The organism is Actinoplanes sp. NPDC051388 (genome assembly GCF_055586225.1).
Genome location: NZ_JBVJIP010000006.1, coordinates 155,200 through 268,675, shown reverse-complemented (window position 1 = coordinate 268,675; position 113,476 = coordinate 155,200). Strand labels below are relative to the sequence as shown.

The 113,476-nt window shown below is 70.4% G+C and carries 108 protein-coding genes, 1 tRNA gene, 2 pseudogenes and 2 riboswitches (1 of these 113 cut by a window edge); of the genes and pseudogenes, 77 read left to right on the top strand and 34 right to left on the bottom strand.

What is annotated here, in order from left to right; all coding sequences use genetic code 11:
* From ACZ6TI_RS17815 to ACZ6TI_RS17765, 11 genes are all read left to right on the top strand, one after another.
* Positions 1-1,215: the 3' end of an NADH-quinone oxidoreductase subunit G gene (locus tag ACZ6TI_RS17815; protein WP_465346146.1), read on the top strand. Its footprint begins 1,263 nt before the window's first position; 1,215 of the gene's 2,478 nt are visible here — the last part of the coding sequence; the start codon falls outside the window, past its left edge; its stop codon occupies positions 1,213-1,215.
* Positions 1,212-2,579, top strand: a complete 1,368-nt coding sequence (gene nuoH, locus ACZ6TI_RS17810; RefSeq protein ID WP_465346145.1) for an NADH-quinone oxidoreductase subunit NuoH — start codon at positions 1,212-1,214, stop codon at positions 2,577-2,579. Before ACZ6TI_RS17815 ends, nuoH begins: the two co-directional genes overlap by 4 nt.
* A 1-nt stretch (position 2,580) precedes the next feature.
* Positions 2,581-3,177, top strand: coding sequence for an NADH-quinone oxidoreductase subunit NuoI (gene nuoI, locus ACZ6TI_RS17805; protein WP_465346144.1), 597 nt, complete (start codon positions 2,581-2,583; stop codon positions 3,175-3,177).
* Positions 3,174-3,947 carry an NADH-quinone oxidoreductase subunit J gene (locus ACZ6TI_RS17800; RefSeq protein ID WP_465346143.1) on the top strand — a complete coding sequence of 258 codons (774 nt, stop codon included), beginning with the start codon at positions 3,174-3,176 and terminating at the stop codon, positions 3,945-3,947. The genes nuoI and ACZ6TI_RS17800 overlap by 4 nt, the downstream gene beginning before the upstream one ends.
* A complete protein-coding gene (gene nuoK, locus ACZ6TI_RS17795; protein ID WP_465346142.1) occupies positions 3,944-4,243 on the top strand; it encodes an NADH-quinone oxidoreductase subunit NuoK in 300 nt (99 codons plus the stop codon). The genes ACZ6TI_RS17800 and nuoK overlap by 4 nt, the downstream gene beginning before the upstream one ends.
* Positions 4,244-4,256: 13 nt before the next feature.
* Positions 4,257-6,185 (top strand): NADH-quinone oxidoreductase subunit L, encoded by a 1,929-nt coding sequence (gene nuoL, locus ACZ6TI_RS17790; RefSeq protein WP_465346141.1) that lies wholly within the window; start codon positions 4,257-4,259, stop codon positions 6,183-6,185.
* Complete coding sequence (locus tag ACZ6TI_RS17785) at positions 6,182-7,714, top strand: NADH-quinone oxidoreductase subunit M (protein ID WP_465346140.1); 1,533 nt, start codon at positions 6,182-6,184, stop codon at positions 7,712-7,714. The genes nuoL and ACZ6TI_RS17785 overlap by 4 nt, the downstream gene beginning before the upstream one ends.
* 2 nt (positions 7,715-7,716) lie before the next feature.
* On the top strand, positions 7,717-9,249 hold the full coding sequence (nuoN, locus tag ACZ6TI_RS17780) for an NADH-quinone oxidoreductase subunit NuoN (protein ID WP_465346139.1): 1,533 nt from the start codon (positions 7,717-7,719) through the stop codon (positions 9,247-9,249).
* 69 nt (positions 9,250-9,318) lie between these two features.
* Positions 9,319-9,516, top strand: a complete 198-nt coding sequence (locus ACZ6TI_RS17775) for a hypothetical protein (RefSeq protein ID WP_465346138.1) — start codon at positions 9,319-9,321, stop codon at positions 9,514-9,516.
* The gene (locus ACZ6TI_RS17770; RefSeq protein WP_465346137.1) at positions 9,513-10,001 is read left to right on the top strand and encodes an SRPBCC family protein; all 489 of its coding nucleotides are present in this window, start codon (positions 9,513-9,515) and stop codon (positions 9,999-10,001) included. Before ACZ6TI_RS17775 ends, ACZ6TI_RS17770 begins: the two co-directional genes overlap by 4 nt.
* Positions 9,967-10,245: a hypothetical protein gene (locus tag ACZ6TI_RS17765; protein ID WP_465346136.1), complete on the top strand. Its 279-nt coding sequence runs from the start codon at positions 9,967-9,969 to the stop codon at positions 10,243-10,245. Before ACZ6TI_RS17770 ends, ACZ6TI_RS17765 begins: the two co-directional genes overlap by 35 nt.
* 63 nt (positions 10,246-10,308) lie before the next feature.
* On the opposite strand, the gene ACZ6TI_RS17760 is transcribed toward ACZ6TI_RS17765, so the two are convergent.
* Positions 10,309-10,575, bottom strand: a complete 267-nt coding sequence (locus ACZ6TI_RS17760) for a hypothetical protein (RefSeq protein ID WP_465346135.1) — start codon at positions 10,573-10,575, stop codon at positions 10,309-10,311.
* Positions 10,576-10,850: 275 nt separating this feature from the next.
* Between ACZ6TI_RS17760 and ACZ6TI_RS17755 the strand changes: the two genes are divergently transcribed.
* A complete protein-coding gene (locus tag ACZ6TI_RS17755) occupies positions 10,851-11,864 on the top strand; it encodes a polyprenyl synthetase family protein (RefSeq protein ID WP_465346329.1) in 1,014 nt (337 codons plus the stop codon).
* Between the two features lie 5 nt (positions 11,865-11,869).
* Here the strand turns inward: ACZ6TI_RS17755 and ACZ6TI_RS17750 are convergent, their stop codons facing one another.
* On the bottom strand, positions 11,870-13,075 hold the full coding sequence (locus ACZ6TI_RS17750) for an MFS transporter (protein WP_465346134.1): 1,206 nt from the start codon (positions 13,073-13,075) through the stop codon (positions 11,870-11,872).
* A gap of 153 nt (positions 13,076-13,228) precedes the next feature.
* On the opposite strand from ACZ6TI_RS17750, the gene ACZ6TI_RS17745 reads away from it, so the two are divergent.
* The 3 genes from ACZ6TI_RS17745 (at position 13,229) to ACZ6TI_RS17735 (ending at position 15,313) form a co-directional block, all read left to right on the top strand.
* Positions 13,229-14,026, top strand: coding sequence for an IclR family transcriptional regulator (locus ACZ6TI_RS17745; protein WP_465346133.1), 798 nt, complete (start codon positions 13,229-13,231; stop codon positions 14,024-14,026).
* 67 nt (positions 14,027-14,093) lie between these two features.
* Positions 14,094-14,609, top strand: a complete 516-nt coding sequence (locus ACZ6TI_RS17740; RefSeq protein ID WP_465346132.1) for a sigma-70 family RNA polymerase sigma factor — start codon at positions 14,094-14,096, stop codon at positions 14,607-14,609.
* Positions 14,606-15,313, top strand: coding sequence for an anti-sigma factor family protein (locus tag ACZ6TI_RS17735; protein ID WP_465346131.1), 708 nt, complete (start codon positions 14,606-14,608; stop codon positions 15,311-15,313). Before ACZ6TI_RS17740 ends, ACZ6TI_RS17735 begins: the two co-directional genes overlap by 4 nt.
* A 34-nt stretch (positions 15,314-15,347) precedes the next feature.
* Here the strand turns inward: ACZ6TI_RS17735 and rarD are convergent, their stop codons facing one another.
* From rarD to eccE, 3 genes are all read right to left on the bottom strand, one after another.
* Complete coding sequence (gene rarD, locus ACZ6TI_RS17730) at positions 15,348-16,319, bottom strand: EamA family transporter RarD (RefSeq protein WP_465346130.1); 972 nt, start codon at positions 16,317-16,319, stop codon at positions 15,348-15,350.
* Between the two features lie 62 nt (positions 16,320-16,381).
* A complete protein-coding gene (locus ACZ6TI_RS17725) occupies positions 16,382-16,768 on the bottom strand; it encodes a phage holin family protein (protein ID WP_465346129.1) in 387 nt (128 codons plus the stop codon).
* A 600-nt stretch (positions 16,769-17,368) separates the two neighbouring features.
* Positions 17,369-19,234 carry a type VII secretion protein EccE gene (gene eccE, locus ACZ6TI_RS17720; protein WP_465346128.1) on the bottom strand — a complete coding sequence of 622 codons (1,866 nt, stop codon included), beginning with the start codon at positions 19,232-19,234 and terminating at the stop codon, positions 17,369-17,371.
* Between the two features lie 341 nt (positions 19,235-19,575).
* Between eccE and ACZ6TI_RS17715 the strand changes: the two genes are divergently transcribed.
* From ACZ6TI_RS17715 to ACZ6TI_RS17700, 4 genes are all read left to right on the top strand, one after another.
* On the top strand, positions 19,576-19,893 hold the full coding sequence (locus ACZ6TI_RS17715) for a WXG100 family type VII secretion target (protein ID WP_465346127.1): 318 nt from the start codon (positions 19,576-19,578) through the stop codon (positions 19,891-19,893).
* Positions 19,894-19,913: 20 nt separating this feature from the next.
* Positions 19,914-20,207: a WXG100 family type VII secretion target gene (locus ACZ6TI_RS17710; protein WP_465346126.1), complete on the top strand. Its 294-nt coding sequence runs from the start codon at positions 19,914-19,916 to the stop codon at positions 20,205-20,207.
* A gap of 260 nt (positions 20,208-20,467) precedes the next feature.
* Positions 20,468-23,173: an SseB family protein gene (locus ACZ6TI_RS17705; RefSeq protein WP_465346125.1), complete on the top strand. Its 2,706-nt coding sequence runs from the start codon at positions 20,468-20,470 to the stop codon at positions 23,171-23,173.
* Positions 23,170-23,535 carry a hypothetical protein gene (locus ACZ6TI_RS17700; protein ID WP_465346124.1) on the top strand — a complete coding sequence of 122 codons (366 nt, stop codon included), beginning with the start codon at positions 23,170-23,172 and terminating at the stop codon, positions 23,533-23,535. Before ACZ6TI_RS17705 ends, ACZ6TI_RS17700 begins: the two co-directional genes overlap by 4 nt.
* Here ACZ6TI_RS17700 and ACZ6TI_RS17695 read toward each other — a convergent pair.
* Both ACZ6TI_RS17695 and acs read right to left on the bottom strand, forming a co-directional pair.
* Positions 23,532-24,458 carry an alpha/beta fold hydrolase gene (locus tag ACZ6TI_RS17695; protein ID WP_465346123.1) on the bottom strand — a complete coding sequence of 309 codons (927 nt, stop codon included), beginning with the start codon at positions 24,456-24,458 and terminating at the stop codon, positions 23,532-23,534. The genes ACZ6TI_RS17700 and ACZ6TI_RS17695 overlap by 4 nt on opposite strands.
* Positions 24,459-24,526: 68 nt before the next feature.
* Complete coding sequence (acs, locus tag ACZ6TI_RS17690; RefSeq protein ID WP_465346122.1) at positions 24,527-26,512, bottom strand: acetate--CoA ligase; 1,986 nt, start codon at positions 26,510-26,512, stop codon at positions 24,527-24,529.
* Positions 26,513-26,721: 209 nt separating this feature from the next.
* Between acs and ACZ6TI_RS17685 the strand changes: the two genes are divergently transcribed.
* Positions 26,722-27,459, top strand: a complete 738-nt coding sequence (locus ACZ6TI_RS17685) for a Fic family protein (RefSeq protein WP_465346121.1) — start codon at positions 26,722-26,724, stop codon at positions 27,457-27,459.
* A 91-nt stretch (positions 27,460-27,550) separates the two neighbouring features.
* Positions 27,551-28,027 (top strand): PH domain-containing protein, encoded by a 477-nt coding sequence (locus tag ACZ6TI_RS17680; RefSeq protein ID WP_465346120.1) that lies wholly within the window; start codon positions 27,551-27,553, stop codon positions 28,025-28,027.
* Positions 28,028-28,338: 311 nt separating this feature from the next.
* Here the strand turns inward: ACZ6TI_RS17680 and ACZ6TI_RS17675 are convergent, their stop codons facing one another.
* Together ACZ6TI_RS17675 and ACZ6TI_RS17670 are read right to left on the bottom strand one after the other, a co-directional pair.
* Complete coding sequence (locus ACZ6TI_RS17675) at positions 28,339-29,139, bottom strand: HAD family hydrolase (protein WP_465346119.1); 801 nt, start codon at positions 29,137-29,139, stop codon at positions 28,339-28,341.
* A 327-nt stretch (positions 29,140-29,466) separates the two neighbouring features.
* Positions 29,467-29,835: an STAS domain-containing protein gene (locus ACZ6TI_RS17670; RefSeq protein ID WP_465346118.1), complete on the bottom strand. Its 369-nt coding sequence runs from the start codon at positions 29,833-29,835 to the stop codon at positions 29,467-29,469.
* A gap of 210 nt (positions 29,836-30,045) precedes the next feature.
* On the opposite strand from ACZ6TI_RS17670, the gene ssd reads away from it, so the two are divergent.
* From ssd to ACZ6TI_RS17635, 7 genes and pseudogenes are all read left to right on the top strand, one after another.
* Positions 30,046-31,152, top strand: coding sequence for a septum site-determining protein Ssd (gene ssd, locus ACZ6TI_RS17665; RefSeq protein WP_465346117.1), 1,107 nt, complete (start codon positions 30,046-30,048; stop codon positions 31,150-31,152).
* A gap of 332 nt (positions 31,153-31,484) precedes the next feature.
* Positions 31,485-32,642: pseudogene (locus ACZ6TI_RS17660) on the top strand (TadA family conjugal transfer-associated ATPase); the annotation flags it as partial.
* Positions 32,643-33,307: 665 nt separating this feature from the next.
* A complete protein-coding gene (locus tag ACZ6TI_RS17655) occupies positions 33,308-34,468 on the top strand; it encodes a type II secretion system F family protein (RefSeq protein ID WP_465346116.1) in 1,161 nt (386 codons plus the stop codon).
* A gap of 199 nt (positions 34,469-34,667) precedes the next feature.
* Positions 34,668-35,279: a type II secretion system F family protein gene (locus ACZ6TI_RS17650; RefSeq protein WP_465346115.1), complete on the top strand. Its 612-nt coding sequence runs from the start codon at positions 34,668-34,670 to the stop codon at positions 35,277-35,279.
* An 83-nt stretch (positions 35,280-35,362) separates the two neighbouring features.
* Positions 35,363-35,491, top strand: coding sequence for a DUF4244 domain-containing protein (locus tag ACZ6TI_RS17645; protein ID WP_465346328.1), 129 nt, complete (start codon positions 35,363-35,365; stop codon positions 35,489-35,491).
* Positions 35,488-35,856: a TadE family type IV pilus minor pilin gene (locus ACZ6TI_RS17640; protein ID WP_465346114.1), complete on the top strand. Its 369-nt coding sequence runs from the start codon at positions 35,488-35,490 to the stop codon at positions 35,854-35,856. Before ACZ6TI_RS17645 ends, ACZ6TI_RS17640 begins: the two co-directional genes overlap by 4 nt.
* Before the next feature lie 17 nt (positions 35,857-35,873).
* On the top strand, positions 35,874-36,266 hold the full coding sequence (locus ACZ6TI_RS17635) for an Rv3654c family TadE-like protein (protein ID WP_465346113.1): 393 nt from the start codon (positions 35,874-35,876) through the stop codon (positions 36,264-36,266).
* A gap of 21 nt (positions 36,267-36,287) precedes the next feature.
* On the opposite strand, the gene ACZ6TI_RS17630 is transcribed toward ACZ6TI_RS17635, so the two are convergent.
* Positions 36,288-38,555 carry a DEAD/DEAH box helicase gene (locus ACZ6TI_RS17630; RefSeq protein WP_465346112.1) on the bottom strand — a complete coding sequence of 756 codons (2,268 nt, stop codon included), beginning with the start codon at positions 38,553-38,555 and terminating at the stop codon, positions 36,288-36,290.
* 118 nt (positions 38,556-38,673) lie between these two features.
* Here ACZ6TI_RS17630 and ACZ6TI_RS17625 point away from each other — a divergent pair, with 118 nt between their 5' ends.
* From ACZ6TI_RS17625 to topA, 6 genes are all read left to right on the top strand, one after another.
* The gene (locus ACZ6TI_RS17625) at positions 38,674-39,048 is read left to right on the top strand and encodes an STAS domain-containing protein (protein WP_465346111.1); all 375 of its coding nucleotides are present in this window, start codon (positions 38,674-38,676) and stop codon (positions 39,046-39,048) included.
* A complete protein-coding gene (locus ACZ6TI_RS17620; RefSeq protein WP_465346110.1) occupies positions 39,045-39,485 on the top strand; it encodes an ATP-binding protein in 441 nt (146 codons plus the stop codon). Before ACZ6TI_RS17625 ends, ACZ6TI_RS17620 begins: the two co-directional genes overlap by 4 nt.
* A gap of 233 nt (positions 39,486-39,718) precedes the next feature.
* The gene (locus tag ACZ6TI_RS17615; RefSeq protein WP_465346109.1) at positions 39,719-42,082 is read left to right on the top strand and encodes a sodium-translocating pyrophosphatase; all 2,364 of its coding nucleotides are present in this window, start codon (positions 39,719-39,721) and stop codon (positions 42,080-42,082) included.
* 119 nt (positions 42,083-42,201) lie between these two features.
* Positions 42,202-42,732 (top strand): hypothetical protein, encoded by a 531-nt coding sequence (locus ACZ6TI_RS17610; protein WP_465346327.1) that lies wholly within the window; start codon positions 42,202-42,204, stop codon positions 42,730-42,732.
* Positions 42,723-43,475, top strand: coding sequence for a hypothetical protein (locus ACZ6TI_RS17605; protein ID WP_465346108.1), 753 nt, complete (start codon positions 42,723-42,725; stop codon positions 43,473-43,475). The genes ACZ6TI_RS17610 and ACZ6TI_RS17605 overlap by 10 nt, the downstream gene beginning before the upstream one ends.
* Positions 43,476-43,646: 171 nt before the next feature.
* Positions 43,647-46,430 (top strand): type I DNA topoisomerase, encoded by a 2,784-nt coding sequence (gene topA, locus ACZ6TI_RS17600; RefSeq protein ID WP_465346107.1) that lies wholly within the window; start codon positions 43,647-43,649, stop codon positions 46,428-46,430.
* A gap of 37 nt (positions 46,431-46,467) precedes the next feature.
* Here topA and ACZ6TI_RS17595 read toward each other — a convergent pair whose 3' ends face one another.
* Positions 46,468-47,790, bottom strand: coding sequence for a D-arabinono-1,4-lactone oxidase (locus ACZ6TI_RS17595; protein ID WP_465346106.1), 1,323 nt, complete (start codon positions 47,788-47,790; stop codon positions 46,468-46,470).
* Between the two features lie 136 nt (positions 47,791-47,926).
* On the opposite strand from ACZ6TI_RS17595, the gene ACZ6TI_RS17590 reads away from it, so the two are divergent.
* Positions 47,927-48,556, top strand: coding sequence for a TetR/AcrR family transcriptional regulator (locus ACZ6TI_RS17590; RefSeq protein ID WP_465346105.1), 630 nt, complete (start codon positions 47,927-47,929; stop codon positions 48,554-48,556).
* Between the two features lies 1 nt (position 48,557).
* Here ACZ6TI_RS17590 and ACZ6TI_RS17585 read toward each other — a convergent pair whose 3' ends face one another.
* Complete coding sequence (locus ACZ6TI_RS17585; protein WP_465346104.1) at positions 48,558-49,763, bottom strand: amino acid deaminase/aldolase; 1,206 nt, start codon at positions 49,761-49,763, stop codon at positions 48,558-48,560.
* Positions 49,764-49,971: 208 nt separating this feature from the next.
* Between ACZ6TI_RS17585 and tmk the strand changes: the two genes are divergently transcribed.
* From tmk to ACZ6TI_RS17560, 5 genes are all read left to right on the top strand, one after another.
* Positions 49,972-52,116, top strand: a complete 2,145-nt coding sequence (tmk, locus tag ACZ6TI_RS17580; RefSeq protein ID WP_465346326.1) for a dTMP kinase — start codon at positions 49,972-49,974, stop codon at positions 52,114-52,116.
* Complete coding sequence (locus tag ACZ6TI_RS17575) at positions 52,109-53,302, top strand: DNA polymerase III subunit delta' (RefSeq protein WP_465346103.1); 1,194 nt, start codon at positions 52,109-52,111, stop codon at positions 53,300-53,302. Before tmk ends, ACZ6TI_RS17575 begins: the two co-directional genes overlap by 8 nt.
* A gap of 103 nt (positions 53,303-53,405) precedes the next feature.
* Positions 53,406-53,741: a YbaB/EbfC family nucleoid-associated protein gene (locus ACZ6TI_RS17570; protein WP_465346102.1), complete on the top strand. Its 336-nt coding sequence runs from the start codon at positions 53,406-53,408 to the stop codon at positions 53,739-53,741.
* Positions 53,738-54,064, top strand: a complete 327-nt coding sequence (locus ACZ6TI_RS17565) for a type VII secretion target (RefSeq protein WP_465346101.1) — start codon at positions 53,738-53,740, stop codon at positions 54,062-54,064. The genes ACZ6TI_RS17570 and ACZ6TI_RS17565 overlap by 4 nt, the downstream gene beginning before the upstream one ends.
* Positions 54,057-54,683, top strand: a complete 627-nt coding sequence (locus tag ACZ6TI_RS17560; RefSeq protein ID WP_465346100.1) for a hypothetical protein — start codon at positions 54,057-54,059, stop codon at positions 54,681-54,683. Before ACZ6TI_RS17565 ends, ACZ6TI_RS17560 begins: the two co-directional genes overlap by 8 nt.
* 382 nt (positions 54,684-55,065) lie before the next feature.
* On the opposite strand, the gene ACZ6TI_RS17555 is transcribed toward ACZ6TI_RS17560, so the two are convergent.
* Positions 55,066-56,148, bottom strand: coding sequence for a hypothetical protein (locus ACZ6TI_RS17555; RefSeq protein WP_465346099.1), 1,083 nt, complete (start codon positions 56,146-56,148; stop codon positions 55,066-55,068).
* Positions 56,149-57,243: 1,095 nt separating this feature from the next.
* On the opposite strand from ACZ6TI_RS17555, the gene ACZ6TI_RS17550 reads away from it, so the two are divergent.
* On the top strand, positions 57,244-58,083 hold the full coding sequence (locus tag ACZ6TI_RS17550) for a PSP1 domain-containing protein (RefSeq protein ID WP_465346098.1): 840 nt from the start codon (positions 57,244-57,246) through the stop codon (positions 58,081-58,083).
* 41 nt (positions 58,084-58,124) lie between these two features.
* Here ACZ6TI_RS17550 and ACZ6TI_RS17545 read toward each other — a convergent pair whose 3' ends face one another.
* A complete protein-coding gene (locus ACZ6TI_RS17545; protein WP_465346325.1) occupies positions 58,125-59,900 on the bottom strand; it encodes a metallophosphoesterase family protein in 1,776 nt (591 codons plus the stop codon).
* 107 nt (positions 59,901-60,007) lie between these two features.
* Between ACZ6TI_RS17545 and ACZ6TI_RS17540 the strand changes: the two genes are divergently transcribed.
* The 7 genes and pseudogenes from ACZ6TI_RS17540 to ACZ6TI_RS17510 all read left to right on the top strand — a co-directional run bounded on the left by ACZ6TI_RS17540 (position 60,008) and on the right by ACZ6TI_RS17510 (position 63,808).
* Positions 60,008-60,081: transfer RNA gene (locus tag ACZ6TI_RS17540), tRNA-Thr, on the top strand.
* 332 nt (positions 60,082-60,413) lie between these two features.
* Positions 60,414-60,863, top strand: coding sequence for a DUF6232 family protein (locus ACZ6TI_RS17535; protein ID WP_465346097.1), 450 nt, complete (start codon positions 60,414-60,416; stop codon positions 60,861-60,863).
* Between the two features lie 171 nt (positions 60,864-61,034).
* On the top strand, positions 61,035-61,964 hold the full coding sequence (locus tag ACZ6TI_RS17530; RefSeq protein ID WP_465346096.1) for a helix-turn-helix domain-containing protein: 930 nt from the start codon (positions 61,035-61,037) through the stop codon (positions 61,962-61,964).
* 55 nt (positions 61,965-62,019) lie between these two features.
* Positions 62,020-62,211, top strand: coding sequence for a DUF397 domain-containing protein (locus ACZ6TI_RS17525; protein WP_465346095.1), 192 nt, complete (start codon positions 62,020-62,022; stop codon positions 62,209-62,211).
* Between the two features lie 190 nt (positions 62,212-62,401).
* Positions 62,402-62,593: a DUF397 domain-containing protein gene (locus ACZ6TI_RS17520; RefSeq protein ID WP_465346094.1), complete on the top strand. Its 192-nt coding sequence runs from the start codon at positions 62,402-62,404 to the stop codon at positions 62,591-62,593.
* 54 nt (positions 62,594-62,647) lie between these two features.
* Positions 62,648-63,193, top strand: a pseudogene (locus ACZ6TI_RS17515) (DUF6226 family protein); the annotation flags it as partial.
* A gap of 21 nt (positions 63,194-63,214) precedes the next feature.
* Complete coding sequence (locus ACZ6TI_RS17510; protein ID WP_465346093.1) at positions 63,215-63,808, top strand: DinB family protein; 594 nt, start codon at positions 63,215-63,217, stop codon at positions 63,806-63,808.
* On the opposite strand, the gene ACZ6TI_RS17505 is transcribed toward ACZ6TI_RS17510, so the two are convergent.
* The 3 genes from ACZ6TI_RS17505 to ACZ6TI_RS17495 all read right to left on the bottom strand — a co-directional run bounded on the left by ACZ6TI_RS17505 (position 63,798) and on the right by ACZ6TI_RS17495 (position 66,116).
* On the bottom strand, positions 63,798-64,964 hold the full coding sequence (locus tag ACZ6TI_RS17505; RefSeq protein WP_465346092.1) for a geranylgeranyl reductase family protein: 1,167 nt from the start codon (positions 64,962-64,964) through the stop codon (positions 63,798-63,800). The two genes, ACZ6TI_RS17510 and ACZ6TI_RS17505, sit on opposite strands and share 11 nt — an antisense overlap.
* Before the next feature lie 58 nt (positions 64,965-65,022).
* Complete coding sequence (locus tag ACZ6TI_RS17500; protein ID WP_465346091.1) at positions 65,023-65,574, bottom strand: type 1 glutamine amidotransferase domain-containing protein; 552 nt, start codon at positions 65,572-65,574, stop codon at positions 65,023-65,025.
* Positions 65,575-65,663: 89 nt separating this feature from the next.
* Positions 65,664-66,116, bottom strand: a complete 453-nt coding sequence (locus ACZ6TI_RS17495) for a DUF2231 domain-containing protein (protein ID WP_465346090.1) — start codon at positions 66,114-66,116, stop codon at positions 65,664-65,666.
* 442 nt (positions 66,117-66,558) lie between these two features.
* On the opposite strand from ACZ6TI_RS17495, the gene ACZ6TI_RS17490 reads away from it, so the two are divergent.
* Both ACZ6TI_RS17490 and ACZ6TI_RS17485 read left to right on the top strand, forming a co-directional pair.
* Entirely contained in the window at positions 66,559-67,002 is a 444-nt protein-coding gene (locus ACZ6TI_RS17490; RefSeq protein WP_465346089.1) for a DUF6232 family protein, read from the top strand.
* 774 nt (positions 67,003-67,776) lie between these two features.
* A complete protein-coding gene (locus tag ACZ6TI_RS17485) occupies positions 67,777-68,268 on the top strand; it encodes a hypothetical protein (RefSeq protein ID WP_465346088.1) in 492 nt (163 codons plus the stop codon).
* Positions 68,269-68,317: 49 nt separating this feature from the next.
* On the opposite strand, the gene ACZ6TI_RS17480 is transcribed toward ACZ6TI_RS17485, so the two are convergent.
* From ACZ6TI_RS17480 to ku, 6 genes are read right to left on the bottom strand one after another with little or no spacing between them, the layout of a single operon-like run.
* Positions 68,318-69,529 (bottom strand): MFS transporter, encoded by a 1,212-nt coding sequence (locus tag ACZ6TI_RS17480; RefSeq protein WP_465346087.1) that lies wholly within the window; start codon positions 69,527-69,529, stop codon positions 68,318-68,320.
* On the bottom strand, positions 69,526-70,092 hold the full coding sequence (locus ACZ6TI_RS17475; RefSeq protein WP_465346086.1) for a TetR/AcrR family transcriptional regulator: 567 nt from the start codon (positions 70,090-70,092) through the stop codon (positions 69,526-69,528). Before ACZ6TI_RS17475 ends, ACZ6TI_RS17480 begins: the two co-directional genes overlap by 4 nt.
* A complete protein-coding gene (locus tag ACZ6TI_RS17470) occupies positions 70,089-70,649 on the bottom strand; it encodes a sugar O-acetyltransferase (RefSeq protein WP_465346085.1) in 561 nt (186 codons plus the stop codon). The genes ACZ6TI_RS17475 and ACZ6TI_RS17470 overlap by 4 nt, the downstream gene beginning before the upstream one ends.
* Before the next feature lie 36 nt (positions 70,650-70,685).
* Complete coding sequence (locus tag ACZ6TI_RS17465; RefSeq protein ID WP_465346084.1) at positions 70,686-71,975, bottom strand: MFS transporter; 1,290 nt, start codon at positions 71,973-71,975, stop codon at positions 70,686-70,688.
* 9 nt (positions 71,976-71,984) lie between these two features.
* On the bottom strand, positions 71,985-72,473 hold the full coding sequence (locus ACZ6TI_RS17460) for an NUDIX domain-containing protein (protein WP_465346083.1): 489 nt from the start codon (positions 72,471-72,473) through the stop codon (positions 71,985-71,987).
* A 13-nt stretch (positions 72,474-72,486) separates the two neighbouring features.
* A complete protein-coding gene (gene ku / locus ACZ6TI_RS17455; RefSeq protein ID WP_465346082.1) occupies positions 72,487-73,383 on the bottom strand; it encodes a non-homologous end joining protein Ku in 897 nt (298 codons plus the stop codon).
* 92 nt (positions 73,384-73,475) lie between these two features.
* Here ku and ligD (ACZ6TI_RS17450) point away from each other — a divergent pair, with 92 nt between their 5' ends.
* From ligD (ACZ6TI_RS17450) to ACZ6TI_RS17435, 4 genes are read left to right on the top strand one after another with little or no spacing between them, the layout of a single operon-like run.
* Positions 73,476-74,429, top strand: coding sequence for a non-homologous end-joining DNA ligase (gene ligD / locus ACZ6TI_RS17450; protein WP_465346081.1), 954 nt, complete (start codon positions 73,476-73,478; stop codon positions 74,427-74,429).
* The gene (ligD, locus tag ACZ6TI_RS17445; protein WP_465346080.1) at positions 74,419-75,363 is read left to right on the top strand and encodes a non-homologous end-joining DNA ligase; all 945 of its coding nucleotides are present in this window, start codon (positions 74,419-74,421) and stop codon (positions 75,361-75,363) included. Before ligD (ACZ6TI_RS17450) ends, ligD (ACZ6TI_RS17445) begins: the two co-directional genes overlap by 11 nt.
* 33 nt (positions 75,364-75,396) lie before the next feature.
* Positions 75,397-75,738 carry a PadR family transcriptional regulator gene (locus ACZ6TI_RS17440; protein ID WP_465346079.1) on the top strand — a complete coding sequence of 114 codons (342 nt, stop codon included), beginning with the start codon at positions 75,397-75,399 and terminating at the stop codon, positions 75,736-75,738.
* A 2-nt stretch (positions 75,739-75,740) separates the two neighbouring features.
* Complete coding sequence (locus ACZ6TI_RS17435; RefSeq protein ID WP_465346078.1) at positions 75,741-76,208, top strand: HAAS signaling domain-containing protein; 468 nt, start codon at positions 75,741-75,743, stop codon at positions 76,206-76,208.
* Between the two features lie 5 nt (positions 76,209-76,213).
* On the opposite strand, the gene ACZ6TI_RS17430 is transcribed toward ACZ6TI_RS17435, so the two are convergent.
* Complete coding sequence (locus ACZ6TI_RS17430) at positions 76,214-77,875, bottom strand: DNA repair helicase XPB (protein ID WP_465346077.1); 1,662 nt, start codon at positions 77,873-77,875, stop codon at positions 76,214-76,216.
* Between the two features lie 91 nt (positions 77,876-77,966).
* Positions 77,967-80,378, bottom strand: a complete 2,412-nt coding sequence (locus ACZ6TI_RS17425; RefSeq protein ID WP_465346076.1) for a helicase-associated domain-containing protein — start codon at positions 80,376-80,378, stop codon at positions 77,967-77,969.
* 100 nt (positions 80,379-80,478) lie between these two features.
* Here ACZ6TI_RS17425 and ACZ6TI_RS17420 point away from each other — a divergent pair, with 100 nt between their 5' ends.
* Genes ACZ6TI_RS17420 through ACZ6TI_RS17410 form a run of 3 tightly spaced genes read left to right on the top strand, consistent with a single transcriptional unit; the run spans position 80,479 to position 81,712 of the window.
* Positions 80,479-80,658 (top strand): hypothetical protein, encoded by a 180-nt coding sequence (locus tag ACZ6TI_RS17420; protein ID WP_465346075.1) that lies wholly within the window; start codon positions 80,479-80,481, stop codon positions 80,656-80,658.
* On the top strand, positions 80,655-81,299 hold the full coding sequence (locus ACZ6TI_RS17415) for an HAD family hydrolase (RefSeq protein ID WP_465346074.1): 645 nt from the start codon (positions 80,655-80,657) through the stop codon (positions 81,297-81,299). The genes ACZ6TI_RS17420 and ACZ6TI_RS17415 overlap by 4 nt, the downstream gene beginning before the upstream one ends.
* A 26-nt stretch (positions 81,300-81,325) precedes the next feature.
* Positions 81,326-81,712: a cold-shock protein gene (locus ACZ6TI_RS17410; RefSeq protein ID WP_465346073.1), complete on the top strand. Its 387-nt coding sequence runs from the start codon at positions 81,326-81,328 to the stop codon at positions 81,710-81,712.
* 11 nt (positions 81,713-81,723) lie between these two features.
* Here the strand turns inward: ACZ6TI_RS17410 and ACZ6TI_RS17405 are convergent, their stop codons facing one another.
* The 3 genes from ACZ6TI_RS17405 to ACZ6TI_RS17395 all read right to left on the bottom strand — a co-directional run bounded on the left by ACZ6TI_RS17405 (position 81,724) and on the right by ACZ6TI_RS17395 (position 85,464).
* Positions 81,724-82,536, bottom strand: coding sequence for a 1,4-dihydroxy-6-naphthoate synthase (locus ACZ6TI_RS17405; RefSeq protein WP_465346072.1), 813 nt, complete (start codon positions 82,534-82,536; stop codon positions 81,724-81,726).
* A gap of 223 nt (positions 82,537-82,759) precedes the next feature.
* On the bottom strand, positions 82,760-83,467 hold the full coding sequence (locus tag ACZ6TI_RS17400) for a futalosine hydrolase (RefSeq protein WP_465346071.1): 708 nt from the start codon (positions 83,465-83,467) through the stop codon (positions 82,760-82,762).
* Positions 83,464-85,464: an MFS transporter gene (locus ACZ6TI_RS17395; protein ID WP_465346070.1), complete on the bottom strand. Its 2,001-nt coding sequence runs from the start codon at positions 85,462-85,464 to the stop codon at positions 83,464-83,466. Before ACZ6TI_RS17395 ends, ACZ6TI_RS17400 begins: the two co-directional genes overlap by 4 nt.
* Positions 85,465-85,540: 76 nt before the next feature.
* Between ACZ6TI_RS17395 and ACZ6TI_RS17390 the strand changes: the two genes are divergently transcribed.
* Positions 85,541-86,380: a DUF3027 domain-containing protein gene (locus tag ACZ6TI_RS17390; protein WP_465346324.1), complete on the top strand. Its 840-nt coding sequence runs from the start codon at positions 85,541-85,543 to the stop codon at positions 86,378-86,380.
* Between the two features lies 1 nt (position 86,381).
* On the opposite strand, the gene ACZ6TI_RS17385 is transcribed toward ACZ6TI_RS17390, so the two are convergent.
* Complete coding sequence (locus tag ACZ6TI_RS17385) at positions 86,382-86,588, bottom strand: DUF2530 domain-containing protein (RefSeq protein WP_465346323.1); 207 nt, start codon at positions 86,586-86,588, stop codon at positions 86,382-86,384.
* Positions 86,589-86,771: 183 nt separating this feature from the next.
* Here ACZ6TI_RS17385 and ACZ6TI_RS17380 point away from each other — a divergent pair, with 183 nt between their 5' ends.
* The 5 genes from ACZ6TI_RS17380 to thpR all read left to right on the top strand — a co-directional run bounded on the left by ACZ6TI_RS17380 (position 86,772) and on the right by thpR (position 91,490).
* A complete protein-coding gene (locus tag ACZ6TI_RS17380) occupies positions 86,772-88,247 on the top strand; it encodes an NCS2 family permease (protein ID WP_465346069.1) in 1,476 nt (491 codons plus the stop codon).
* 56 nt (positions 88,248-88,303) lie between these two features.
* A complete protein-coding gene (locus tag ACZ6TI_RS17375) occupies positions 88,304-88,750 on the top strand; it encodes a MarR family winged helix-turn-helix transcriptional regulator (protein ID WP_465346322.1) in 447 nt (148 codons plus the stop codon).
* Positions 88,751-88,821: 71 nt separating this feature from the next.
* On the top strand, positions 88,822-90,168 hold the full coding sequence (locus ACZ6TI_RS17370; RefSeq protein ID WP_465346068.1) for an MFS transporter: 1,347 nt from the start codon (positions 88,822-88,824) through the stop codon (positions 90,166-90,168).
* 184 nt (positions 90,169-90,352) lie between these two features.
* The gene (locus ACZ6TI_RS17365; protein WP_465346321.1) at positions 90,353-90,895 is read left to right on the top strand and encodes a hypothetical protein; all 543 of its coding nucleotides are present in this window, start codon (positions 90,353-90,355) and stop codon (positions 90,893-90,895) included.
* A 19-nt stretch (positions 90,896-90,914) separates the two neighbouring features.
* Complete coding sequence (gene thpR / locus ACZ6TI_RS17360; RefSeq protein WP_465346067.1) at positions 90,915-91,490, top strand: RNA 2',3'-cyclic phosphodiesterase; 576 nt, start codon at positions 90,915-90,917, stop codon at positions 91,488-91,490.
* Positions 91,491-91,556: 66 nt separating this feature from the next.
* Here thpR and sepH read toward each other — a convergent pair whose 3' ends face one another.
* The 3 genes from sepH to ACZ6TI_RS17345 form a co-directional block, all read right to left on the bottom strand.
* Positions 91,557-92,654 (bottom strand): septation protein SepH, encoded by a 1,098-nt coding sequence (gene sepH / locus ACZ6TI_RS17355; protein ID WP_465346066.1) that lies wholly within the window; start codon positions 92,652-92,654, stop codon positions 91,557-91,559.
* Positions 92,655-92,819: 165 nt separating this feature from the next.
* Positions 92,820-93,941, bottom strand: a complete 1,122-nt coding sequence (gene serC / locus ACZ6TI_RS17350; protein WP_465346065.1) for a phosphoserine transaminase — start codon at positions 93,939-93,941, stop codon at positions 92,820-92,822.
* Positions 93,942-93,971: 30 nt separating this feature from the next.
* Positions 93,972-95,078, bottom strand: a complete 1,107-nt coding sequence (locus tag ACZ6TI_RS17345) for a citrate synthase 2 (RefSeq protein ID WP_465346064.1) — start codon at positions 95,076-95,078, stop codon at positions 93,972-93,974.
* A gap of 197 nt (positions 95,079-95,275) precedes the next feature.
* Here ACZ6TI_RS17345 and pdxH point away from each other — a divergent pair, with 197 nt between their 5' ends.
* From pdxH to ACZ6TI_RS17310, 7 genes are read left to right on the top strand one after another with little or no spacing between them, the layout of a single operon-like run.
* A complete protein-coding gene (pdxH, locus tag ACZ6TI_RS17340; RefSeq protein ID WP_465346320.1) occupies positions 95,276-95,899 on the top strand; it encodes a pyridoxamine 5'-phosphate oxidase in 624 nt (207 codons plus the stop codon).
* A gap of 29 nt (positions 95,900-95,928) precedes the next feature.
* Positions 95,929-97,179: an MFS transporter gene (locus ACZ6TI_RS17335; protein WP_465346319.1), complete on the top strand. Its 1,251-nt coding sequence runs from the start codon at positions 95,929-95,931 to the stop codon at positions 97,177-97,179.
* 10 nt (positions 97,180-97,189) lie between these two features.
* Positions 97,190-98,110 carry an aldose 1-epimerase family protein gene (locus tag ACZ6TI_RS17330; RefSeq protein WP_465346063.1) on the top strand — a complete coding sequence of 307 codons (921 nt, stop codon included), beginning with the start codon at positions 97,190-97,192 and terminating at the stop codon, positions 98,108-98,110.
* Positions 98,110-98,709 (top strand): nitroreductase family protein, encoded by a 600-nt coding sequence (locus ACZ6TI_RS17325; RefSeq protein WP_465346062.1) that lies wholly within the window; start codon positions 98,110-98,112, stop codon positions 98,707-98,709. Before ACZ6TI_RS17330 ends, ACZ6TI_RS17325 begins: the two co-directional genes overlap by 1 nt.
* Positions 98,710-98,745: 36 nt before the next feature.
* On the top strand, positions 98,746-99,042 hold the full coding sequence (locus tag ACZ6TI_RS17320) for a type II toxin-antitoxin system VapB family antitoxin (protein WP_465346061.1): 297 nt from the start codon (positions 98,746-98,748) through the stop codon (positions 99,040-99,042).
* Complete coding sequence (locus ACZ6TI_RS17315; protein ID WP_465346060.1) at positions 99,039-100,211, top strand: acyl-CoA dehydrogenase family protein; 1,173 nt, start codon at positions 99,039-99,041, stop codon at positions 100,209-100,211. The genes ACZ6TI_RS17320 and ACZ6TI_RS17315 overlap by 4 nt, the downstream gene beginning before the upstream one ends.
* 29 nt (positions 100,212-100,240) lie before the next feature.
* Positions 100,241-100,948, top strand: coding sequence for a DUF4230 domain-containing protein (locus ACZ6TI_RS17310; RefSeq protein ID WP_465346059.1), 708 nt, complete (start codon positions 100,241-100,243; stop codon positions 100,946-100,948).
* Between the two features lie 7 nt (positions 100,949-100,955).
* Here ACZ6TI_RS17310 and ACZ6TI_RS17305 read toward each other — a convergent pair whose 3' ends face one another.
* Positions 100,956-101,138: a PspC domain-containing protein gene (locus tag ACZ6TI_RS17305; RefSeq protein ID WP_465346058.1), complete on the bottom strand. Its 183-nt coding sequence runs from the start codon at positions 101,136-101,138 to the stop codon at positions 100,956-100,958.
* Positions 101,139-101,325: 187 nt separating this feature from the next.
* Here ACZ6TI_RS17305 and ACZ6TI_RS17300 point away from each other — a divergent pair, with 187 nt between their 5' ends.
* From ACZ6TI_RS17300 to ACZ6TI_RS17270, 7 genes are all read left to right on the top strand, one after another.
* Complete coding sequence (locus tag ACZ6TI_RS17300; RefSeq protein ID WP_465346057.1) at positions 101,326-103,179, top strand: DUF5941 domain-containing protein; 1,854 nt, start codon at positions 101,326-101,328, stop codon at positions 103,177-103,179.
* Complete coding sequence (locus ACZ6TI_RS17295; RefSeq protein WP_465346056.1) at positions 103,176-105,341, top strand: bifunctional glycosyltransferase/CDP-glycerol:glycerophosphate glycerophosphotransferase; 2,166 nt, start codon at positions 103,176-103,178, stop codon at positions 105,339-105,341. The genes ACZ6TI_RS17300 and ACZ6TI_RS17295 overlap by 4 nt, the downstream gene beginning before the upstream one ends.
* Positions 105,342-105,471: 130 nt before the next feature.
* Positions 105,472-106,776 (top strand): ABC transporter ATP-binding protein, encoded by a 1,305-nt coding sequence (locus ACZ6TI_RS17290; RefSeq protein WP_465346055.1) that lies wholly within the window; start codon positions 105,472-105,474, stop codon positions 106,774-106,776.
* Positions 106,777-106,938: 162 nt separating this feature from the next.
* Positions 106,939-107,823, top strand: coding sequence for a hypothetical protein (locus tag ACZ6TI_RS17285; protein ID WP_465346054.1), 885 nt, complete (start codon positions 106,939-106,941; stop codon positions 107,821-107,823).
* Between the two features lie 73 nt (positions 107,824-107,896).
* Positions 107,897-108,409, top strand: a complete 513-nt coding sequence (locus ACZ6TI_RS17280; RefSeq protein WP_465346053.1) for an ATP-binding protein — start codon at positions 107,897-107,899, stop codon at positions 108,407-108,409.
* A gap of 78 nt (positions 108,410-108,487) precedes the next feature.
* Positions 108,488-109,228, top strand: coding sequence for an HAD family hydrolase (locus ACZ6TI_RS17275; RefSeq protein ID WP_465346052.1), 741 nt, complete (start codon positions 108,488-108,490; stop codon positions 109,226-109,228).
* Between the two features lie 52 nt (positions 109,229-109,280).
* Entirely contained in the window at positions 109,281-111,647 is a 2,367-nt protein-coding gene (locus tag ACZ6TI_RS17270) for a glycoside hydrolase family 65 protein (protein ID WP_465346051.1), read from the top strand.
* A 53-nt stretch (positions 111,648-111,700) separates the two neighbouring features.
* Here the strand turns inward: ACZ6TI_RS17270 and ACZ6TI_RS17265 are convergent, their stop codons facing one another.
* Positions 111,701-112,720: a coiled-coil domain-containing protein gene (locus ACZ6TI_RS17265; protein ID WP_465346050.1), complete on the bottom strand. Its 1,020-nt coding sequence runs from the start codon at positions 112,718-112,720 to the stop codon at positions 111,701-111,703.
* Positions 112,721-112,727: 7 nt separating this feature from the next.
* Positions 112,728-112,872, bottom strand: a riboswitch (cyclic di-AMP (ydaO/yuaA leader).
* A 262-nt stretch (positions 112,873-113,134) separates the two neighbouring features.
* Positions 113,135-113,280, top strand: a riboswitch (cyclic di-AMP (ydaO/yuaA leader).
* The last annotated feature ends 196 nt before the right edge of the window (positions 113,281-113,476 follow it).

The window sequence follows — 113,476 nt, the reverse complement described above, 5'->3', positions numbered from 1 at the left end:
CTGCGCCTGCGCAAGGGCGCGCTGAAGAAGAAGCTCAAGGTCACCGCGATCGCGCCATATCTGTCCCGCGGCCTGGAGAAGATGAACGCCGCCGTGGTCAGCACGGTGCCCGGCGACGAGGCCCGGGTCCTGGAGTCGGACCAGGCGGTCGCCGCCGCCCTGGCCGCGCCGGGCGCGATCCTGATCGTCGGTGAGCGGCTCGGCACCGTCCCGGGTGGCCTCTCCGCGGCCGCCGCGCTGGCCGCTCGCACCGGCGCTCGCCTGGTGTGGGTGCCGCGCCGGGCCGGTGACCGCGGCGCGGTCGACGCGGGCTGCCTGCCCAACCTGCTGCCCGGCGGTCGCCCGGTGACCGACGCGGCCGCCCGAGCCGAGCTCTCCGCAGCGTGGCAGCTGGGCAGCGGCCTGCTGCCCACCTCGGCCGGCCGGGACGGCGACGCGATCCTGCGCGCCGCGAAGGACGGCTCGCTGGGCGGTCTGCTGGTGGCCGGGGTGGACCCGTCCGACCTGGCCGACCCGCGCCTGGCCGACGCCGCCCTCGACGCCGTGCCGTTCCTGGTCAGCCTGGAGCTGCGGCAGAGCGCGGTGACCCGGCGCGCCGACGTGGTGCTGCCGATCGCCCCGGCGGTCGAGAAGTCCGGCACCTATCTGAACTGGGAAGGCCGGCTGCGCACTTTCGACACCGTGCTGCCGACCACCGCGATGACCGACGGCCGGGTGCTCGAGGCGATCGCCGCGCTGATGGACGTCACGCTGAACACCGGCGACGTCGGCGCGATCCGCCGCGAGCTGGGTGGCATCCCGGCCGCCAAGGCGGACCGTCCGGACCTGCCCTCGGTCCAGGTGCCGGCGCTGCCCAAGCCCGGCCAGAACGAGGCCATCCTGGCCACCTGGCACCAGGGGCTGGACCTCGGTTCGCTGCAGGACGGCGACGAGGCGCTGGCCGGCACTGCCCGGCCGCCGGTCGCCCGGATCGGCAAGGACCTGGCCGATTCGCTCGGCATCGTCGACAACGACCTGATCACGGTCAGCACCGACCTGGGCAGCGTCTCGCTGCCCGCTGCGATCACGGACCTGCCCCCGCAGGTGGTATGGCTGCCCACCAACTCGCCGGGCTCGACGGTTCGCCGCAGCCTGGGCGTCAACTCGGGAGCGGTGGTCCGGCTGTCCGCCGGAGTGCCCGGCCCGATCCTCGCTGAGGGGGCTCGCGCTCAATGAAAGACGGATTCCTCGCCGCGGCACAGGACCCGACCCTCCAGACGTTCGAACAGGACGTCTGGTGGATCGTCCTGATCAAGCTGCTGGGCGTCTTCGTGATCCTGCTGCTGCTGACGCTCTTCACGATCAACTATGAGCGCAAGGTCGTGGCCCGGATGGCGGTCCGCCCGGGCCCCAACCAGGTCGGGCCCAAGGGCTGGCTGCAGAGCCTCACGGACGGCGTGAAGCTGCCGTTCAAGGAGGAGATCATCCCGAAGACCGCCGACAAGGTGGTCTACTTCATCGCGCCGGTGATCTCCGCGACGGTGGCGTTCACCGCGTTCGCGGTCATCCCGTTCGGGCCGGTCGTGTCGATGTTCGGGCACAAGACCGCGCTGCAGCTCACCGACGTGCCCGTCTCGGTGCTGGTGCTGCTGGCCTGCTCGTCGATGGCGGTCTACGGCGTGGTGCTGGCCGGTTGGGCGTCCGGCTCGACCTATCCGCTGCTCGGCGGGCTGCGGTCCAGCGCGCAGATGATCTCGTACGAGGTCGCGATGGGTCTGTCGATCGTGGCGGTGTTCATGACCGCCGGCACGATGAGCACCTCGCAGATCGTCGCGGCCCAGGCGGGCAACTCGACGGCGAGCTTCGACATCTTCGGCTGGCACCCGACCGCACCGAGCTGGTACGCGGTCCTGCTGCTGCCGAGCTTCATCATCTACTGCATCGCCGCCGTGGGTGAGACCAACCGCGCCCCGTTCGACCTGCCCGAGGCGGAGTCCGAGCTGGTCGGCGGCTTCCACACGGAGTACTCGTCGTTCAAGTTCGCGCTGTTCTTCCTGGCCGAGTACATCAACATGATCACCGTGTCGGCCTTCGCCACCACGCTCTTCCTGGGTGGCTGGCGGGCACCGGCTCCGATCACCAGCTTCTGGGAGGGCGCCAACTCCGGCTGGTGGCCGCTGGTCTGGTGGCTGGGCAAGGTGCTGCTGCTGCTCTTCGGCTTCATCTGGCTGCGGGCCACGCTGCCCCGGATGCGCTACGACCAGTTCATGCGCTTCGGCTGGAAGATCCTGATCCCGGTCAACCTGGTCTGGATCCTCTTCCTGGCCGGCGTGCGCGTCGCCAACAACGAGCTCTCCACCCGCGACCGCTGGCTGGTTATCGGCGGCGTGGTCGTCGTGGTGCTGGCCGTCGCGATGTGGTGGCCGTCCAGCCGCAAACCCCGTCAGCTGTCCATCGAGGAACAGCTGGCCGCCCGCCCACCGGGCAGCTTCCCGGTGCCCCCCATGGACCTGCAAGTGCCGCCGAGCCCGCGGGCACGGCGCGCGGTCGCCGAGCGCGCCCCCGCGACGGTCGGCGACTCATCCGAGAAGGAGGTGTGACGTGGGCACGTTCACCGGCTCCTTCAAAGGCTTCGGAGTGACCTTCGCGCACATGTTCCGCAAGGTCATCACGACCGACTACCCGTTCTCGCCGCCGACGCCCGCGCCGCGCTACCACGGCCGGCACATCCTCAACCGGCACCCGGACGGCCTGGAGAAGTGCATCGGCTGCGAGCTGTGTGCCTGGGCCTGCCCGGCGGACGCGATCTATGTCGAGGGTGGCGACAACACCGACGAGATGCGCTTCTCGCCCGGCGAGCGGTACGCGAGCATCTACCAGATCAACTACGCCCGCTGCATCTTCTGCGGGCTGTGCATCGAGGCCTGCCCGACCCGTTCGCTGACCATGAGCAACGAGTACGAGCTGGCCCGCGACAACCGCCAGGACCTGATCTTCACGAAGAAGGAACTGCTGGCCCCGCTGCTGCCCGGCATGGAGCAGCCGCCGCACCCGATGCGTCTGGGCGAGACCGACAAGGACTACTACCTCGGCGCCCTGACGAACCCGGGCACCTCGGCCGGCGCCGAACGCGCGCCGTGGGCCACGAACGAAGCGTCCGACGCGACCGGCGAGGCCGCCAAGGAGGGCGTGGGATGAGCACGACAGTCCTGGCCGCCGCCGCGGGTCAGATGTCCACCGGCGAGGCCGTCGGGTTCTGGATCCTCGGCACGCTCGCGGTGATCGGCGCGCTCGGCATGGTGATCGCCCGCAACGCGGTGCACTCCGCGCTCTGGCTGGTCGTCACCATGCTCTGCCTGGGCTTCATCTACGTGATGAACTCGGCGCCGTTCCTCGGCGCGGTGCAGATCATCGTCTACACCGGCGCGATCATGATGCTGTTCCTGTTCGTGCTGATGCTGGTCGGCCGGGACGCGTCCGACTCGCTGATCGAGACGCTGCGTGGCCAGCGGGTCGCCGCGGTCGTGCTGGGTGTCGGGTTCGCCGCCCTGATCGGCACCGGCCTGGCCCGCTCGCTGGGCGACCAGGCGGCGGTCGGCCTGACCGAGGCGAACGCCGCGGGGAACGTGCAGGGCCTCGCGGCGCTGCTGTTCACCCGCTACGTCTTCGCCTTCGAGGTCACCTCGGCGCTGCTGATCACCGCCGCGGTCGGCGCGATGGTGATGGCGCACGTCGAGCGCGTCAAGGAAGACGTGGCCGACCAGGTCACCCGGATGACCGCGCGGTTCAAGCCGGGCAACTACCCGGGCGCCAAGCCCGGCCCGGGCATCTACGCGAACACCATGTCGGTCGCGGCGCCGGCCCGGCTGCCGGACGGCAACGGGTCCGAGCGCAGCATCTCGCCGATCCTGCCGGTCCGTGAGCTGACCGCTCGCGAGGTCGCGCCCAAGGGAACGGAAAAGAAGTGACTCCTGACTATTACCTGGTGCTCGCGGCGATCCTGTTCACGATCGGCGCCGCCGGCGTCCTGATCCGCCGCAACGCCATCGTGCTGTTCATGTGCATCGAGTTGATGCTGAACGCCGCGAACCTCGCGCTGGTCACCTTCAGCCGGATCAACGGCAGCCTGGACGGCCAGATCATCTCGTTCTTCGTGATGGTGGTCGCGGCTGCCGAGGTCGTGGTGGGCCTCGCGATCATCATGTCGATCTTCCGGACGCGTCGTTCCGCGAGCGTCGACGACGCGAACCTGCTCAAGTACTAAAAGGGGCCTTGGAGTGGAAGCGACAGTGGAGTACGCCCCGGCGACGGGGGTGCTGAGCGGTATCTGGCTGTTGGTGGCCATTCCGCTGGCCAGCGCGGCGGTCCTGCTGCTGCTCGGCAAGCGGGCCGACAAGTGGGGTCATTGGCTGGGCGTGGCCGCCGTCGCCGTCCCGTTCATCCTCGGCCTGATCATGTTCTTCAACCTGCGCGGGCTGGAGGACGGGGCGCGATCGGCCGAGCAGAGCCTGTGGGACTTCATCGCGGTCGGCAACCTGCACGTCGACTTCGGGCTGCTCTTCGACCCGCTGTCCGGCGTCTTCGTGCTGCTGATCACCGGCGTCGGGTCGCTGATCCACCTGTACGCCGTCGGCTACATGGAGCACGACGAGGGCCGGCGGAAGTTCTTCGGCTACTTCAACCTGTTCATCGCGGCCATGCTGCTGCTGGTCCTCGGCAACAACTACGTGATGCTCTACTTCGGCTGGGAGGGCGTCGGTCTGGCGTCGTACCTGCTGATCTCGTTCTGGTACACCCGGCCGTCGGCGGCCACCGCGGGCAAGAAGGCGTTCCTGATGAACCGGGTCGGCGACGCCGGCCTGGCGATCGGCATCTTCCTGATGTTCGCCACCCTGGGCAGCACCAACTACGACGACGTGTTCAACGGCGTCGGCTCGCTCGCCTCCGGCACGATCCTGATCATGGGCATCCTGCTGCTGCTCGGCGCGGCGGGTAAGTCCGGCCAGTTCCCGCTGCAGGCCTGGCTGCCGGACGCGATGGAGGGCCCGACCCCGGTCTCGGCCCTGATCCACGCCGCGACGATGGTGACCGCGGGCGTCTATTTGATCGCACGGTCCAACCCGATCTTCACCGCCAACCTGACGCTGCAGACCATCGTGGTCAGCGTCGGCGCGCTCACCCTGCTGATGGGCTGCATCATCGGCATGGCCAAGGACGACATCAAGCGGGTGCTCGCCTGGTCGACCGTCTCACAGATCGGCTACATGTTCCTGGGCGTCGGGCTCGGCGGCGGCGCCTACGCGCTGGCGATCATCCACCTGCTGGCGCACGGCTTCTTCAAGGCCAACATGTTCCTCGGCGCCGGCTCGGTCATGCACGCCATGCACGACCAGGTCGACATCCGGCGGTTCGGCAACCTGCGCAAGTACATGCCGATCACCTGGGTCACCTTCGGCCTCGGCTGGCTCGCGATCATCGGCATCTGGCCGCTGTCCGGCTTCTTCTCCAAGGAGCCGATCATCGCGGCCGCCTTCGAGCGGGAGGGCTGGACGGCCTGGCTCTACGGCGGGGCCGCGCTGCTCGGCGCCGGGCTCACCGCGTTCTACATGACCCGGCTGTTCTGGCTCACCTTCCACGGCCCGGAGCGCTGGACCGACGACATCAAGAAGCCGCACGAGTCGCCGCTGATCATGACGATCCCGCTGATGCTGCTGGCCCTGGGCTCGGTCGTCGCCGGTGGCCTGATGGCCTCGGTGGTGCCGGAGTGGCTGGCGCCGGTGCTCGGCGAGGAGGCGGCCGAAGAGGCGCACGGCGTGCTCGGCCACACCACGATCACCGTGCTGTCGCTGGTGATCACGGTGCTCGGCGCGGGCCTCGCCATCATGCTGTTCCGCCGGGGCACGGCCGAGCAGGAGCAGCCGGCCGGTGCGCTGGTCACCGCGGCACGGAAAAACCTCTACACCGACGCGTTCAACGTGGCGGTGTTCGAGAAGCCCGGCATCTACCTGACCCGGGCGCTGGTCTACCTGGACAACAAGGGCATCGACGGCGCGGTCAACGGGCTCGCGGCCGGTGTCGGCGGCGGCTCTGGCCGGTTGCGCCGTCTGCAGACCGGGTTCGTCCGCTCGTACGCCCTCTCGATGCTCACCGGCGCGCTGCTCGTCGTCGGTGCCTTCCTCGCGATCCAACTGGGATGGCTGGCGTGAAAAACTTCCCCTTCCTGTCGATCCTGACGCTGTTGCCCCTGGTGGGTGCGGCGGTGGTCGCGTTCATCCCGAAGACCAAGGGTCAGCTGGCCAAGGTCGTCGCGCTCACCTGGTCGCTGGTCGTGCTGCTGCTCAGCGTGTTCATGTGGATCGCGTTCGAGGTGGGCGGCGACCGCTTCCAGTTCCGCGAGTCGTACCCGTGGATCCCCAACTGGGGCGTGCGCTTCACGTTCGAGGCGGACGGCATCGCGCTGGTCATGCTGATGCTGATCGCGGTGCTCGTACCCCTGGTGATCCTGGCGTCGTGGCACGACGCCGAGGCGAGCAAGCGGAGCGTGCCCACCTACTTCGCCCTGCTCCTGGCTCTCGAGTGCACGATGATCGGCGTCTTCGCGGCCTCCGACATCTTCCTGTTCTACGTGTTCTTCGAGGTCATGCTGGTGCCGATGTACTTCATCATCGGTTCCTACGGTGGCGCCCGCCGCCAGTACGCGGCGGTGAAGTTCTTCCTCTACTCGCTGGTCGGCGGCCTGTTCATGCTGGCCGCGGTGATCGGCGTCTGGGTGGTCGGCGGCAAGACGTTCGACTGGCAGACGCTGGTGAACGCGGACATCGACACCACCACCGGCCGCTGGCTGTTCCTCGGCTTCTTCATCGCGTTCGCGGTCAAGGCGCCGTTCTTCCCGTTCCACACCTGGCTGCCGGACGCCGGTGGCGCGGCTCCCGCGGGCGCCGCGGCCCTGCTGGTCGGCGTGCTCGACAAGGTGGGCACGTTCGGCATCCTGCGCTACTGCCTCCCGATGTTCCCGGAGGCGTCGCGCTGGTTCGCGCCGGTCGCGATCGCCCTCGCGGTGATCGGCATCCTCTATGCCGCGCTGCTGGCGGTCGGGCAGAACGACCTCAAGCGGCTGGTGTCCTACACGTCGATCGCCCACTTCGGGTTCATCGGCATCGGCATCTTCGCGTTCACCACGCAGGGCGGCACCGGCTCGGTGCTCTACATGGTCAACCACGGTCTCGCGACCGGCCTGCTGTTCCTGGTCGTCGGCATGTTCGTGGCCCGCCGCGGCTCGGCCCTGGTGAGCGACTTCGGCGGCGCCGGCAAACTGGTCCCGGTGCTGGCCGGCGTGCTGTTCTTCGCCGGTCTGGCGTCGCTGGCGCTGCCCGGCACCGCGCCGTTCGTCAGTGAGTTCCTGGTCCTGGTCGGCACGTTCACCGTGCACAAGGCGTGGGCGGTGGTGGCCACCGCGGGCATCATCCTGGCCGCGGCGTACGTGCTGTGGATGGTGCAGCGCACCACGCAGGGCACCCTCAACCCGGCGCTGAACGACGTGCCGGCCATGCACCGCGACATCTCCCTGCGCGAGAAGGTGGTCGTCGCGCCGCTGGTGGCGCTGCTGATCATCTTCGGCTTCTACCCGAAGCCCATCACCGATGTGATCAACCCGGCGGTCGAGGCGACCATGCAGGACGTCGGCACGCAAGATCCGGCGGCGACGGCGGTAGCAAACGGAAGGACGGCTCCGTAGTCATGGGAGACCTCAAACTGCCCGCGATCGACTACGGCGCGATGTCGCCGATGTTGATCCTCTTCGGCGCGGCCTGCCTCGGCGTCCTGGTCGAGGCCCTGGTGCCGAAGCGCATGCGGCATCCGGTCCAGCTCGCCCTCGCGCTGCTGTCGGTGGTGGTCGCCTTCGTCATGGTGATCGTCGAGCGCGGCTCCCGTGTGGTCACCATCGGCGGCGCGATCGCGGTGGACGGCCCGACACTGTTCCTGCAGGGCGCGATCCTGCTGCTCGGACTGGTGTCGCTGCTGCTGATCGGCGAGCGCACGGTCGAGCCGGGCGGCGCGTTCGTGTCGCAGGCGGCGATCACCGTCGGCTCGCAGAAGGACCTGCGCCAGGCCGGCAGCGAGCCGGGCGCGACCGAGGTCTACCCGCTGGCGCTCTTCGCGCTCGGCGGCATGCTCCTGTTCGTCGGCGCGAACGACCTGCTGACCATGTTCGTCGCGCTCGAGGTCTTCTCGCTGCCGCTCTACCTGCTGTGCGCGCTGGCCCGCCGGCGCCGCCTGCTCAGCCAGGAGGCCGCGCTCAAGTACTTCCTGCTCGGCTCCTACGCCTCGGCCTTCTTCCTGTTCGGTGTGGCCCTGATCTACGGCTTCGCGGGCGGCGTGCAGTTCAGCCAGATCCACGACGCCGTGGCCACCCCGCAGCACAGCGAGGTGCTGCTCTTTGCCGGCCTCGCACTGGTCGCGATCGGCCTGCTCTTCAAGGGCGCGCTGGCCCCCTTCCACGTGTGGACGCCGGATGTCTACCAGGGCGCGCCGACTCCGGTCACCGCCCTGATGGCGGCCTGCACCAAGGTCGCCGCGTTCGGCGCCCTGCTGCGAATCCTCTACGTGGCGTTCGACGGCGTCCGCTGGGACTTCCAGCCGGTCCTCGGCGTGATCGCGGTGCTGACCATGCTGGTCGGCGCCATCCTGGCGGTCACCCAGACCGACATGAAGCGACTGCTGGCGTACTCGTCCATCGCCAACGCCGGCTACCTGCTGGTCGGCGTCCTGGCCCTGAACAAGGCCGGCCTCTCCAGCACGATGTTCTACCTGGTCGCCTACGGCTTCTCGGTGCTGGCCGCGTTCGGCATCCTCACCCTGGTGCGCGACGCCGAGGGCGAGGCCACCCACCTGTCCCGCTGGGCCGGCCTGGGCCGCAAGAGCCCGCTCTTCGCCGGCGTCTTCACCTTCATCCTGCTGGCCTTCGCCGGCATCCCACTGACCAGCGGCTTCACCAGCAAGTTCGCGGTCTTCGGCGCGGCCATCGAGGGCGGCCAGACCTGGCTGGTGATCTTCGGGGTGGTGACCAGCATGCTGCTGGCCTTCCCCTACCTGCGGGTGGTCGTGATGATGTGGCTTTCCGAGCCGGGCGAGGCAACCCCCACGGTCTCCATCCCCGGCGCGATGACCTCGGCGGCCCTGGCCATCGGCGTCATCGCCACCCTGGCGCTGGGCGTGGTCCCCGCGCCGCTGCTGGACCTGACCACGGATGCGGCCCAGTTCGTCAGATAGCCGCCCGCTTCAAGAGAGCCCCGGCCGACGGTCGGGGCTTTTCTCTGCCCAGGCGCGAGGTTTCAGGGGGTGTATGGGCGCGGGCTATCCCGCGTCCTCGAGGACGCCGGCCTCGTCTCGCGCCACGTCGCCGGACGGCAGCGACTCGTCCGGCTCGAGGCGCAGCACCTGCAACCCGTCGCCGAGTGGGTCACGCCCTATCGCCGCTTCTGGACGGCCAGCTTCGCGCGCCTGGACGACTACCTGGCGACGGGAGAGGAAGCGTGATTCCCGCCGACCTCGAGATCGAGACGCCGGCCGATGAGCCGGTCGTGCGCTACCGGCGGTTCGTGCGGGCCGAGCCGGCGCGGATCTTGAGAGCCTGGACCACGCCGGCCGCGCTCATGCAGTGGTGGGGGCCGGCCGAGTGGACGCTCGTCGTCTGTGAGATCGATCTGCGGGTCGGCGGCGGCTACCGGATGGTGTTCGAGACGCCGGCGGGGGAGCGGCACGGCACGTCGGGGACCTATCTCGAGATCGAGACCGGGCGTCGGCTCGTCAACACCTTCGTGCTCGACGTGACTCCGGACCGGCACTCGGTCGACACCGTGGAGTTCCGGCCGGCCGACGGCGGCACCGTCGTCACGGGACTCACCCGGTTCGCGTCGGTCGAGCGTGGCCGGCGAGATGACCGTCGAACCGATCCTCGGCGGCAGGATGCTTTCGCTGGTCGGCGGCATGCGAGTCGGCGGCGAGACGATCCAGAGCCTTGAGCTGATCTGGCACGAGGAGGGCAAACCGGGCTTTCGCGCGCACGTCTACTCCGGCGAGGAGGCCCCGCTCGACTACCGCTGGGACATCGACGGCGACACCCTGATCCACGCCGGCCTGGGGATGACCTACACCGGCACGATCAGCGCCGACCGAGACACGATCACCGGCGATTGGGTGGCCGACCCGGATCGCCCCGACATGGCCGACATGGCCTACCAAGCGACTCTGCACCGGGTCCGATAGGCGGCGCAGAGAGCCGCGTGCAGGCGAGCGGCAGCCGAAGTGCGGCGCGCAGGCAAGCGATGGTTAGAGCGAGGCACGCAGGCGGGTGAAGAAGCCGAGCAGGTCGGCCTCGCTGTGCGGAGTGAGGCCTGCGGTCTGTGGGTGGATCCGCTGGTGGGCCAGCGCGGAGTCGATCGCGGCGATGAGATCCGCCGTCGCCGCGGCGAACCCGCGCCCGTCGTTGATCGCGTCGGCCAGTTGCGTCGCCGCCCGCGGATCGGTCAGATCGCGCACGAAGATCAGCCCATAGACAACCTGATTGAGCAGTCCGCGCTCCTGATCGGCATCCACGCCCAGGACGATCCCACATCACCCGACCTCCGAAGTGGAAAGATCTAGGACGCGACGCCGTGGGCGATGCGGAGGTCTGTGCTCGCTCACCCTGTGTGCCGGAGCTCGGATTGGGGTGAGCGGACCGTGGCGGGACAGCCCGGCGGCGGCGCGCGGAGGGTGACCGACACGGCGGCCGGCTGTTGTCACGAGCAGGGCGGTGGCCGTACCCTAAGAATGATCTTGATAACCCTGGCACGGGAACTGTCGTAGCCGTATGGCATCGTGAAAGCGTGATGAGCACCGGTGACAGCGGGCTTTCGGCGCTCGGCCTCGAGATCGATCCCTCGGTCGACGAGTCCGTGTCGACGACGCTCGCCGCTGTTGAGGAGGCGCTGCGCAGCAATGTGGCCAGCGCGGATCCGCTGGTGGCCGAGGCGGCTCGGCATCTCATGGATGCGGGCGGCAAGCGGTTTCGACCTCTGATCCTGGCGTTGGGGGCGGAGTTCGGGGATCCGCGGCGGGTCGAGGTCGTGCCGGCCGCTTTGGTGGTGGAGCTCACACATCTGGCCACGCTTTATCACGACGATGTCATGGACGAGGCCGCCGTGCGGCGCGGGGCGCCGAGCGCCAACGCGCGCTGGGGCAATTCGGTGGCGATCCTGGTCGGTGACTATCTGTTCGCGCGGGCAGCCGACATCGCCGCATCGCTCGGCACCGAGGCGGTGCGGTTGCAGGCGCGCACGTTCGCCCGGCTGGTGCACGGGCAGATCGCCGAGACGGTCGGGCCGCGCGGCAGTGATCCGATCGAGCACTACCTGAGCGTCATCGCCGAGAAGACGGCTTCGCTGATGGCGACGTCGGCTCGGTTCGGTGGGCTGTTCTCGGGGGCCGCGCCGGAGCACGTCGAGGCACTGGCGGGCTATGGCGAGACGATCGGCATCGCTTTCCAGCTCTCCGACGACCTGCTCGACATCGCGTCCGAGACGGTGCAGTCCGGCAAGACGCCTGGCACCGACCTGCGCGAGGGCGTGCCCACGCTGCCGGTGCTCTATGCGCTGGCCGGTGACGACACGGACGCTTCGGCGGTGCGGTTGCGCGAGATCCTGGCGATCGGGCCGGTGACCGACGACGCGCTGCACGCCGAGGCGCTCGGGCTGCTGCGCGAGTCGGCCGCGATGAAGCGGGCCCGCGAGACGGTCCGCACCTATGCCGAGGAGGCGCGCGCCCAGCTGACGCCGCTGCCCGACGGATCACCGCGGCGGGCCATGGAGGCTCTCTGCGACTTCATCGCCGACCGCACCAACTAAAGCTCCTAGGCCGGGGTTGGGTTGTGGCGGCTCAGCATTCGGCTGCCGACCAGCATCAGCGCTGAGGCGCTGACCATCGAGATCGCCGCGACCGTCCACATTGTCGGATAGCCGGCCGCCGCCGCGAGCCCGCCGAGCCCCAGCGGGCCGAGGCAGCCGCCGGCATAGACGCCGGTCTGCGTGATCGAGGTCGCCGCGGCCGGCGCCTGCGGGTGCAGCCGGACCACCGCGAAGTTCATCAGCCCGGGCCACGCCCAGCCGAGCCCGAAACCCATCACCACGCCGACCACGAGCGGCACCGTGCCGGACACCGCGAGCAGCGCCAGCCCGATCGCCCCGGTGGCCAGCAGCCCGGCGATCACCCCGACCTGCCGGCTCGGGAACCGGTCCGCCTGCCAGCCGCCGCCGATCCGCACCGTCGCGCACACCGCGCCGCCCAGGGTCAGCGCCAGCCCGGCCGGCCCGGGTGCGACACCTCGCGCCACCGCCGAGTCCACCAGGAACGTCCCGAGCGCGTTCGCCGCCCCGGCCGCCAGCGTCGCCGCCACGCCGAGCACGACCAGCGCGGCCGTCGCCCGTTCCCCGGCCTGGCCGCGCGCCTTGCGCTTGCCGTTCTTTTCCTTGGGTACGAGTGGCAGCACGGCCACCGCCAGCCCAGCCGCCAGCACGAACGCCCACCGCCAGCCCAGTGTCAGCGCCACCGCCGGCACCGCCGCGCCGGACAGCAGCGTGCACACCGGGATCGCCGCCTGCTTCACCCCGAACGACAACCCCTGGCGCCGCGGCGGCACGTGTTCGGCCAGGCTGCTGTTGCTGGCGAGCTGGCCCAGGGCGTTCGCCGCCGCGCCCAGCGCGAGGATCGCGATCAGGCTCCACAGCGACCGGGCGCCGGCCGCGATCCCGAGCAGCGACGCCGCGGCCACCCCGATGGCGATGCGTGACACGTTCGTGGATCCGAAGCGCTCGACCACCGCCCCGGCCGGCACCGACGCGAGCGCGCTGGCGCCGAAGTAGGCCGAGACGGCCAGACCGAGCCCGGCCGGCGAGAAACCGAGTTCGTCGCCGATCTGCACGGCCAGCCCACCGACCAGGAAGACCGGAATGGACACCGCGATCGTGGTGGTCAGCGCGCCGGTGGCGGCGCGGACGGGCCGACGGACGTTAGCCCTGGTGGGGGGCGCGTCGGCGGTGGGGATCACGGGTTCGGCCATCGGTTCGCAGACTAAGCCTGCGTGATGCATCTACGCACAGGGAGTGGGAAGGACCACACGGCACGTGCAAATCGACCAGGATCCACACGCTTTTGGCATTCCGTCGGAGGAAGATTATTCATATGGTGTAAGTCCCCGGCGTCGGAGGTGGCTGTGCGCGACCCTCTGGCGGAGCCGTCAGACCTCATCCGGAGCGTGTCACGCGCCCTGCGTGTGCTCGAGTCGGTCGGTCGGGCTCCGCGCGGACTCACCGTGAAACAGATCGCTCGGCGGTGCGAACTCACCGTCGCGACGACGTATCACCTTGTCCGCACTTTGGCGTACGAAGGCTATGTGATCCGTCGTGAGGACGGCACATACATCGTGGGTCTCGAGATCGCCGATCGCTATCGCGAGCTGGTCTCCGCCTTCCGCGGCCCGCCGGCCGTGGGGGAGGCGCTGCGCCGGGCCGCGGTCGACACCGGCTACAGCCACTACCTCGGCCGGTTCGTCGGCGGCCGGATCGCGGTCACCGCGTCGGCCGACGGCGCCCGCTCGCCATATCTGGACGACATGGCCCCCGGCTTCGACGAGGGCGGCCACGCGACCGCGCTGGGCAAGGCGTTGCTCGCCACGCTCACCGCCGATCAGCGGGCCCGCTACCTGCGGGACTACGGGATGCGGCCGTTCACCCCGGCCACCCTGATCACCAGCGAGGCGCTCGAGGCGGACCTGGCGGCCGGCGAGCGGCGCGGCATGCAGCTCGAGATGGGCCAGTTCAAGGCGGGCGTGGCCTGCGCGGCGGTGACCGTGATCTCCGACCGCGACATGGAGCGTCGCCTGGTGCTGGCGTGCGCGTTGCCGGCCGCCGAGATGCTCACCTCCGCGCGGGTGGTCCGCGCCAAACTGACCGCCGCCGCCCGCAATGTGGCCGAGGCCCTGTCAAGCGGTGGTGACGCCGCTACCGCCTGATGATTCTTTGAACCGAGCCGTGCCCTCGCACGTAAAGGAGTGTGGAACGCGAGGGAGGGGCTGGGTCTTGGAAGATCAGGACGCCGAACTGCTTCGCGTGCTGCAGGTCGAACATGGTGAGGCGCTCTACGGGCACGCGGTCCGGCTGTCCGGCGGCGATCGCCAGCAGGCCGAAGATCTTGTGCAGGAGACGCTGCTCCGAGCTTGGCGCTATCCGGAGGCGCTGGACCCGGAGCGGGGTGCCGTGCGGTCGTGGCTGTTCACCACCGCGCGCAACCTGGCCATCGACGCCTGGCGGCGCCGGTCGGTGCGGGTGGGCGAGGTGATGACCGACATGATTCCGGAACCGCCGCCGAGCGCGGACGAGGCCGATCGGGCCGTGGAGGCGTGGACGGTGGCGGAGGCGCTCGCGCGTCTCACCAAACAGCATCGTGAAGTGCTGGTCGAGTGCTTCTACCAGGGACGTTCGGTCGCTGAGGCGGCCGCTCGGCTGGGTGTTCCGCCGGGCACGGTCAAGTCGCGGACGCACTATGCGCTGCGGTCGTTGCGGATGGTTCTGAGCGAGATGGGGGTGACGGGATGAAGTGCGAGCACGAGCATGACGATGGCGCGTACGTTCTCGGCGCCCTGTCGCCCAACGAACGTGCCGCTTATGAGCAGCACCTGGCGACGTGCTCGTTCTGCCGCGAGGCGGTGGCCGACATCGCCGTGCTTCCGGGGCTGCTGGGGCGGCTCGACCCGGCTGACTTCGCCAAACTGCTCGACCCGACGCTGAGCCGGCCGCCGTCGCCCGCACCGTCGCCCGCTCGCACGTCGAGCCTGGTGCACGCGGTCCAGACGACCCGGCGGCGGGAGCGTAAGCGGACCCGCGTACGCGTGCTCAGCACCGCCCTGGCCGCCGCTGTGCTGGCCCTGATCGTCGGCGTGGGCGCGGTGTTCGTGACGGGCAACAGTGGCGCGGACGATCCGCGGCCCTCGATCGCGATGGTGCCGACCGACGGCTCGGTGCCGATCAGCGCGCAGGTCCGGTTGACTTCCACGACCGGTGGCACCCGGGTCGACCTGCTGTGTTCGTACCACCGCAGTTCCTCGGAGCAGAAGCCGTACACGGTGCGGCTGGTGGCCTATGGCCCGGATGACGAGGACGACCAGCTCGGTTCCTGGCTCGCGGTCCCCGGCAAGGAGTTCAGCATGCCCGGGACCACGCACTTCCCGGACGGCAGCCTCTCCCGCCTGGAGTTGGTTCGCATCGATGGCAAGGTGCTGCTCGCCTATGACGTCCCCTGACGAGGCCTTTCCGGCTCCGGGCCTTCGGGCCTCGTCAGCGTGGCGGTAGGGCGGCGGCCGGTTCGACGGTGGCGGCCGTCGGATCGGCCGCCGTCCTCTTCGCTTTCCGACCGTCCCGCTCTTTCCTGGCCGTCTTCCGTGCGGTGGCGATGCCGTCGACGGTGAAGACGATCAAGGCGGCCCAGACGAGCGCGAATCCGGCGAGCCGGGCGGGCGGCATCGGCTCGTGGAAGAGCAGCACGCCGAGCGCCAGCTGCAGGATCGGCGCGACGTACTGCATGAGGCCCAGCCCGACCAGCGGCACCCGGTTGGCGGCGCCGGCGAAGAGCAGCAGCGGCACCGCGGTGAAGACGCCGGAGAGCAGCATCAGGATGGTGTGCCACACCGAGACGTGCCCGAACTGCGCCCCACCGGTCGCGTTGAGCCAGGTCAGATAGGCCAGCGCGGGCACCGCCAGGACAGCCGACTCGACGAACAGTCCCTCGGCAGGCGGCAGAGCCAACCGCTTTTTGATCAAACTGTACGAGCCGAAGCTGGCGGCCAGGGTCAGTGCGATATAGGGCAGATGCCCGTAGTCGACGGCCAGCACGGCGACGGCGATCGCACCGATGCCCACGGCGACCCACTGCCAGCCGCGCAGGCGCTCGCGCTGCACCGTGACACCGAGCAGCACCACGACCAGCGGGGTGATGAAGTAGCCGAGCGCGGTCTCGACGACCCGCGACGAGTTGACGCCGAAGATGTAGGTGGCCCAGTTGACGCCGATGAGCACGCCGGCCAGGGTCACGCCGCCGAGCAGCCGCCGATCTCGGGCGAGGCGGCGCAGGAACCGCCAGTTGCGCGCGGCGGCGAGCAGAAGGCTGACGAACACCACCGACCAGAGCACCCGATGGGCGAGGATCTCGAACGGCGGCGAGGGCTTGAGCAGCTTGAAATAGATCGGGAAGAAGCCCCACAGCGCGTACGCGATCAGCCCGAAGGTGTAACCACGCCGCTCGTCGCTCATGCCCCCACCGTAAGGGCGGCGGCTCCGATCAGTCCTTGCAGGTGGCGTTCGTCACCCGGGGCTCAGTCGTCGTCGCGACCGTCCGGGATCACCGCGTTGAGGATCCAGCTGACCACGCCGACGACGAGGGCGCCCAGCACGGCCGAGGGCCAGAACCCGTCGACGCTGAACGGCAGGTCGAACTGTCCCGCGATCCAGTCGGTCAGCAGGAACAGAAGACCGTTGACCACGATCGCGATCAGGCCCAGCGTCAGCACATAAAGCCCGCACCCGATGGTCTTGATGATCGGCCGCAGCACGGCGTTCACCACACCGAAGATCACCGCCACCGCGAGCAGCGTGCCGATCTTGCCAGGCAGGGTGTCAGCGGTCAGCTCGATGCCATCGATCACCAGAGTCGCGATCCAGAGCGACACCGCGGTGACCAACAGCCGGATCAGAATGCCCATGGCTCCGGATGGTGCCATGCCCCTGCCAACCCACCCCACCATTCCGCCCCGCGACACTCCGCGATCTTGCCGACATCAATTCTTGACCCAGCTGCCGCAGGCGCCGGCTCTGCCGCTTGCGGCGTTGCGGGTCGCGTGAGTGCGTGGCCGGTGGGTCGATCGGCTGGGCTTCGACGAGGGTCGGGGCCGCTCAGTGGACCGCGTGGCGATTGATCGGGCTGGCCGTGTCGGTGCGGATGCGGGTCGTTATCGGGGTCTTGCCGACATCAATTCTTGACCCAGCCGCAACTCCGGCCAGTCGCCTGCGGCTCGGCGGTCTGTGGCGGCAGCCCGCCGCTCTGTAGCCCGCGGCCCGCATGCCAGGCGATCTTGCATGGGTCGCTGCCCAGCCTGGGAGAGTGCCCCACGCCTGGGAGAGTGCCCCACGCCTGGGAGAGTGCCCCACGCCTGGGAGAGTGCCCCACGCGCGGGAGGGTGCCCGCGCCTGGGAGAGTGCCCACGCGCGGGAGGGTGCCCGCGCCTGGGAGGGTGCCTGCGCGCGGGAGGCTGGGCTGGTGGTCTTGCGGGTTGCGGGTTGCGGGTTGCGGGTTGCGGGTTGCGTCAGCCTCTGGCTGGTGGGCCGATCAGTTGGGCTTCGATGTGGGTTTGGGCCAGGGCCGCCCAGCGGACCGCTCGGCGGTTGATCAGACCGACCATGTCGGGGCGGATCCGGGTCAGCCACTGCGCGGTGTCGCCCAGTCCGATCGCCGTGCCCACCAGGCTGGCCTCGTCGGGGCGCAACGGCTGCAGGATCAGCAGGTCGGCTCGGGAGGCGACGTCTACGTCGGCCGGGCCGAACTCGTCGCGCACCACGAGGGTCGCTTGCCAGCCGGCGCCGGGGCGGGTGTCGGCGCCGACCGGGCCCACGTCGACCACGACCAGCAGCGGCTGCAACGCGGAGCCGGGCGGGATCTCGACCGCGCGCCCGGGCGGCACCACCGCGATCGCCTCGCCGGGGACGGCCGCTCCACGCACGAAGGGCTCCCAGGCCTGCGGGCGCGCCGTCTGCACCACAACGCGTGCGCCGAGCGCCATTGCTCGCAGAGCGACCAACTGGGCGCATCGGACGCCGCCGACCAGCAGCGCCCGGGTCTGCTCCGGCCGGAAGAACCGCGCCACCACCGGCTCGCCGGCCCGGTTGTGGCCGAGCATCATGCCGGCCGTGGCGACGGTCAGGTCGAGGCCGTCGGCGATGTCCGGCGGCAGCTCGGTGTCGGCTGGGTGGCCGGGCACCTCGGTGAGCGGACCGCCGCCGAGCGGCAGCGTCGCCGCGAATCCGTCCAGGTGCTCGCCGTCGAGCCGGCGTGCACTGGCCCGCTCGCCGGCCAGCAGCTTGCGCAGGGCCTGCGATGCAGCGCCCAGCGCGGACTGGTCGGTCGCGGCCAGCCGCACGGTCAGATCCATCGCGACCGTGGTGCGGTTGCCCTCGCTGCGCGGCCCGGCGGTCAGCGCGACGGTGGTGGCCGCCGCCGGCAGCGACAGCAATCGCCCGATCAGCCGGCGCGACGTCTCGACCGACAGATCCGGCCAGCGCACCAATCGGTAGGTCGCCTGGGCCAGGCCGCCGATGCGCAAGCCGGGCCACGTCTCCTGGGCCGGTCCGACCGCGTCGTCGTGGGCGAGCTCGGCGAGCACCCGCAACGCGGCGGCCTCGCCCAGCGGCCGGGCCGGCACGTTGCCGAGGCGGCGCGGAATCTTTCTGACCAAGCTGGACAAACTGATGCGCAGTTCCTCGGCTGTCCAGCCCTCGGCGTGCAGCACCCGGACGGCGATCAGCGCGCGGCTGTAACCCAGCAGGCGGCCCTCGGTGAGTTGCCGGTAAGAGTTGGCGGGTGTGCCACTTCCGGCGCGCAGGGCGGGTGCGGGCACACCGGTGAAGAGGATCTGGATGCGGCACGGCGGGTGCACGGCGCCGGCCGGCGGCAGCAACGACACCGGCGAAGGGAGTGCGAACGCGTCCTCGGCGAGCAATCCGGCCGGGTCGCCGAGCTCGAGCACGGCGGTGATCCCGTGGCCGTCGACGATCACGGTGGCGGTGTCGCCGGCCAGCTCGGTCTGCTCGACCCGGGCACCGGGCACCGCGAACTGCAGCAGCGCGGCGGGTGAACTGTCGAGCGTCGCCGAGCGTCGGCGTGCTGAATAGCGCAACCCGATGCTGATCCACTCGAACGCCCAGCGGCCCCGCAATCGCAGCCAGGTCACCGCCAGCAGGACCACCGAGACCAGCGCCGCGACGGCCAGCGTTATCGTGCCGTAGACCGCTCCGACCAGCAGCAGCACGACGGCGAACTGGGTGCTGACCAGCTGGCCCACGCGCATGCCGAGGATCCGGCCGTGGCGGCGCACGCGCACGCGCGCGCGGGTCTGTTTCGGCGCGCTCGCGCCGAGGCCCGGATAACCACGGCCGCCGGCCATTTCCGCTGTCACCCGCGCCCGCCCTCCCTAGATCGACATATCTGCCGGTGTGTGTGCCTCATCGTATGGCGCGCATCAGTTTCGCAGGGGGCGGTGGCCGGGTGGCGAGTTATCCACAGGCTGACGGTTATCCACAGTTTGTGTCGCGGGGCTACCGCCGTTTGTCCGCCGCCGCTACCGTCGGCGACGGAAAGCATCGATGACCAGCTCAGCGCTGCCCCCCATGGCTCGCCCTGAGGGTTTAGCCTGAGGTCTCCTGCATCGATGTGCTGGATCGCATTTGTCGTCCAGGGTGGACGCCAAGATCCGGCCGCCAGATGTAACCGAGACGAGAAAGCGGGGTGACGTCCGGGGTGGCCCAGACGCAGGCACAATCTGATGTGATGGCGAGCACCGCCAACAAGTTCGACACGGTGAACAATTCGCTCACGTCCATGTTGAACAACCTCATGTCCGAGCTGTCAGTGCTCAGCTCGGCCTGGAAGGGCCTCGCCGCAGGCGAGTTCGAGAAGGTCAAGACGCAATATGCGGCGGACCTGAAGAAGCTCAACCTGGCGCTCTCCGAGACCTCCGAGGCGATCGCTTCGTCGGGCAAGAGCTACGACACCACTGACACGTCCGCGGCGACCCGAGTCGGCAAGTCCGGCGGCTCGTTCAACCTGCCGCTCTGAGCCCAGGGAAAGGAGATCTTATGAACGACGGCATGCTTCTGGTCAACTTCGGCGCTCTGCAGAACGCCAGCGCGGACATTCAGAAGGCGTTGAGCGAGCTCCAGTCGCAGCTCGGCCAGTTGGAGCGTGACGCCGGTCCGCTGGTCGCCACCTGGGAGGGCGAGGCGCAGGCGGCGTACGCGGAACGTCAGCGCAAGTGGTCGACCGCGGCGGCGGACCTCTCCGAGATCCTTCGCAACATCAAGGTGGCGGTCGACGAGTCCGCCATGGATTACCAGCAGACCGAGAAGTCGGCGACGCAGCGCTTCCAGTGATCGTTGCGCGGCCGGGATGTGCCCTTCGTGGGGCAGGTCCCGGCCGTACTTCTTTTTCCTCACGTGCGCGCGCGAGCGTTGCTACTTTCGGTGATTGCCGCGGGCCTCAGGGTGACGAAAGTTGCCGTAGTGGCCCGATCACAGCATCGGTATACACCCAACTTGGTTGTCTGCCCTCTGCCGCCCATTGTGATCGTCGCCTGACCTTGTAGGTTGTACGCGTTGAGATGGTCTCGTTCGCGCGCGTTGGGAGAGTGAACGTGTCCGAGTGGGAGCCTGCGACGGACGCCGAGAAGGCGATGCGCGACGCCTTGCGCACCGATGATCAGGAGTCCTACTTCCGGATCCTCGCCGGCGTCGACCTACTCCTGCCCGTCTCCGCGGATGCGCTGGCCGGCCTTGCGCCGCTGGGCTGGGGCACGTGGAGCACCGGCGGGCGCACACATGTGCTTGCGTTCACCTCTCCATCGGCATTGCAGGCCTGCCTGGCCGACTACACGGGCTCGGCCCGGCGGGTGGCCTACGGCGAGCTCGCCGACACCTGGCCCAACCTCGAGTGGTGGCTGGCGGTCAACCCCGGCCTGCCGATCGAGGGCTATCTGCCGGCCTGGTTCGTCGCCCAGTTGTCCCGCGGCGACGTGCGGCTGCCCAAACGCGGGCCGGGTCGCGAGGGTCAGGAGCAGAAGGCCGGCGCGATGGCGGCCGGCCGCAGTGACCAGGGTGGGCCGATGCCGCCGACCGGGGCCGGTGTCCAGGGCGCGGCCGCCGCCGATGCCGGATTCCGGCCGGGTGGGGGATCGTTCCCGCCGGCGCCGGATCAGACTCGGGTGCCAGGCGCCGCGGCCGCGATGGGAAGTCGCGGTGCAGCCGCCGCGGCGGCAGCTGCCGGTTCCGGCCCGGCCGCGGGATTCGCGGGCGGCGCGGGCGCTCCGAGCCAGGACGGCTTCGGCGGTCCCGGTCGTGACGCCCCGGGCAGCAACCGCGAGGGCGCAAGCATCGGCGGCCCCGGCCAGGAAGCCGCAAGCTTCGGCGGTCGCGAAGGCCCAGGGAGCCCGCCGAGCTTCGGCGGCACTCGCGAAGGTGCAGGCGGTCCGCCAAGCTTCGGTCGTGAAGCCGCAGGCGGCGGTCGTGAAGCCGCGGGCGGCCCGCCAAGCTTCGGTCGCGAAGCCGCAGGTGGCCCGCCAAGCTTCGGTCGCGAAGCCGCAGGCGGCGGCCGTGAAGCCGCAGGCGGTCGGGAAGGCGCAGGCAGCGGTCGAGAAGCCGCAGCCGGCCAGCCGAACTTCGGCAACCCCACAGTCGACCGCAGCCAGATGGGCCCGGGCGGCCTCCCGATCCGCACCCCGGGCGCGGTGCTGCCGAGCGGCCTGCCGTCCCGGGTGCCGGCCGGCCCAGGCGGATCCGACAGCACCCCAGGCGGCGGCGCCACCGCCGTGCCGGCGGCGTACCACGCCCCAAGCATCCCCACCAGCGCAAACCCGGCGTCCGCACCACCCGCCAGGCCCGCGAGCGCCCCGCCGAACATGCCCACCAGCGGCTTGCCCACTCGCCCGGCGAGCGCACCGCCGAGCGGCGCCCCCGCCCCGGTGAGCAGCCCTCCGGCCAGACCGGTCAGTGGCCTGCCCACCCGCCAGCCGGGCACCCCGCCCGGCCCTCCGCAGGGCAGCGGCCTGGCCGCCGCCACCGGTGGTTTCGCCGCCGCCCGCGGCGGCACCCAGAGCCCGCCCGAGCCACTGCCCACCCGCACGCCGCAGTCCCCGCCGGAGCCGGCGGCCGGCGGCGGCCTGCCCACCCGCACCCCGCTGGCGCAAACCCCGCCGCTGCCGAGCCACCTCGCCGGCGGCTCGGACACGAGCACCATGCCGCGCCGCCAGACCGGCGACGGCATGCCTCCGCAGCGCCCCACGTTCGCGCCGCCGGTGGTCCCGGGCGCTCCCGGCACCGACCGCCCGGCCCGCGAGATGGCCCCGCCGCAGGCACCGCCGCCGCAGGCCCAGGAGCCGGCCCCCGAGCCGGAGGACGCCTTCGTCCCGGCCAACTCCACCGAGCGCGACCTGCTCGGCGCGGCCGACGAGGGCAGCACCGATTCGTTCCTCTCGACGCTGCTGCTGGCCACCATCCTGGTCCCGGTCGCGGACAGCTCCCGCCCCGGCAGTTCGCCGGGCGAGTCCGGGTTCGTCTTCCGCACCGAGGAGATGGACGGCGGCACGTTCCTGGTGGTGTTCACCAGCCGCGACCGGTTGTCCGAGCATTTCCACGAGCCGGCTCGCACGGTCGCCGTGAAGTTCCTCGAGCTGATTCAGAACTGGCCCGACCCGGCCTGGTCCTTCGCGGTCAACCCGGAGTCCCCGATCGGTGCGAAATACCCGGGCGCCCAGGTCATCGCGCTCGCCAACTGGGCCGCCGAGGCCGGGCTGGGCACCGAGGCCGAGGAGCGTCCGGAGAAGCCGGCGCCGTTGCCGCAGCGGGTCAGCGACGCCGCTCAGCACGCCACCGTGATGCAGAAGACGGTGCCCACCGACCAGGTCGACTACTACCTCGAGCGGGGCTACGACCGGGTGGCGGGCTTCGTGCATCGCGCCAACGAGGTCGAGCACCTGCGCACTCCGGCCGAGTTGTTCGCCGCTCTCGGGCTGGTGCACGAAGGCACGTCCTACACGGCCGATGCCAAAGAGGCCTATGTGCTGCGCTGGCCCGCGTACCGTCCAAGCCTTTATCGCATTCCCTATGGGGGGCAGAGCGAGCAGGCGCTGCGGGCGATGGACGGCTGGGTGATCGAGCGGCCGCCGTTCCGGGGCAACGGATTCGCGCCCGGCGAGGGCCGTGACGTGGTCGCCGAGTTCAAGGTGGACAGTGTGCGGCTGCCGCACGGCGCGCAGCTGTGGCGGATGGACGGGGACGGCACCGAGAAGATGGTGGCGATCTTCGACGCGGACGCCCCGCAGTGGCGCAAGGTCGGTGAGCAGTGATGCGCGACGGATACGTGGTGACCTGGCAGGGACGCGAGTTCGACGCGGCCCCCGACGGCGACAGCGTGCGCATCTATGCACCGGAGGCCGGCGACGGCTTCGAGGAGGTGCGTCCGGGCCGGTTCGTCCGGGTCCTGCAGCCGCACGAGTACGAGGACATGGTCTACGTGCGCACCACCTGCACATGGCGCGGCCAGCCGTTCGTGGTGCTGGCCGAGTCGGACACCTGGCTGCGGGTGGAGTACACCGGCGGCCGCGCCCCGATCGCCCGCCAGCTCGGCCTGGAGGAGTTCGACTACGGCGTCTATCAGGGCTGGGCGCCGCAGCACGAGGTCAGCGACCTCTACGAGCATCGGGTCTAGGAGGGCGTCTTCGCCCAGCGCAGGATCTCGCCGGTGACCAGGTCGGCGGCCTCCTGGTGGAGGAAGTGCCCGACGTCCGGGATGAGTCGCCACTCGTAGGGGGCGATCACGTAGCGGCCCGAGCCCTGTGCCGTGCGCGGCAGCACCGCGGTGTCCAGCGCCCCGTGCAGGTGCAGCGTGGGCGTGACCAGCGGTTTCTGCATCAGCTTGACGAACCGGTAGCCCTGCAGCCGCAACGCGGACCGGAACACCCAGCGGTATGCCTCCAGCGCGCAGAACGCCGCCTGCGGGATCTGGATCGCCTGCCGGCACCGGGCCGCATAGTCCTCGAACTCGGGCGTCTGCCGCCACTCCGGCCCGCTCCACCGCTCGATCAGCTCGCCGACGACCGCCGCGTCGTCCTTGGTGAGCACGTGCTCGTACCGCGGGACCTGGAATTTGAGAATCGGCGCGGTCGCGGCCATCTGGCCGCGCGGGTCCGCGAAGAGCGCCGCCCGCAGCCGCAACGGATGCGCGGCGCCGAGGATGACCAGGCGGTTGACCATCTTGGGGTGGAAGGCGGCGGCCGCCCAGGCGATCATGCCGCCCGCGCCGGCCCCGACGACCGTGGCGGAACGCTCGCCCAGGGCGCGGATCAGGCCGGTGACGTCCGCGGCCATCGTGTATCCGTCGTACCCCCGTGGTGGTTTGTCGCTCGCGCCGTAACCGCGCAGATCGACCGCGACGGCGCGGAAGCCCGCGTCGGCCACCTGGGTCATCACGTCGTGCCACGCCCACCAGAATTCGGGGAAACCGTGCAGGAACAGCACGAGCGGCCCGGTGCCCGCCTCGACCACGTGGAACCGGCTGCCGTTGGCGCCCACGAAGCGGTGTGCCCAGGGGCCCTCCACCAGCACGCACGACTCGTCCACCTGCGAACTCATGCCGGACAGGCTACGCGGCACGGATAACGCCCGGGGACCGAAGTCCCCGGGCGTCTATCAGCAAGCTCTCAGTCTTCGGACTTCTTGTCCTTCATTCCGGACGAGATCATGTCCATCACCGCCGAGTCCTGCAGGGTGGTGACGTCGCCCAGCGACCGGTGTTCGGCCACGTCCTTGAGCAGTCGCCGCATGATCTTTCCGGACCGCGTCTTCGGCAGCTCCGGCACCAGCATGATCTGCCGCGGCTTGGCGATCGGGCCGAGCTTCTTGGCCACGTGGTTGCGCAGGTCCTGGATCAGGTTCTCGCCCGCGTCACCCGAAGTGTCCACATTGCCCCGAGGGATGGTGAACGCCACGATCGCCTGCCCGGTGGTCGGGTCGGTCGCGCCGACCACGGCCGCCTCGGCCACCGACGGGTGCGAGACCAGCGCCGACTCCACCTCGGTGGTGGAGATGTTGTGCCCCGAGATCAGCATCACGTCGTCGACCCGGCCGAGCAGCCACAACGAGCCGTCCTCGTCCTTCTTGGCGCCGTCGCCGGCGAAGTAGATCCAGTCGTCGCCGTTGCCCGCGCCGGCCCCGAAGCGCGCCCAGTAGGTGTCCTTGAACCGCTGGTCGTCACCCCAGATCGTGCGCAGCATCGACGGCCAGGGCTCGGTCAGCACCAGGAATCCGCCGCCGCCGTTGGGCACCGGGTTGGCCTCGTCGTCCACCACGTCGGCCACGACGCCGGGCAGCGCGGTCATCGCCGAGCCCGGCTTGGTGGCGGTCACCCCGGGCAGCGGCGAGATCATCACCGCGCCGGTCTCCGTCTGCCACCAGGTGTCCACGATCGGCGTGCGCTCGCGGCCGATGTTCTCCCGGTACCACATCCAGGCCTCGGGGTTGATCGGCTCACCCACGCTGCCCAGCACCCGCAGGGAGGACAGGTCGGCCTTCGCCGGGATGTCGTCGCCCCACTTCATCATCGTGCGGATCAGGGTGGGCGCGGTGTAGAGCAGCGACACCTTGTACTTGTCGACGATGTCCCAGAACCGTCCCTTGTGGGGGGTGTCCGGCGTGCCCTCGTACATGACCTGGGTGGCGCCGTTGGAGAGTGGGCCGTAGACGATGTACGAGTGCCCGGTCACCCAGCCGATGTCCGCGGTGCACCAGTACACATCGGTGTCCGGCTTGAGGTCGAACACCGCGTTGTGCGTGTAGGAAACCTGCGTCAGGTAACCGCCGGTGGTGTGCAGGATGCCCTTGGGCTTCCCGGTCGTACCCGAGGTGTAGAGAATGAAGAGCGGGTGCTCGGCACCGAACGGCTGGGCCTTGTGCTCCGGGCTGGCCTGCTCCACGGTCTCGTGCCACCACAGGTCCTTCTCGCCCCAGGCCACGTCCTCGCCGGTGCGCCGCACGACCAGCACGTGCTCGATGCTCGGGCATTGCGCCACGGCCTCGTCCACTGTCGGCTTGAGCGCCGAGGGCTTGCCGCGCCGGTAACCGCCGTCGGACGTGATCACCAGCTTGGCGTCCGCGTCCTGGATGCGGGTGGACAGCGCGTCCACCGAGAAGCCGCCGAAGACCACGCTGTGTGTCGCGCCGACCCGGGCGCAGGCCAGCATCGCGACCGCCGCCTCGGGGATCATCGGCAGATAGATCGCCACCCGGTCGCCGGGTGTGATGCCCAGCTCGGTCAGCGTGTTCGCCGCCTGGCTGACGCTCTTCAGCAGGTCGGCATAGGTGATCGTGCGGGTGTCGCCGGGCTCGCCCTCCCAGTGGATCGCGACCTTGTCGCCCCGGCCGGCCTCGACGTGCCGGTCCACACAGTTGTAGGCGATGTTCAGCTCGCCGCCGATGAACCACTTCGCGAACGGCGGGTTCGACCAGTCCAGCGCCTGGTCCCACTCCTTGGCCCAGGTGAGCCGGCGCGCCTGCTCCTCCCAGAAGCCGATCCGGTCCGCCGCGGCCTGCTCATACGCGTCGGCCTTCACGTTGGCGCCGGCGGCCAGCGCCTCAGGCGGCGGGAACTGCCGCGTCTCCGAGTACAGGTTCTCCAAGCTCTTGCTCATGAGGGCGGCTCCTATGCCGTTCACCGGGGCTTTTCCTTGAACATAGTTGGGCCGGCCGGGCCCTGCGAGGGTTGCGCCGGGTAGCGCGCCCGATGGCGGGCAGCGCGCGCCGGTCGGCCCGCTAGTGCTTCGTGCTGATCGAATCTTGCCGTATTCGAGCGCCTTCGCGCATCAGATGTTTCGGGTTCTTTGCCCGCTACCGTAGACGCGTGCCTACCGATCCGCTCGCGCCACTTCTTCAGCTCGCCGACGTCGCACCCGCCCTCGCGGAGGCGCGCGACCGCGTCGATGCCGCGCTCCGGCATCGCGCGTTGCGGCGGCAGGGTGGGCGGGTCGCGGCCGAGGTCAGCTTGCGCTCGGCGGTGGCCAGCGCGGCATTGGAGGGCCATGGGTACGAAGCCGAGGAGATCCGCGCCGGCACGGTGACCGATGCGGTGGTGCAGGGCGCCCTGCGGGTGGCCGAGGGTCTGGGCGGGCTGGTCGACCTCTGGCCGAAGGCGCCGCGGCAGGTGCTGGCCCGGCTGCACGTGCTGGCCGCGCGCGGCATCGTGGCGCCCGACGACCTGGGCCGGCCGATCTCCGGCGCCGACCGGATCGACGGCCTCACCGCGCTGGTCGCGGGCAACGAGACCACACCGCCGCTGCTGCTGGCCGCGATCGTGCACGCCGAGCTGCTCACCGTCCGTCCGTTCGCCGGGCCGGCCGGGGTGGTGGCCCGGTCCGCGGCCCGGCTCACCCTGATCAGCCGGGGGCTCGATCCGCGCGGTCTGGTCGCGGCCGAGGTGGGTCACCGTTCCCGTGAGCCGGAGTACGTGGGCGCGTCCGGGGCCTATGCGACCGGTACGCCGGACGGCATGCGCTCGTGGCTCCGGCACTACGCGGCTGCCGTCTCGGCCGGCGCGGACGAGATCATCGTGATCGGCGATGGGGTGCTTGCCACGGCCTAACGGCGGATCCGTGCTCACCCGCTTGGTGCCTATCTGCGTCGATGCCGGAAAGGCACCATTCGTCCCTTGAAGCCTTGGCATACTTCTCCGCGTGGACGAGACGTGGGTGCGCCCGTACTCGACCGGCACCGGCCGGTGGCTGGTGATCGGCTGGGAGGCGGTGGCCCTCGGGCTGCTCGGCTGGACCAGCGTCGACACGTTCGGCCTGGGCTGGCACGGCATCCGGGTGATGGCCTCGATCCTGGCCGTCGTCTGGGTGCTCGGCGCCTGGCGCATCCTGCAGATGGGCGTCTATGTGGGCCCCGAGGGCCTGCACCTGCGCGGGCTGCTGCGGTCGCGCACCATGCAGTGGGACGAGATCGCGCACGTCCGCCTGCACAAAGCGACGCACAAGATCGGGCCGTGGGAGATCGAGAGCGGCCTGACCGTGCTGATCGAGCGCCGGGACGGCACGACGGTGAACACGGAACTGTGGGCGCAGGGCGTCGACTTCCACTCGCGGCCCAAGGTCTTCCGCGCGGTCTATCACGAACTGCGGAACCGGCACCTCGCCGCGGTCAACGCCTGATTGCTCCGCACATGAAGAACGGCGCCTCGGGAGGCGCCGTTCTTTCGCTCGTCCGCCGGGTTATCAAGCGTGCACCTGGGTCGTTGTCGACAGTCCCGTCGCCGCTTCCGAGTGAACTCGTGTGCGGGTCGGGGTGCCGCCGCAACGTGCCTGCCGTGGCTGATCGCGCGTGGGTTCCCGGTGGCCGTGCACGGAATCCGATCTCTCGGTTCCCGCTTGTTCTTTCTACGCCGCTGCTCTCTTGATCGCCATGGGTTCCGCCGTCAAACTTGGACTTAAGCGAATCAGTCAGACACTTGACCTGCGTGGTTTCAGGCCAGAGCGGCTTTCATGCGACGGTGGCGGCCGTAGATCGCGATGCCGATCGCCACGCCCACGCCGACGCCCAGAGCCGCGGCGGCCACCGGGACGGCCGGGCGGTCGCGCAGCCGGCGGCCCAGGGGCACCGGGTGCCGGAACTCCAGGATCGGCCAGGCGTGTTCCACGGCCACCTTGCGCAGGTTGCGGCTCGGGTTGACCGCACTGGGGTGGCCGACCGCGCCGAGCAGGGGGAGATCACTGCTCGAATCCGAATATGCGTAACACTCCGACAGGTTGTAGCCGCGTTCGGCGGCCATGCTGCGTACGCCGTCCGCCTTGTTCTCGCCCGCCGCGTAAAACTCGATCTCGCCGCTGTAGCACCCGTCGGCGATGCTCATCCGGGTCGCGATGATGTCCGTGATGCCCAGCAGTTCGCCGATCGGGCGGACCATCTCCTCGCCCGAGGCGGAGACCAGCACGACGTCGCGGCCGGCCGCCTGATGCTCGCCGATCAGCGTCGCCGCCTCGGCATACACATACGGATTGATCAGCTCTTGCAGGGTTTCCGCGACGATCTGCTGCACCTGCTCGACCCGCCAGCCCTTGCAGAGGTCGGCCAGGTAGTCGCGGGTGCGCGCCATGGTCTGCTCGTCGGTGCCGCCGAGCCGGAACATCAACTGCGCGTAGGCGCTTTTCACCACGTCACGGCGGCTGATCAGGCCATCACGATAGAAAGGCCGTCCGAAGGCCAGAGCGCTGGACTTGGCGATGACGGTCTTGTCGAGGTCGAAAAACGCGGCGCTGCGCCCCACGGGCCGAAAGTGTAGCGGTTCGCCACGCCCGGCCGTCGTTGTCCACAGTCACCATCACCACTGGTTACGGAAAGAAAGTGCCAAGAACGTCGCACTCAGTGACGCCTGGTACTCGACGGTGGCGCTCGACTGAGGCATGCTTGTGTTGCGACTGAGATTCACGTTGCCTGCGTGACTGTCGCGTTTCCTACCTAAAGCCCTCGGTGGTTGCGCCCCCCGCGATCACCGAGTTGATTCGGCTCGACCCCCCCGGAGCCGAATCCAAGGACGGCCCCCGTCTCCCCCGACGGGGGTCGTCTTCTATCTCCGGCACGTCTGCCTTCGGCCTCAAGCTCCGGCCGCTTCGGTGGCCGAGAAGTCGATGTCGCCCTCCTGGGCCTGCTCGGTCAGGCCGAAAAGCTGGGTCAGGCCGGTCACCGACAGCACGCGGCGAAAGGCCGGCGTCGGGTTGACCACGACGAACGTGCTCTGCTCCACGGCCGCCGCCTGGTAACCCTCGATCAGTGCGCCGAGGCCGGTCGAGTCGATGAACGCGGCTTCCTTCAGATCGACTCGCACCACCGGCGGACGCCACTCCGCGATCGCGTCGCGAATGCCCTGGGCGACCTCGTCGGCGTTGGAGAAGTCGATCTCACCAAGCAACGTGACTCGCGCGGCGCCGTCGTCGCCGAGCGTGCTCAGGATCGGGGTCTCCATGCCATCTCCATCGTCTCCGTGTCGGCACAACATACCCAACCGGCACCCGCGCCAGCCTCGCTTTCACCTCACGGATTAGCACATCCACACGAGGGCGCCGGGTTATCCACAGCCTGCCGGTTTATCCACAGGCAGGCGATTTTCGCCGCCGTCCGGCATGCCTTCCGCGGCACGGTGTGAGCCCACCCGCTCCCCAGGAGGCCCACCGCGATGACCGTTCGGACCGGACCCCGCCTGCCACTCGTGCTCACCGCCGACGCCGACCTGCTCGACGATCTGGTGCGCCTCGCCGCGGCCGGCGGCACCGACGTCGACGTGGCCCCGGACCCGGCGGCCGCCCGGGCGCGTTATCCGGGAGCGCCGCTGGTGCTGATCGGCGCCGACCAGGTGGATGCGTGCGTGCTGGCCCGTCTGCCGCGCCGCGACCGGGTGATCATCGTCGGCCCCGGATCGGTGCCCGACGAGGTCTGGCAGGCGGCCGGAGATCTGGGCGCCGAACACGTCGCGATGCTGCCGGTCGCCGAGCCGTGGGTGGTCGACCGGTTCGCCGAGTGTCCCGCGCCACCGGCCGCCGCGCGGGTGCTCGCGGTCGTCGGTGGTCGCGGTGGTGCCGGGGCCAGCATTCTGGCCGCCGGGCTGGCCGTGACGGCGGTCAACGCCGGCTGCCGCACCCTGCTGGTCGACGCCGACCCGCTGGGTGGTGGCCTGGACCTGGCGCTCGGCTGGGAGCAGGTCGACGGGCTGCGCTGGCCGGCCCTGGCCCGCACCGGCGGCCACGTCGACCCGCCGGCTCTGCTGAACGCCTTGCCCAACCGCGGTGACCTGGTGCTGCTCTCGTTCGCCCGGGCGCCCCAGGCGTCCCCGGAGCCCACCGCCGAGCTGATCCCGATCGCCGCGGAAGCCATGGCGGCCACTCTCGACGCGGCCCGGCGCGGCCGCGACGTCGTGGTGATCGACGTGCCGCGTCACCTGGACGACGCGGCGGTGCTCGCGCTGCAGGCGTCGGACCGTGCCTTCTTGGTGGTGCCGGCCGAGCTGCGGGCGGTCGCGTCGGCGGCCTGCGTCAACGCGATGGTCGCCGTGCACTGCGATGACCGGGCGGTGGTGGTGCGGGGCCCGTCACCGGGCCGGTTGCGGCCGCGCGAGGTGGCCGCGGCCCTGGGTCTGCCGCTGGCCGGCACGTTGCGGCCCGATCCGGGGATGAGCCAGGCCGTCGAGCGAGGCGAGGCTCCCACGGCGACGGGCAGAGGCCCGCTGGCCGACCTCTGCAAGCACCTGATCACCAGCCTGACCACGCCGAGGGCGGACGCGGCATGACCCCCGACCTCTCCGCCCTGGCACCCCTGCCCCGCTCCCACCCATCCCCTCCCACCGCCACGACCCAGGCCGCAAAACACCCTGTGGACGCCACGCCTGCTCCTTCGCCTCGGTCGGCCCCCTCCTCACCGGGCCAATCCGCTGCGTTCCCTGCCGCCGGCGTGACCGTTGCGCCTGCCAACCAGGCATCGGTGCCGGTCCGCGCCGCGGAACACCCTCTGGACGGCGCGCTTGCTCCTTCGCCTCGGTCGGCCCATTCCTCACCGGGCCAATCCGGTGCGTTCTCGGCCGCCGGCGTGCCCGCCACCAAGGTCAAGGAATTGCCCGCGGGAATGGCCGAGCGGGTGCGCCAGCAGTTCGCCGCCGACGGCGTCGAAGCCACCCCCGCTGCCGTCGTCGCGGCGGTGCGGCGAGAACCGGAGAGTGCGGTGCTGGGCGACGCCACCGTGCTGCGCCTCGCCGGCCAGGTGCACGACCATCTGGTGGGCGCGGGACCGCTCGCGCCGTTGCTGGCTGACCCGGCGGTCACCGATGTGCTGGTCAACGGCGTGCAGGTCTGGGTGGACCGCGGCGCGGGACTGCACCGCGCGGAGGTGCGCTTCGACGGCCCCGATGAGGTACGCCGCCTGGCCCAACGCCTCGCCGCGGCCTGTGGACGGCGCCTGGACGACGGTCAGCCTTACGCCGACGCCCGCCTCCCCGACGGCTCCCGCCTGCACGCGGTCCTGCCACCGGTGGCGACCTCGGGCCCCTACCTGTCGCTGCGCACCTTCCGCCAGCGCCCGTTCACCCTCGCCGACCTGGTGGCCCACGGCACCGTGACCCCCGAGGCCGCGGCGGTGCTCGCGGCGATCGTCGCCGCCCGCCTCGCATACCTGGTCGCCGGCGGCACCGGCAGCGGCAAGACCACCCTGCTCGGCACCCTCCTGGGCCTGGTGCCACCCGGTGAGCGCATCGTCCTGGTCGAGGACGCCGCCGAGCTCAGCCCCGACCACCCGCACCTGGTCGCTCTGCAGACCCGCACGGCCAATGTGGAGGGTGCCGGCGCGGTCGGCCTCACCGACCTGGTCCGGCAGGCCCTGCGCATGCGCCCCGACCGGCTGGTCATCGGCGAGTGCCGCGGCGCCGAGATCGTCGACCTCCTGGCCGCCCTGAACACCGGCCACGACGGCGGCGCCGGCACCCTGCATGCCAACGCGGCCACCGACGTGCCCGCGCGCCTGGAGGCCCTGGGCCTGCTGGGCGGTCTGCCGAGAGCGGCGCTGCACGCTCAGGTCGTGGCCGCCCTGCAGGTCATCCTCCAGGTACGCCGCACCGCAACCGGCCGCATCCTCGAGTCGATCAGCGTGCTGATGCCCACCGGACCCGACCGTGTCCCCACCGTCGTCCCGGCGTGGCACTGCCGCCAGGGCACAGGCCCGGCCGCCGAAGCCCTGGCCCGCTTGATCGCCGCCCGCAACGTCCCCATCCCACCCCTGCTCACCGCCGCAGCCCAGGCAGGTACGCCACCTGGGCGGTCAGCCACCCGTGCCGATGGGGCGCACGCCTCGGGACCTCAGTCCGGTCAACGCCCATCCGCATCTCGCGCGGAGGCACCCGCGGTACTCGATCCGATCGGCGCCAGCGGGTTCCGCCCCGCCCGGCCCAGCGGCCACCGCTCCGATTCGGTGCGGGTGCCCGCGACGCGCCCTTCGAGCTCAACCTCTGCGTCGCGTAGGTCGGCGTTCGCCCCGACTCCGCCAAACCTGGCTCGCTCGGTCCCCACGACGTCTGGCGGAAATCCGGCCGATGAGACCGCAGGGGTGGGCGTAGATCGATCGCGGACGCCCGCTCTGCGTGCGCCCAGCAAGGTGCCCGGCCTGCCGCGCGTGCCTGCGATCGGAGCCGCCGCCAACCCTGGGCCGACCACGGGCGCTGCTTCGCCGACCCGATCCGGTCGGCCGTGGGCTGATCTGATCGAGCCTGCCGACCGGGACGACCGACGGGATCCCGTGACCCCCGCACGGCGTCCCGGATCCGGGGCCGGAGGCCTTGCCGCAGCCTGGGTGGACCGCCCGCAACGCATGGGTCCGCCCGGCCGGCACGTCCGCAAGCTCAGCACCGGCTTGTCGCGGACCGGGACCCTGCCCACCTCGGGACAAGGCCGGACCCGGTCTTGAGCAGCTTTGAGATTGTCCACAGTGCCGGCTGGTGGCTGCCGCTCGGCATGCTGATGGCGGCCGCGGTGATCGTCGTACGGCACCGCAGGTCACCGTTGCGGCGGTTGACCGGGTCGCAGGCGCAACGCGCGGGCTGGACACCCGACCTCGTCGCATTCCGGCGGCGGATCGCGAAGCTGGCTGCGACCAATCCGCGCCGGCTCACCCTCCTGACAGCCGGCCTGGCCGCGGGAGTCGGGCTCCTGGCCGGTGGGCTGGTAGCAGCGATCATGCTGGCGGTCTATTCGATCCTCGCGGTCCGGGCCGCGCTGAGATGGACCGCTCGCCGCGCCGCGGCCGAACTGCGGTCGCGCAGTCTCGATGACCTCTGTGCCCTGGCCGGCCAGCTGCGAGCCGGGCTGCCACCACCGCTGACCGGTCATCTGGCAACAGCCACCGCCCGCGACTCCGCGGCCCAGGCAGATCTCGCCGGCGCATCCAGGGGCCCGGCACGGGCCGGTGTGCGCCTCGAAGGCGCACGGCCGATGACAGGGCCGAAGCCGTCCGGCCGATGGAGTGGCAGCGGGCCGGTGCCGAGTCCGAGGACCGGAAACGTGCTTGAAGCGTGGCGTGAGGACAGTGCCGCCTGCGAAGCTGCAGTCGGTGACGCGCTCACTTCGGTACCTCGAATGAGTGACGTGCGTTCAAGGCGAGCCCAGGCCGCCGAAGCCGCGATGCGGCGAGCCGAATCTCGCGGATCCGTCGGTGACGCGCTCACTTCGGCACCTGGAATGGGTGGCGCGCGTTCACGGCGAGCCGAATTTCGCGGAGCCGTCGGCGACGCGCGGATCGCGGACCTGACCGCCGCCGTCTGGCGGCTCGCCGAGCGAACCGGCGCGCCCGCGGCCGAGCTCGTCGAACGCATCGAGGCCGACGCCCGCGCCGCCGACCGGGCCGGCGCGTCAGCGGCGGCACAGGCCGCAGGCGCTCAGGCGACCGCGATGTTGCTGGCCGCGTTGCCGCTCGGCGGGATCGGCCTGGGCTACAGCATCGGGACGGACCCACTGGAGATTCTGCTGCACACCCGCGCGGGAGCGGCCTGCGCGATCGGCGCCGTGCTGTTGCAATGCGCCGGGCTGTGGTGGGCCGACCGTCTGGTGTCCGGGGTCGGGCGATGACCCGTCACGACTGTGGTGCGGCCCGTTTCCTCACCGGCCGTGGCCCGGCCGCGGTGCCGTTGCGGGCCTGTTGTGCGGCTGTGCTGATTCATGCCGCGGCCGGCCGGTTCGGATCGGCGCCGTTCGTGTGTGCGGTCGCCGTCAATGACCCACAGCCGGCGGTCGAGCAGGCCGGGACGGCCGGCGCGAGCCGCGGCTCATGACGGCCGGCCGGAAGCAGGGACGCCTGCATGTGCTGCTGGCGGCGGGATCCGCGCTCGGCGTGGTGGCGTTCGTGGGGCGGTGGTGGGCGATCGTGCCCGGCGTCGCGGTCGGTGTCGGCATGCACCGCTTCCTGCGAAGTCGCGAGCCGGCGGACGTCCGGGAGGCCCGTCGGCGTGCGGCGGCGGACCTTCCACTGTGTGCGGACCTGCTGGCCGCGGCGGTGCGGGCCGGTGCGCCGGTGGATCGGGCGGTGTTCGCGGTGGCCGACGCGCTCCGCGGCCCGTTGGGGGAGCGGCTGGAACGGACCGCGCGGTCGCTTCGCCTCGGCGCTCAACCCGCCGAGGCCTGGGCTCACCTCGGCGACGTCACCGGCGCGCATCGGCTGGTCGCCGCGGCCGTCCGCTCCAGCGACAGCGGCGGTGCCCTGGCCGGCGCGTTGACGCGACTGACCGACGACCTGCGCGCCGACCGGGTCGTCGCCGCCGAGGCCGCCGCGCAGCGCGCGAGCGTGCTGATCGTGCTTCCGCTCGGGCTGTGTTTCCTGCCCGCCTTTGTGCTCGCCGGCCTCGTGCCGGTGCTGGTCGCCGTGCTCGGCGACGTGTTGTGAACCACCCCACCAGTAAGGAGAACCACGTGCACAGACTCAAAGCCCGCTTCGCCAGACTCAGCAGCGAAGCGGCGGAGGCCGGGATGAGCACCGCCGAGTACGCCGTCGGCACGCTCGCCGCGGTCGGTTTCGCCGGCCTGCTGTTCAAGGTCGTCACGAGCCCGAAGGTGCAGGCGGCGCTGACCGAGATCATCGAGAAGGCCCTGAAGTGACCGGGCGCCGGCGGCCCGGTGGCGACCGGGGTGCGTTCACTGCCGAGCTCGCCGCCGGGCTGCCGGCGCTGATGGTGTTGCTGTTCGCGGGCCTGATGGCGGTGGGCGCGGTCACCGCGAAGGTCCAGTGCGTGGACGCCGCGCGCGAGGGAGCGCTGGCCGCCGCGCGAGGCGAGCCCGGCCTCCCGGCCGCGGCCCGGATCGCGCCACCGGGCTCCACAATCGACGTCATCCCCGGCGCCGACACGGTCACGGTGGTCGTCGAGTCCCGGATCCAAGCGCTGGGCGAGGCCCTCCCGCTGATCACGATCACCGCCGAGGCCACCGCCGCCCGCGAACCCGCCTCAACCGGCCCAATCCCATGATGACCAGGACCGAGCCGGTGAGGACGCACGAGCGGGCCACGAATGGCCGGGCCGGCGAAGACCTGGCCCGAGACGGTGGCGCCGCGACGATCTTCGTCCTGGCGATCGGATTGGTGCTGGTCGCCGCGGGCCTGGCCGGCGCGGCGGTCGGCGCCGCCCGGGTGGCCCGCCACCAGGCACACACCGCCGCCGACTTCGGCGCACTGGCCGGCGCGGCCCGAGTGTTCGAGGGCGAGCCCGCGGCGTGCGCGGCGGCCGCCCGCCTGGTCGCCGCCAACGGCGCGACCCTGATCTCCTGCGAGGTCGACCAACTGGACGTCGTGGTCCATGTCCAGGTCACCACCCGCCACCTGCCCAAACCCGCCGGAGCCGCAGCCCGCGCCGGCCCGGTCAGCACCCCGGTCCAATAGGTAGGCCGTTCCGGATCCGAGTCAGGGCAGGGCGGCCAGGACCGCTGTCAGGACCGCGATGGCACCCGGTTTGTGGAGGGGATGGTTGCCGTTTCCGCACTTCGGGGACTGGACGCAGGACGGGCATCCGGTCTCACAGCCACATGCGGCGATCGCGTCTCTGGTGGCTCGGAGCCAGGCCGCCGCCGTCCCGAAGGCGCGCTCGGCGAAGCCCGCGCCGCCGGGGTGTCCGTCGTAGACGAAGACCGTCGGGGCCTCGGTGTCCTGGTGGTTCGCGGTGGACAGGCCGCCGATGTCCCAGCGGTCGCAGGTGGCGGTCAGCGGCAACAGGCCGATCGCCGCGTGTTCCGCGGCGTGCAACGCGCCGGGCACGTCGGGCCAGGGCACGCCGGCGCGGTCCAGCTCGCGGGCGGAGATCGTGAACCAGACCGCCACGGTACGCAGCTCACGCACCGGCAACTCGAGGGGCCGCGTGTCGATCACCTCGCCCGAGCCGATGCGGCGGCGCTGGTAGGACACCACCTGGCTGGTCACGTCCACGTCGCCGAGGAACAGGCCGATCGGGCCGGCGTCCACATATGAGCGCACCGACACCACCGACAGGTCGATCACGTCGCGGGCGTGCGTCGAGTAGTCCGGGTCTTCCGCGTGCACCAGGGCGACCGCGTCGTCGAGATCGAGGTGGTCCACCACGAAGGTCGCGCCCTGGTGCAGGTGCACCGCGCCGTCGTGCAGCATCGCGTGGGACGAACCCTGGTCGACCGTGCCGAGCAGCCGGCCGGTCGCCGCCTCGACCACCTGCACCGCCGCGCCGCCGGTGCCGCGCAGGTCGACCTCCGGCGTGCCGCGATGCGTCCAGTACCAGCCGGTCGGCCGCCGCCGCAGCGCGCCCGACGCGGTCAGCGCCTCCACCGCGGCCTCCGCGCCGGGCCCGAACAAATCAAGATCCTTGCGGGTCAGCGCTGCCTCAGAGGCAGCAGAGCAAAGCTGCGGGCCGAGCACATACGGGTTGGCCGGGTCCAGCACCGTCGCCTCCACCGGGCGCCCGAACAACGCCTCGGGGTGATGCACCAGGTACATGTCCAGCGGGTCGTCCCGGGCGACCAGGACCACCAGCGCGTCACCGCCCGCGCGTCCGGCCCGCCCGGCCTGCTGCCACAGCGACGCCCGCGTGCCGGGGTAGCCGCAGATCAGTACCGCGTCCAGCCCGGCCAGGTCCACGCCCAGCTCGAGCGCGTTGGTCGACGCCAGGCCGAGCAGCTCACCGGAGAGCAGGGCCCGCTCGATCCGCCGCCGGTCCTCGCGCAGGTAGCCGCCCCGATAGGCGGCCACCCGCACGCCCAGCCCGGGCACCGCCTCGTCCAGCGCCCGCGCGGTCATCGTCGCCACGACCTCGGCGCCCTTCCGCGACCGCACGAACGCCAGCGTCCTGGTCCCGTGCACGATCGCGTCGGCCAGCAGGTCGGCGGTCTCGGAGAGGGCGGACCGCCGAGTCGGTGGTTGATCATCGAGTTCGACCAGCGGCGGTTCCCACAAGGCGAACGTCACCGCGCCGCGCGGGGAGGCGTCGTCGGTCACCGCGGTCACCGGCAGGCCGGTCAGCCGGGTCGCCGCGCCGGCCGGGTCGCCGGAGGTCGCCGACGCCAGCACGAAGGTCGGCTCGGCTCCGTACCGGGCCGCGAGCCGGCGCAGGCGTCGCAGGACGTGCGCCACGTGCGAACCGAAGACCCCGCGGTACGCGTGACACTCGTCGATCACCACGTATGACAGCCGGCGCAGGAACGTCGTCCAGCGGTCGTGGCCGGGCAGCATCGCGTGGTGCAGCATGTCCGGGTTGGTCAACAGGAAGCGGCCGTGTTGCCGCACCCACTCGCGCTCCTCCCGGGTCGTGTCCCCGTCGTAGGTGGCCGCGCGTACCCCGGGGAGGTTGAGTCTGTTGACGGCCCGCAGCTGATCGGCCGCGAGTGCCTTGGTCGGCGACAGATAGAGCGCCGTCGCCCGCTCGTCGGTCAGCAGGCGGGAAAGCGAGGGCGCCTGGTAGCCCAGCGACTTGCCCGAGGCGGTGCCGGTGGCCAGCACCACGTGCGTGCCCTGATGCGCCAGCGTCGCGGCCGCCGCCTGATGAGCCCACGGCGCCGTGACGCCGATCTCCGCGTATGCCTCGATCAAGGCCGGCGGCACCCAGCCGGGCCACGCCGCCGGACGACCGGGCCGGGCCGCGACCTCCTCGACGTGGGTGACCGCCGGTTTGCGCAGCAGTCGCCCGGAAGCGGGCACGGTGGACGTCACGACAGCACTCTGACATCGGTTCGTGGCGAACCTCAAACGGGTAGGACGGTGGGTGCCATGCGCCGGGGGATGACCGACGGTGGTTAGATTCGCGGGGGAGATCGGCGGAGGAGGAACGATGGAGCTGTCGCTGGCGACCCGCACCGTCGCCGGGCACACGGTGCTGGAGGTCGGCGGCGAGGTCGACGTTTACACCGCTCCGAGGCTGCGGGAAAGCCTCGTCGCCCTGGTGGACGGTGGCGCCCGCAAGGTTGTGGTGGATCTGGGGCGGGTCGACTTCCTCGATTCCACCGGCCTCGGTGTGCTGGTCGGCGCCCTGAAACGACTGCGGGCCGCGGACGGCACGTTCGGGCTGGTCTGTGCCAAGGAACCACTGCTCAAGATTTTCCGGATCACCGCCCTCGACCAGGTCTTCCCGATCTATTCCTCGGTCGACGCGGCGACCTCCGGGGATGCGGGAGACGCCGGTGACGGCCCCGCACAGACGGCGTGATGGCCACGGTCCGGCTGTCCTTCTCGCCCGCTCCGGTGCACGTTCGCACCGCGCGGCTGGTCGGCGTTGCAGTGGCTCGGCGGGCGGGGGTCGCCGAGGAACTGCTCGACGAAGTGCGGCTGGCGATCGGTGAAGCCTGCACCCGCGCGGTCGCGCTGCACCGGCAATACGGTCTGGCCGACCTCGTCACGGTCGAAATGTCGGACTCGGATTCGTACGCGGTGCGGGTCATCGACCACGCCCCGATCGACGCGAGCATCGGCCTGTCCAAGCTCCAGCCCGACGAGCTCGCCAAGGACACGCTGGACGACGAGGCGTTGACCACCGGCGTCGGGTTCGCCCTGCTTGCCGGATTCGTCGACGACCTTCAGGTGCGCCCGGTGGATGACGGCGCGGGCACCGAGGTCCGGATGGTCTGGCCGGTCAGCCGACGCTGACCTGGGGCGCTCAAATCCGGCCGCCGGGCTAACACAGCGGCGAACATCACCACGACACGGCCGGAGCCGGGTGTGACCACCGACACGACCGGCCTATACAGTACGCGGGTTATCAGCTACTGCTCCTGGCCCCGCGTCCGCGGGGCCCAGTCGTCGTCACTCCCACCGATGAGTGGGGATGCACCCGCCGGTCACGTCCGCTCCCGGGTGCGTTCGGTTACAGGAGGACATTGATGTCCGGGACTTTGCAGTACCTCGCCGCGGAAGGCGGTGGGGTGTCCCTCAGCAGTTCGAACGTTACGTTCGTCATCGTCGCGGTGGTCTTTGCGCTGGTAGCGCTGGCCTTCGCCGCCTGGTTCGTCAAGGTGGTGCTGGCCGCGGGCCGGGGCACCACCAACATGCAGGAGATCGCGGGCGCCGTGCAGGAGGGCGCCACCGCATTCCTGGTGCGCCAATTCAAGACCCTGGCGATCTTCGTCGTCATCGCGGTGGTCCTGCTCTTCCTCTTGCCGGTGCACGCCACCGACAACGAGACCTGGGTCAAGGTCGGCCGCTCGCTGTTCTTCGTGGTCGGCGCTGTCTTCAGCTCGCTGATCGGCGGCTGGGGCATGGCCCTGGCGACCCGCGCCAACCTGCGCGTGGCCGCGGCCGCGGGCGAGTCCGGCGGCCGGGAGAAGGCGATGGCGATCGCCTTCAAGACCGGTGGCGTGGTCGGCTTCCTCACGGTCGGCCTGGGCCTGTTCGGCGCCGCGCTGGTCGTGCTGATCTTCCGCGGCGACGCCCCGACGGTGCTCGAGGGCTTCGGCTTCGGCGCCGCGCTGCTCGCCATGTTCATGCGGGTCGGCGGTGGCATCTTCACCAAGGCCGCGGACGTCGGCGCCGACCTGGTCGGCAAGGTGGAGCAGGGCATCCCGGAGGACGACGCCCGTAACCCCGCGACCATCGCGGACAACGTGGGCGACAACGTCGGTGACTGTGCCGGCATGGCCGCGGACCTCTTCGAGTCCTATGCGGTGACGCTGGTCGCGGCCCTGATCCTGGGCCAGGTGGCGTTCGGTCAGGACGGCCTGATCTTCCCGCTGATCGTCTCCACGATCGGCGTGGTGATCGCCATCGTCGGTGTCTACATCACCCGGCTGCGGGCCTCGGACAAGAACGGCCTGACCGCGATCAACCGCGCGTTCTACATCTCCGCGGTGCTGTCCGCGGTGATCGTGGCGATCGTCAGCTTCATCTACCTGCCGTCGTCCTTCGCGGGCTTCGGCGCCGACGCCGCGATCGACCAGGACGTGCTCGACAGCGGCGCCAACCCGCGCATCGTGGCCATCGGCGCGGTCGTGATCGGCATCGTGCTGGCCGCCGCCATCCAGGCGCTGACCGGCTACTTCACCGAGACCGAGCGGCGTCCCGTGCAGGACATCGGCAAGTCGTCGCAGACCGGCGCGGCCACCGTCGTGCTGGCCGGCATCAGCGTCGGCCTCGAGTCGGCGGTCTACTCCGCGCTGCTGATCGGCGCCGGCGTCTTCGGCGCGTTCCTGCTCGGCGGTTCGTCGCTGACCCTGTCGCTGTTCGCGGTGGCGCTGGCCGGCACCGGCCTGCTGACCACGGTCGGCGTCATCGTCGCGATGGACACCTTCGGCCCGATCTCGGACAACGCGCAGGGCATCGCCGAGATGTCCGGTGACGTCGACGAGAGCGGCGCGCAGATCCTGACCGAGCTCGACGCGGTGGGCAACACCACCAAGGCGATCACCAAGGGCATCGCGATCGCGACGGCCGTGCTGGCCGCGACGGCGCTGTTCGGCTCGTACGTGAACACGCTGCGCACCTCGCTCGCCGAGGCCGGCATCACCGCCGCCGACATCGGCAACCAGGTTCTCAACCTGCTGAACATCGCGAACCCGCGGAACCTGGTCGGCCTGCTGATCGGCTCCGCCGTGGTGTTCCTCTTCTCCGGCCTGGCGATCAACGCCGTGTCCCGCTCGGCGGGCGCGGTCGTGATGGAGGTCCGCCGCCAGTTCCGCGAGTTCCCCGGCATCATGGACCGCACCCAGCGGCCCGAGTACGGCCGCGTGGTCGACATCTGCACCCGGGACGCGCAGCGCGAGCTGATCACCCCGGGTCTGCTGGCGATCATGGCGCCGATCGCGGTGGGCTTCGGCCTGGGCGCCGGCGCGCTGGCGGCCTACCTGGCCGGCGCGATCGGCACCGGCACCCTGATGGCCGTGTTCCTGGCCAACTCGGGTGGCGCCTGGGACAACGCCAAGAAGCTGGTCGAGGACGGCAACTACGGCGGCAAGGGCTCCGAGGCGCACGCGGCCACGGTCATCGGCGACACCGTCGGCGACCCGTTCAAGGACACCGCCGGCCCGGCCATCAACCCGCTGCTCAAGGTGATGAACCTGGTCTCGCTGCTGATCGCCCCGGCGGTCGTGGCGTGGAGCATCGGTGACGACCAGAACACCCCGCTGCGGATCATCATCGCGATCGTGGCGGCGCTGATCATCGTGGCCGCGGTGATCAACAGCAAGCGCAAGCCGATCTCGATGGGCGAGGACGCACCGACGTCCACGCCCACCGAGAAGGTCAGCGCCTGACGTTCAACGGCAGCATGACGACGCAGGGGCACCCGGCCGTGAGCCAGGTGCCCCTGCGCCGTAACAAGAGCAGTGATGACCGTGAAAACCTGTCGGACCCAACCCGTACGCTTTTCGCCATGCGCCCGGCTCGTCCGTTGCTTGTCCTCGCTCTCGTCTGCCTCTGCACGTCCCTGGTCGCCTGTGCTCAAACCACCGGTCCGCGCAGCTGGGCGGCATCGGTCTGCACGGCCCTGGCGCCGTGGCGCACCGAGATCGACACCCTGGCCGACCGCACCCAGGAGCAGATGACCGCGGGCACCTCGCCGGCGCAGGCCAAGGAAAACCTGATGCGGCTCTTCGGCGGCGCCGAGACGGCCAGCGAAAAGGCGCGGGCCGGCGTGGAGCGCGCCGGGGTGCCCGACGTCGACCACGGCGAGCAGGTCGCGGAGAGCTTCACCGCCTCGCTGAGCGGCGTGCGAGACGCCTATGGCCGGGCCCGCACCGGCATCGAGGCGCTCGCCACCAGCCCGCAGAAGGCGTTTTACGAGCAGGTGGGCACCGTCGTGACGAAACTCAACCAGGATTACCAGCAGAGCGAGCTCGACACCGGCAAACTGAGCTCGGTGGAGTTGAAACAAGCCTTCGACGAAGTGCCGGAGTGCCGCTGATCATGGCCGAGACCGGGTGGCCGCTGATTCCGCGCGAGCTGCTGCCCGCGCCGGTGCCGCTCGCCGCCAAGGGCCGCCGTGCCGCCGTGCCGCATCAGCAGGATGGCGCGCGGCAGTTGTCGATCTTCGGGGCGGAGACCACCGACGCCTCCCCTTTTGATCTCGCCGGCCTGCTCGCCGGGCCGGGCCGCCTCGAGCGGATGGGCGGCACGGCCCGTGTGTCGGTGCCGGTGGACTCCGCCTGGCGGGTGCACGTCCTGGCCGCGGAGCTGGTCAGCAGGGGTCTGGTGGTCAACTGGAGACCCCTGGAAGACGAGCCGCCGAAAGAAGCCGAGCCGCCGGCAGAAGACGAGCCGCCGGCAGAAGAAACGCCCGAGGAGAACGAGGCGAAACCTCCGTGGTTCGAGGTGCGCACGGCGTACTCCAGTCGGTTGAATGCCCTGGCCAACGCCTGGCCCGCGGCCGCCGACCAGCTCTTCCTGAGCGGACCGAGGATCCGCCTCTGGGTGGCGGCCTCGGGCGCACCCGATCCGGCGGGCTACGCACTCGGCCTGACCGACGACGGCCCGCTCGACGTGATCGACGCCGCACTGCGCCGGGCCGGGCTCGACGGCACGATGTCGGATCACGGACGGAGCTATGTGATCACCGGCCGCCGACGCCTCGGCAGGCTCGCTGAGCTGGTCGGCGAGCGACCGGCCTCGGCGCCTGTGGCACTCTGGCCCAGCGGCGCCGGCGCGTGATCTTCCTCGATTGTGTGCGACACGAGGCCACGTTCCCGGTGTACGGTGTCGCCGTCGGACGCATGCGGTGGCCGGACCGTTACCATCCGACTCCGGGATGCCCCGGGAATGTCACCATGTCCGGCGCGTTAGTTTGAAGGTCTGTGTAAAGCAAAGAAGTGTGGGAGTGCCGTGCCGAGTGACGCCAGGACGACCCGTTTGGTCATCGTCGAGTCTCCGTCGAAGGCCAAGACGATCGCCGGTTACCTGGGGCCCGACTATTTCGTCGAGGCCTCCTTCGGCCATGTCCGTGACCTGCCGCGCAACGCCGCCGACGTGCCCGCGAAGTACAAGGGCGAGTCGTGGGCCCGGCTCGGGGTCGACGTGGACAACGGCTTCCACGCGCTCTATGTGGTCTCTCCGGACCGCAAGCAGCAGATCGCCAAGCTGACCAAGCTGGCCAAAGAGGTCGACGAGATCTTCCTCGCGACGGATGAGGACCGCGAGGGCGAGGCCATCGCCTGGCACCTGGTCGAGACGATCAAGCCCAAGGTCCCGGTCAAGCGGATGGTCTTCCACGAGATCACCCGGCCGGCCATCCAGGCCGCGGTGGCCAACCCGCGCGAGATCGACCGAGACCTGGTCGACGCGCAGGAGGCCCGGCGGATCCTGGACCGGCTGTACGGGTACGAAGTCAGCCCGGTGCTGTGGAAGAAGGTGATGCCCCGCCTCTCCGCCGGGCGCGTCCAGTCCGTGGCCACCCGCATCGTGGTCGAGCGTGAGCGTCAGCGGATGGCGTTCCGATCGGCGGAGTACTGGGACATCAACGCCCTCCTGGCGGTGCAGAACGCCGAGAAGGACGGGCCCCGCACGTTCAACGCGACGCTGATCGCCCTCGACGGCGACCGGATCGCGACCGGCAAGGACTTCGAGCCCACCACCGGCAAGGTGAAGCCGGGCTCCGGAGTGGTGCATCTGGACGGTGACGGCGCCCGCGGGCTGGCCGCCCGGCTGGAGGACCGCCCGTTCACGGTCACCCGGGTCGAGGAGAAGCCCTACCGCCGCCGGCCATATGCGCCGTTCATCACCTCGACGCTGCAGCAGGAGGCCGCTCGCAAGATGCGGTTCTCCGCCTCGCAGACGATGCGCACGGCCCAGCGGCTTTATGAGAACGGTTACATCACCTACATGCGTACGGACTCGGTGAACCTCTCCGAGACCGCGCTGACCGCCGCCCGGCGGCAGATCGCCGAGCTCTACGGCGAGGCCAACGTCCCGACGCAGCCGCGCCGCTACACCGGCAAGGTGAAGAACGCGCAGGAGGCGCACGAGGCGATCCGCCCGGCCGGCGACAACTTCCGCACCCCGGGCGAGGTGGCCAACGAGCTGTCCACCGACGAGTTCAAGCTCTATGAGCTGATCTGGCGGCGGACCGTCGCCTCGCAGATGACCGACGCGGTCGGCAACTCGATCTCGGTGCGGATCCGGGCGATCTCCACCACCGGCGAAGAGGCCGACTTCGGCGCGACCGGCAAGACGATCACCGACCCGGGCTTCCTGCGGGCCTATGTGGAGTCGTCCGACGACGAGAACGCCGAGGCGGAGGACGCCGAGCGCCGGCTGCCCACGCTGGCCAAGGACCAGCCGCTGAGCGCCGAGGAGCTCAACGCGATCGGCCACCACACCTCGCCGCCCGCGCGTTACACCGAGGCGTCGCTGGTCAAGGCGCTGGAGGAGCTCGGCATCGGCCGGCCGTCCACGTACGAGTCGATCATGCGGACCATTCAGGACCGGGGTTATGTGATCAAGCGCGGTCAGGCGCTGATCCCGGAGTTCCTGGCCTTCGCCGTGGTCGGTCTGCTCGAGGGGCACTACCCGCGGCTGGTGGACTACAACTTCACCGCGGCCATGGAGACCCAGCTCGACGACATCGCCGGTGGCGACCACGCGGCGCTGGACTTCCTCACCGCGTTCTACTTCGGCAGCGACCTGGGCGGCGACGACTCGATCGCCAAGGCCGGCGGGCTGAAGAAGATGGTGACCGAAAACCTCAGTGAGATCGACGCCCGGGCGGTCAACTCGATCCCGCTCTTCGTCCAGGAGGACGGCCGCACGGTCGTGGTCCGGGTCGGGCGCTTCGGGCCCTATCTGCAGAAGCAGGCGCCGGGCGGCACCGAGGAGTCGGCCGAGGACCGCGCGTCCATTCCCGAGGGAGTGGCGCCCGACGAGCTGACCCCGGAAAAGGTCAACGAGCTCTTCCTCGGCGGCGGCGGCGAGCGCAGCCTGGGCGACCACCCGGCGACCGGCGAGTCGGTGCAGCTCAAGTCCGGCCGCTTCGGACCCTATGTGCAGAGTGGCGAGCGCAAGTCATCGCTGTTCAAGTCGCAGACGCCGGACGAGCTGACCCTCGAGCAGGCGCTGCGTCTGCTCGAACTGCCGCGTGCCATCGGCAAGGACCCGGACGGCAAGGAGATCGTCGCCGCGAACGGCCGCTACGGGCCGTACGTGAAGCGGGACGACGACTTCCGCTCGCTGGAGAGCGAGGACAAGCTCTTCACGGTCACCCTGGAGGAGGCGCTGGCCCTGCTGGCGGCGCCGAAGACGCGGCAGCGCCGGGCGGCCGCCCCGCCGCTGCGGGAGATGGGCAACGACCCGGTCACCGAGAAGCCGATGGTGATCAAGGAGGGCCGGTTCGGTCCCTATGTGACCGACGGCGAGTTCAACGCGTCGCTGCGCCGCGGGCAGACGCCCGAGGAGCTGACCGTCGAGCAGGCCTCCGAGATGCTGGCCGAGAAGCGGGCCAAGGGTCCGGCGCCGCGCAAGGCGCCGGCGGCGAAGAAGGCCCCGGCCAAGAAGACCGCAGCCAAGAAGACTGCGGCCAAGAAGGCCACCCCGGCGAAGAAGGCCACTCCCGCCAAGAAGGCGGCGGCTGCGAAGAAGACGGCTCCGAAGAAGGCGACTGCTTCCCAGGAGTGAGGCTTCCAAGGATCAAGGCTTCCAGGGATCAAGGCTTCTAAGGAGTAAGGCCGAGCACCCGGTCCAGGTAGGCGTTGGTGAAGACCCGGGCCGGGTCGAAGCGGTCGCGCACGGCCAGGAAGTCGTCGAACTTCGGATAGACCGCGCGCAGTGACTCGGCCGAGCGATAGTGCAGCTTGCCCCAGTGCGGGCGCCCGCCGAGCGGCTCGCAGACGGCTTCGAAGGCCCGGAAGTACGGCTCGTAGGGGCTGCCGACGAACTGGTGCACGGCGATGTAGGCGGAGTCGCGTCCGTAGCCGTGGGACATCCAGACGTCGTCGGCCGGGCCGGTGAAGCGCACTTCGACCGGGAACTGCACGCGGAACGGCAGCGCTTCGATGATCCGGGGGAGCGCGGCCAGCACCTCGGGCATGGCGGCGCGCGGGACCTCGTACTCCATCTCGGTGAAGCGCACCCGGCGCGCCGTGCAGAACACCCGGTCGGATCGGTCCGTGTAGGTGCGGGCCGTCAGGGCCCGCGCCGCGACCGCGCTGATCGTGGGAACGGCGGCCGGGATCGCCCGGCCCAGCCGGCACGCGCCCTGGAAGACGGTGTTGGGCAGGAAGTCGTCGTCCAGCCAGCCCCGGAAGCGGGACAGCGGCCGGTGCGACGTGTCGACCACGTTGTTCCGCTTGAGCTGCGTCCGATCGGTGTACGGGTACCAGTAGAACTCGGCGTGATGGTTGGCCCCGAGGTGCTCGTCGAGCCCGGCCAGCACCTCGCTCAGCGGCATCGGCCGCTCGTCCGCCAGCAGCGTGAACGCGTCCACGCAGCGCAACGTAACCTCGGTCAGGATCCCCAGGGCGCCCAGCGAGAGCGCCGCGGCCGGCAGCGCCTCGTCCGTTTTATCCAGGCGAACAACCTCGCCGGACCCGGTGACGAGGGTGACCGCCTCCACGTAGGAGGCAAGAGTCGCATATGCGACACCCGTCCCATGGGTGCCCGTCGAGATCGCGCCGGCCACCGTCTGCACGTCGATGTCACCGAGGTTGGGCAGCGCCAATCCGTGCGCGGCCAGCCAGGCGTTCAGGTCGGACAGCAGCATGCCGGCCTGCACGGTGACCAGGTGCCCGTCCACGGACACCGGCGACGCCAGGCGCGGCAGAAGGATGCGCAGGTCATCGGCGACGGCGATGTCGGTGAAGGAGTGCCCGCTGCCGACCGCCTTGACCCGCCCACCTCGTGCCGCCGCCTTCTTGACCAGCGCCGCAACCTCGTCGACGCTTCCAGGGGTGTGCACCTCAGCCGCCACCGCGTGCTGGTTGCCACCCCAGTTGCGCCAGCGTGTCGACCGCACGGGTGCACTGATCTCATTGCTCATGACGGCTTTGTCCCTCCACCGAGCGGACAGTCGCACAAAACCGGTGATGCCACGCATCCCCGGCGTCCCGTCGATGCTGCTCGCTCGTTGATCCGAGTAACGTTCGATTATCACTGCTGAGAGGGAGTGGCGACGCGTGTCGACACCAACCGTCACCACCGGGCCGCTGCGGCGGGTCCCGGTGCAGGGCAGAAGCGTTGCCCGGGTCCAGCGCATGCTGGACGCCTGCGCCGAGCTGGTCGATGAGGTCGGTTATGAGGGCCTGACCACGACGCTGCTCGCCGAGCGGGCCGAGGTGGCCATCGGCTCGGTCTACCAATTCTTCCCCGACAAGCGGGCCATCGTGCAGGCGCTCGCGATGCGCAACATGGATGCCTACCTGCAGAATCTCTCGGCGCGATTCGCCAACGAGACGTTCGCCCACTGGTGGGACGGCGTGGACGCGGCGATGGACACGTTCATCGCGATGCACCGCACCGTGCCCGGCTTCCGCACGCTGCATTTCGGCGACGTCGTCGACCTGCACCTGCTCGATGCCGAGCGGGACAACAACGCGGTCATCGCCGAGCGCCTCGCCGAGCTGCTGGTCGATCAGTTCCAGCTGATGGACAAGATGCGGCTGCGGTTCGCGCTGGCGATCGCGGTCGAGGCGGCCGACGCGCTGATCAAGCTGGCTTTCCGGCGCGACTCCGGCGGCGACGAAGCGGTCATCCGCGAGGCCAAGGCGCTGATCCGGGAATACCTGCACCGCCACGTGACCGCCTGAGTCACCCGAGAAAAGCAAAACCTTCTCCCCGGTACGTCGGGGTCGGCGCAACCGTGTCGCCGTCGACCAGGTGCACCTCGTTGACGTGCTCACACAGCTCGCCGGCCTTGGCGTGGCGGAACCAGACGCGATCGCCCGGCCGCAGCTGCGAGGCGGCCGGTCCGATCAGTGGCGTCTGCACCTCGCCCGCGCCCTCGTCACCACGAAAGCGCAGGCCGGCGGGCAGGTAGGGGCTCGGCAGCCGGGACGGGTGCGCGGGTCCCGACGCGACCCAGCCGCCGCCGAGCACGGTCGCCACGCGCGGGGCCGGGCGGCGCACCACCGACAGCGCGAACAGGGCGGCCGGGGTGGGCTGCCAGTTCGTGTACTGGTCGAACAGCGTCGGGCCGAAGAGTCCGGAGCCGGCCGCCAGCTCGGTCACGGCCGGGTCGGCGCTGGTCTCGGCCAGGCTGCCGGTGCCGCCGCCGTTGACGAACTCGAGGTCGGCGTGTTCGCGTACGGCGGCGACCGCGGCTGCCCGGCGGGCCATCAGCTCGGGGAGGGCTCGGCGCTGCATCAGCCGGATCATGTTGCCGCGCATCGGCTGCCCGTTGGGCGCGTCGCCGACGCCGGCGATGTGCGCCTCGTAGGACATCATCCCGACCAGCCGGAATCCCGGGCGTTCGGTGAGGCGGCGGGCCAGGGCGGAGGCCTGTGCGGCGGAGTGCACCGGCGAGCGGCGAACCCCGACGTGCAGCGCGCCGGCCGGTCGCCAGGACGCGTCCAGCTCCAGGCACAGGCGAATCTCCTCGCGCCGGCTCGGCGGCACGACCTGGTCGATCAGGTCCAGGTGGGAGGGGTGGTCGGCGATCACGGTGATCGCGGCCGCCAACTCGGCGTCCTTGGCGAGCTCGGCGATCGCCGAGCGGTCCACTGTCGGGTACGCGACCAGCACGTCCGCGGTCACGCCGGCCCGAACCAGCCAGATCGCCTCGGCCAGCGTGTATGCCATCACGCCGTGCCATCCCGGCCGGGCGAGCACCCGGTCCAGCAGCGCCCGGACGCGCACCGACTTGCTGGCCACCCGGATCGGCTTCCCGGCGGCGCGGGCGGTCAGGGCCTCGGCATTGGCGTCGAAAGCGGACAGGTCGACCACCGCAACCGGGGTCTCCAGGTGCGCGGTGGCACGATCCAGGCGTTCGCGCAGGCCGGGGCGTTCGGCGGTCACGCGAGGAAGATAACCCCTTCCGGAGCAATGCGAAACACCTTCATCTATGCGCCACCCGTTCGTGCATGTCCCCGGCGGCAAGCGGTCGCCGGTTAGAGTGCTCCGGGTACTGACCACGGGAGGTAGGACCATCGACACCGACGCGCGCAACGAGGCCGCACCCCCGGTCGAACTGACCGGGGTGGCCGCACTGCGCTCGGTTCTGCGGATCCGCCCGTTCCGCCGCCTCTGGCTGGTCCTCAGCGTCGCGTCGTTCGGCGACTGGCTCGGCCTGCTGGCCACCGCGCTCTTCGCGTCCCAGCAGGTCAGCGGCAGTGTCGCGCAGGGTGGTGCGTTCAGTGGCACGATCGCCATCCGGCTGGTCCCGGCACTGATCCTGGGCCCGATCGCGGGCGTCATGGCCGACCGCTTCGACCGCCGCTACACGATGGTCATCTGCGACATCATCAGATTCTTCGTGTACGGGTCCATTCCGGTGATCGCCCTGTTCAGCGACTCGGGCGCCTTCGTGGTGGCGTGGGCCGTCGTGGCCACGTTCATCGGCGAGGCCGTCACCCTGATGTGGATCCCCGCCAAAGAGGCGGCGGTGCCCAACCTGATCCCGCGCAGCCGGCTCGAAGTCTCGAACCAGTTGACGCTCATCACGACGTACGGAATCACTCCGATCTTCGCGGCCCTGAGCCTCGCCGCGCTGGACCGCATCGTCCGCAGCCCGTTCGACACCCTCCCGGATTGGGCCGAACCGGCCCAGATGGGCCTCTACGTCAACGCCTTCTCCCGCCTGGCCACCGCGCTGGTCGTGTTCTTCGGCATCCGGGAGATCAGCCAGGGTCGCCGGCAACGCCGGCAGAAGAACGCCGAGCAGAGCATGTTGCGGCAGTTCGTCGACGGCTGGAAATACATCGGGGGCACGCCGCTGGTCCGCGGCCTGGTCCTGGGCATCTTCGGGGCGTTCGCGGGCGGCGGCATCGTGATCGGCACCGCACGCTTCTTCACCGCCTCGCTCGGCGCCGGTGACGCCGCGTTCTCGCTGCTCTTCGCGACCCTGTTCATCGGTCTGGCGATCGGCATCGGGCTCGGTCCGATGGTGGTCCGCGATCTGTCCCGGCGCCGCTGGTTCGGCCTGAGCATCGTGCTGGCCAGCGGCTCGGTGATGTTCCTGGCGGTGGCCATCCACCTGTCCATGGCGCTGCTCGGCGCGGTGCTGGTCGGCGCCGGCGCGGGCATGGCCTTCCTGGCCGGCACCACGCTGCTCGGCGGTCAGGTCGGCGACGAGGTGCGCGGCCGGGTCTTCGCGGTGGTGCAGATCGGCACCCGCCTGGTGCTGCTGCTCGCCATCTCGCTGTCCGGCCTGCTGGTCGGCCTGGGCGGCTCGCGCCGCTTCGCGATCGGCGCCCTGGACATCTCGGTCTCCGCGACGCGTCTGCTGCTGCTGGTGGCCGGCGTGGTCGGCGTCTGGACCGGCATCAGCGCGTTCCGCCAGATGGACGACAAGCGCGGCGTGCCGGTGCTGGCCGACCTGTGGGGCTCGATCCGCGGCCGCCCGCTCTCCCCGCCGGACCAGTTCGTCCGCAACGGCATCTTCGTGGTCTTCGAGGGCGGTGAAGGCGCGGGCAAGTCCACCCAGGTCACCCGGCTGGCGTCCGCGCTGCACGGGCAGGGCCGCGAGGTTGTGGTCACCCGCGAACCGGGGGCCACCGACATGGGCGCCCGGATCCGTGGGCTGGTGCTGGACAAAGGCGACGCGCCGTCGCCGCGCGCCGAGGCGCTGCTCTATGCGGCCGACCGCGCGCACCACGTCGCCACGGTGGTCCGCCCGGCCTTGGCGCGGGGCGCGGTGGTCGTCTCCGATCGGTACGTGGACTCGTCGCTGGCCTACCAGGGCGCCGGCCGGACCCTGCCGGTGCAGGAGATCTCCTGGCTGTCCTCCTGGGCGACCGGCGGCCTCAAGCCCGACCTGGTGGTCCTGCTCGACGTGGACCCGGGCGTCGGCCTGTCCCGCGTCGACTCCCGTGGCAACGGCGCCGACCGGCTGGAAAGCGAGTCCCGGTCCTTCCACGAGCGCGTGCGCTACGCGTTCCTCGACCTGGCCGCCGCCGACCCGAAGCGCTACCTGGTTCTCGACGCGGCCCGCCCGCCGGAAGAGCTGGCCGCGGCCGTCGAAGAACGGCTGCAGGTCATGCTCGACGCCGACCAGGCCCACCCGCCGAACGCCTCGACCACGCCGCCTTCGGGCAGTCCCGATCTGGCGGCTCCCGACCTGTCCGGTGATCCCCGCCCGAAACCCCCTATCCAAGTGATGGAGGATCTGGTCGAGCAGCCGCCGGCGAGCAACAATGGCCGCCGTGACTGACGTTTTCGCCGACCTCGTCGGGCAGGACGAGGCGGTCGAGGTGCTGCGCCGCGCATCCGCGTCGGCGGCCCGGATCGTCGCCGGCACGGCCACCGGCAACGGCGCGATGACCCACGCGTGGATCTTCACCGGGCCGCCCGGGTCGGGGCGGTCGGTGGCCGCGCGGGCCTTCGCGGCGGCGCTGCAGTGCGAGCGTGACGGCGCCGGGTGCGGCGAGTGCCACGGCTGCCACACCGCGCTCGGTGGCACGCACGCCGACGTGCGGTTCGTCATTCCGGAAGGGCTGTCGATCGGCGTCGGCGAGATGCGCGCTCTGGTGCTGCGGGCGAGCAGCGCGCCCTCCGGCGGCCGCTGGCAGGCGGTCGTGGTGGAAGACGCCGACCGCCTCACCGAGCAGGCCGGAAACGCGCTGCTGAAAGCGATCGAGGAGCCGCCGCCGCGCACGGTCTTCCTGCTCTGCACGCCGTCCACGCACCCCGACGACATCTCGGTGACGATCCGCTCCCGGTGCCGCGTCGTCCCGCTGCGCCAGCCGCCCGCCGAAGCGGTGGCCGAGGTGCTGGCCCGCCGCGACGGCATCGCACCGGATGTCGCGGCGTGGGCCGCGGCCGCCGCGCAGGGCCACGTCGGCCGGGCGAAGCGGCTGGCCAACGACGCCGACGCCCGCGCACGCCGAGAGGCCGTGCTGGCGGTTCCGCGCCGGCTGACCGGCATCGGCGCCTGCTTCGACGCGGCGTCCGCCCTGATCGAGGCGTCCGAGGCCGAGTCCGCCGCGGCGGTGGCCGAGACCGACACGACCGAGAAGGCCGCCCTCGAGCAGGCCCTCGGCGCGGGCGGCACCGGCCGGGGCGCGGCGGGCGCGATGCGCGGCGCGGCCGGCCAGATCAAGGACCTGGAGAAACGCCAGCGCTCCCGGGCGACCCGCTCGCAGCGCGACGCCCTCGACCGCGCGCTGGTCGACCTCGCCGGCTTCTATCGAGACGTCCTGATCACCACCCTGCGCGCCCCGGTCCCGGTCGTGCACACGGACACCGCGGCGATGTCGTCGGCCGCCGCCGAGAAGTGGACCCCGGAAAGCACCCTGCGCCGCCTCGAAGCCGTGCTGGCCTGCCGCGAAGCCATCGACCTCAACGTCAAGCCGAAGATCGCGGTCGAGGCGATGATGGTCAGCCTCTGGCAGGGCTGAGCCCGCCCCGAGTTATCCACAGGGGACTCCCATCGGTCGCGGCGATTCGGTACGGTTCGGTGCCGGAACGCAAGCGCGGCGGCACACCCGGTGAGGAGCCTGCATGGCCCGCGAGATCGACGAGGCGTGGATCGACGAGGCGATCGAGCGCCACCGGCGGATCGACGTGCTCCGCGCCGAGTTCGACCGGGCCGTGGCGGCGCATGTCGTCTCGGTCCATTCGCCGGACAACACGGTGGAGGTCCTGGTGACGGCGGCGGGTGACATCACCGACGTGCGGATCCGGGGGAGTCTGGCGCAGCGAAACGCGGCAGACCTGGCCAGGGAGGTGCAGGCGGTGGTGACGAGTGCGGCGGAGGCGGCGCGCTGGGCGCGCGAAAAACTCCACGACGAGGTCTTCAGCGCCTTCCGCACCCTGAACACCAAGGGCGACCGATGACCGCTCCTCTTGAGAGTGGCGGCTCCGACCGGGTCGCCGACAGCTTGGCCGCGGCTGCCGAGCTGCTGGCCACTGTGGACCGTGGGTTGCCGGGATTGGCCGCGTCGGCCGGGGCGTTCGGCGCCGATGGTCCCGGCGTGCCCGGCCGGGTGAGTCGCGAACTGCACGCCCACTGGCAGGCGGTGCTGGCGGCGCGGGCACGCGAAGCCGCCGACGCGGCCGCCCGCCTGAGCGACCTGGCCGACTCGGTGCGCACCACCGCGCGGGCATATGAGGCGACGGACGAACAAGCCGCCCACCGCATCGAGGTTTCCGGTGGCTGATCGACTCGATGGCGTGCTGGCCACGGCGGCGCCCCTGCTCAAGCGGGTGGACGAGGTGCTGACGGCCGCCGGCGCGCCACCGGATCACCAGGTGTGGCCGACGCTGCGCAGGGTTCGGCTGCTGCCGTGGGACGCGGTCCAAGCCGTAGCCGCTCTGCGCCCGGCCGACCTCACCGGCGCCGCGCCCGAGCTCCGAGCCGACGCCCGGTCCTGCGCCGATGTGGCAGAGTCGCTGCCGCCGCCCGGCACCTGGTCCGGCACCGCGGCCGATGCCTATGACGAGACCCGCAAACGCGCCGCCACCCACCTGAGCGGTTCGGGCGAAAGCCTGGACGGGCGCCTGGCCGCGTCCGCCGACCTGGCCGAAGCGCTGGTCGCCTGGATGTCCGAAACGAGAGCCGGCCTGGCCGCCACACTGGCCGAGGTCCTCACCTCGGCCGAGGCCCTGACGTTGTCGCCGCAATCGACTCCCGGCTCGATCGACCCAGCCGCCGCACGGGAGGCCGAAGCCGCGGCCGACGTGGCCGCCCGAGTCCTCGAAGCCATAGCGGAGTCATACGAAGCCGCCACCGACCTGATCCACACGACGACCGACCTGACCGAGGTCCACTGGTCCTGACCGCCCGGTCGAGGATGTAGCGGCGGCGCCGCATTCGGCTACCGGTTCCGAATGCGACGCCGCCCCCTCCTGCACCCCCCGCAGGTCTACGACCCACTCAACGCGCCGCCGCCGGGTTTGTCGCCGCCCGCGGTAGTGATTGGGCCGCACGGTCGACCTAGACGGCACAAACGGGAAGCTGATCGATCTTTCCGGCCGATCCGGCCAGCACCATCCGGCCGATGGCATCGACAGCCATGACGCTCATCGTGAAGATACTTCGGCCTTTCCCACATTCCGCCGGACGAACCCCGGTCGGGCGCCCATCCCGCCGAAGACTGGCCCGAGACGAGCCACGAGCGCCACTAGGCCTAATCGTGCGACGCATTCAGCGTTCCGCCGCTCAGGCGTGGAAGCGGCGACGCCGCACACCGAAGATCAACGCGCCCGCGCCGACGACCAGGAACGTCGTGCCGACCAGCGCCATCAGGTCGATCCTCGGGCCGGTGATCGGCAGGCTGCCACCGGCGCCGCCGACCGCGTTCGCGACCCCGGCCCGCGCGGGCTCCGGTGCGACCGCAGCCGACTCCAGCACGCCGACCCCGAGGTCCAGGGTCACGTCGGCGCCCGCGCCGTAGCCGTCGGCCTCGCCGGCCTGGGTGATGCCGATCTTGATCGCGGTCGCACGGGCGGCGACCGCGTGGTCCACTGTGGCCTGCCGGACGTCACCCAGCGAGACCTTCACGCTTGTGCCCTTGCCGGGCGCGGGCATCGACTCCGGCTCGCCCTCGCCGGGCAGCGACGGCAGGCCCGGAATGGCCGGCAACGGAAGGTCGCTGACCGTGCCGCCGGTCTTCTTCGGCAGCCGCAACGACTCGGTTTGCCGCTCGCTGAACGTCAACTCCATGCTGTCGCCGACCGTATCCAACTTCGTGGTCTTCACGCCGTCGCCGGACACCTCGATCGCCGCCGGCAGATAACGCACCTCGCCACCCTCCACCGTGGACATCGAGGTTCGCAACGTAGGCGCCCGCCGCACCTTGATGGTCACCGCGCCGCCGAGCAGGTCCAACGTCCCCGCCGTCAGGGTCGCGACCGCGACCGATCGAGCACCCCCGGAGGCCTTCTCCAGCGCCGTCGTGCTCACGCTCTCGACCTTCATCGGTACGCCCACCAGCGCCGCCCCGCCGTCCCCGCCGACCTGCGCGGCACCGAGCGTGGCCACCGCCCGGGTCACCTCGCCGAACGCCATTCCGCACGCCATCCCGCTCTGCCACCGGGCGTCGGACGCGAGATTGCCGGCGTCCACCAGCAACGGACCGGACTCGGCGGCGGGCGTCTTGCGGCTGCCGGCCTTCGCGTTCTTCGGCGCCTGCTGGATCAGCGGTTTGCTCAACCGCGGCTCGTCCGAGCTGCTGAGCATCCGGCTGACCGCGGCCGCGTTCGGTGCGACCTCGGCGACCAGCGCCGACTTGGCCTCACCCACGCGCAGCCCATCAACAGAAACCGCCCCGCGCCCGGAACTGGGCTCGCGCCCAGAACTCGGCTCGCCCCCGGAATTCGGCTCGCCTACGGAACTGGGCTCACCGCCGGAACTGGGCTCACCGCCGGAATTGGGCTGACCGCCGGAATTGGGCTCACCCCCGGAATTGGGCTCGTCTCCGGAAGTGGGCTCCCGCCCGGGAATCGGCTCGCGTCCCGGAATCGGCTTGAGCGCCTCGCCGCCAGCGCCGGCCGTAGGCATGGCCCCTGCTTTCGCCGCGACCGTGCCACTCGAATTTCGGTGCGGCGCGTCGCCCTTCCCGCGCGACGCGCCGCCGTATGTGTCGACCACGCCGAGCGCGGCCACATCGTCCGTGGACGCGCCGGGCGGCGCATTGGGCGCCATCCGCCCATCGGGCCCCGCGTTGGGCGCAGGCCCGAGGCCGATCCCACCGCCACGGCCCGCGCTGGGCGTGGTCCCACCGCCACGGCCCGCGCTGGGCGTGGTCCCGCCGTCACGGCTCGCGCTGGGCGGGGTCCCGCGATTGGTCCTGCCGTTACCGCCTGCGCCGGGTGCAGCCCCGCGATTGGTTCCGCCGTCACCGGCCGCGCCGAACGTGGACCCGCGATCGGTGCCGCCGTCACCGCCCGTGCCGGGCGCAAGCCCGCGATCCGCCCCGCCGTGACTGCCCGGCTTGTCGCCACGCGCGCCACCTCGGCCGCTACCGTGGTCGCTCGCGTTCTGTGGGCGTACCGAAAGCTTGCTGAGCCGGAGCATCTCCGCGCCGGACTGAGCCGCATAGCGCTCGGCCCCCGCGCACGATGCCGGCGCCGCCGCAATCGGCCCGGGCAAAGCGAAAGCCGGCGCCGGGACGGCGAAGACGCCGGCTACTGCGAGCGCGGCGACACTGGCGGCGAACGGCCTTGCGGCGGGCGTCATGAAGGGTCCTCCCCGAAGATCGGCCGCAGCGAGCGGCGTCTACGGGACTTCACAACGAGGTTCGATGACGTGGGATGCGTGGTATCAATGCGACAACCCACGCGGGTAACCCAAACATGGACATTTCGTCCGCACCTGATCACGTCGTAGGGTGTGCTCATGGGCATGCTGTGCGCAGTGAGCTTCAACCGGTATGGACGGCTCTATTATCTCGATCCCGGTGAGTTCAGCCCCAAGGTCGGCGACCGTGTGCTGGTGCCGACGGACGACGGTCCCGAGGTGGCGGAGTGCGTCTGGCCGGCGCAGTGGGTGAGCGAGGAGACCGACGGTTTCCCCAAGGTCGCGGGCCTGGCCGACGACCGTGACCTGCGCCGCGACGAGACGCTGCGCAAGCGCAAGGCGGAGGCCAAGGTCGCCGCGAAAAAGCTGATCAAGGCCCACGAGCTGCCGATGAAGGTGGTCGCCGTGGACCACGTGCTCGAGCAGAACGGCAGCGGCGGCGCGCGCACCACGATCTATTTCACCGCGCCGCACCGGGTCGACTTCCGGTCTCTGGTGCGCGACCTCGGCGCCACCCTGCGCTGCCGGGTGGAGCTGCGCCAGCTGTCGGCGCGTGACTCGGCGCGAGTGCAGGGCGGCATCGGCTCGTGCGGTCGGGACCTGTGCTGCGCCACCTTCCTGACCGACTTCGAGCCGGTCACCATCCGGATGGCGAAGGACCAGGACCTGCCGCTCAACCCGCTGCGCATCTCCGGCGCCTGCGGCCGGCTGATGTGCTGCCTCAAATATGAGCACCCGCTCTATGCCGGCAGCAGCGAGAACTACCCTCGCAGCGGCGAGCGGGTCACCACCCCGGATGGCGAGGGTCGCGTGGTGGCCAAACACCCGCCGAGCGAGACGGTCACCGTGCGCAACTTCGCCGACGGGGCTTTGAAGCGGTGCGCCCTGACCGACGTCTGCGGGTCACGCCGCGCCTTCGACGGCCGCGACCCGGCCTGACCGGCCTGACCGGCCCGGCCTGACTGACCCGCCCGGCCTGATCAGTGCCGCTGGGCCAGTGGCCCGGCGACCCGGATCGGCTCCTCGATCAGATGCACCGGCAGCGGTTCCTCGGGCCGCAGCCAGGACGCGTCGTGCGCGCCGCCGGGGTCGGCCACCCAGCGGCGGCAGATCCGGTCGATGCCCAGGGCATAGACGGTCAGCGTGCCGTCCTGCCCGATGTGCATGCGCAGGAAGCTCTTCGCGTCCTCGATGCCCTGCCCTGCGAACAGCTCGTTGACGTTGACCTTGAAGAAGCTGGCCACCACCAGATAGAGCGCGCAGAGCTGGGTCGAGACGAAGCCGATCAGCGGCAGATAGACCACCGCGGCGACCACCAGCGGCCCGGGCCACGTCCAGTCGCGGAACGGCAGTTGCAGCCACACCCAGGTGCCGCCGGCCGCCAGCGCGATCTGCGCCAGGGCGTGCGAGATGCCGAGGATCCAATGTCGAGAGTGCCCGTCGGATCCGGCGCTCGGCGGCTGCGCGAAGAGCACCGCGCCGGCCAGGATCAGCACCAGCATCATCACCAGCGGAATGCTGAACAGCCGCTGGATCGGGCCGCCGGAGCTGCTCGCCGAGCCGGCCATGGCCAGCATCGTCATGGTCTGGATGATGCCGAGCATGGTGGCGAAGCCGGGGTTGCGCAGCGCGATCCGCTTGAACACGCCCCAGCCCATCCGCCGGGACGTCGGGGCATCGGGAAACGTCTTGTTCAGCGCGTATTTCCGGCTGCGGCTGGCGTTGCGGGTCAGGGTGTCCGCCGGTGGCACGGTGATCTCGTCCGGCAACGTGTGCGTGGCCACCAGATAAGCCCCGCCGCCGCCGCAGGTGATCAGCTCGCGATCCTCGCCGGCATAGCGCGCGTAGTGGTGCAGGTCGCCGGAGACGAGCAGCCGGACGTGCGCCTGGGTCGGCCCGAGAATGGTGCGGATGAAGTAGTCGACAGCGTCATAGGCCCCCGGCTTGTCCGCCGCCTTGACCCACGTCGGTGACGGCGTCATCAGGATGATCCGGTCCTCCGGCCCGACGTCCGCCGCCGCCTTCTCGAAATAGAGCAACTGCGGATCGTCGATGTACGCCCCGAACTGCTCGTCGATCGCGAACAGCCACCAGTTGGACGGCAGCTTCACCGCGAAGTAAGACCGCCGCTGCCGGGTCTGCCACCCTCCGATGTGACCGTCCTTACGCCGCGCGAAGAGCCGCAGGAACGCGGTCAATCCGTCGTACCAGTCGTGGTTGCCGGGCAGCGCGAACAGCGTCGGGCGCCCACCGGCCGGCGCCTCGGGAAGCGCCGCGCGATAGGGGCCCTTGGTGCGGTTCTCATAGCCGTCCCCGTTGGCCAGCGGATAGACCTGGTCACCGCCCATCAGCAGCACGTCGCCGCGGGGGAGCACCTGCCCGTCCACCTCGAGCTGCGGCTGCGCCAGCAGATAGGCCACCGAATAGGTCGCGTGGAAGCCGTCGCCCAGGTCGGCCACGTAGTCCAGCCAGATCTCACCGTCCGCGCCCCGCTCTTCGACCACGTCGCTGTCCAGGGCGTTCTGCAGCTCGCGCTTGTCCAGATAGGCCCCGAACAGGATTGCGAGCAGCGCCCGCACGCCCGTGCTGAGCAGCAGCATCGGCGCCAGCCAGCCGACCGGGCGCTGCGGCGTGAAGCCGAGCTCCTGCGGATCGAGGCTGGTCGGCCGCGGCTTGCGGGGGCGCTCCGCCTCGACCGGGCGGGGGCCGGGGACCGGGTCGGGAGACGGGACGGGGTCGGATCGGTGATCGTCCATCACCCGAGGGACAATAGTCTGACGGTATGACACCGGCCGCCGAGTCACCCGGTAACCCGCTCTGATCTGCCCTCGGTGATGCCGTACACTGGCAAACCGTTGCACCCGCCGCCTTAGCTCAGTCGGCTAGAGCGACGCACTCGTAATGCGTAGGTCGACGGTTCGATTCCGTCAGGCGGCTCTCCACAGCAAGCCCAGACCCTCTCGGTCTGGGCTTTCGCTGTCGGTGCTCCACCGTGTTGAGCCAGGTCAGCGGCTTGTGAGCAGGTTGCTAGTGCGCCATCTGCCACATGGCACCTTGAGCGATGGCGATCAGTGACATGGCGTGCTCTACTGGTCGCAGGCAGAACGGGCGGAATTTCGGAGGGGAAGAAACAACAGCGGCACCCGGCGGCAACCGGGTGCCGTTATTGCCCCCGGACCATTTCCGCTTTGATCAGCGAGGTGGGAATTCTCTCCAAGCCGCGATCGCGGCCCTTCCTTCCTCGGCGACGAGCACGGAAAGGAAGGCAAATGCGTACCTACTACCGTGGGCCCGACGCCTTCGTGACGGCCGATCGCTTCGTGTGGCTGGCCGGCGCCACCCCCAAGATCTTTTCGATACGCGAACTGCGCGACATCCGCCGCGTCGAGCACGTGCCGCACCGCCGCCCCGCCGACCGAGTGCTGGCCGCCGCGGTCGGTTCGGTGGCCTTCGCCGCCGCGAGCTGGCTGGTCGTCGGTGTCGTGATCGGAGTCACCGCCACCGCAGTGGCCGCCGCCGTGACCGTCGTGGCAGTGTCCACCCGACGGCTGCGGGACGCCCGTTCCTACCGGGTCATCGCGACCGTCCGCGGCGTCCGCACGGTGATCTACGAGGCTCGCGACATGCGCGTGTTCAACCAGGTCACCCGGGCTCTGCGCCGCGCGGTCGAAGACGATCGGCGAGCTCACACACACTATGGACTCGTCGCCGCCTCATGATCACCGAGCGCCTCTGACGTGTGACTCATCTCGGTTGAGTGAACCTTCCGCGGATGAGATTCGTTTCTGCTAAGACAAGTGAGTAAAGTGACGCGCGACCTCGCTGGCTGCCAACAGGCAGCCAGCGATGTGGCAGGTTAAGTTCTCTTCAACGGCGAAGATGAAGGAGTCATGACCGAGGTTGCCGCGCCGACCGTGTCACCGACAGTCGCACGCAGACGTGTGCGTCTGGCGCTGCGTGAGGCGCGCGAGGCCGCGAACCTGACTCAACTCGAAGTCGCTGAAGAGATGGAATGGTCTCTCAGCAAAGTCATTCGCATTGAGAATGGCGACGTCAGCATTTCGCCGAACGATCTTCGGCCGTTGCTGGGATACCTCAAGATCAAAGACCGTGCGCAAATCAGTGCGCTGGTGGCTGATGCAAAGATCGCCAGGACGCGACAGCACATCTCCTGGTGGCAGGACCCGGCTTTCCGGGACATCGGCGCAACACTCCGGCAATACATCGAATATGAAGCGGTCGCGGTAGCGATCCGGTCGTTTTACATTCGCTACATTCCGGGCCCGTTGCAGCTGCCTGAGTACGCGAACGCCCTCACCGGGCCGTTTGTGGACGACATGCCGCAGCCGTTGCCCCGAGAGCTGGTGGAAGCCCTGGTTGAAGCCCGTCGGCTGCGTCGCGAGGCCCTGCTGGGCCGGCTCAGCTCGATGGACTATTACACCGTCCTGGACGAGGCCGTCTTCATGCGCTCGACCGGGGGGCCGGCGGTGTTCGCCGAGCAACTCCGCGACATGCGGAACTTGGCAACCGAAGGGCTCATCCGCGTGCGGATGCTGCCTTTCTCGCTCGACACACCCATCGCCAACAACGCCAGCTTCGACGTGTTGTCGCTGGGTGGCACCGGGCCGGGCAACGAGGTCCTGTATAGAGAAAACGGAATGGCTGACGAGATTATCGAGGACAAGAGCGCGACCTCGAGGCATCTGGAGCGCTTCAAGCAGCTCTGGCTGGTGGCCACCGATGAGGCGGACACTCTCGACTACATCAACCGTCGGATCGAAACTCTCGAAAACATGATCTCTGCCGGTCGCGGAGAGTAACGTCATTATCCACACCCTGGCACGAAGTGTGCCCTCCCGAACCGGAGACCGCAGAGTGAACGTTATTGAGCCGAAGTGGCTGAAGAGCTCCAGCTGCAGCGGGGGCAGCTGCGTCGAGGTTGCGAAGGTCGCGGATGAGTTCCTGATCCGTGATTCGAAGAACCCGGAGACTGCGCCGCTTCACTTCACCCAGGACGAGTGGACCGCCTTCGTCAAGGGCGTCAACGCGGGCGAGTTCCGCTTCTAAAGTCGTTTGCGTTTTTGGCGGTCCTGTAGTGGATTTCTGGCCTGAGATCCACACAGGACCGCGCGCAGAAAAGCACATTACGGTCCTTTGTCGTGAAGCACCGCAAGACCGTCCATTCATTCATGTTCATGGCTGCTTGATCATCTTTCCGTCGCTTACCGTGGATCCGGTACGTCACGGAGGAGGCACGATGATCCAGCCGAAACAGCAGCCGACATGGCACAAGAGCCACGCCTGTTCCTCGGGCACTTGCGTCGAGGTCGCTCGAATCGACGGTCATTTCCTGGTTCGGAATTCGTCCGACCCAGACGTCGTGGTGTCGTTCTCGAACGACGAGTGGTCCGCCTTCCTGAAGGGAGCCCGCGCCGGCCAGTTCGACTAGTCCTGAGCGGATGCGTTCGCCGGGAAGGCTGGTCGGGGCCGTTTCGAGGCGCATAATCGAGCGGTGGACCGCAAGCCGGAGGACTACTCGAGGGTGACGAACCCGGGCCGCTTCGCCGTGTTGCACGAGGCCGCCGACCGGTTGCTCGACGAGTTGACCGAGCAGTTCACCGTCGAGCGCCGGGAGTCCAAGGAGACGCTGGGCAACGAGCTCGTGCGCACCGTGCGGCTCATCCCGCGGACGCTCGCCGCCGCCCCGCTCGCCATCGCGTTCACCGAGTTTCCCAGCCTGCTGCTGCGGCTCGGGCGCTGGTTCGAGGACGCGCTGCCGAGCTGCGGTTGCGACGCCTGCGACGAAGACCCCGGCGTCCTGATCGGTGAGCTTCGCTCGCACGCGTTCGCGCTGGTCGAGGGCGGCCTGTGGGAGCGGGTCCGGCGCGGCGTCGGCGGTTCCTTCGCCGAGGCGCGGCTGATCGGCGCCGACCTCGAGGTGGGCCGCGAGACGCTGCTCGAGCCGCGCGATGCCCGTGCCGCACGGCGCGAGGGTTTCGCCGCCGCGGTGCAGTGGGCCCCGTGGCCGCGGCGCTCGCCGGAGATCTGAACTGGTGCTAAACCAGCACCTATGGATTGGGTGCGCGCGATTGCTGATCAGCAACTCGGGTTCTATTGGGACTACAGCCTGTGGCCACGTCTGCAGGGGCTGACCGACGCGGAATATCTCTGGGAGCCGGTGGTGGGCGCCTGGTCGGTCCGTCCGGATGCGCGGGGCCACTTCGTCGCGGACGGGCCCGGCGCGGGGAAGGAGCCGGATCCGCCGCCGGTCACCACTCTCGCGTGGCGGATCAACCACATCGCGGTCGGCGTCTTCCGCACGCGGGCCAGCACGTTCTTCGGTGACGGCAGCGTGCCGGCCGAGGCCGACATGTTCGATCCGCGGCATGCGCCCGAGTCGCTGCCGTCCACCGCGGCCGGCGCCCTCGAGCTGCTCAGGTCGTCCTATGAGTGGTGGCGCGACGGTCTGCTGTCGATGGACGAGGAGGCGTTCCTGGCGCCGCTCGGCCCGCGCGGCGCCTTCTTCGCCGACCAGTCGATGGCCCAGCTCGCCCTGCACCTGAGCCGCGAGTGCATGCACCACGGCGGCGAGATCGGCCTGTTGCGTGACCTCTATCGAGCCACCGGAGCCACCGGCGGTGACCACTTGTCCGTCACGCGGTGAGAGCGCCCTCGTCGCCGCCGAGCAGGCCGATCGCCACCCGCAGCTGGGGCCGCTTCAGCACGCCCGACATGGTGAGCTCGCCGCGGCAGAAGGACTCGAAGGCCTTCCAGCCCAGCGGCGTCGCCATCGCGGCGTGCATCAGATGACGGTGCTTGGAGAAGACGTTGAGCAGGCGGCGGCCCGCGTTCATCTCGGGCATCAGGTGCTTGCGGACCAGGGCGGGATAACCGTCGAGCGCGGTGACACCCTGACGTGCCGCGCGGGCGGCGACCTCGCCGGCCCACAGCCCCGAGCGCAGGGCATAACTGATGCCCTCCCTGGTCCAGGGCTCGAGCAGGCCGGCCGCGTCACCGGCGACCAGCACGCGGCCGCGGGCCAGGGGAGCGTCGGCCGAGCGGCAGCGGGTGAGGTGGCCGGAGTCGCGGCGCACCTCGCGTCCCTGCAGGCCGAGGCCTTCGAGGAAGCGCGCGAGATAATCCTTGGTCTCGGTGCCCCTGCCCTTCGCCATGATCACGCCGACCGTGAGCTCGTCGTCCTTGGGGAAGACCCAGCCATAGGAGCCCGGCGTCGCGCCCCAGTCGAGTTGCACCCGCCCGCGCCACGCCGCCCGGTCCTCGGAGGTCGCCGCCAACTCCACTTCGAGGCCGAGATCCTGCTGGTCAAAGGAGACGCCGACATAACGCGACGTGATGCCCGCCGACCCGTCGGCCCCGATCGCCACCCGCGCGGTGACCGTGGCACCGTCGCCGAGCGTCAGCTTGACCATGTCGGCGTCCTGCTCGATGGCCCGGATCTGGGCGTTCTCCCGGATGGCGGCGCCCGCCGACTGGGCGGCCTTGAGCCAGGCGTGGTCGAAGTCGGTGCGCCGCACCATGGTGAGCACCGGCGGGCCGCTGGCGTGGCGGGTGAAGGACCGGTGGCCGTCGTCGGTGAAGGTGATCGCCGAGACGACGTCCCGGCGGGGCACTTCGATGAGCGGTGCGGACATGCCGAGCGACGGCCCGATCAGGCCGCCGCCGCAGGTCTTGTAACGGGGGTGTTCGGCGCGCTCGAGGACGAGGGTGCGGGCGCCGGCCGAGGCTGCGGCGCGTGCCGCCGACAGCCCGGCCGGTCCGGCCCCGACGACGGCCACGTCGAAGTCCGGCTCAGTGATCACTCGACGGAGTCTAGGACCGCGCGTGGAGCCCGTCGCGGCGAGGCCGGGCCCATCCGCGTCAGACGTGCGCCGGGGCGGCGATGCGGTCGAGCAGCGCGTCGCAGAAGGCCGGCAGGTCGTCCGGCTTTCGGCTGGTGACCAGCGTTCCATCGACGTGGACGGGTGCGTCGACCCAGGTGGCGCCGGCGTTCGACAGGTCGGTGCGCAGGCTCGGCCAGCTGGTCAGCGTGCGCCCGTCGACGACGCCGGCCTCGACCAGCGTCCACGGGCCGTGACAGATCGCGGCCACCGGCTTGCCCGAGGTCATGAAGTCGCGAACGAACCGGACGGCGTCCTTGTCCACCCGCAGGAAGTCCGGGTTGGCCACGCCGCCGGGCAGCACCAGGGCGTCGTAGTCCGCGGCGTCGGCGTCCTTGGCCAGGCGATCCACCGGATAGGTGCGGGACTGGTCGAGATGGTTGACGGCCTGGATCTCACCGTCCTTGATCGAGATCAGCTCGGCCGTGCCACCCGCCGACTCCACCGCCTTGCGCGGCTCGGTGTATTCGACTTCCTCGACGCCATCGGTCGCCAGGAAAGCCACCCGCTTGCCCTGGATCGATGCGGCCATCGCGGTGCTCCTTCCACTGGGTTCGGCGCCTGCGAACAGGCGCCCTTTCCAGTGCTGCCTGCCCGCTGCGGGGCGGAGCAAACCGATGATCAGCCGCGTCCGGTGGCTCGGGCGACGGCCGGGATCGGGCGGCGATTCGCCAGTTCACCGGCGAACCAGGCGGAGAAGAACGCGGCGACCAGGGAGATCAGCTCGACCGCCAGCAGTCCCCAGCCGGCCACCCGGTCCTGCGACTGCATGCGCAACATGAGGATGACGGCGAAGAGGATCAGCACGCCCATGTGCATCAGGTTGCGCAGCACGCCGACGCGCTTGGCGGCGCCACCGCGTACGAAAGCGAGGTCGATCGCGCTCGCCAGCACCACCAGAATGCCGCCGATCAGGCCGGCCACGATGTTCCAATATGCCAGCGCGCCGATGATGTCCGGGCCGCCGAGCAGATTTCCAAGATCGAAGAGAATCGCCATCGTGAACAGTCCGAGCGGGAACATGACCAGCACCGGATGGACAGCCTGGCCCGCGATTCGGAGTCGACTTTCCACTGGTTGATCAGCCTCCCCAGACCCTGCCTGATTTACGGACGTTGTTCGCGGTACCCGTGCCCTCTCCCGGTGAAACGTGTGGTGACGAGCGCTACGCCCTGATTCTCCCTCCGGACGGGGAATCTCGCGGAAAATTCACCCGGGGACATCTCCGCAGCTCACGACCCTTGTAGACCGACGATACCCTGACTTGGCCTGTACGCAATCTGCAACATGGCAACTTGATGTGTAGCGGGCAGCCGCGTGGCCGTGTCACACTACGGACAGGCAATAAGGCGGGCTCGAAGGGAAGACAAAGCAAAGGCACCCGGCGGCAACCGGGTGCCTTTGTCGCCTCTGAGCTCCGTCGGCAGTCGCAACGCGCGAGGCGGGGAATTCTCTCTGCGCCAATGGTGGCTCGCTCTTCCCTCTCCTCGCAAGGAGTACGGGAAAGGAGTTCGCCATGCGCACACGTACCTACTACCGTGGGCCCGACGCCGTGGTGACCAGCGAACTCTTCGTCTGGCGCACCACGCCGCCGAAGGTGTTCACGATCCGGGAACTGCGGAACGTCGGCATCACCTGCACGGCCATCGACCGCACCCGCCGGCCCACCGCGCACACAGCGGCCGGTTCGGCTGCACTCGTCGTCGCCATCTGGCCCATCGTGGGCACCACCGCGACGATCGCACTGATCATCCTCGTGCTGACCATCCCCGTGTTGGCGGTGGCCGCCTATTGGCGGATGCGCCCGCGGCTGTGGGAGTTGCACGCGACCTGCAAGAGCGGCGAGGTGGTGCTCTTCGCGTCCACTGATCCGCGGGTGTTCAACCAGGTCACCCGCGCTCTGCGGCGAGCCATCGAGGACCTGCCCTCCAGTGCGGCGTGGATCGACGGCGCCGCCTGAAATCGGCCTGCCGGGGTGTTTGCACAGGTGGGCGACCATTCGAGTGATGATCGACAGTGGACAGAGGGAAGTTCGTCAACTACCGGGCGTCGCGATCGCGTGACTAGTTTCGTTTCGGTGAACCTCCAACAGCGCCAACTCGTTCTGATAGGACAGTGAGTAACATGACGCCGATCTCGCTGACTGCCAACCGGCAGCCAGCGAGGTGGCAGATTGATTGGTCTTCGAAGATGAAGGAGCCATGGCCGAGGCCGACTCGCCAACAGTCGCGCGCAGGCGCACCTGCCTGCCGCATCGCGCACGGACCGGAGTAACCCTTCGCCACGTCGCGGCTCCGACGGAGTGGTCCCTCTGCAAGGTGATCCGCATCGAGAACGGCGAGGTCGGCATCCCGCCGATCGATCTTCAGTCGGTTCTCCCCGTATTCGCTTTCCGGAATCGCGTCACCACTGGTGACCGATTAATACGCATATTCCCGATAGCTCAGGAGGTCGCAATGCGACGGGTCGACGGCTTTTCCGCCCCGGAGCGTCCACCGTGCCGGCTCGGCCGGCCGTCGATGTCTTTGCGGCCGACAAGGAGAAGGCCCGCGTGCAGGCGGGCCAACTCCGGTCCACGTGCAGGTGGACCTGTTCGCCGAAACACTCGGATCTGGCTCGTTGGTGAGAACACGATCGAACGTTCGACGTTGAACACCCTAGTCACGATGGGAGATCAGCAGAACCAGCCGATCGGCATTGGCTCCATCAGGGTCCGGCATGGGCGGTGGCCGCGATGACCGGCTGGGCGATCGCGATCTCCGCGGGCTTGCTGCTGGTCGCAGCCACGACCGGCGTCTTCGCACTCCGGTGGCACCGACGCAACCTGGCGCGGCTGCGCCTCGGCTATGGGTGGACCAAGCTGACGCAGCGAGGTGTCCGGCCGGACCCGACCACCGGCGTCGACGAGGTGTACGCGTTCGAGATCGTCCTGCGGAACCTGTCACGCACCGCGATCAAGGAGAGCGAGTTCTCGGGCAAGCCGATCGTCGTGCGCCTGAACGCGACGGTCGTGGACGTCTCCGGCATCGTGTCCCGGCCCAAGGAACGCGTGCGGCCCAAGGTGCCCGAGGCCAAGGGCGACCGGATCCTGATCGAGCCGTTCGCCTTCTGCCTGCGCCAGGAGGTGCGGATCCCGGTGGTGACCGCGGAGCCGCCGAAGGGCGTCTTCGTCGAGGTCGATGCGCCGGAGGTGATCGTCGAACGCATGCGCTGGCGGAGGTTCTGACCTCGCTCTGCGCACAGTCGAGACTCTGTGCGCAGAGCAGGGGAAGCCGCTAGTTCTTGCGGGTGGGGTCGAGGGGGCGGATGTTGCCGGCGATCAGCAGGGCCAGGCCGAGCAGGACCGCGACCGCGATCAGTCCCTTCTGGACGGTGATGTGGTCGCCCAGGAAGCCGATCAACGGTGGGCCGCCGAGGAAGGCGCAGTAGCCGATCGAGGCGACCACGCTGACCCGCGCGGCGGCGTGTGCGGGGTCGTCGGCGGCCGCGCTCATGCCGACCGGGAAGCCGAGGGAGGCGCCGAGGCCCCAGAACAGGGCGCCGATGAAGGCGATCGGCACCGACCAGCCGAACACGAACAGGGCGAGACCGGCCAGGCTGATGACGGCCAGGACGCGCAGCACCGGGACGCGGCCGTAGCGGTCCAGCAGCCCGGGGCCGAACCAGCGACCGACGGTCATCGCCGCCAGGAACAGGGCGAACGCGAGCGACCCCACGGTGGCGGGTGCGCCGTAGTCGTCGATCACCGCGACGCCGATCCAGTCGATGCCGGCGCCCTCGGCGAAGGCGAACGCCAGCACGAACAGCCCGACCAGCAGGGTGCGCGGCTCGCGCCAGGTGGTGAGGGTGCGCTGCAGGCCGGAGGACTCGGTGGCAGGGGCCGGGTCGTCCGAGGCCGGGGCTTCGCTGTCCGGCAGGAACGAGCGGACCGCGAAGATGACGATCGCGGCCAGGCCCAGGCCCCAGATGATCAGGTGCGTGGTCACCGGCACGTGCAGCGCGATCGCACCGGCGCCGACCAGGGCGCCGGCCACCGTACCCAAGCTGAAGCCCGCGTGGAAGCGCGGCATGATCGCCCGGCCCAGCCGACGCTCCACCAGCGCGCCCTGGACGTTCATCGCCACGTCCCACGCGCCGTTCGCGAAGCCGAAGAGGAACAGCGCGATCACCACCGGCGCGACGCCCAGCTGGTAGCCCAGCCCGATGCCGCTCAGCGCCAGGCCGAACAGCGCCGCCATCACGGTCACCGTGACCCGGGAGCTGAAGCGGGCCACGATCTGCCCGGACATCACCAGCGAGATGATCGAGCCGGCCGCGATCGCGAGCAGCACCAGGCCCAGCCGCGACGGCGTGAGCTCCAGGCCGTCGCGGACCTGCGGGATGCGGGTCGCCCAGGTGGACATGCCCCAGCCGGACCCGGCGAACGCGACGTAGGTGGCCCGGGTCGCGGCGCGGACCCGGGCGTCGTTCTCGATGACGACGTTCATGCCTTTTCTCCCAGGAGGCCGGCGACGATCGCGCGGGTCTGCGCGCGGTGGAAGGTGGCCGTGGCCAGCATCATGTGCATGACCAGGCCCTCGATCAGGGCGTCCACCGCACGGGCGGTGGTCGGGTCGACGAAGCGCTCGAGCACGGCCCGGCTGCGGCGCATCCACGAATCGGTGATGACGCGCAGGGCCGGTTGGCGCAGCGCGGCCAGATAGAGCTCATAGGCCACCGCCCAGTCGCGCTGGTCGGCTCCGGCGTCGCCGTGAATCAGGGTGGTGACCGCGTCGATCAGGTCGTCGCGGCTGCGTACCCGATCGAAGTGCGCCTCGTAGCTCGGCGACATGCGTTCCGCATGCCGGCCGAAGGCCTGCGCCAGCAGGTCGTCCAGGCCGGTGAAGTGATAGGTCAAAGAGCCCAGCGGTACGTCCGCAGCGGCCGCGATCCGGCGATGGGTGGTGCCGGCCACCCCGTGCTCGGCGATCATGTCGATGGTCGCCTCGATGATGCGCGACTTGCGGTCCGGGTCGAAGCGCCGGGCCTGCCGGGTGGGTGCGGTGGTCACGGCTCGACCGCCCGCACGATGCGCGCCGGGTTGCCCACCGCGACCACGTCGGACGGCAGATCGCGCACCACGACCGCGCCGGCGCCGACCACCGTGTTCGCCCCGATCGTCACGCCGGGCAGCACGATCACGCCGCCGCCCAGCCAGACGTTGTCGCCGATGGCGATCGGCCGGGCCGACTCCCACTTGTCCCGCCGCGGGCCGGCCGCGACCGGATGCTCCGGGGTCAGCAACTGCACGCCGGGGCCGATCTGCACATCGTCGCCGATCGTGACCCGCGCGACGTCGGCGCAGATCAGACCCCAGTTGATGAACGTGCGGGCGCCGACCGTCGTCTGGTAGCCGTAATCGCAGTGGAACGGCGGCCGGATCGTGGTGTCCGCGCCGACGCCGCCGAGCAGCTCGGCGAAGAGCAGGCGCAGCCCCTCGCGGTCGGTCGGGTCGATCGTGTTGATCCGGTGGGTCAGCCGCTGTGCCCGCTCGTCGTCGATGCCGAGCTGCGGGTCGTCCGCCTGATAGAGCTCACCGGCGAGCATCCGGTCGCGCATCGAGGTCATGTGTACGAGCGTACATATGATGTGTACGCCTGTACACTAGGTGGCGCGTGCGATCCACGCCTCATCCTCGGCCTTCTTGCGCGCGACGCCGTCGGTTCCGTCGTACCGGAGGAATTTGGGTAGTGCGGCGGCCAGCGCGACCGTCCCGGCGATGCAGAGCAAACCGCCCACCCAGATCGACCCGGTGACGCCCAGCCCGGTGCGCGCCATCGCCCCGGATCTGAGCTGCCCGAGCAGCGGGCCGGTCATGTAGGAGAGCATCTCGATGCCGGCCAGCCGCCCGCGCAGATGGTCGGGGATGGTCTGACTCCAGATGATCGAGCGGAAGATGCCCGAGATCATGTCGGCGTAGCCGGCGAAGGCCAGGCACAGCAGGGTGAGCCAGAGCCAGCGGGACAGCCCGGCGCCGGTGATGCCCAGCCCCCAGGCCGCCGCCGCGATCACCACCAGCAGGCCGTGCCGCCGCACGTGGGCGGACCAGCGGGAGGTCACCGTGGCCAGCAGCGAGCCGACCGCGGGCGCGGCATAGAGCAGGCCCAGGATCTTCGGGCCGCCGAGTTGCATGGCCAGGAACGGATAGAGCGCCTGTGGCATGCCGAAGAACATCGCGTTCAGGTCGACCAGATAGGTGCCGAGCAACTCCTGGCGGCTGCGGGCGTAACGCAGGCCGGTGACCACCGAGCGCAGCGACGGCCGGTCCGCGTCCGGCGGTGGAGGCACCGCCTTGACCAGCGAGATGCACACCAGCGACACCGCGAAGGTGCCCAGATCGATGGCGTAGACCCAGGCCAGGTCGACGCTGGCGATCAGCACGCCGGCCAGCGCCGGGCCGGCCAGCTGGGCGACGTCGAAGGACAGCGACCGCAGCGTCATCGCGGCCGGGATCTCCTCGGGCGTGACCAGCCGCGGCAGCATCGCCTCGATGGCCGGCCGTTGCAGGCCGTCGACCGCCGCGGCGAGCGCCGCCACCACATAGAGCAACCAGAGATGTGGTTCGTCGGACAGTGCGTTGAACAGCAGCACCCCGCACAGACAGGTCTGCGCGATCTCGCCGGCCCGCACCATCAGCCGCCGATCGACGAAGTCGGCCAGCGCGCCGCCGACGAAGGCCATGAAGACCATCGGGACGAACTCGGCGACCCCGAGCAGGCCGACCAGCAGCGGATCGTTGGTGATCATGGCGACCTGGAACGGGATCGTCACATAGGTGATGAAGGACCCGATGCTCGTCACCGCGCCGCCGATGAACACGAGGCGGAAGTCGCGGGAGGTGCGCAGCGGCGTGAGGTCCATCCCCAGACGCCGCCGCCGGGGTCGGTCTGTCACGCGGCGATGCTATTTCAGGACGAGCTTCCCGGTCGCTTCATATTCGGCGAGGTCGGCCAGGGTCTCGTCGATGATGAACGACTTCGGTCCGGGCAGCGCGTCCAGCGGGAAGAAGCCGGCGTCCACCGACTCCTCGGTCTGCCGCAGCAGCTCACCCTCCCAGCTGTGGATCCGGAAGGACATCAGGATCTGCTGGTAGGTGTGTCCCCAGTCGTTGGTGAACGTGTAGTTGCTGTAGAAGGCGAACGGCGTGAGCGAGGTCGCGGTGAGACCCGTCTCCTCCCACGTCTCGCGGATCGCGCACTCCTCCATGCTCTCGCCGAGCTCCATCGCCCCGGCCGGAATGGCCCAGCGGTGGTTGTCGGAGCGCTGGATGAGCAGCAGCCGATTCTCATCGTCGAGGATCACTCCCCGCGCACCCACGAACAACAGCGTGTCGGTGTCGCCGATCGTCCCGCGCACCCGACCCAGATAAGACTCAGCCCACGTCAATGCCACGGGCCAAGCCTAATCACGAAGCCTTCTTGGCCGCCTTGGTGGCTTTCTTCGCGGGAGCCGCCTTCTTGGCCGGGGCGGCCTTCTTCGCAGCGGCGGCCTTCTTCGCAGGCTTGGGCGCGGGCGCCGCCTCGCCGCGGGCCGCCTTCGCCCGCTCGACGCTGGCCTTGAGCGCCGCCATCAGGTCGACCGCGGCGGCCGGCGCCTCCTCGGTCTCCTCCGGCGCCACCACCTCGCGGCCCTCGACCTTGGCGTCGATGACCTCCTGCAACGCCGCGCGGTAGTTGTCGGTGAACTCGTCCGCCTTGAAGCTGCCGGCCATCGAGTCGATCAGCGAGCTCGCCATCGCCAGCTCGGCCGGGCGGGTCTCGATCTCCTCGTCCAGGAACCCGAAGTCGGCGGTGCGCACCTCGTCGGGCCAGAGCATCGTGTTCAGCACCAGCACGTCGTCGCGGACCCGCAGGGTGGCGAGCTGCTCACGCTGGCGGATCGCGATCTTCACGATGGCCACCCGGTCGGCGTCCTGCAGCGCGTCGCGCAGCAGCACGTACGGCTTTGCCGCCTGGCCCTCGGGCTCGAGGTAATAGGCCTTGGCGAACATGATCGGGTCGATCTGGTCGGCCGGCACGAACTGCAGCACGTCGATGGCGCGCGACGTGGTCAGCGGCAGCTCGGCGAAGTCGTCGTCGGTGAGGATGACCATCTCGCCGCCGCCGATGTCGTAGCCCTTGGCGATGTCGTCGTAGGTCACCTCCTCGCCGTCGACCGAGCAGGTGCGCTTGTATTTGATCCGGCCGCCGTCGGTGCGGTGCACCTGGTGGAACCGGATGTCCTTCTCCTCGGTCGCGGAATAGAGCTTGACGGCGATCGACACCAGGCCGAACGACACCGCGCCTTTCCAGATCGCTCGCATTGCTGTCTCCTACCCCCGATGAGCTGCTCGGATCAAGAATGGCATCACCGAGACGCCTGCGTAAGGCCTTCGCTGGTGCCTATGGTGATCACGTGCCTGGTGCGCCGCTCTCCCCGATGCTCGCCACGGCGGGCGCGCTGCCACGCGGGCCCGGGTGGAGTTATGAGTTCAAATGGGACGGCGTGCGGGTCATCTCCGTGTTCTCCTCGGGCGCACCACGCCTGTACGCAAGGTCCGGGACGACAGTAACCGCCGCATACCCGGAAATATCAACATTGCGGCTGCCGGACGACACGTGGCTCGACGGCGAGATGGTCGTCATGGACGCGAGCGGGCGCCCGTCGTTCACCGCGCTGGCCGAGCGCATGCATGTCCGGGATGCACGCCGGGCCGCCTCGCTCGCGGCGACCCTGCCGGTCACGTACATGATCTTCGACCTGCTGCGCTATGCCGGCACGGACCTGATGCACGAGCCGTACGCGATCCGCCGCACCCGCCTCGAGGAGCTCGGCCTGGCCGGCCCGCACTGGACGGTGCCGCCGGTGTTCCTGGACGGCCCGGCCACCGAGGCGGCGGCGCGCGAATATCGGCTGGAGGGCGTGGTCGCCAAGCGGGTCGAGACGCCCTACGTGCCCGGCCTGCGCTCGCCGGACTGGGTGAAGGTGAAGTTCGACCGGACCGGCGACTACGTGATCGGCGGCTGGCGGCCGGGAGCGCGGCGGCTCGGCGGGCTGCTGGTCGGGATGCCCGGGCCGGACGGGCGCCTGCGCTTCCGCGGGCGCGTCGGCGGCGGCATCAGCGGCGCCGCCGAGCGCGAACTGCTCTCCGTGCTGACCCCGATCGGCACCGATGAATCGCCGTTCGCCGCGGGTGCGGTGCCACGGGAGGATGCGCGCGGCGCGCACTGGGTAAAGCCCGAATTGGTGGTCGAGGTGCGCTACGGGAATCGCACGCCGGACGGACGGCTGCGGTTCCCGCGGTTCCTGCGGCTGCGCCCGGACAAATCGCCGGCCGACTGCGTGGAGGAAGACGACGATGGCAGCTGAGCCAACCCGCGGCGGAAAGCAAAAGGGAAGAGCAGCCAATCGTTTCGCCGTCACCATTGAGGGCCGCGATCTAGAGCTGTCCAATCTGGACAAGCTGATGTATCCGGCCGCCGGATTCACCAAGGGCGAGGTCATCGATTACTACACGCGGCTCGCGCCGATCCTGCTGCCGCACCTCGAAGGCCGCCCGCTGACCCGGATCCGCTATCCCAACGGCGTGGACGGCGCGTTCTTCTTCGAGAAGAACAAACCCGGTGGAACCCCTGATTGGGTACGCACGGAACGCCTGCCCGTGCCCGGATCCACCAAGTCGCGGGAAACCATCGACTTCGTCATCGTGGACGACCTGCCGACCCTCGTCTGGGTGGCGAACATCGCCTCGCTCGAACTGCACACGCCGCAGTGGCGGGTCGGCGAGGACCCGGATCTGATGGTCGTGGACCTCGATCCGGGGGCGCCGGCCGGGCTCAAGGAGTGCTGCGGAGTGGCGGTGCTGATGCGGGACCGGCTGGCGGCGGATGGCGTGGACGCGTACCCGAAGACTTCTGGGAAGAAGGGCATGCAGTTGTGTTGCCCGATCTCGGGCGAGCAGGACTCCGAAACGGTCAGCCGCTATGCCAAGAAGGTGGCCGAGGAACTGGCCGGCATGGTGCCGCGGTCGATCACCGCGAAGATGGCGAAGAACCTGCGGCCGGGGAAGATCTTCATCGACTGGAGTCAGAACGCGGCGGCCAAGACCACGGTCACGCCCTATTCGCTGCGCGCCCAGCCGAGCCCGACCGCCTCCACGCCGCTGACCTGGGAAGAGGTCGAGGCGATGGGCACCGGCGAGGCGGAGGCGCGGCAGTTCGACGCGCATGAGGTGCTGGAGCGCGTCGAGGAGCACGGCGATCTGCTGGAAGCCCTGCTGACCCCCGGTCCGCGGCTGCCGTAGCCGTACCTTGCGTCGCAAGGTACCGTGTGACGCATGACGGACGTCGCGCAGCTCTCCACCAGCCTGCGGCGCGGGACTCTCGAGTTCTGCGTGCTGGCCATGGTCGAGACGGAGGACAGCTACGGCACCGAGATCGTGCGTCAGCTCGGCGAGGAGCGCAGCCTGGCGACCACCGAGGGCACGATCTATCCGCTGCTGTCGCGTCTGCGCAGGGTCGGATGGCTGGACAGCAAGTGGAGCGAGTCGCCGACCGGGCCGCCGCGGCGGTACTACACGCTCACCGACAGCGGGCGGGCGGCGCTGAGTCACTTTCGTGCGGAGTGGGTTTCGTTTCGACAGACCGTCGATCGACTCGTAGGGACCGGTGGGGCATGAGCATGAACCAGATTGACGTGGTGGGTGAATACCTGCGCGAGGTCGAGATGCGGCTCAGCGGGCTGCCGCTGCTGCAGCGCCGCGAGCTGATCGCTGACCTGCACGCGCACATCGCGTCCGCGCAGGAGCGCGGGGCATATTCCGAGGGCGAGATCATCGAGGTGCTCGAGCGGCTGGGCAGCCCCGACGTGGTCGCGGCCGCCGCCTATGAGGAGGCCGGCCAGCCGCGGATGGCTGCCGGCCCGCCGCCACTCATCGCGCGCACCCCGCCGAAGCGTGGCATTCCGGCCTGGCTCATCGTGCTGGCCGCCGTGGCCGCGTCGATGATCCTGATCTTCGTGATCGGCTTCGTCGGCCTGCTGGCCTTCTCCCGGGCCGGCAGCGAGGGGCCGTCGGCGCCGACCTCGGTGCAGATGCCCGCCGACCCGGCCCCGCCGCCGGAGCTGCCCTACCCGGCTCCCACCGAGTAGGTCGCTCAGTCGACCTGCGGCAGCGGCGGGCCGAGCACGTCGTCCGCGTCCACAATGGTGTACGCGTACCCCTGCTCGGCCAGGAACCGCTGACGGTGCGCGGCATATTCGGTGTCGATGGTGTCCCGTGACACCACGGTGTAGAAGTGCGCCTGCCGCCCGTCCGCCTTCGGCCGCAGCACCCGCCCGAGCCGCTGCGCCTCCTCCTGCCGCGAGCCGAAGGTGCCGGACACCTGGATCGCCACCGCCGCCTCGGGCAGGTCGATCGAGAAGTTGCCGACCTTCGAGATCACCAGGGTCTTGACCTCGCCGGAGCGGAACGCGTCGAACAGCCGCTCGCGCTCCTTGTTGGTGGTCGAGCCCTGCACGATCGGGGCGTCCAGGTATTCGCCCAGCTGGTGCAGCTGGTCGATGTACCCGCCGATGACCAGCACCTGCTCGTCCGGGTGCTTCTTGACCAGCGCGCGCACCACCGGCAGCTTGGTGCGCGCGGTGGCGGCCACCCGGTAACGCTCCTCGGCCTCGGTCACCGCATAGGACATCCGCTCGGCGTCGGTCAGCGTCACCCGCACCTCGGTGCACTGGGCCGGGGCGATCCAGCCCTGCGCCTCGATGTCCTTCCACGGCGCGTCGTAGCGCTTCGGGCCGATCAGCGAGAACACGTCGCCCTCGCGGCCGTCCTCGCGCACCAGCGTCGCGGTCAGGCCCAGCCGGCGGCGGGCCTGCAGATCGGCGGTGAACCGGAAGATCGGCGCCGGCAGCAGGTGCACCTCGTCATAGATGACCAGGCCCCAGTCGCGCGCGCCGAACAGGTCGAGGTGGGTGAACGCGCCGTTCCGCCGCGAGGTCAGCACCTGGTACGTCGCGATGGTGACCGGCCGGATCTCCTTGCGCTCGCCCGAGTACTCGCCGATCTCGTCCTCGGTGAGCGACGTGCGGGCGACCAGCTCACGCTTCCACTGCCGGCCCGCCACCGTGTTCGTCACCAGGATCAGCGTGGTCGCCTTGGCGGTGGCCATCGCGGCCGCGCCGACCAGCGTCTTGCCCGCGCCGCAGGGCAGCACCACGACGCCCGAGCCGCCCGCCCAGAAGCCGTCCACCGCCTCCTGCTGATAGGACCGCAGGTGCCAGGTGTCCTCGGCCAGCGCGATCTCGTGCGCCTCGCCGTCGACGTAACCGGCCAGATCCTCGGCCGGCCAGCCCAGCTTGAGCAGCGCCTGCTTGAGGCGGCCGCGCTCGGAGGCGTGCACCGCGATGGTCTCGTCGTCGATCCGGCCGCCGAGCATGCCGGCCAGCTTCTTGCTCTTGGCGACCTCGATCAGCACGATCTTGTCGAGCCCGCGCAGGACCAGGCCGTGGCTCGGGTCGTTGGCCAGTTGCAGGCGGCCGTAGCGGTCCATGGTCTCGGCCACGTCGACCAGCAGCGCGTGCGGCACCGGGTAGCGCGAGAACTTGATCAGCGAGTCCACCACGCCCTCCGCGTCGTGGCCCGCGGCTCGCGCGTTCCACAGCCCCAGCGGGGTCAGGCGGTAGGTGTGCACGTGCTCCGGGCTGCGCTCCAGCTCGGCGAACGGCGCGATCGCCATCCGGCAGGCCTGCGCGTCCGGGTGATCCACCTCCAGCAGCAGGGTCTTGTCCGACTGAACGATCAACGGTCCGGCGCTCACCAGCACGTCCCTTCTGAGCCCGAGCACGACCATTCAGTGTTGCACGCCGTCCTCAGCCCCACCGCCGCCCTCGACCGGACCGAGGGCCGTCCTATTCCTGCTCAGGGACGGCTGCCGTAATGCGGTGCAGCGCGAACGTGTGCAGCGTCTCCGTCCGGTCGTCCTCGGCGCGCAGGTAGCCGGCGCTCAACGACACCGGGCGAACCAGCCGGGACAGCGTCGAACCGTGTGAGTCCACATAGCCCACCCAGACCCGGGCCTTTTCGCGTACCGCCTGCTGCAGCACCGCCATCGCCTGGCCGTGCGCCTGCACCGAGGTCAGCCCCGGCACGCCGTGGCCGTTCGCCGCGCGCACGGTCACCGGCGCACGACGGGCCGCGCGCGTCGCGATGTCGCCGCGCCGGATCTGTTCGACCACCCCGGCCAGACGGGGTCCGGCCAGGAGCGGGGGTCCGGCCTGGTCGGGCGGCTTCAAAGACATCGGGGTACGCGACGGAGCCCGGCGCACCTTGGGCCGGCTGAGCACCGCGGAACCGCCCGCGTCCTCGGCGACCGGTGCGAACCCGGCATCGCGCAGCGCCCCGAGCAGGCGACTCACCTGATAGGGGCTGACCAGCACAGTCGGGGCCAGCCGGCGCAGGGCCAGCGGTGCCAGCCGGCGGTCGGCCAGCACCTCGGCGATCAGCGCCTCGTCGTCGCTGCGCAGATAACCACCCGCGGACCCGGCACGCATGCCGCCGTGCTTGCGGGCGGCGTCGTCGATCAGATAGCTCAGCGACTGCGGGATCGGGGTGCGGGATCGCCGCTTGACCAGGTCGTGCAGGTCGGTCGCGGTGTAGCCGACGTCGAGCGCCCGGCGCACGCTGGTCGCGGTCACCCGGCGCATGCTCGCCGACTCCTTCTCGGTGATCACCTCGAGCTCGTTCGCCAGCTCGGGCTCCGGCGGGCCGGGCACCACGACCGACAGGTCTGCCTGCACCAGGACGTGGTCGACCGGTGCGGGCAGCAGCGCGTCCAGGGCCCGGACCGCGTCCGCGGCGGGCTCGGCGCCCAGCGGGTCACCGTCGCCGGCCGGCTCGACCAGCATCCGGGCGTACGAGGTCATCGCGCCGCGGCCGGTGACGCCGAGAAGGGCGGCGCCGTCGAGCGCGTCCCGATGCACCGCCTCGCGCCCGCGGGCCCGCCGGGGCGCCTGCCAGAACAGCAGGCCGAGCACCTCGTCGGCGGCCGGGGCGGCGCCCGGGTCCAGCGCCGACAGGGCGGTCAGCGCCTCGCGCCGGGCCTGCGGGGCGCCCGGCCGCTCGGCCTCCGGGGACAGTGCGTTGATCGGGCGGTCCCGGTCGTCACGCTGCCCGACCAGGCCCGGCTGCCGGGTCATCTGCTGCCACGAGCGGGTCAGCAGATCCCAGCGCTGGGCGATGCTCTGTGCCCGCCACAGGTCGTATGCGCCGGTGGGCAGGAAGATCTCCTCGCCGCCGCCGGCTGCCCGGCTCACCGTGATCGAGCGGGCGATGCCGGTGGCGTCCGCCTCGCCCATCAGCCCCGACGCGTACGCCACCTCGAGGAACAGCGCCGCCGTGGGCTCGTCCACGATGGCCGCCCGGGCCAGCCGCTTGAGATCGCGCACGCCCAGGCCGCCGGTCTTGAGCACCGGCGCAGGCTCGTCGCCCAGTGCCTCCAGCAGCGCCTCCGTGGTGCGTACCGCCTCCAGGGCCTGGCCGGCCCCGGCCGAGTCCACCGCCTTGACGTCGCGCACCGGCCCCTCCGGCGCGGGCGGAAGCGGTCGCAGCACGCCCAGCGGCCCGGTCTCCCGGCGCAGCAGCATGCCCACCTCGCGGGGCAACTCGACCAGCTCGCCCTCCGGCCGCGGCGCACGACCGGCCTCGGTGACCGGCACCAGCACGTGGTGGTCGACCAGCCAGCGCACCGGCTCGGCCATCGAGGCGCCGTTCAACGCTCCACTGTTCAGCTTTCCGATCGGCGGCCCGGCGGCGAGCCGATCCAGCACCGCGCGGGCGGCCGGAGTGGCCTCCATCACCGTGCGGCGCAGCTTCGCCTTGTCCGCACACAGCGCGGCGGTCGCCGGATCCAGGTAGTCCGCCGGCCGGCCCAGCCCGGCCGGATAGGGCGAGGTGACCTCGTCGACCGCGCCGACCACCTGCAACGCGTCCTCCGGGCCGTGCAGCAGGAACCGCGCGCGCAGCCGGCCGATCGCCACCCGCACATCCTCCTCCGGCGCCGCCGCGGCCAGCTCGAGGATGGCATCGGCCGAGGTCAGCGCCGTCTCCGGAGCGCGGCTCAGGCGGGCCGCGTCGAGCACGGCCAGGGTGAACTCGTCCAGCGCGTCCAAACAGCGGGCCACCGACCCGCGGGACTGCGCCCGGACGGCGAGCGCGGACACGTCGGCGGGCACCGGCACGACGAGGTCCGGGCGCAGCTGAATGAGCGCGCCCAGCGCCTCATCCGGCAGGGCCCGCAGTTGATCGGCGAATGTGGTGGCCATCCCTTCCAACGCTAGCCGCCATGGGACGATAGTGGCGGGTCCGGGGCTTCGCCGGGCCCCACGGATTCGAGGGGGTAAGGCAGTGGCGGCGGAGGGAAAGATGCCGGGCACCGAGTTGCCGGTGGGGGAGGCGTCCCGGGCGCGAGCCCCCAAGGAGGGCCATCTCGCGGTCTCCGAAATGACTTCCGACCGGGCCGCGGCGCCGTCGCCGTTCGGGGACGATCAGACGTTCCCGCTTCCGGTCGAGGACCTGGTGTACACCCCGACACTCACGCCGTGACCCCGGCGGCGGTCGGGTTCGACCTGGACATGACCCTGATCGACTCCCGGCCCGGCATCGCGGCGGCGTTTCGCGCGCTCACCGCGCAGACCGGTGTGTTCGTCGATGCGGAGCTCGCGATCAGCCGGCTGGGCCCGCCGTTGCGCACCGAGCTGCGGGAGTGGTTTCCGGCGGACGAGGTCGAGCAGGCGGTCACGGCGTACCGGGCGCTTTATCCGGATTTTGCGATCGCACCTGCCGTGCCCACCCCCGGAGCGGTCGAGGCCCTGGCCGAGATCCGCAAGCTCGGCCTGCGCGTGGTCGTCGTCACCTCGAAGCTCGGCCGGCTCGCCGAGCTGCACCTGGAACACCTCGGGATGACCGTCGACGAGCTGGCCGGCGACCTGTTCGCCGAGGGCAAGGCGGCCGCCCTGACCGAGCACGGCGTGCGGTGGTATGTCGGCGATCACGTCGGTGACATGGTCGCCGCACGGACCGCCGGAGTGCCCGGCATCGGCGTCACCACCGGGCCCTGCGACGCCGACGAGCTGTGGGCGGCCGGCGCCACCCACGTGCTCCCGGATCTTCACCCGCTTCCCGCTCTGCTCCGCCGGATAACGGTTGGGAGTGGACCCGGCACCTTGGATAGCCTGGAGGCCTAGTTCCAGCTATCGAGTTGAGGTCAGCGGTGCCCACGGGTCGAGTGAAGTGGTACGACGCGGCGAAGGGATTCGGATTCGTCACGAGTGACGAGGGCGGAGACGTGTTCCTGCCGAAAGGCGCGTTGCCGTCCGGCGTGGCCGAGTTGAAGACCGGCCAGCGCGTGGAGTTCGGCGTGGTGGACAGCCGCAAGGGTGCCCAGGCGCTGGGGCTGAAAGTGCTCGATGCGCCGCCGTCGATGGCCGAGCTGCGGCGCCGGCCGGCCGACGAGCTGCACGGCATGGTCGAGGACATGATCAAGGTGATCGAGGCGAAGGTGCAGCCTGACCTGCGCCGCGGCCGCTACCCCGATAAGAAGACGGCACAAAAGGTGGCTCAGCTCGTGCACGCGGTCGCCCGCGAGCTGGAGGTCTAGCCGAGACAGGTCTAGGTCAGCTTGGCCATCGCCGGTGTGAGACCCGCCGCCGCCGCGCGCCCGAGCAGGGCGTCGGCGGCGGCGAGTCCGTCCCGGCCCAGGTCGAGAGTGAACTCGTTCACATAGAGATCGATGTGCTGCCGGACCACGTCGTCTTCCATCTCCTGCGCGTTGGCCAGCACGAACTCGCGACTCGCCGCCGGGTTGGCCCAGGCCATGCTCACCGAGCGGCGCACCCACTCGGCCGCCTCGACCGGATCGACGGCGCCGCGCCGGGCGAGGATCGCGCCCAGCGGGATCGGCAGGCCGGTGTCCCGCTCCCACCACTCGCCGAGGTCGACCAGGGCGGTCAGGCCGAAGCGCGGATAGGTGAACCGCGCCTCGTGGATGACCAGCCCGGCGTCGAAGGTGCCGTCCGCGACGCCCGGCATGATCCGGTCGAACGGGACCACCTCGATGCTCTTCGGCTGCTGGTCGTGCGCCCACAGCCGGAACAGCAGATAGGCCGTGGTGCGGTCGCCCGGCACCGCGATGGTCTTGCCGTTCAGGTCGGACTTGTCGCCCTTGGTGAGCACCAGCGGCCCGCAGCCCCGGCCCAGCGCGCCGCCACAGGGCAGCAACTCGTAGTCGTCCATCAGCCAGGGCAGCGCCGCATAACTGACCTTGACGAGATCGAACTCGCCCTTTTCGGCGGCCGTGTTGGTCACATCGACATCGGCGAAGGTCAGATCGACCGCCGGCGCTCCGGGAACGAGCCCGTGGACCAGCGCATGGAAGACGAAGGTGTCGTTGGGACAGGGCGAGACTGCCAGAGAAAGTGCCACGCCCTCACGCTAGGCCGATTTCACGCGCCAGCTCTGTAGCACTTGCCACACGTGGCTTTTCACACTGCCGACAGCAAGGCCGGCCACGCCGACACGTGGACGTGCACGAAGTGGCGGCTGCCTGGCCGACCGCGTGCCCGGCGCGGTCAGGGTCGTGCGGCGGTCAGGGTTGTGCGGCGGTCAGGATCGTGCGGCGGTCAGGGTCGTGCGGCAGGGCGCGGGATCAGACGCTGAACGCGGCGGCTGCGACGGTCAGCCCGGCCAAGGCGCCCTCGAGGCGCCATGATGCGCGGTCTCTCGGGCCGATCGGGTTGGAGATCGTGCGCAGTTCCAGGAAGGGCAGGCCGGCCGCGGCGGCCGCGGTGGCCACGCCGTGACCCTCCATGGCTTCGGCGACGGCCCTGGGGTGGGCCTCAGCCAGGCGCGCGGCGGTCTCGGCGGTGCCGGTGACGGTGGCGAGGGTGAGGATGTCGCCCTCGATGGCGTGAGGGAGGACCGCCATGAAGGATTTGCGGAGGGTGGGGTCGGAGGATTCCTGGCCGGTGCCGAAGCCGAGGTGATCGATGGGGAGGAAGCCGTCGGGGGACTCGGCGCCGAGGTCGGCGGCGATGCTGCGGAGGCCGATCACGGTGTCGGCCAGGCCGGCCCGTCCGGGGAAGCCGCCGGCGATGCCGGCGCTGATCACCGCGGTATAGGGGCGGCCGGCGGCTTCGGCGAGGGCGATCAGGCGGGCGGTGCCGGCGGCCGCGGCAGCGGGACCGGCGCCGACCGCGAACACCTCGACGCCGACGCCGTTGGCGTTGGTGGGGGTCGCCTGCGGTCCGTCCGTGGCGGGGGTCGCGCGGGGGGCGTCGTTGGCGGCTGCGGGGGGCAGGCCGGCTCGGATGGCTTCGGCTTCGGCGGGGACGGCGGTGACTATCAGGAGGGTCATCGCTGGTCGCGGGGATCGGCGTTGCCGTCGCTGTCGGCGGAGGACGGGCGGTAGACGTGGAAGCCGGGCGGTGCGGGGTTGGGGCGGGCCGGCTGCGGGGGCGACGGGGGCTGCTGGCCGCTGCGGGGCTGGGGGCCGGCGGACTGTGGTGTGTAGCGCTGCGGGCGCGGAGATTCGCCGGGCGTTGAGGGTGGCTGGGCGTCGTGGCCCGTGGTGGGGGCGGTGGGTTGGGTGGCGCCGGGTGGCTGGGCGCCGAGGCCGGAGGGGGGAGCGGGCGGGCTGGGGGCCGGCTTTTGCTTGCGGTGCCACGGGCGGCGTCGTTTGGGCGGGGCCGGTGGTTCGGCCAGGGTGGGGTTCAACTCCGTGTGGCGCTGGTCCACTGTGGTCTGGTCGGTGCCGCGGGGGCGGGTCTGCTGCATGGTGGTGCGGTCGCCGCTGGTGGATCGGCCGCGGGGGGCCGGGGGTGCGCCGCCGGTGATCGGTGCCACTGTCGGTGCGTCCGGCCACGGGTCGGTCGGCTCGGTGGGGTCGGAGGGTCGGCCTGGCTTGTCGGGGTGGGCGGCGGCGGACGCGGTGGATGCGGCGGACGCTGTGGATGCTGCGGGGGTGTTGTCGTCCGGGGCGTTGTCGGGGCGGCCGTGCAGGCGTTCGTTGTGCAGGCGGGCGGCCACGATTGCGGCTCGGACGGCTGCGGCGACCGTGATCGCGGCGGCCAGGGCCACGCCGAAGCGGCCGCTCAGCGGGATGATGCCGATCGCGCCGCCGACCACCCAGGCGATCATCAGGACCGTCTCGGAGTGGGCGAACGCGCTGGCTCGCATGCGCTCCGGCACGCGCTCCTGGATGCTCGCGTCGATGGCCAGCTTGGAGATGCCGCTGAAGATCGCGGCCACCAGCGCCAGCAGGGCGACCATCGCCAGGTTGAAGAAGATGGTGGCGAGCACCGCCACGCCCGCGGTGATGGTCAGGCCGCTGGACTGCAGCGCGGTCGGACGGCGGATGCGCAGCCGGGTGCCGATCGCGGTGGACAGGAACGTGCCGACCACCAGCGAGCCGCCGACCAGCGCCACCGCGGACTGGCTGCCCACGTCACGGCCGAGGATGGTGGTCTCGAGCTCGCCCGCCTTGATCGCGAAGGCGAAGTAGAGCAGCAGGAACCCATAGAGCAGGCGCAGGCAGGCGCTGCCGATCAGGGTGTTGACGACGAGCTTGCCGGAGAGCGGGCGGTCGGTGCCGCGGCGCAGGCGGAGCATCGTGCGGAACGGGCGCGGCACCTCCTCCGGCGGATCCGAGTCGGCGCGCGGGGGCAGCCGCAACGCGACCACCATGCCGACCACGAAGATCACCGAGGCCACCCGCAGCGACCACTGCGGGCCGACCCAGAACGCGGCCAGGCCGATCGGGGCCACGAGCGCGCCGGCGAACGTTCCGTAAACGCTTGCTCTGGCGCCGACCTGCGACAAGCCGACGCCTTCGGGCAGCAGCCTGGGCACCGCGGCGGATCTGGCGACGCCGTAGGCGCGGGACAGGGCCAGGACGCCGAAGGCGGCCGGGTAGAGCCCGAAGCCGAGCAGGTTGTCGGAGATCACATAGGCCAGGAAGGCCCGGCCCAGCATCGTGGTGGCCAGCGCGTAACGGCGGCCGTGCCGGAAGTGGTCGAGCAGCGGGCCGACCACCGGCGCGAGCAACGCGAACGGGACCATCGTGACGAGCAGGTAGATCGCGACCTTGCTGCGCGCCTCGCCGAGCGGCACGTTGAAGAAGATGGTGCCGGCCAGCCCGATCGCGATCAGGGTGTCGCCGGCGCAGGAGAGCGCGTGCAGGTCGAAGAGCCGGACCATGCCGACCTCGTTGGCCGCGCCCTTGGCCCGCGCGTCACCGACTCGGCGGGTGGCCCACGCCCCGCCGCGCATGCCACCGCGCACCAGCATGCGCATCGCGCGCACACCGGTCCCGACGGTCCGTCCGAGGGTGGGAAGCAGCGGCATGGAACCCATCCTGACTGATTCAGGCGAGCGCGTCCCCTTCCCGCGCGCGCCGATCTGGGGGAGTCGGTGTGACCGACCCGCCCCGATAGGGGACAATGGGCTCGTGACCACCAGGACCACCGCTCGTGCCGCCAAACTCGACCAGGTCTGCGCAGACGCCGTCGGGGTGGCTCGCGGCGCCATCACCGAGGTCGATCCGGCCGATATCGGCGATCACCTGGAAGCGATCTCCGAGGGTGATCGGGTGGTGACCCACTTCTTCGAGAGTCACCTGGCCGGTTATCGGGGCTGGCGCTGGGCGGTGACCGTGACCCGGGTGCCGCGCAGCCGGCACGTGACGGTCTGCGAGACCGTCCTGCTGCCCGGCCCCGACGCGCTGCTCGCCCCGGGCTGGCTGCCGTGGAACGAGCGCCTGCAGCCCGGTGACCTGGGCATCGGCGACCTCATGCCGACCGCTCCGGACGACGACCGGCTGGCTCAGGGATACGTGCTGAGTGACGACCCCGCGGTCGAGGACGTGTCCTGGGAGCTCGGCCTGGGCCGGCCCCGGGTGATGTCGCGCGAGGGCCGCATCGAGACGGCGCAGCGCTGGTATGACGGCGAGTCCGGTCCCGAGGCCGCCATCTCGACCGCCGCGCCGCGCAACGCCCGCTGCGGCACCTGCGGGTTCTACCTGCCGCTGGCCGGGGCGATGCGGCCGATGTTCGGGGTGTGCGGCAACCTGTTCGCCCCCGACGACGCTCGCGCGGTCAGCGCCGACCACGGCTGCGGCGCGCACTCCGAGACGCTGGTGGGCACGGTCGAGCCACCGGTCGAAGAGCTGCCGACGGTTTACGACGACTCCGAGGTCGAGGCGGTCGCGGTGAGCCGTCCGCACGGTTCGGTCGAGTCCGGCGAGCCCGCCGAGGACTACGGCCACTCCTGAGCTAGGAGTGCACCTCGAAGCTGGGGTGTGACAGGGCCCGGCGGCGGCGCCGATGCGCGTCGTGCCGGATCATCGTGATCAGCCCGGGGATGCCCCAGACCAGGCCGGCCAGGCAGGTCCAGATCCACATCGCGGGCGCGCCGGCCAGCCAGCAGATGAGCGCGGCGATCGCGAAACCACCGATGCCGGCCAGCGCGAACGGGATCATCGGCGGGTCCAGCGGCTCGGGTCGCGGCTTCGTCCCGGTCACCGCGTCCAGCCCGTGCAGGTGTTCGGCCACGCGATCATGCTACGCCCGGACCTGTTCGTAACATCGAGGATCTTTTCCCGACATCGGGCGTCTGACACGATGCGCGCAACGAGCCACGTGAAAGCCCTGGGGGACGCGCACATGTCCACTACTTCCGCTGACCCGGACGTCGCAGCGCCGCGTACGCCCAAGAACGGTTTTGATCGGTATTTCGAGATCTCCGCACGGGGGTCGAACGTCGGGCGGGAGGTCCGCGGCGGGTTCGCGACCTTCTTCACGATGGCCTACATCGTCGTGCTGAACCCGCTCATTCTGGGCGCCGGCGTGGACGCGGTGGGCGCCTCGCTGCCGATCGCCGCGCTGGCCGCGGGCACGGCGTTCGTGGCCGGCCTGATGACCATCCTGATGGGCGTGGTGGCCCGGTTCCCGCTGGCGCTGGCCGCCGGCCTGGGCGTGAACGCACTGGTCGCCTTTGAGATCGCGCCCGAGATGACCTGGGCCGACGCGATGGGCCTGGTGGTCATCGAGGGCGTGCTGATCGCGATCCTGGTGCTCACCGGGCTGCGCACGGCCGTGTTCAAGGCCGTGCCGACCCAGATGAAGACCGCGATCGGCGTCGGCATCGGCCTCTTCCTGATGATCATCGGGCTGGTGGACGCCGGTTTCGTGCGGCGCATCCCGGACGTCGCGGGCACCACGGTGCCGGTCGAGATGGGCATCGGCGGCAAGCTGGTGACCTGGCCGCTGTTCGTGTTCGTGGTCGGCCTGCTGATCACCATCGTGTTGTTCGTGCGCCGGATCCGCGGCGCGATCCTGATCGGCATCCTGGCCACCACGGTGCTGGCGATCATCGTGGAGGCGATCGCCAAGGTCGGGCCGTCGTTCGTGGACGGCAAGCCGAACCCCAGTGGCTGGTCGCTGAACGTGCCCGCACTGCCGGACAAGATCGTGGATCTGCCGGACCTGTCGCTGATCGGCAAGTTCAACGTGTTCGACTCGTGGGGCCGGGCCGGCGTGCTGGTCGTGATCATGTTCGTCTTCACGCTGCTGATCACCGACTTCTTCGACACCATGGGCACGATGGTCGCGGTCGGTCAGGAGGGTGGCCTGCTGGACTCCGAGGGCATGCCGCCGCGCACCCGGGAGATCCTGCTCGTCGACTCGGTCGCCGCGGCCGCGGGTGGTGTGGCGAGCACGTCCAGCAACACGTCGTACATCGAAAGCGCGTCCGGTGTCGCCGAGGGCGCCCGCACCGGCGTCGCGAGCCTGGTCACCGGCGGGCTCTTCCTGGTCGCCATGTTCCTCGCGCCGCTGGTCACGGTGGTGCCGTTCGAGGCCGCGTCGACCGCGCTGGTGCTGGTCGGCTTCCTGATGATGCAGGCGGTCCGGCAGATCGACTGGACCGACTACGAGATCGCGATCCCGGCATTCCTGACCATCACGCTGATGCCGTTCACCTACTCGATCTCCAACGGGATCGGGGCGGGGATCATCTCGTACGTGGTGATCAAACTGGCCGTCGGCAAGGCCCGCGACGTGCACCCGCTGCTCTACGGGGTGGCCGTCATCTTCATCCTGTACTTCCTGCGCGGGCCCCTGGAAAGCTTGGTGCTCTAGGTCATACGGCCTCGAGATGTCGTTAGCCAAGCTCATTAGCTAGGCTAAGGAACGTGATGGAGCGGTCGGTGGCGACACAACGCGCAACAGCTGAGGAGCTGTCCCAGACGCTGCGCGATGCGATCTCCCGGCTCAACCGCCGGTTCCGCAAAGAGCGCCCGGTCGGCGATCTCACGTTCAGTCAGCTGTCCGCGCTGACCAGCCTCCAGCTGGCCGGCGCGCTGACTCCTCGTGAGCTCGCCGACGTCGAGCGGGTGCAGCCGCCCACGATGACCAAGATCGTGGGCAAGCTCGAGGATCGTGGGTTGGTCGCGCGCACCCCGCATCCCACCGACGGGCGTCAGGTGATCCTGGCCGCCACCGAGGAGGGGCGGGCGATCTACGCGCAGTTCGAACGGGCACGCAACGAGTGGCTCGCGCTGCAACTGGCCGAGCTCAGCCCGGACGAACGTGACACGCTCGCGCGTGCTGCCGAGATCATGCAGCAGGTCGCGCGGGCCTGAGCCGGGTTCTCTTCGCCGGTCGCTTCGTCACATGTTGATGACGCGTACCACTCTGAGGAGGCGCAACCCGAGTGCGGGCAGTGCTGAGCACGACATTCCGGTCCCTGCAGGTTCGCAACTACCGGCTCTTCTCCATCGGGCAGCTCGTCAAGCTGGTCGGGGTCTGGGTCATGTTCACGGCCCAGGACTGGCTGGTGCTCGATCTTTCGGGCAACTCGCCGGCCGCGCTGGGCATCGTGACCGCGCTGCAGTTCGTACCGGTGCTGTTGCTCACCCTGTTCGCCGGCAAGCTCGCCGACCGCTATGACAAGCGCAAGCTGCTGGTGGTGGCGAACGCCGCCTTCGCGGTCACCGCGGTGGTCTTCGCCGTGCTGGTCGCGTCCGGCATCGTGCAGCTGTGGCACGTGTTCCTGTTCGCCGCCCTGCTCGGCATCGCCAACTCGATCGAGACCCCGGTGCGGCAGTCGTTCGTCTCCGAGCTGGTCGAAAATCGGCTGCTGCCGAACGCGCTGGCGCTCTCCGCGGCCACCTTCAACGTGGCCCGGATCGGCGGGCCCGCGCTGGCCGGCGTGTCCATCGCGCTGCTCGGCACCGGCCCGGTGTTCCTGGTCGCCACGGTGCTCGCGATCGCGCCGGTGTTCAGCTACACGGCGATGCGCACGGCCGATCTGCACCGCTCGCTCAAGCCGGTGAGCAGCGACGACTCCAAGATCTCCGACGGCCTGCGCTACGTCTGGCGGCGCCAGGACCTGCTGCTGCCGATCACCCTGATGTTCGTGGTCGGGATGATCGGCTTCAACTTCCCGGTCACGCTCGCCGCGCTCGCCAAGATTGACTTCCACGCCGGGGCGTCGACCTTCGGTCTGCTGACCACGGCCTTGGCGGTGGGCGCGCTGGGTGGTGCGCTGGCCGGCAGTGGGCGACGGGCTCGACCCAGCGCGTACGTGGTGGTCGGCGCCGCCATCGCCTTCGGGGTGTTCGAGATCGCGGTCGGCTTCGCGCCGACGTTCATCGTGGCGATGATCCTGCTGGTGCCCACCGGCTTCTTCTCGATATACCTCGCGCAGGCGGCCAACCATCGGGTGCAGATGGGCGTCGACTCGTCCTATCGCGGCCGGGTGATGGCGCTCTACGTGCTGGTCTTCCTGGGCACGACGCCGATCGGCGCGACCCTGGCCGGCTGGTGGGGCGAGCACTTCGGCGTGCCGTCCAGCATCTGGGTGGCCGGGGTGGTCTCCCTGATCGCCGGCATCGCGGCGCTGACCTGGCAGCTGCACGCGACCGGCGAGCGGTTGCGCTTCCGGTTCCGCCCGCGGCCGTCCCTGACCCTGGTGGCCCCGGTGACCGTCCCGACCGCGGCCGCGGCGGCGCTCTCCCCGGAGCCGGTGCTCGAGTCCGAGGTCCGCACCGCCGCGTGACACCGAGTAATCGGCACTCACCGTAGTCGAGTTCTTGGTGTCATATCGGCCTTGACCTGCTGATCCGTTCTGTTCATCGTCCTTTATGGTGGTTCGCAGAGTGGGACGCGTAATGAGATGGCACGTGGGCTAACCCGAACGGTCGTGGTCCGTCCCGCTGCTGACCATTTAGCGTCGGTTGGTGATGACTCCGCACACCGCAGTGCTCACGGCAGCGCTCGCCGCGTTGTTGAGCCTGCCGTGCGCGGTGTTCGCGATGCGAGCCCGCGCCGACGGCCTCGAGTTGCGCAAGGCATGGCAGCGCCGGGCCCGGCTGGACCGCCCGAGGCTGACCCTGCTCGACCGTGCTCTGTTGAACCGCGCCCGCCTCCATGGCGGCCTCCTGGATCGCGAGCTCCTGGAAGGTGGCCTCTTGGCTGACGGACCTGTCGGCGATGGGGTCTGCGCCTGCGGCAGCGCAATGCAGGGCGAGCGTCTTCCGACAATCGAGCAGGTCGCGGCCGAACTGCGCCGCCTGCACCGCGAGCGGCTGGGTGGCCTGGCGTCCGCGTCGGAGCTGTGGGCGGCCGCGGTGGTGCGGGCTTATGACCGGTGGTTGCGGGTGGCCTGCCTCTACCTCTCGGTGTCGCACCATCTGCTGTGCCTGACCGACGACGTCGATCGCGAGATCGAGCGGGTCCGGGTGGAGGCCGAGCTGACCGCGGCCGGCTTCCGCTTCCGCGCCTGACGGGCTCTAGTGTTGCCGGGTGCGGCTGTTTGTGGCGGTGTATCCGCCGGAGGATGTGCGGGAAGAGCTGCGCGAGTGGATGCAGGCAGCGCTGGGCCGGGACGGCAAGACCATGCGGCTCACGCCGGTCGAGCGGTGGCACCTGACGCTGGCTTTCATCGGCGAGGTGCGGCCCGAACGACTTCCCGACGTCGAGCTGGTGGTCTCCCGCGTCGCGGTGGACGGCCCGGCGCACGACGAGATCAGGCTGCGGCTCTCCGGCGGTGGTTCCTTCGGGCGAGGCCGCTCGGTGGCGCTGTGGGCCGGCGTGGACGGCGACGTGGATGTGCTGCGCGCCCTCCACACCGAACTCCAGCAGGGGCTGGCGGCCTCCGAACTGCCCTGCGACGAGCGCCCGTTCACGCCACACCTCACGGTGACCTACGCAGGCGGTCCGGAGCTGCGCGCTGCGCTGCGCGACTTCGGGGGCCGGATCTGGACGGCCGCCGAGATGGCGCTGGTCCGGAGCCGCCACGACGAAGGCCTCGGCTACGAGACCCTCCGAACCTGGTCGCTGCTCCAGCCGCGCGGCACAGCACCACCTGAGCAGCGCTGATCGGGCCGGCGGCCTCGAGACTGCGCGGCGCGGTGACGGCGAAGCGTCGGGTGCGGTGGCGCAGTGTCAGGAGGACTCGCGGGCGGCGGGGCCGCCGCCGAAGAGCACGTCGTCCCAGCTGGGGAGGCGCTTGCGCGGCTTCTGCTCGCCGCTTGCCTCGTCGCCGGCCGCGGTGCCCTGCTGCTGGTTGCCGCCGGCCTGGCCGACCGTGCGGCGCGGGCGCAGGACCGCCAGCGACGGGACCGCGGGAACCTCCTTGGGGAGGTCCGACTCCTCGTCGAAGGCCGAACCGGCGCCGCCGCCGAGCAGTGCCGCCGCGCCACCCGCGACCGGGCGGCGGGAGGTCTCCTGCGGCGCGGGGTCGAGGCCGCGGCCGGACAGCGGACGGTCGAGCGATGCCATCAGGGCGTCTCGGCCGGCGCGGATCGGGTCGCGGTTCTGCCTGGGCGAGTCCGTCGACGGCGCGGGCAGGCCGTGGCCTCCGCGGGACAGGTCGTTGCCGGAACGACCGGGCAGACCGTGGCCGCTGCGATCGTGTGCCGGGCGCTCGGGGGCCGGCTCCTGACCCAGGATCTGGGTCGGGCGCTCGGCACAGAGGTATTGCGCCATGTCGTCGTGCGGCGAGACGACCTGGCGTGCCTTGTCGAGATCCCACACCGCCTGGGCGGTCGCCTTGCCGGACGGCCAGGTCGCGACGATGCGCCAGGTGCCGTCGTCGCGGCGGTAGGCGTCCCACGAGATCTTCTCGGCGTCGATGCCGTGCTGGGCCAGGCGGCTGTCGACCACCTCGGCCAGCGGGGCGCCGGAGTCCGAGGTCTTCAGTCGGGTGCGGCGGGCGTGCTGGGCCAGCATCGCGCGCTCCTGCAGCACCGGCCCGGCATAACGCAGGACCCGGTCGACCGGGACGCCGGCGATGCGGGCCACGTCGTCGGCCGACTCGCCGGAGCGGATCCGGGACTGGATGTCACGCGGCGACAGGATCGCCATCGACACCTCTGTGGTGGCAACGGCGACCGAGGTGCTGGTCGAGCCGCTGACACCATCGGTGTGCAGAGCCCCGTTGATGCGGTCGTCGAGGGGGAGGGCGAGGAGCCGGCCGACCTCATCGGCGAGCACCAGTGCCTGACCGTCCTCGGAGAGGGCGACGAAGCGTACCGGCCGCATGCGTTGCCTCCGTCCCGTCGCTGGCTTGGCTTGGTTGGCATCTGGCTCTGCATCCCGAGAGTCAGCCACCCGGGCGCGTTTCGGAACACGGTACGCGTCATGGTCACTCGATGGGAGTAAGCCACGCCGGGGAAGTCATTGACCAGCGGAGATGATCTTCAGCGATCAGAGTCGCTCGACCACGTGGTCGATGCACCTGGTCAAGGCCTCCACGTCGGCCGGATCCACGGTCGGATAGAGCGCGACGCGGAGCTGGTTGCGGCCGAGCTTGCGGTAGGGCTCGGTGTCCACGATGCCGTTCGCGCGGAGCACCTTGGCGATCGCCGCGGCGTCCACCGTGTCGGCGAAGTCGATCGTGGCGACCGCGTTCGACCGGAGGCCCGGGTCGGTGACGAACGGCGTCGCATAGGCCGACCGGTCGGCCCAGCCGTAGATCGCCGCCGCGCTCTCCGCGCTGCGCTTGCTCGCCCAGGCCAGACCGCCCTGTGCGTTCATCCAGTCGGTCTGCTCGGCGGCCAGGAACACCGTGGCCAGCGCCGGCGTGTTGTACGTCTGCTCCAGCCGGCTCTGCTCGATGGCCGTGACCAGGTCGAGGAACTGCGGGATGTAACGCCCGGTGGCCTTGATCTCGGCGGCCCGCTCGAGCGCGGCCGGCGACATCAGCGCGATCCACAGCCCGCCGTCCGAGCCGAACGCCTTCTGCGGCGCGAAGTAGTACACGTCCGTCTGGGTGAGGTCCACATCGAGCCCGCCGGCGCCGGAGGTGGCGTCGGTGAGCAGCAGCGCGCCCGGGTCGGCGCCGGCCACCCGCTGCACCGGCACCGCCACGCCGGTCGACGTCTCGTTGTGCACGCTGCCATAGGCGTCGACACCCGCCTCGGCGCTCAGGAAGGCGGCCTGGCCGCCCGGCGCGGAGACCACCGTGGGCGACGACAGGAACGGCGCGTCCGCGATCGCCTTGCGGAACTTGGACCCGAACTCGCCGAACTCGGCCACCTGCGCCTTGTCACGGATCAGCCCGAAGACCGCGGTCTCCCAGAACGCGCTGGTGCCGCCGTTCGAGATGATCACTTCGTAACCGGCGGGCGCGTCGAAGAACTCGGCGATGCCCCGGCGCAGCCGGGCCACCTGGTCCTTCACGGTGCGCTGGCGGTGCGACGTGCCCATGAAGGTCTTCGACACCGCGGCGAGCGCGTCGACGCCCTCGGGGCGCACCTTGCTCGGCCCGGAGCCGAACCGGCCGTCGACCGGCTTGAGCTCGTCGGGGATCTGGATCGCGTCGGTCACGGTGGGGGGTCCTTCCGGCGGGGTCAACGGTCAAGCATTATGCGGGACCTGATCCCAGCCCTCCACGTCCTGGGGCTTGCGGGTGGGCGGTCCCACATAGAGCGCGGAGGGCCGGACCAGGCGGTTCAGCCTCTTCTGCTCGAGGATGTGCGCGCTCCACCCGGCCACCCGGGCGCAGGTGAACATCGAGGTGAACATGTGCGCCGGGACCTCGGCGAAGTCGAGCACCACGGCCGACCAGAACTCCACGTTGGTGGCCAGCACCCGGTCGGGCTTGCGGGCGTGCAACTCGGCCAGCGCGGCCTTCTCCAGCGCCTCGGCCACCTCGAAGCGGGGCGCGCCCAGCTCCTTGGCCGTGCGGCGCAGCACGCGGGCGCGCGGATCCTCGGCGCGATAGACCCGGTGGCCGAAGCCCATCAGGCGCTCGCCGCGGTCGAGGACGCCCTTGACATAACCCTCCGCGTCGCCGCTGCGCTCGACGCCCTCGATCATGTGCAGCACCCGGGAGGGCGCGCCACCGTGCAGCGGGCCGGAGAGCGCGCCGATGCCGGAGGAGATGCAGGCCGCGGCGTCGGCGCCGGTGGAGGCCACCACCCGCGTAGTGAAGGTGGACGCGTTCATGCCGTGCTCGGCGGCCGAGATGAAGTACGCATCAACGGCCTTGACGTGCCGCGGGTCGGGCTCGCCGCGCCAGCGCTTCATGAACCGCTCGACAGTGGTCTGCGCCTTGTCGATGTCCTTCTGCGGGACCGCGGGCAGCCCGAGGCCGCGGGCCGACTGGGCGATGAACGACAGCGCGGTGACCGACACCCGGGCCAGGTCGGAGCGGGCCTGCTCGTCGTCGATGTCGAGCAGCTGGGAGAGACCCCAATAGGGCGCCAGCATGGCCACCGCGGACTGCACGTCGACCCGGATGTCGCCGGAGTGCACCGGCACCGGGAACGGCTCGGCCGGCGGCAGGCCCGGCCCGAAGCGGCCGTCGACCAGCAGCGCCCAGACGTTTCCGAAGGACACCTGGCCGATCAGGTCCTCGATGTCCACGCCGCGGTAACGCAGAGCGCCACCGGCCTTGTCGGGCTCGGCGATCTCGCTCTCGAAGGCGATCACGCCCTCCAGGCCAGGCTTGAAGTCGGACACGTCGCCTCCCAGATCTCGAGCCCGTGCAGACCCGTAAGTGATTCATCTTGCCCTTTGCGTAACCGGAGGGCGACCCGGCGCAGTGTGCTCTCCGCGACACCCATCCTGACGGACCTGACGGATCGTGCGCGGCGACTTAGGTTCGATAAGCAACTTATCCGCAGGAGGAGATCCAGGTGAGCGCCGAGCCGGCCGGGATGCGTCGTGACTACACCGAGCGTGGCGCCTTCCTCGAGGAGGATCTGGCCGCGGACTGGCCGGCGCAGTTCGCCGCCTGGTTCGCCGCGGCCGCCGAACATGGTCTGCCGGAGCCGAACGCGATGATCGTCTCGACCGCCGACGCCGCGGCCCGGCCGAGTGCCCGGACCGTTCTGCTCAAGGGGTACGACGAGCGCGGCTTCGTGTTCTTCACCAACTACGAGTCGCGCAAGGGCCGCGAGGCGCTCGCCAACCCCTATGCGAGCCTGGTCTTCCCGTGGTTCCCGATGCAGCGGCAGGTGCTGGTCGCCGGGCCGGTCGAGCGGGTCACCCGGTCCGAGACCGAGGCCTACTTCGCGACCCGGCCGCGCGGCTCGCAACTCGGCGCCTGGGCCAGCCCGCAGTCGAGCGTGCTGCCGGACCGGGCCGCGGTGGAGGCCGGATTCCGGGCGGCCGAGGAGCGCTTCGCCGGGCAGGACGTGCCACCCCCGCCGCACTGGGGTGGGCTGCGCGTCGTCCCGCACACCGTGGAGTTCTGGCAGGGCCGCACCAGCCGGCTGCACGACCGGCTGCGATTCCGGCGCGCGGAGGCCGGCTGGGTTGTCGAACGGCTCGCCCCTTGAGCGAAACGCAACTGAAGACGCGGGGCTGGATGATCGACGTCCGGCCGCTGCGCGTGCTCGCGTATCGCCGGATGTGGGCCGGCAACAGCGCCGCGTTCTTCGGCTTCCAGTTCACCAGCGTGGCCGTTTCGGTGGAAATGTTCGACATCACCCATTCGTCCGCGTGGGTCGGGCTGCTGGGGGTGGCCGGGCTCGTGCCCTTGCTGATCTTCGGGCTGTGGGGCGGCGCCGCCGCGGACGTGGTCGATCGGCGCATGTTGCTGCTGGTCAGCTCCGCCCTGACCTGGTTCTCGACGCTCGGTCTGCTGGCCCAGGCGCTGCTCGGGGCAGACAGCCCGGTGCTGTTGCTCGTGCTCGTCGCGGTGCAGTCGGCCGGTTTCGCGATCACCTCGCCGACCCGCAACGCGATCATCCCGCGGATCGTGCCGGCCGGCCTGGTCCCGGCGGCCAACACGCTCGGCTACACCGCGTCGACCGCCGGTGGCGTCTTCGGCCCGCTGGCCGCGGGCCTGATCTTCGCGGTCTGGTCGACCGGCGCCGGCATCACCATCGCGTACGCGGTGGATGCCCTGCTCTTCACGCTGTCTTTCTGGGCGGCCTGGAAGCTGCCGCCGATTCCCCCGATCGAGCACGTCGACGGGATGGCGAAGCCGACCGCCGGACTGCGGGGGATCGCCACCGGCCTGAGCTTCCTGGCCACCCAGCCGGTGCTGCTGCTGTCCTTCGCGGTGGACATCGTGGCGATGGTGCTGGCCATGCCGCGCGCGTTGTTCCCGGAGATCGCCGACGAGCGCTTCGGCGGCGGCTCGGCGGTCGGCTGGCTGTTCGCCGCGATCGCGATCGGCTCGATGATCGGCGGCCTCACCTCGGGCTGGATCAGCCGGGTCCAGCGGCAGGGCGTCGCGCTGGTGGTGGCGGTGGTCGGCTGGGGACTGGCGATCGGTTTCGCCGGCTTCGCCCATCAGCTCTGGCTGATGGTGCTGCTGCTCGCCGTCGGTGGCGCGGCCGACCTGGTCAGCGCGGTCTACCGGCAGTCGATCCTCCAGACCTTCGCACCCGATCAACTGCGCGGCCGGCTGCAGGGCGTGTTCACCGTGGTGGTGGCCGGCGGGCCGCGCCTGGGTGATCTCCGGGCCGGCGCCACCGCGGGGTTCGCCGGGCCGACCCTGTCCTGGGCGGGCGGCGGGTTCGCGGCCGCCGGGGTGGCGATCGCGCTCGCGCTGGCCTTCCCCGCGCTGCTGCGCTACCGGCCCCCAGCCGACGAGGAACCGGTTCGCTAATGTCCATCGCATGACAAGCGTCGTACGCGCGAAATCCGGCACCCAGTGGACCATCGAGGCGGACGGTCACCAGGCCATCCTCGCCGAGGTCGGCGGCGTGCTGCGCAGCTATAACGCGGGTGGCCGCGAGATCGTGGACGGCTTCTCCGCGGAGGAGATCTCGCCCGCCTCGGCCGGTCAGATCCTGGCGCCGTGGCCCAACCGGATCCGGGACGGCCACTACACGTTCGGGGGCACCACCCACCAGCTGGCGATCACCGAGCCGGCCAAGCACAACGCGATCCACGGGCTGACCAACTGGTCCCGCTGGCGGCTCGCGGACGAGACGGTCGACGCGGTGACGCTCGAGTTCGACCTGCCGCCGCAGGTGGGTTACCCGTGGTCGCTGACCCTGAAGACGCGCTGGTCGGTGAGCGCGGACGGGCTGCGGTGCGACCAGGAGGTGGTCAACACCAGCGAGGCGGACGCGCCGTGGGGTTACTCGGTGCACCCCTATCTGCAGCTCACCGGCGTTGCGGTGGACGACATCCTGCTGCGCGTGCCGGGCAAGACCCGGGTGCTGGCCGACTCGCGGCTGCTGCCGATCGGCGCGGTCAAGGTGGCCGGCAGCGAGTACGACTTCACCGAGCCGCGGCGGGTCGGCGACGCGGTGCTGGACACCACCTTCGGCGAGCTCGACCACGAGGCGGACGGCGGTTCGTCGGTGACCATCGCGGCGCCGGACGGCTCGGCCAAGGTCGACGTGTGGGGCGACGAGAAGTTCAAGTGGTGGCAGGTCTTCAGCGGCGACACCCTGCACGGCGAGCGGTTCCGCCGGTCGCTGGCGATCGAGCCGATGACCTGCCCGCCGGACGCGTTCCGCTCGGGCCGTGACCTGATCACGCTGGCCCCGGGCGAGACCTGGTCGGCGGCCTGGGGCGTCCGGCCCTGATGGAGTTCGACGAGGTCGTCCGTCGGCGCCGGATGGTGCGGACCTATGACGCCGAGCGACCGATCCCGCCGGACATCCGGGACAAATTGCTCAAGCATGCGTTGCGGGCGCCGTCAGCTGGTTTCTCGCAGGGCTGGGGTTTCCTCGTGCTCGAAGAGCCGCGGGACCGGGCCCGCTATTGGGAAGCGACGGCTGTCGAGGAGCCCAACGACTGGATCGAGCGGATGCGCAAGGCGCCGCTGATCATCGTGCCGATGTCGAACAAATCGGTCTATCTCGACCGGTACGCCCAGCCGGACAAGGGCTGGACCGACCGTGACGAGGCGCACTGGCCGGTGCCCTATTGGCACATCGACACCGGGTTCGCCGCGCTGCTCATCCACCTCACCGCGGTGGACCAGGGGCTGGCCTCGTGTTTCATCGGTCTGCCCCCGGAAACCGTCCCGGCTTTCCGCGCGGCGTTCGGTGTTCCGGAGGAGTTCACCCCGATCGGGGCGCTCACCGTGGGCTACCGTGCTCCCGACAAGAGGTCACCGTCACTGCGCCGGGGGCATCGTCCGGTCGACGATGTGGTGCATCATGGCCGGTGGACTGGGTAAGGCCGGAAAGGCAGGGTCGGAGGGGAGCGTGCCGTCGTGATCTTCAAAGCGGTCCGGGACGGAGCTCCGTACCCGGATCACAACACGACGCTGAAAGCGTGGGCGGAAATCCCTCCGCGACCCATCCGGCTGGCCGATCTGATCACCACCAAGCGCGAGCTGGCGCTGGACAAGCTGCTGGCCGAGGACTCGACGTTCTACGGCGACCTGTTCCCGCACGTGGTGGAATACCGCGGCTCGCTCTATCTGGAGGACGGCCTGCACCGGGCGCTGCGCGCGGCCCTGCAGCAGCGCAACCAGATCCACGCCCGGGTGCTGGTGGTGCAGTCGTGACCCAGCAGCCTCTCGACCTGCTCGACCTGGACACGCTGCTCTCCGACGAGGAGCGCGACGTCCGCGAGCTGGTCCGCCGGGTGGCCACCGACAAGGTCCGCCCGCACGTCGCCGAGTGGTACGAGCGGGGCGAGGTCCCGGTCCGCGAGCTCGCCCCCGAGTTCGGCAAGCTCGGCCTGCTCGGCATGCACCTGACGGGTTACGGCTGCGCCGGCGCCTCCGCGGTGCAGTACGGCCTGGCCTGCATGGAGCTCGAGGCCGCCGACTCCGGAGTGCGTTCCCTGGTCAGCGTGCAGGGCTCGCTGGCGATGTACGCGATCTGGAAATACGGCTCCGAGGACCAGAAACAGCAGTGGCTGCCCGGCATGGCGGCCGGCGAGCTGATCGGCTGCTTCGGCCTGACCGAGCCGGACCACGGCTCCGACCCGGCGAACATGTCCACCCGTGCCCGCCGCGACGGCGACGACTGGGTGCTCGACGGCGGCAAGATGTGGATCACCAACGCGCCGGTGGCCGACGTCGCGGTGATCTGGGCCCGCGCCGAGGAGGGCGTCTTCGGCTTCGCGGTGCCCACCACGACGCCCGGCTTCAACGCCCGCGAGATCAAGCACAAGATGTCGCTGCGCGCGTCCAGCACCGGCGAGATCACCCTTGACGACGTGCGGCTGCCCGAGTCGGCGCGGCTGCCCGAGGCGCGCGGGCTCAAGGCGCCGCTCTCCTGCCTGACCGAGGCCCGATTCGGCATCATCTGGGGCGCGATGGGCGCGGCCCGCGACTGCCTCGAGACCGCGCTGGCCTATGCGACCAGCCGCGAGCAGTTCGGCCGGCCGATCGGCGGTTTCCAGCTGACCCAGGCCAAACTCGCCGACATGGCCCTCGAGCTGCAGAAGGGCTACCTGCTGGCGATGCACCTGGGCCGGCTGCGCGACGCCGGTGGCGGGTTGCGGCCCGAGCAGGTCAGTGTGGGCAAGCTCAACAACGTGCGTGAGGCGATCGCAATCGCGCGCACCTGCCGCACGATCCTGGGCGGAAACGGCATCTCCGGGGAATACCCGGTGATGCGGCACGCCAACAACCTGGAGAGCGTGCTCACGTACGAGGGAACTTCCGAGATCCATCAGCTCGTGATCGGTCAGAAATTGACCGGGCTCAACGCGTTCGCGAGCTGAATGGGCGCGCTGGCCGTACCGTGAGGGGTATGGCCGATACCGAGGAAGCTACGAAAGAGTTCCCCCCGGTGGAAGCGACGCCGGAGGAGAAGAAGCGGGCCGCGCCCCGGCTGCTCGCCTTCATGGCGATCGTCTTCGTCGCAATGGTCGGCGCCTGTTTCGGGCTCCGCGCGATCAACGTGCTGCCCAGCTTCGACAACCCGTTCAGCGACCAGGAGACCGACCGCAGCCAGCCGGTCCTGTTGCAGTCGATGCGCGACCTCAGCCGCTTCGTGGCGGCCGACGGCACGTTCCAGGTGATCGTGGATCTCCAGCAGAACAAGGAGAACATCCCCGACTTCCTGGTCAACCAGCGCACGCTCTTCGTCGGTTCGGGCTCGGTCGAGGCATATGTCGACTTCAGTTCGTTGGCCGAGGGGGCGCTGACGGTCGACGAGGCGGCCAAGTCGGTCCGCATCACCCTGCCGCCGCCGCAGCTCACGTCGGCCAATCTCGACATGGAACGCAGTTACGTGGTGGCCGAGGAGCGCGGCCTGCTCAACCGCATCGGCGACGCGTTCTCCTCGGATCCGAACAAGCAGCAGCGCGTCTATCAGGAGGCACAGAAGCGGATCACCGAGGCCGCGAAGAGCAGTGGCCTCGACGAACGGGCGAGGGAGAACACCCAGAAGATGCTGGAGTCTCTCCTCGCCCGGCTCGGTTACACGTCGGTCACGGTGACGTATTCCAACCCGTGATCAGCGGTCACTCGTTGGGCATCAGCACCCAGAGCACGATGTAGATCAGCACCTGCGGGCCGGGCAGCAGGCAGGACAGCACGAAGATCAGTCGCACCATCCCGGACGACAGGCCGAACCGGCGGCCCAGGCCGGCACACACACCGGCGATCCAGCGGTCGTTGCGGGGCCGAGTCAGGCGGCGGGTCACGTGGCTCACTCCTTCTGGGGCTGGTCCCGGCGCGGTGCCGCGACCACGTTCAACGGTACGAACTCCGAGCACCCCCGCCCTCGGTCCGCAGGTGGATCTGCGGAGGTCAGCTCCCGTAAGGGGGACCCGTACCCCGGTACGGCGCGCTGTTAACCTGAGGCCCCCGCGGATGCAAGGAGGCGAACTGGTGACGCTGGCAGTTCTGTGCGCCAGCACCGGCCTCGCCGTCGATCTCGCCGACGAACTCGAAACGGCCCTGCGTGCGGCCGGCGCGACGACCGTCGAGCGGACCGCGCCGGGCTCGCTGGACGACCTCCGCGACGCCGCCCGCCGCGCGCACCGGGCCGGCGAGCCGCTGCTGATCTGCGCCGACGATCTGGCGGCCCATTCGAGTCTGTTGTGGACACTGGCCACCGAGCCGGCCGGCCGCAGCTGCGCGCTGGTCGTCGCGGACCAGCAGGGCGACGGTGACCTGCGCGAGGAGCGCGGCCGGGTGGTGGCCGGCCAGGGCGATCTCCGCTTCGCGGGCGCGCTGAGCGTCGCGCCCGCCGACCTGCCGCTGCTGATCGACGCGGTGCCCGGCGAGCCCGGGGCGGTGCGGACGGATCTGCGCAACGCCGTCGACACGCTGCTCCCGGAGTTGCTGGCGGCCGGCCTGGTGCCGATCGCCACCAAGGTGCGGCTGCTGCACGCGGAGCGGGTGCGCACGCCGGAGGAGCTGGCCGCGGCGCGGGGCGCGATCGCCGCGGTGGACGAGGAGGCGGCGCGGCTGCGGCTGGCGGTCAAGGAGAAGGACGACTTCTTCACCACATACGCGGTGAGCACCTGGTCGCCCCTGGTCACCCGCTGGTGCGCACGCCTCGGCCTCACGCCCAGCGGCGTCACCGCGATCTCCGTGCTCTTCGCGGTGGCCGCCGCGCTCGCCTTCTGGCAGGCGTCCCGGCCCGCGATGATCGCCGGCGCGGTGCTGCTCTATCTGGGCTTCGTGCTCGACTGCGTGGACGGGCAGCTGGCCCGCTTCACCCGGCGGTTCGGCGCGTTCGGCGGCTGGCTGGACACGATGGCCGACCGGGCGAAGGAGTACGCGGCCTATGCCGGCCTGGCCGCGGGCGCCGAGCGGATCGGTCTGCCCTATGCCTGGCCGCTGGCCATCACCGCGATCCTGCTGCAGACCGTGCGGCACATGACCGACGCCTGGTACGGCGCCCTGCACGACGAGGCGGCGGCCCGTCCGGTGGCAGCAGCGCAGTCCGGCGTCGGCGCCCGGCTCAGCGCCGCGTCCAATCGGGTGCAGGCGGACACCGGCTCGGTCGCGTACTGGTTGAAGCGGATCGTGGTCTTTCCGATCGGTGAGCGCTGGGCGCTGATCGCGGTGCTCGCCGCCTTCTTCGACGGGCGGGTGGCGCTGGCCGCCGTGGTGATCTGGGGCGTGCTGGCGTTCGGTTACACGTTCGCGCTGCGTTCGCTGCGCTCGATCTCGATGCGGGTCGGCGTGCTGAACACCGTCGACACCGCCAAGCACCGCGACGACGGCCTGCTGGTCAAAGCCGTGATCGGCCGCGCCAAGCTGCCCGCGCCGCTGGTCTTCGCGCTGGTCGCGGCGCTGGCGGCGCTCACTCTGGTGATCCTCGAGCTGGCCGGCACGCGGTCGATCATCGCGCTGATCGTGGTCGCGCTGATCGTGCTCGGGGCCGGACTGGCCGCCCGGGCGCCGCACGCCGGGCCGCTCGACTGGCTGGTCCCGGCCGCGCTGCGTGCCGCGGAATACCTGCTGGTGGTCGCGGTCGGCCTGCTCGGTGACGTGCACCCGCCGATCGTCTTCGCGCTGCTCCTCGCGCTGGCCATGCACCACTACGACCTGGTCGCGCGGATGGAGAAGAGCGCGCCCGACGGAGAGAGCGCGACGGTCGGCTGGGACGGCCGCGTAGTGCTGATCACGGTGGCCGCCGTGGTCGGCCTGCAAGATCCGGCCATGATCATCCTGGCCGTGTTGATCTTCGGAGGCGTGTTGCTCCGGGCTGTCCGGGACTGGCGACGATGACCCTGCTCAGCGTGGTTTTGCCGGTCTACAAGGTGCAGGGCTACCTGCAGCAGTGCATCGACTCGCTGCTCGGCCAGACGTTCACCGACTTCGAGATCATCGCGGTCGACGACTGCTCGCCGGACGGCAGCGGCGCGATCCTGGCCGGCTACGCGGCTCGCGACCCGCGCGTGCGGGTGCTGACCATGCCGCAGAACGTCGGCCTGGGCCGGGCCCGCAACGCCGGGCTGGACGCCGCCACCGGGGATTACGTGTGGTTCGTGGACAGCGACGACTGGGTCGCCGAGACCGCCCTGGGCGCGGTCGCCCGCCGGTTGCGGGACACCAACGCGGATGTGTTGTTCGTCGGTTTCGACCGGGTGCACTGGGACGGCCGGGTGGAGGCCGGGGCGGGGCGCGCGACGCTGGCCGGTGCGCCCGAGACGTTCACCGCCGAGGCGTACCCGAAGATCTTGAATGTCCTGCATGTGGCCTGGAACAAGGTGGTGCGGCGCGAGCTGCTGACCAAGCTCGGGTTCCGGTTCGAGCAGGGCTGGTACGAGGACGTGTCGTTCACCTACCCGGTGCTGGTCACGGCCGAACGGATCAGCGCGCTGCCCCGGGTGTGCGTGCACTACCGGCAGCGGCGGACCGGCGCGATCACCCGGACCGTGGACGACCGGCACTTCGAGATCTTCGATCACTGGGGTCACGCGCTGGCGCTGGTGACCGAATATTCGGGGCGGTCCGCCCAGCTGATGCCGCTGCTGGTGCGCCGGATGATCTGGCACTACCTGGTGGTGTTGCGCAATCCGCAGCGGATGCGGCGCGGCTCGCGGAAGCGGTTCTTCGAGCGGATGCACGCCGACTACGTGCGTTACGTGCCGCCCGGCGGTTACCCGCTGCCCGAGGGTAACCAGCGGATGCGGCACCGGTTGGTCGCGCGCGGCAGCTACCCGGCCTATCGCGCGTGGGACCTGGCGTCGGCGGCGCGCGACCGGGCACGCAAGCAGTTCCGCCGTGGCAAGCGGATCGTCCGGCGGTTGCTCGGGCGGACCCGCCAGGGCGCCTACCGGATCTATTACCGCACCCAGCTGCGCCGGCCGATCGACCCGAAGCTGGCGCTCTATGCGGCGTATTGGTTCCGCGGCGTCTATTGCAACCCGGCCGCCATCGCGGCGGCCGCGGCACGTCTGCGGCCCGAGGTCCGCAACGTCTGGGTGGTGCACCGCAACCAGGTGCGGGCGCTGCCGCCGGGCACCGACCACGTGGTGGCCGGCACAATGCGGTACTACCGGATGGCCGCCCGGGCGCGCTGGCTGTTCAACAACGTGAACTGGCCGCAGGCGGTGGTCAAGCGCAGCGGCGCCACGCACGTGATGACCCACCACGGCACGCCGCTCAAGATGATGGGGCTGGATCAGGTCGATCACCCGGCCGGCGCGATGAGCACCGACTTCGCCGCCCAGATGGAACGCGTCGACCGCTGGGACTACAGCGTCTCGGCCAACGCGCACACCACCGTGGCGTGGGAGCGGGCCTATCCGGCCCGATTCGAGACCCTCGAGGTGGGCTATCCGCGCAACGACCGCTTGGCGGTCGCGCAGGCTTCCGAGATCGCCGCGGTACGCGAGAAGCTCGGCGTCCAGCCCGGCGAGAAGGTCGTGCTCTACGCCCCCACGCACCGCGAGTGGCTGCGGCCCGGCACTCCGGTGCTGGACGTCGACGACCTCGCCGAGCAACTCGGGACGGGCACCGTGCTGCTCGTCCGGTCGCACTATTTCTATGTGCCGCCGGGTTCGGAGGCGACGCCGATGCGCAGCGGGCGGATCGTGGACGTGTCCGCGTACCCGGTGGTCGAAGATCTCTATCTGGCATCGGACCTGTTGATCACCGATTACTCGTCGGCGATGTTCGACTATGCGGTCCTGGACCGGCCGGTGGTGATCTACGCGCCGGATTGGGTTGTTTATCAGCAACTGCGCGGCGTTTATTTCGATCTGATGTCACAACCGCCCGGATCGGTCGCCACCGCGTACCCGGAATTGATTGATTTGCTGCGGTCTGGCGCTTATTTGAGCGCAGATGCCACGGCTGCCCGGGCCGCGTTCCGGGAACGCTTCTGTTATCTGGACGACGGCGGCGCCGCCGAACGCGTGGTCCAGCGCGTCATGCCTGCGTAGTCATCCTGTCACTCTGGGCGAATGGCACTTTTGCCCGATGGTTAGACATCGATGCATCTGGACACAGTGGTCCCGATCACGTGCTGTTGTGCCCGGATCGTCGCAGCTCAGGACCCGCAGGAGGTTGACGGTGTCGACCGTCAGTATCAAGGACGTCACCAAGGTCTGGCCGGACGGGACGGTGGCTGTCGATCGGGTCAACCTGGACGTCGAGGACGGCGAGTTCATGGTGCTGCTCGGCCCCTCGGGCTGCGGCAAGTCCACCATCCTGCGGATGATCGCGGGTCTCGAGGATCCGACGAACGGCGACATCCTGTTGAACGGCGAACCCGTGCTGGATCTCGCGCCACGGGACCGCCGGATCGCGATGGTGTTTCAGGACTTTGCGCTCTATCCGCACATGAGTGTTAGCGACAACATCGGATTCCCGCTGAAGCTGTCCGGCGTCGAGCCCTCGCCGCGCGGCGAGCAGGTCGGAAATGTGGCCAGCGCGCTGGGCATCGGGGACGTGCTGGGCCGCAAGCCGAGCCAGCTCTCCGGCGGCCAGCGCCAGCGGGTCGCGATGGGCCGGGCGATCGTGCGCCGGCCCGGGCTCTTCCTGATGGACGAGCCACTGTCGAACCTGGACAGCGGGCTGCGCGCCGAGCTGCGCGCGGAGATCACCGGGCTGACCCGCGAGCTGGGCGTCACCACGCTCTATGTGACGCACGACCAGGCCGAGGCGCTGACCATGGCGGACCGGGTGGCCATCCTGCGGCGCGGCGTGCTGCAGGACATCGGAACCCCGACCGAGGTATACGGCCGGCCGGCGACCCTCTATGTCGCGGCGTTCCTGGGCGCGCCCCGGATGAACCTGCTCGAGGCGTCGGTCTACGTCCACCTTGATCGCTACATCGCGCTGAACTTCGGCGAGCAGGCGCTCTACCTGCCCTGGAACGACATCCGGGCGCGGGCGGTCGCGCACTACCACGGCGAGCGGATCGTGGTCGGCATGCGGGCCGAGGCGCTGACCCCGGTCGCACCGGACGCGCCGGGCGACGTGCTGCACGGGCGGATCCGCTATCTCGAGCACCACGGGCACGAGTCGCTGGCGTTCCTGGACATCGGCGCCACCGCGATCGTGGTGGACGAGATGGGCGCCGCGGTGCACGAGGCGCCGGCCGAGACCGGCACGCTGCGCAAGATCGGCGGCGCGCTGCAGCGGCTGACCGGGCGGTCGTCGCCGAACGGCGCGTCCGTCGAGAAGCAGGATCCCGAGCAGACCAGCGTCCTCGGCGACAACGGGCGGCACCACCGGCGGCCGGCTGAGCTCGCGGTGCGCCTGGCGCCCTATCCGGCGGTGTCGCCGGGACATCCGCTGGCCATCTCGGTGCGGATGGACGCGCTGCACTTCTTCGACGAGCGCGGCGATCGCATCGACGTCGGTTGGCGCTGAGCACACTTTTCTGCCCGTTTCCTCCCGCGGCTCCCTATTTCTACTAGGGGGCCAACTTTAGTGTTACCCAATGTTGACCTGATGCCTTATGGTTCCTGGACACGTCGGTGCGGGTGCGTATCGACGGTTACGTTGCGACGTGTCGTGAAGGGGTGAACCGGCGTGGCCAATGCATCGGGATTGCTGGTGATCGAGCGCATCCTGCGTGACCGGCAAGGGATCTGGCAGCAAGTCGTCGAGGATCGCGATCTGCACCGGCTAACCGGGCAGATGCTCGCCAGCTCCGGGATCGCGCTGGCCTGTTACGGGGCCGTCCTCGGCTCGTTCCACGGCGCGCTGATGGCGCTGACCTCGGCGGTGAAGCTGCCGCTGCTGTTCCTCGTCACGCTGGCCATCTGCCTGCCGACGCTCTACCTCTTCAACCTGGTGTTCGGCGCGCGGCTCTCGGTGCGCCAATCACTCTCGCTGGTGATGGTGGCGCTCACCGTCACCTCGATGCTGGCGGTGGCGTTCGCGCCGATCAGCCTCTTCTTCCGGATCACGGCGCCGGACTACGGCTTCTTCAAGCTGCTCAACGTGTCGATCCTGGCGTTGTCCGCGCTGGTCGGTCTCAAGTTCCTGACCGGCGGCATGCGGGTGCTGAACGACCACGGCCTACTCTCGCCGGCCAAGCCCGCTGAGGAGAACGTCGCGCCGGTGAGCCCCGCGGTGCCGGCGCTGGTCCCGGCCGGCGCGCCGGCCAACGGGGTGCCCGCTCAGCAGCAGCCGGTGCCCGTGCCCGGGCCGCAGCCGCGTCCGATGCACACCATGCCGCCGGGTGCCCACCTGCCGGTCCGGCACCAGGGCGCCACCGTCCAAAAGCAGTCCGCGCCGCCGAGCATGACGCTGCTCTACGTGTGGATCTTCCTGTTCGGCTTCGTCGGCACCCAGCTCGCCTGGACGCTGCGGCCGTTCTTCGGCAGCCCGGGCATGGACTTCAGCCTGTACCGCGAGATCGACGGCAACTTCTACGCGGAGATCTTCCGGACCATCTCGAATCTCTTCTGACGGCACGGGGTCTGTTCTCGGCTCGCCCGCGGGCGATTCAAAAACAGACCCCGGCCGCGTAGGCTGCTCGACGGTGGACGAGATCTACGGACCGCGGCGGGGCCGTGATGCGCTGCGTCCGGCTCCGGCACGAGGGCCGGTCGCCGCTTCTCCGGAGCCGGATCCGAGGCTGCTCGACCGCACGTTCGAGCTCGACGACATCTCGATGGTCCGGCATGCCGTCCGAGCCGGATTGTCCGCGGCCGGGTTCGCCGGCGACCGGCTGCAGAGCTTCGTCCTCGCGGTCAACGAGATCATCACCAACGCGGTGCTGCACGCCGGTGGACACGGCCGGGTGGTTCTCGCCGCGGCCGGCCACTCGATGTGGTGCACGGTCACCGACTCGGGTCCCGGCATCCCGGCGCGCTACCAACACGTGCCGGACGTCCCGAAGGCGTTCGAGACCGGCGGCCGGGGGATCCTGCTGGCATACCGGTTGTGCGACGAGGTCACGATGGCGACCGGGCCGATCGGCACCACAGTCGGTTTGCGAATGTCTCTGCCGGGCGCTTCCGCCCTGGTCAACGGCGTGCCGACGCCCGCCTGAAACGGCACCGAAGCGCCGCCGAAACGTCGGGTACCCCGTTGCCGCGTATCCACGAGCGGGGACGACTACATTGGGGCCGTGCTCGGTCTTCCTCCTCACGTGACCGCCTGCCTGTTCGACCTCGACGGTGTGCTGACGAACACCGCCCTGGTCCACAACGCGGCGTGGAAACAGACGTTCGATCAGTTCCTCACGGACTGGTCCGCCGAGCACGGGCAGCCGTTCGTGCCGTTCGACTCCGGTGCCGACTACCACCGGTTCGTGGACGGGCGGCAGCGCGCCGACGGCGTGCGCACGTTCCTGACCTCGCGGGGCATCACCCTGCCCGAGGGCAGCCCCGACGACGGCCCCGACGCGGAGACCGTCAACGGCATCGGCAACCGGAAGAACATCCTGGTGCTGCAGAAGATCAAAGAGGGCAAGGTCCAGGTCTATCCCGGATCGGTCGACTACCTGCACGCCGCGAAAGCGGCCGGCCTGCGCCGCGCGGTCGTCTCGGCCAGCGCCAACTGCAAGGACGTGCTCGAGGCGGCCGGCATCGCCGACCTCCTGGAGGTGCGGGTCGACGGCGTCGTCGCCCGCGAGCGCAAGCTGCCGGGCAAGCCCGCGCCGGACACCTTCCTCTACGGCGCCGAGCTGGTGCACACCCCCCGGGAGAACTGCGCCGTCTTCGAGGACGCCCTGGCGGGAGTGGAAGCGGGCCGGGCCGGAGGCTTCGGGATCGTGGTCGGTGTCGACCGGGTCGGGCAGGCGGACGCTCTCGAGGCACACGGTGCCGACATCGTGGTGCAGGATCTGTCCGAACTCCTGACGCGATGAACCCGTAGTTCCGCTCAGACTTTCTCCTTTCAGTTCATCGAGAGGCACCACCGTGATCCGTGAACGGGCGTACCCCGTCGACCCTTGGCACATCCGGGAGACCCGGCTGGACCTGAACCTGCTGGCTCAGTCCGAATCCGTCTTCGCTCTCGCCAACGGTCACATCGGGGTACGCGGCAACTTGGACGAGGGCGAGCCGCACGGCCTGCCCGGCACGTACCTGAACTCGTTCTACGAGTTGCGCCCGCTGCCGTACGCCGAGGCCGGATACGGCTTCCCGGAGTCCGGCCAGACGATGGTCAACGTCACCAACGCCAAGCTCATGCGGCTGCTGGTCGACGACGAGCCGTTCGACGTGCGATACGGCGACCTGCGCAACCACGAGCGCGTTCTGGACCTGCGGGCCGGCACCCTCGAGCGCACCGCCGAGTGGGTCTCGCCGTCCGGCCAGGCGATCCGCATCCGCACCGTGCGCCTGGTCTCGTTCACGCAGCGCGCGGTCGTCGCGATCCTCTACGAGGTCGAGCCGCTGGAGCAGAGCGCCCGGCTGATCCTGCAGTCCGAACTGGTCGCCAACGAGCAGTTGCCGCCGACCAGCAAGGACCCGCGCGTCGCCGCGGTGCTGGACCACCCGCTGCAGGCCGAGGAGATGCTCGAGCAGCGCACCGGCGGCCTGCTGGTGCACCGCACCAAGGCCAGCGACCTGCGGATGGCCGCGGCGATGGAGCACCTGGTGGAGACGCCGGGCCGGCACGCGATCACCACCGAGGGCCACCCGGACTGGCTGCGCACCACGGTGGCCTGCAAGCTCGAGCCGGGGCAGAAGCTGCGCGTGGTCAAGCTGGCCGCGTACGGCTGGTCCAGCCACCGCTCGCTGCCCGCCGTGCGGGACCAGGTCGGCGGCGCGCTGGCCAGTGCCCGGCTGGACGGCTGGGAGGGTCTGGTCGACGCCCAGCGGGAATACCTGGACGCGTTCTGGGACCACTCCGACGTGCAGGTCGAGGGCGACCCGGAGGTGCAGCAGGCGGTCCGCTTCGGCCTGTTCCACACCCTGCAGGCCGGCGCCCGCGCCGAGCAGCGCCCGATCGGCTCCAAGGGCCTCACCGGCCCGGGATACGACGGGCACACCTTCTGGGACGCCGAGGCCTTCGTGCTGCCCGCCCTGACCTACACGCAGCCGTCCGCGGCCGCCGACGTGCTGCGCTGGCGGCACTCCACGCTGGACCTGGCCCGGGAGCGCGCGCAGACGCTCGGGCTGCAGGGCGCGGCGTTCCCGTGGCGGACCATCCGCGGGCAGGAGTGCTCGGCGTACTGGCCGGCCGGCACCGCGGGCTTCCACATCGGCGCGGACATCGCGGACGCGGTGCGGCGTTACGTGCAGGCCACCGGCGACTTCGACTTCGAGCGCGAGGTCGGCCTGGAGCTGCTGGTGGAGACTGCGCGGCTGTGGCGCTCGCTGGGCCACCACGACCGGCACGGCCGCTTCCACATCGACGGCGTCACCGGTCCGGACGAGTACACGGCCGTGGTGGACGACAACATCTACACGAACCTGATGGCGCAGCAGAACATGTTCGCCGCCGCCGAGGCCGCCAAGCGTCACCCGGACGTGGCGCGCCGGCTGGGCGTGGACGACGAGGAGGCGGCGTCCTGGCGGGACGCGGCGGCCTCCGTGCACATTCCCTATGACCGCGAGCTGGGCGTGCACCAGCAGTCGCAGGGCTTCACCCGGCTGCAGGAGTGGGACTTCGACAACACGCCGCCCGAGGCGTACCCGTTGCTCCTGAACTACCCGTACTTCGATCTCTACCGCAAGCAGGTAGTCAAGCAGGCCGACCTGGTGATGGCCATGTACGTGCGCGGCGACGCCTTCACGCCGGAGGAGAAGGCGCGCAACTTCGCCTACTACGACGCGCGCACCGTGCGGGACTCGTCGCTGTCCGCTTGCATCCAGGCGGTGATGGCGGCCGAGGTCGGCTTCCTCGAGCTGGCCCACGACTATCTGGGCGAGGCCGCCCTGATGGACCTGCACGACCTGCACCAGAACGCGCGGGACGGCGTGCACGTGGCGTCGCTGGCCGGCTCGTGGATCACGCTGGTGGCCGGTCTCGGCGGCATGCGCGACTTCAACGGCCAGCTCTCCTTCGCGCCCCGGCTGCCCAGCCGGATCACCCGTCTGGAGTTCTCGCTGATGTGGCGCGGTCTGCGTCTGCGGGTGAACGTGACGGCCGAAGAGGTGACCTATTCGCTGCGCAACGGCGGCGGGTCGTCGCGCCTGATGCTGGTGCACCACGGCAAGGAGATCGAGGTGACGCAGGGCAAGTCGGTGGTCATGCCGGTGCCGCCCGCGCTGCCCACCGGGCCGGCGCCGGAGCAGCCGGCCGGTCGCGCGCCGGTGCGCCGGGCCACCAACCACTGAGGTCAGCGAAAAGCCCCGGTCCAGCTGGACCGGGGCTTTTCCGTTGCCTTCTTCTAGAGCATCGACACGTGCACGTGATCCTTGTGGCTGCTCGGTCCGCTGTAGGACCGCCAGCCGCTGGCCGGGAACCAGATCTGCGCGTACCAGATGACGTAGAGGATGCCCAGCCGGTCCGCGTTGCGGACCAGGAACGCCATCAGGTTGTTGCCGTACTCCTTGGTGTCCTTGTTGTGCGCCTCGGCGAAGCCTCTCTTCTGCAATGACCAGTCACAGGCGCGGCCCTTGGGGTGCTCGAACGGGCCGCCGTTGCGATGGCAACCGACGAACCGATTGAACCCGGCCTTCTTCACCTCTTGGTACATGTGCTTGGTGCGCGCCGTGATGCAGCCGCCGGTGGTCGGGTCGGGCACGTTGCAGCTCTCCGGCGTGAAGCCGCCGTCGGAGTTGCGGGGCGCGGGCGCCGCCTTGGGCGAGCTGGCCAGCACGAAGCCGCCGGTCAGGTTTTGACCGCCGACCAGGGCGAGGGCCTTCTCCGCCGCTTCCTTCTGCTTGGCCATCAGGGCGAGGTTGGCCTGCTGGGCCTTGACCTCCTGATCGAGGCGCAGCTTGTTGCGCGCGACCTCGTCGATCGCCTTGTTGAGCTCGTGCAGGATCTCGTCGTTCACCGCGTTCATCTCCTCCAGGGAGATCGCGCGATCGAGGAAGTTGCCCGCACCCTTGCTGTCCAGCAGGAAGCTGGCGGTCGAGATGCCACCGGTGCGGTATTGCTGACCGGCCACCTTGCCCACCATCGGCAGCAGCTTGTCGCGCCGCGCCTCCGCGCTGCGCACCTGCACAGCCAGGTTGAGCTGAGTCTTGGTGGACTTGGCCACGGCCGCCTTGGCGGTCAGGTAACGCCGTCCGGTGGAGTCCAAGACTTCGTTCAGCAGCGGGTTGTCGTCGCCGTCGTCGGCGGTGGAGGACGAGTCTCCGGGCTCGGCGCTCGCCGGGGATGCGGGCGCGACAACAGACAAACCCACAGCGACGAGCGGTGCCAGGGCGAGGATCAGCCACCGGCGGGAGCTTGCCGTCATGCATGTTCCTTCCGTGTGTGGCCACCGACCGAGTTAGCTGACGGGTTCGGGACGGAAGCGATCCCTTCCGCTCGGCGCTTTCACGCCGATCGGATTCACCCCACAAACGTGGTTCCCCGGCTCGTCTGGCGACGATTAGGTGGCGGCCTGCCGGCGCCTTGGGGGCGGCGCCTCCTGGCAGTGACCGGACGCGAGCTTACCCGAAGAAAAGGAACCCATCAGCACTGCGAAGCGGACAAAAGGCGTTACTGAGCAACGACTTTCTGTGATTTTCGTCCGTAACTTCACATCAATGTGAGTCGTTGCACTCTCTCCGTAGTGGAATCACGGAATGTACCGAGAATGTCGCGCTGAGTGCGAGGGTGGCGCTTCGGAAATTCGTCGGTATCGTTCGTCACGGTCTCCGTTACCAAACGGAGATCGCCGCCTAATCGCCATCCGGCGAGCCGGGGACCCAAATCCCAGGCAGTGGGGTGAATCCGCGGAGCTGTTCGCCGTGGTAGGGATCGCTTCCGTCCCGAACCCGTCAGCTAACCCGACCGGCGGCCGAGGGAAGGAACGCAATGAGGCAGAACTCTGCCCGCAGACGAGGGGCGGCGTTGCTCGCGGTGCTCGTCGCCATCGGCGGGCTGGGGGGGGGGAGCGCCCCCCCGCCCCCCCCCCCCCCCACCCCCCCCCCCCCCCCCCGCCGGGCGACAACAGCGACCACGGCGAGGGGGGCTCGAAACCACTGCCCTAGCAGCTTGAGGCGGCGTC

Excerpts from the sequence above, each read along its gene's own strand:
- ACZ6TI_RS17615 (WP_465346109.1), top strand. The coding sequence starts at position 39,719 with ATGTCCGGGACTTTGCAGTACCTCGCCGCGGAAGGCGGTGGGGTGTCC.
- ACZ6TI_RS17310 (WP_465346059.1), top strand. The coding sequence starts at position 100,241 with ATGGCCGATACCGAGGAAGCTACGAAAGAGTTCCCCCCGGTGGAAGCG.
- ACZ6TI_RS17710 (WP_465346126.1), top strand. The coding sequence starts at position 19,914 with ATGAACGACGGCATGCTTCTGGTCAACTTCGGCGCTCTGCAGAACGCC.
- ACZ6TI_RS17400 (WP_465346071.1), bottom strand. The coding sequence starts at position 83,467 with ATGACCCTCCTGATAGTCACCGCCGTCCCCGCCGAAGCCGAAGCCATC.
- ACZ6TI_RS17530 (WP_465346096.1), top strand. The coding sequence starts at position 61,035 with ATGACCGAGGTTGCCGCGCCGACCGTGTCACCGACAGTCGCACGCAGA.
- ACZ6TI_RS17570 (WP_465346102.1), top strand. The coding sequence starts at position 53,406 with ATGGCCCGCGAGATCGACGAGGCGTGGATCGACGAGGCGATCGAGCGC.
- ACZ6TI_RS17335 (WP_465346319.1), top strand. The coding sequence starts at position 95,929 with ATGATCGACGTCCGGCCGCTGCGCGTGCTCGCGTATCGCCGGATGTGG.
- ACZ6TI_RS17725 (WP_465346129.1), bottom strand. The coding sequence starts at position 16,768 with ATGGGCATTCTGATCCGGCTGTTGGTCACCGCGGTGTCGCTCTGGATC.
- nuoH (WP_465346145.1), top strand. The coding sequence starts at position 1,212 with ATGAAAGACGGATTCCTCGCCGCGGCACAGGACCCGACCCTCCAGACG.
- ACZ6TI_RS17625 (WP_465346111.1), top strand. The coding sequence starts at position 38,674 with ATGGAGCTGTCGCTGGCGACCCGCACCGTCGCCGGGCACACGGTGCTG.
- ACZ6TI_RS17265 (WP_465346050.1), bottom strand. The coding sequence starts at position 112,720 with ATGACGGCAAGCTCCCGCCGGTGGCTGATCCTCGCCCTGGCACCGCTC.
- ACZ6TI_RS17565 (WP_465346101.1), top strand. The coding sequence starts at position 53,738 with ATGACCGCTCCTCTTGAGAGTGGCGGCTCCGACCGGGTCGCCGACAGC.
- ACZ6TI_RS17610 (WP_465346327.1), top strand. The coding sequence starts at position 42,202 with ATGCGCCCGGCTCGTCCGTTGCTTGTCCTCGCTCTCGTCTGCCTCTGC.
- ACZ6TI_RS17385 (WP_465346323.1), bottom strand. The coding sequence starts at position 86,588 with ATGATCCCGTTCGCGCTGGCCGGCATCGGTGGTTTCGCGATCGCCGCG.
- ACZ6TI_RS17650 (WP_465346115.1), top strand. The coding sequence starts at position 34,668 with ATGACGGCCGGCCGGAAGCAGGGACGCCTGCATGTGCTGCTGGCGGCG.
- ACZ6TI_RS17295 (WP_465346056.1), top strand. The coding sequence starts at position 103,176 with ATGACCCTGCTCAGCGTGGTTTTGCCGGTCTACAAGGTGCAGGGCTAC.
- ACZ6TI_RS17480 (WP_465346087.1), bottom strand. The coding sequence starts at position 69,529 with ATGAACGTCGTCATCGAGAACGACGCCCGGGTCCGCGCCGCGACCCGG.
- ACZ6TI_RS17490 (WP_465346089.1), top strand. The coding sequence starts at position 66,559 with ATGCGCACACGTACCTACTACCGTGGGCCCGACGCCGTGGTGACCAGC.
- ACZ6TI_RS17500 (WP_465346091.1), bottom strand. The coding sequence starts at position 65,574 with ATGGCCGCATCGATCCAGGGCAAGCGGGTGGCTTTCCTGGCGACCGAT.
- ACZ6TI_RS17735 (WP_465346131.1), top strand. The coding sequence starts at position 14,606 with ATGAAGTGCGAGCACGAGCATGACGATGGCGCGTACGTTCTCGGCGCC.
- ACZ6TI_RS17645 (WP_465346328.1), top strand. The coding sequence starts at position 35,363 with ATGAGCACCGCCGAGTACGCCGTCGGCACGCTCGCCGCGGTCGGTTTC.
- ku (WP_465346082.1), bottom strand. The coding sequence starts at position 73,383 with ATGCGAGCGATCTGGAAAGGCGCGGTGTCGTTCGGCCTGGTGTCGATC.
- ACZ6TI_RS17755 (WP_465346329.1), top strand. The coding sequence starts at position 10,851 with ATGAGCACCGGTGACAGCGGGCTTTCGGCGCTCGGCCTCGAGATCGAT.
- nuoN (WP_465346139.1), top strand. The coding sequence starts at position 7,717 with ATGGGAGACCTCAAACTGCCCGCGATCGACTACGGCGCGATGTCGCCG.
- ACZ6TI_RS17545 (WP_465346325.1), bottom strand. The coding sequence starts at position 59,900 with ATGGACGATCACCGATCCGACCCCGTCCCGTCTCCCGACCCGGTCCCC.
- ligD (WP_465346080.1), top strand. The coding sequence starts at position 74,419 with ATGGCAGCTGAGCCAACCCGCGGCGGAAAGCAAAAGGGAAGAGCAGCC.
- ACZ6TI_RS17330 (WP_465346063.1), top strand. The coding sequence starts at position 97,190 with ATGACAAGCGTCGTACGCGCGAAATCCGGCACCCAGTGGACCATCGAG.
- pdxH (WP_465346320.1), top strand. The coding sequence starts at position 95,276 with ATGCGTCGTGACTACACCGAGCGTGGCGCCTTCCTCGAGGAGGATCTG.
- acs (WP_465346122.1), bottom strand. The coding sequence starts at position 26,512 with ATGAGCAAGAGCTTGGAGAACCTGTACTCGGAGACGCGGCAGTTCCCG.
- ACZ6TI_RS17695 (WP_465346123.1), bottom strand. The coding sequence starts at position 24,458 with ATGAGTTCGCAGGTGGACGAGTCGTGCGTGCTGGTGGAGGGCCCCTGG.
- ACZ6TI_RS17325 (WP_465346062.1), top strand. The coding sequence starts at position 98,110 with ATGGAGTTCGACGAGGTCGTCCGTCGGCGCCGGATGGTGCGGACCTAT.
- ACZ6TI_RS17395 (WP_465346070.1), bottom strand. The coding sequence starts at position 85,464 with ATGGGTTCCATGCCGCTGCTTCCCACCCTCGGACGGACCGTCGGGACC.
- ACZ6TI_RS17800 (WP_465346143.1), top strand. The coding sequence starts at position 3,174 with ATGAGCACGACAGTCCTGGCCGCCGCCGCGGGTCAGATGTCCACCGGC.
- ssd (WP_465346117.1), top strand. The coding sequence starts at position 30,046 with ATGACCGTTCGGACCGGACCCCGCCTGCCACTCGTGCTCACCGCCGAC.
- ACZ6TI_RS17750 (WP_465346134.1), bottom strand. The coding sequence starts at position 13,075 with ATGGCCGAACCCGTGATCCCCACCGCCGACGCGCCCCCCACCAGGGCT.
- ACZ6TI_RS17435 (WP_465346078.1), top strand. The coding sequence starts at position 75,741 with ATGAACCAGATTGACGTGGTGGGTGAATACCTGCGCGAGGTCGAGATG.
- ACZ6TI_RS17550 (WP_465346098.1), top strand. The coding sequence starts at position 57,244 with ATGGGCATGCTGTGCGCAGTGAGCTTCAACCGGTATGGACGGCTCTAT.
- ACZ6TI_RS17375 (WP_465346322.1), top strand. The coding sequence starts at position 88,304 with ATGGAGCGGTCGGTGGCGACACAACGCGCAACAGCTGAGGAGCTGTCC.
- ACZ6TI_RS17520 (WP_465346094.1), top strand. The coding sequence starts at position 62,402 with ATGATCCAGCCGAAACAGCAGCCGACATGGCACAAGAGCCACGCCTGT.
- ACZ6TI_RS17380 (WP_465346069.1), top strand. The coding sequence starts at position 86,772 with ATGTCCACTACTTCCGCTGACCCGGACGTCGCAGCGCCGCGTACGCCC.
- ACZ6TI_RS17425 (WP_465346076.1), bottom strand. The coding sequence starts at position 80,378 with ATGGCCACCACATTCGCCGATCAACTGCGGGCCCTGCCGGATGAGGCG.
- ACZ6TI_RS17365 (WP_465346321.1), top strand. The coding sequence starts at position 90,353 with ATGACTCCGCACACCGCAGTGCTCACGGCAGCGCTCGCCGCGTTGTTG.
- rarD (WP_465346130.1), bottom strand. The coding sequence starts at position 16,319 with ATGAGCGACGAGCGGCGTGGTTACACCTTCGGGCTGATCGCGTACGCG.
- ACZ6TI_RS17485 (WP_465346088.1), top strand. The coding sequence starts at position 67,777 with ATGACCGGCTGGGCGATCGCGATCTCCGCGGGCTTGCTGCTGGTCGCA.
- ACZ6TI_RS17670 (WP_465346118.1), bottom strand. The coding sequence starts at position 29,835 with ATGGAGACCCCGATCCTGAGCACGCTCGGCGACGACGGCGCCGCGCGA.
- sepH (WP_465346066.1), bottom strand. The coding sequence starts at position 92,654 with ATGCGGCCGGTACGCTTCGTCGCCCTCTCCGAGGACGGTCAGGCACTG.
- ACZ6TI_RS17420 (WP_465346075.1), top strand. The coding sequence starts at position 80,479 with ATGCCGGGCACCGAGTTGCCGGTGGGGGAGGCGTCCCGGGCGCGAGCC.
- ACZ6TI_RS17440 (WP_465346079.1), top strand. The coding sequence starts at position 75,397 with ATGACGGACGTCGCGCAGCTCTCCACCAGCCTGCGGCGCGGGACTCTC.
- ACZ6TI_RS17535 (WP_465346097.1), top strand. The coding sequence starts at position 60,414 with ATGCGTACCTACTACCGTGGGCCCGACGCCTTCGTGACGGCCGATCGC.
- ACZ6TI_RS17470 (WP_465346085.1), bottom strand. The coding sequence starts at position 70,649 with ATGACCTCGATGCGCGACCGGATGCTCGCCGGTGAGCTCTATCAGGCG.
- ACZ6TI_RS17595 (WP_465346106.1), bottom strand. The coding sequence starts at position 47,790 with ATGAGCAATGAGATCAGTGCACCCGTGCGGTCGACACGCTGGCGCAAC.
- ACZ6TI_RS17510 (WP_465346093.1), top strand. The coding sequence starts at position 63,215 with ATGGATTGGGTGCGCGCGATTGCTGATCAGCAACTCGGGTTCTATTGG.
- ACZ6TI_RS17765 (WP_465346136.1), top strand. The coding sequence starts at position 9,967 with ATGCGAGTCGGCGGCGAGACGATCCAGAGCCTTGAGCTGATCTGGCAC.